Raw genomic sequence first — 110,642 nt, 5'->3', positions numbered from 1 at the left:
GCGGGCTGGCTTCGTCGATCACGTGCATGAGGTTCCAGCCGAGCGTGAAGATGGGGTGCTGGTCGCGCACGAGCTTGAGATCGTAGATGCGCCTCGCCGTGTAGCCGTCCGAGGTGGTTTCCACGCGCATGAGCCGCAGCTTCGCGCGGGCTTCGGCAATCACGTTCTGGCGCGCGTTGGCCGCGCGCACCATCAGCGTGGTGTGGCCGTTGATGGGATGCACCACCACTTCGCGCGTGAACATGATCTTCGCGCGCGGGCGCGAGAAGCGCGCGAACACGAGCCCCGTGGCCAACGCCACGCCCGACATGCCGACGAAGATCTCGAAGGTCGCGACGAGGTGGCCATAGACGGTCTGCGGATGCATGTCGCCGTAGCCGACCGTGGCGAGCGTTTCGACGCTGAAGAAGAAGGCGCCGCCAAAGCCGTCCGGGTACTGGTTGGCGATGGGCGCGTGGCCCAGTTGATAGAGGCAGGCGAAGACCGTGTTGAGGATCAGGAAGAGCCCGGCGAGCGAGGCGAAGAAGGTGGGCCAGCGCATGGTGAGCGCGCTGTGATAGAGGTCGCGCCAGTTCGTGGCCGGCATGCCGTGCACGATGATTTTGCGCGAGCCGATGGCGAGCTTGCGCGGCGTCCCGCCGGAGCGACGCTGCCGCTCGGCCGGTCCGGCGCGGTCTTGAGCGGCTTGCGCGGATGCGCTCGGTTGCGACGGCTCGGGCGTCATGGCGGGGTCTCTTCGGGCTGAAATGCGCACAAGCGTAGCAACGCCGAAGAGAGTGGACAAGCGGGATGTGGTGCGGCATGGCGCGCCGCGCGCGCTAGGCTTCGGCACGAACCTCGGCGACAACTCAGGGAAGACTCAGCGACAACTCACGGGAACGCGTGCGGCCTCGGAATGCCCGCGCCGTGCTCGATATCGGCAATCGCCTGGCGGCGAGCCGCATCGACGGCAACCTCCGGCGCCTCGAAGCCCGCATTGCCGCCGAGGGTGATCCACGGCTGCACGGGCTTGTCGCGGTGCGTGATCTGATATTCGGCGTCCCAGCGCGCACCCTGCAGTTCGAGCGGATGCACGCGGATCGCGTAGACGCCATAGAGAAAGAGCTGATCGGCCATGATCGCCTCCAGCCGGATTACCGGTGAACGCCTCGAATTCCGCGCGCCGGGCCTGGCAGGGCGCCCTACAGTTCGAGCTCGCCAAGAATGCGGTGCGCCAGTGCCTTGGCTTCTTCCAGAGCTTCTTCCGGCGTGCCCGATACGCCGTCCACTTCGTAGACCGCGTTTTCGAGTTCCTCGCCGTCGTCGCGCGCCAGTGAGACCAGGCCCTGATACTGGCCGCCGTCCACGGGCCGCGCCGTTGCGACCGCCGTGTAGATCCCCTTGGTGTAGGTGACGTCGTCCATAGCGCGCTCCTCTGGAAAGGAAATACCTGCCCGGCGCGTGGCCCGCACGGCACGCGGCACCGGGAGGAAATTCCATGCTAGCACGTTGCCCGCGCGGTTGCGGGGCACGCAGATGACAGCTAGTCCGCGAGCAGCGCGACCACTTCGTCGAGCGTCGGCGAATGCGCGCCGGGCCGCCGGCAGGCCGCCGCGCCCGCGGCCAGCGCGAACGCCAGGTGTTGGCGCCACGTGCGCTGCGGCGTGCTCATGAGGCTGAAGAGCAGGCCGCCGATCGAGGCGTCGCCCGCGCCCACCGTGTCCGCCACTTCGACGCGCGGCGGCGCCGCTTCGAGCACCTCGCCTCCGGCGGTGTACAGCGAGGCCGCTTGCGCGCCGCGCGTGACGAGCACCGTCGCGGCCGGATTCAGCGCACGCACCGACGCGATGGCCTCGGCTTCGCTCTGGCCCGGGAACAGCATGCGCAGGTCTTCGTCGGAGACCTTGATGAGATCGGCGAGCGCCGCCATGCGGCGCAGGATCGGCTCGTAGCCGTGCGCCATCAGGTTGCGGTAGTTCGGGTCGAAGCTGATCTTCACGCCGGCGGCGCGCAGTTCGGCCGCCAGGGTGGCGAGCGTTTCGCCGAGCGGCTGGCGCACGAGGCTGATGCAGCCGAAGTGCGCCCACTTCGCCTGCGCGCGCCAGCCTTCGGGCAGCTTCGCGGGATCGAAGGCGAGGTCGGCGCTTTGCTCGCCGATGAAGTAATACGCGGGCGGATGCGTTTCGTGGACGATGGCGAGAAGCGGCGGCCGCTCCACGCGCTGCATGAAGCGCATGTCGAGGCCGGCCGCGACGCTCGCGTTCCACAGTTCGTCGGAGAAGTTGTCGGTGCCGAGCGAGCCCACGCAGGCCGTGGGCAGGCCGAGCCGCGCGACCGCGCGCGCGACGTTCCAGCCGGCGCCGCCCGGGTGCGCGCGCCATTGCGAATCGGCATGCGCCGGGGTGCCGTCGGGTGCCGGCGTGCGTACGAGATCGGTGAGGATGTCGCCGGCCGAAACGAAGGCCGGGAAGCCCGACGAGAAGTCGGGGCCCGTGTTGCAGGTACTCATTGCGTCTCCTCCTTACTGTGCGAACGCCGCGCTGCGGCCGACGGCCGGTGCCATGCCGCGGCCCGGCAGCGCGTTGAGCGCCTCGTAGCACGCGCCCATCGTGTGATAGTCGGTCTTGCCGGCGGGGCTTTTCTCGTCGCTGTACTTGCGGTTGTCGCAGGTGAGGATGCGATACCACGCACCGTAGCGGTGATCGACGAAATACGTCCAGCCATAGCGCCAGAGTTCGTCGTACCAGTCCCAGTAGCGCTCGTTGCCCGTGCGCTTGCCGAGCAGCGCCGCCGTGGCGAAGGTTTCGGCCTGGACCCAGAAGTACTTGTCGTGATCGCACACGGTGCCGTCCGGGCCGAAACCGTAGTAGAGGCCGCCGTGGTCGTTGTCCCAGGCGTGCGCCATGGCCGCGTCGAAGAGTTCGACGGCGCGCGGCAGGAGCCACGGCAGCGGACGGTGCCGCTCGAGGATCAAGAGAAGTTTCGCCCACTCGGTCTGGTGCCCCGGCTGGAAGCCCCACGGGCGGAAGATGTTCGAGCTGTCCTCTTCGTTGTAGTGCCAGTCCACCGACCAGTCGGCGTGATAGTGCTCCCACACGAGCCCCTGCGAGAGCTTCGCCTGGCGCAGCGTGAGGTTCGAGGCGATGCGCTCCGCGCGGTCGAGATAGACGAGGTGGCCGGTCGCCTCGTAGGCGGCGAGCAGCGCTTCGGTGCCGTGCATGTTCGCGTTCTGGCCGCGGTAGGTCGAGACGACCCAGTCGGCGCTCGCTTCGTCGGCATAGAGGCCCGCGGCGGCGTCCCAGAAGCGGTGCTCCATGAGCTCGAACGTGGCCGCGATCATCGGGCGCGCTTCTTCGATGCCGGCCATCGCCGCATGCGCATAGGCGAGCAGCACGAACGCGAGGCCGTAGCAGTGGCGCGTGGCGTCGAGCGTGCGCTTCTTGCCGTCGCGCCAGTCGATTTCCCAGTCGTAGCCTTCGTGATGCGGGTCCCAGTGCGCGTCGCGCAGGAACTTCAGGCCGTGGCGCGCGTATTCCAGGTGCTGCGGGTCGCCGAACTCGCGGTACGCCATGGCGTAGTTGAAGACGTAGCGGCAACTGCTCACCAGGTGCCGCGAATGCGCGTTGTACACCGAGCCGTCGTCGCGGAAGTAGTGGAAGAAGCCGCCCGTCGGGTCGTACACGTTGGGCGCGTAAAAGCGCAGCGTGTCCTGCACGTGCGAGAGCAGGAACGCGCGGTCGCGGAAGTTCGCGACCGGCGGCACGGCGGCCGCCTGGGCATCGGCATCGGCGCCGGTGCCGGCGTGGGAGGGAGCGGTATCGGTGAGCTTCGTCATGGCTTTCTCATCAGGGCTTGAGCGTGGCGACGCCGGGGTGCGGCGTCGCCCTGCGCGAAGACGGGGAGGCGGGAGCAGCGGCGGGAGCCGCAGTGGCCGTTTGAGCCACCGTGCTGCCGCGCACGATCAGGCGCACGGGCAGGCTGATCTCGCTCGCGGCCGGCGCGGCGTCGAGCAGCAGCTCGACGCCGCGCCGGCCGAGCGCTTCCTTGTCCACCGCGATCGTCGAGAGCGCGGGCACCGCGTGCGCGGCGCCCGCAATGTCGTCGAAGCCGACGATCGCGATGTCCTCGGGCACGCGCAGCCCGCGCTGCTGGCACACGCGCAGGGCCGCGAGCGCGGCGGCGTCGTTGTAGGCGAACACGGCGTCGGGCGGCGCGCCGCGCGTGGAGTCGAGCAGGCGCTCCATCGCGCGCGCGGCGCCGGTATCGGGGTCGAGCCCGGCGTCGATCGTCACCTCGAGCGAGGGGTCGAAGAGCAGGCCCGCTTCGAAGAACGCGCGCCGGTAGCCAAGCGCGCGCTGCGCGATGCTGTAGTGCGCGAGCGAGCCGCCGATGAACGCAATGCGCCGCCGCCCCAGTTCGAAGAGATGGTTCATCGCGAGCGCGGCGCCCGGAAGGTTGTCGATGTTCACCGAACGCAGGCCCGCCGCCCACAGGTCGATCAGCACGAGCGGCCGTTCTTGCGCGACGAGCGCGGCCAGCATTTCGGGCTCGACGAACCCGGCCACGGCAATGGCGTCGGGCGCGTGCAGGCGCAGTTGCTGGACGGTGTCGTCGGCGGGGCCGGCCGTCAGCAGCGCGGGCACGATGCCGTGCTCGCGGCACGCGTCTTCCACGCCGTGCAGGACATGCGAGAAGAACGGACTGGCGGCGAAGTTGTTGTGCTGGCGATGCAGCAGGAACGTGAGGCGGCGGATGCGCGGACGCAACTGGCCCCAGTCGTAGCCGAGCGCGTTGGCGACTTCGACGACGCGCGCGCGCGTGGCCTCCGAAAGGCCCGGCTGATTCTTCAGGGCGCGCGACACCGTGCCGATCGACACGTTGGCTGCCTGCGCGACCTCGCGGATGGTTGTCCCCATGGCTCCTGGCGGGCGGCGCGCGAGGGCGCCGTGCGGGTAAGGTCAGATGTGGGGCGATTGTATAGTAAAAACTCGTGCGAACAACGCAAGATGGGCAAGTAAAATCACCGTAAATACCCGTATACAAGCGTATAAACGTAAATTTATGCGTTTAGTAAAAGTAACTAAACACGTTTGGCCGGGCATGGCGGTTGCGCTACGAGGTCCATCATCATTCGAAGCTCGGGAGACGCACCATGCTCAGCACCATCTTGCTCGTCATCGTGATCCTGCTGCTGGTCGGCGCCTTCCCTGCCTGGCCGTACAGCCGCTCATGGGGGTATGCGCCGTCGGGCACGCTCGGCGTGATCGTCGTCGTGCTGGTCGTGCTCTTGCTGATGGGGACGATATGACGACAGGCGGCACGCTCGCGCGAGCGTGCCGCCAGGGAGTCCTGATGTATGGGGATGCCGCCCGTAGCGGGGCGGCGCCGCGGCCTTTAGCGTCAGCCCGGGGCGGTCAGTTCGCCGCTGCGACCGGTTCGCCGTGCGCGGGCACGAGCGCCGCGCTGTCGTTGCTGTCGATCACCACGAGGCCCATCGACTCCTGCTTGGCGCGCCGCTTGGCGAGCGCCGCGAGCGAGGCGATGGCCTCGCTGTTGTGCTGCGCGCCGTCGCCCGGCGCGATGCGCACGCAGCCGATCGCCATCGTCACGAAGCTGAAGAAGGCCGGGTTGCCGTGGCGGTCCTCGCCGCGTATGCCGCCCGCCATCCGGTCCGCCGGCGCGTAGTAGCGCAGCGCGCCCGCATTGAACGTTTCGATTGCGCGCCGCGCGCGGTCGAGCCAGGTCTCGCTCTGGAACAGGATCAGGAAGTCGTCGCCGCCCACGTGGCCGAGGAAGTCGCGCGTGGGGTCGCAGGCGTCGGCCAGCACCGTGGCTGCGAACTTCAGCACTTCGTCGCCCTGCCAGTAGCCGTACTGATCGTTGAACGGCTTGAACTGGTTCAGATCCACGTAGCACGCGTAGAAGCCGGCGTCGTGCGAGAGCAGCCGTTCGATGTGCGAACTGATCGGGATGTTGCCCGGCAGGAAGGTGAGCGGATTCGCGTAGCGCGCCGCCTGGATGCGCACTTCGGTCACGGCGCGCACGAGGCTTTCGCCGGTGCCGAGGCCGGCATAGCGGCCGTTGTCGGTGATGACGAAGCCGTCGGCCAGATAGCGCTGGTCGTCGCTCGCGAGGAGCGTGGCCATCTGCTCGACCGTCATCGACTGCTCGATCAGCACGGGCGAGGCATTCGCGAACTGCAGGCAGGCTTTCTTGCCGAACAGCTCGCGGTGATACGGCAGCGCGTAGCGGTCCATGAACGCGCGCCGGTTGATGAGCGCAACGGGACGGTCGTCCTCCACCACCGCCACCGCGTGCAGTTCGGGCTGGCGGTTGAAGAGTTCCAGCACGTCGTTGTTGGTGGCGCGGCGCGGCACCGCGGGCGCGTGCACGATCATCTTTTCCGCGGGGGCGCTGCCGCCCGCCCGGCTCGCGGCGGCGCGCCGCGCCGGTTCCGGAAACACGGCGATGTGGTCCGCGCGCAGCGCTTCGCGCGTTTCCTGCGGGAGGCTTTGCGCGGGCGCCATGTCCGGGCGGCCGAAGAAAAAGCCCTGGCCGCTGCCGATGCCCATGTCGCGCAGCACGATCAGGTCGGCTTCGTTTTCGATGCCTTCGGCCACGAGCCGCGCGCCGCTTGCCTGCGCGAAGTGCTGCATCGCGCGCACGGCCTCGAACTTGAGCGCGCTGTGGGCAATGTCGTGAATGAAGAAGCGGTCGATCTTCACGACATCGGGCTGCAGACGCACCCACAGATTCATGCTCGCGTTGGCGGTGCCGTAGTCGTCGAGTGCGAACTGGGCGCCGGCGGCGCGCAGGGCATCGACGATCTGGGTGAATTCGCCCAGGTCCTCGATCGCGCTCTGCTCGGTGAGCTCGATTACCACGCGGCGTGCGTCGAGCGTGCCGTCGAAGAGGGCGGGCGTGTCGCGGCCGGCGTCGGTGAGCTGGCGCAGCGCGGTCGCGCTGAAATTGAGGAACAGCTTGCCGTGGCAATTGAGCCGCGCGAAGGCTTCGATGCAGGTTCGCGCGGCGGCGTGTTCGAGCGAGGTGGTGCAGCCTTCCTCGAACGCCTGTGCGAACAGCGCGGCCGGCGTTTCGAGCGGCGAGCCGGCAGGGCCGCGGATCAGGCCTTCATAGCCGAGGATCGCGCCGTCCTCGAAATCGACGATCGGCTGGAAGACGGCGCGCAGATGGCGCCGGCCGATCAGGCCTGCTATGCCGGATAAGCCGGTGGGCGAGGACGACGCGTGAGAAGACATGGCTAAGCCTTTCAGGCAAGGACGCCACGCTTAACGGCAGCACGCGCAAAGAATTAAGTGAATTTTTAGTGACAAGCCGGGGAGGGTGGCTGGCAGCGCCGCGCAACGCGCGCCGCTCGGGGGCGGCGCTGCAGATGGCGCCGCCGCGTGTCAGTGCCTTAGCGCTGGGCGGTGGCCGTGCCGCGCTCGCCGCTGCCCGAATGCGATTCGTCGCCGGTCGGGGCCCCGCGCTCCCCGCTCATGTCGCGGGCGCCCCAGCGTTGCGCGAGCGCCGCGCACACCATCAGCTGGATCTGGTGGAACAGCATGAGCGGCAGGACGACGGCGCCCACGGCGTTCGAGGCGAAGATCACCTTGGCCATCGGCACGCCGGCGGCGAGGCTCTTCTTCGAACCGCAGAAGATGATGGTGATCTGGTCGGCGCGCGAGAAACCGAGCTTCTTGCTCGTGAATATGGTGATGGCGAGCGCCAGCGCGAGCAGCACGGCGTTCACGACGACGAGGCCGCCGAGCGCCGCGAGCGGCACGTGATGCCAGAGCCCTTCGTTGACGGCCTCGCTGAACGCGCCATAGACGACGAGCAGGATCGACCCCTGATCGACGAACTTCAGCACGCCGCGGTTGCGCTCGATCCAGCGGCCGATCACGGGGCGCAGCAATTGGCCCGCCACGAACGGCACGAGCAGTTGCAGCACGATATTCCAGACCGTATGCCAGGCCGAGGCGCCGCCCGCGTTCTGGTTCGAGATCACGACGCTCACGAGCGCGGGCGTGATGAAGATGCCGAGCAGGCTCGAAGCGGACGCGCTGCACACGGCGGCGGGCACGTTGCCGCGCGCGATCGACGTGAAGGCGATGGACGACTGCACCGTGGAGGGCAGCGTGCAGAGAAACAGCACGCCCGCGTAGAGGGCTGGCGTGACGAGCGGCGAGAGCACCGGCTTGAGCACGAGCCCCAGCACCGGAAAGAGGACGAAGGTGCTCGCCAGCACGACGACGTGCAGGCGCCAGTGCGTCGCGCCCGCGATGATCGCTTCGCGCGAGAGCTTGGCGCCGTGCAGGAAGAACAGCAGCCCGACGGCGATATTCGTGAGCCAGTTGAAGGCCATGGCGGCCTGGCCGTGCACGGGCAGCAGGCTCGCAAGGATCACGGTGCCGACGAGGCACAGCGTGAAGTTATCGGGCAGGAATTTCGGACGGGCCATCGAGCAATCTCGGAGCAATTTCAAAGCGCCGCGCGCGGTTTCGAAGCGGGCGCGGCATTGAATCGGAGTACGGAACAGGAGTCACTATTGTCCCTGCAAAGCGATTGAAAAATCAAATTCATTTGAAGAATCGATTAATGAGTATTGGGCATGAGTTGGCCGACTGTCTGCTGGAGCAGCCGAAGCGGTGCGGAACCCCAGTGTGGTGCCTGGTGTGGAGCCCGCCAGGGCACCTTTCGGCCCCGGATTTGACACTGCCGGGCAGCCGTTTTTCGTGCGCTGCCCGTGTGCCGCATCCGTTGTGCAAACATCTAACCAAAGATCTTCGGAGCATCGGGCGGCCCTGCCCCCAAAGCCACGCCGGACGGCCGTCCTGAGCCGAAAAAACCAGCAGTAACATGGCGTTACAACCCTTCAGGAGGCATAACACTTTTTGGCTCGACACCTATTCGGCACGCCCATAAATTACGGTCAGAGGGCGCGTCACCCCGTTGCGGCAGCAAGCATTGCGAACCGTGAAGGTGAGGGCGCCGGGACTGGCCCGCCACAGCCCGAGTGGCGGGTTTTCAGGCGGAACGTCGGGCAGGCGATCGACATCATGTACGCAGGGTTGTCACGAATGGGACAGTGGGTTTTGGGGGCCGGATTGACGGCCCTCGTTGCGCTTGCCCACGCACAGCCTGCGTTTGCGCCGCATGGCGGCGGTGGCGGTTTTTCGCACGCGCCCGCGATGCGGCCGATGTCAGGCGCCGCGCGTGGCGGTTGGGGCGAACATGCCTCCGCGCAGGCTATGCGCCCGGCGGCGCCCGTGCGCCGCGAGGCCGCGACTGGCGCTTATGGTGGCGGCTACGGCAACGCCGGCCGCTATGGCGCAACGCCTATGCATGTCGCCGATCAGGGCGGCTGGCGCGAGGGCGGCGGCGAGCGTGGCGGCGACCGTGGCGGCAATCGCGAACCCGCGGGCGGCGCCCCCTACGGCAATGGCTTCGGCGGCAGCCGGGGCGGCCCCATCACGCCGGTGAGCGCCCAGACCCGCGAAGTGCCGCACCCGCCGGCCGATTCTCCCGTGCGCACGGGCTCGATCCGCGAAGACGTGGCGCGCTACAACGAAGAGCGCGGCGCGTTCCGTCCGTTCCCGCGCGGCGGCGGCGATGTGCCGCGTCCGCCCATGCCGTCGCCTTATCGGAATTAAGCGCGGAACCCGGCACGGAACCCGGCACGCCATCCAGCGCAGAACCGGACCCGAAGCCAGACCTCGAATTCCGCGAGCGGCTCCGCCTCGAAGCCGCATCCTCCAGGTTCTCCTTACTTCATCCCCTCCCCCCAGACCGAGCGCATTCCCCAGGCTGTTTCGGTCTTCTGATGTTCATCACACGAATTCCCGCCGGTTTTTTGCACGTTCCCGCGCGTGGCCAATGCCAATCTGACGCGTAGATACCACACTTTTTTTGAAATCTCTCGTCATACATAAGCCTTTCGTCATCAAATCCCGACTTCGATATGGCGGCGCGTCAATCGAAGCCCGAACGCCCCGGAGAATTCCCGCCCACGCGGCTAGACGCACAAATTATGTGACTGTTGCGACGCACCAAAAAAAGATGCCGGGGCGCGCAAAACAGGTTTTAAGGCCAGCAAACTAATCGGTCCGATATACCGGCGATAACACCGGATATTTTTGGCGACGGAATTGGTCCGCGAAGATGGTCCCGCCCAAGAACGGCCACGCCTGCGAACGACGAAAAACAAACGGTTTGCGCGAGCGCCAACAGCCGCCAGTCACACCTCTTTTTTTGACAAAGACAGGAGAACCCATGAATACAGCCGTTAGCCGCGCGCTGCGCACCACCTTGAAGGCGAGCGCCTTCGCAGCCGTGCTTGCCGCCGCTTCGTCGTCGGCCTTTGCGCAGTCGAGCGTCCAGCTCTATGGCCAGGTCGACGAATGGGCCGGCGTCACGAAATTCCCGGGGGATAACGCCTCGGTGGGCGTGGGCGGCGGCGGGATGTCCACGTCGTACTGGGGCTTGAAGGGCGACGAGGATCTCGGCGGCGGCTACAAGGCCATCTTCACCCTCGAAAGCTTCTTCCGCGCGCAGAACGGCCAGTACGGCCGCTTCGAAGGCGACACGTTCTTCGCCCGCAACGCGTACGTCGGCCTCGAATCGCCGTACGGCACGGTCACGGCGGGGCGTCTGACGACGCAACTGTTCGTTTCGACGATCCTGTTCAACCCGTTCATCGATTCGTACACCTTCTCGCCGATGGTGTACCACGTGTACCTGGGCCTCTCGACGTTCCCGACCTACACGACCGACCAGGGCGTGATCGGCGACTCGGGCTGGAACAACGCGATCCAGTACTCGACGCCTGACTTCAACGGCCTGTCCGGTTCGGCGATGTACGCGTTCGGCAACCAGGCCGGCGAAAACGGCCAGAAGAAGTGGAGCGTGCAGGCCCTGTACTTCCACGGCCCGTTCGCGGCGACGGCCGTGTACCAGTACGTGAACTTCAACAACACGCCGGGCGACATCAGCACCATCCCCATCGACCCGAGCGGCTCGATCACGACCGCGGGCCTGAAGAGCCAGGGCGTGGCGCAGGTCGGCCTGACCTACGACCTCAAGTTCGTGAAGTTCTACGGCCAGTACATGTACACGGCGAACTGGGGCCAACTGAGCGGCTGGCACGTGAACACGGCGCAAGGCGGCGTGTCGGTGCCGGTGGGCCCGGGCACGGCAATGGCTTCGTACGCATACTCGCGCGACAACGGTGGCCTGAACCAGACGCACCAGACGGCGGCCATTGGCTACGACTACCCGCTCTCGAAGCGCACCGACCTGTACGCTGCCTATATGTACGACCACTACGACAACATGTCGTCGGGCATGACGTACGGCGCGGGCATCCGCACGAAGTTCTAAGCAAGCGGCACGGGCCTTCAGGCCCGCGACGCATCGCCACGAACCCCGCGCTCTTTCGGAGCGCGGGGTTTTGTTTTTTTTGGGGGGGCCGGGCGGCCTTCGCGGCGGCGCGTTTGCCTACCAGGAATGGATAAAGCGCGCACAATGGCGGCGATTGATTCTTCCCGGTGTCTTATGTCTCTTCTTCCACACCCTTCCGGACGCGCGCGATGGACACGCTCGTAAGCATGAAAGTGTTCCGCCAGGTGGTGGAGGCGGGGAGTTTCGTGGCCGCGGCCGAGCGCATGAGCATGTCGGCGGCGATGGCGAGCAAGCATGTCGCGCACCTCGAGCAGCAACTGGGCGCGCGCCTCCTGAACCGCACGACGCGCCGCGTCGCGCCCACCGAGGCGGGCCGCGAGTACTACGAACGGCTGGCCCAGGCGCTCAACGAACTCGACGAGGCGGGCGAAGCCGTGGGCGCCGAAAGCGTCGTGCCGCGCGGGCGCCTGCGCGTCTCGTCGCTGACGGCGTTCGGGCTGCGGCACGTGATGGGCGCCGTGGCCGACTACGCGGCCGGGCACCGCGAGGTCACCGTCGATATCACGCTCTCCGACCGCGTGGTCGAGCTGATCGACGAAGGCTTCGACGTGGCGATCCGCGCCGCGCCCTCGGGGCTCAAGTCGTCGTCGCTCATTGCGCGGCCGCTCGCCACCGCGCACATCGTGCTGTGCGCGTCACCCGGGTATCTGCGCCGCCACGGCGTGCCGAAGACGGTGGCCGATCTTGCGCACCACAGTTTCGTGCAATACGCGGGGGCCTCGGCGCAGGAGCTTGCGCCGTTCGCCGACGGCGGCGCGCGCCCGAAGCCGGGCGGCAACCTGATCGTCAACCACCTCGAAGCGCTGCGTGTGGTGGTGCTGCAAGGGGGCGGGCTGTCGATGCTCGGCACCGAGGTGATTGGCGACGACATTGCCGAGGGCCGTCTCGTGCCGCTTCTCGTCAATGCGCTGCCGCCGCGCGAGCTGCCCATCTACGCCGTGTACGCGAGCCGGCGGCATCTTTCGGCGAAGGTGCGCTCGTTCGTCGATTTTCTCGCGCAGCGCTTCGCGGACCGCGGGCTGTGGCCCGGCGTCGAGGCGATCCGCGCGGCGGCGGCTTCGTAGGCGCCGGGACGCCGGGCCGGGCGGTGCTTCCGCGCTCCAGTGCTCCAGCGCCTTAACGCGCGATGCCGAGCCGTGCCTTCGTGTCGTCGTATTCGCGCTTCAGGCGCGCGACGAGCTCCGCGACCGTCGGCGCATCGTCCATCAGTCCCACGCCCTGGCCCGCGCCCCAGATGTCCTTCCACGCCTTCGCCTTGTCGCCGCCGAAGTTCATCTTCGTCTTGTCCGATTCGGGCAGCGCGTCCGGGTCGAGTCCCGCATTGACGATGCTCTCGCGGATGTAGTTGCCGTGCACGCCGGTGAAGAGGTTCGTGTAGACGATGTCGGCGGATTTGGCGTCGAGGATCGCCTGCTTGTAGGCGTCCACGGCATGCGCCTCTTTCGTTGCGATGAAGCGCGTGCCCATGTACGCGAGATCGGCACCCATCGCCTGCGCCGCGAGGATCGAGCCGCCGTTCGCAATCGCACCCGAGAGCACGATGGGGCCGTCGAACATCCTGCGCACTTCGCCCACCAGCGCGAACGGCGAGGTCGTGCCCGCATGGCCGCCCGCGCCGGCCGCCACGAGGATCAGCCCGTCCACGCCCGCTTCGAGCGCCTTCGCCGCGTGGCGCAGGTTGATGACGTCGTGCAGCACGATGCCGCCGTAGCTGTGCACGGCGTCGATGATCTCGCGCGCCGGCGCCCGCAGGCTCGTGATGAAGATCGGCACCTGGTGATCGACGCACACGCGCACGTCGTGCTCGAGCCGCGCATTCGACTGATGCACGATCTGGTTCACGGCAATCGGGCCGATGGTCGCGTCCGGGTGAGCCGCCCGGTGTGCGGCGAGCCCGGTCTGGATCTGCGTGAGCCACGCATCGAGCTGTTCGGCCGGGCGCGCGTTGAGCGCCGGGAACGCGCCGACGATACCGGCCTTGCACTGCGCAAGCACGAGCTCGGGATAGCTGACGATGAACATCGGCGAACCGACGACGGGCAGCGACAGGTTTTGCAGGACGGCGGGCAATGCCATGACAGAAGTCTCCTTGGGCGGCCGGAGCCGGCGGCGCGATCGGGCAAGCGCGGCGCCGGGATGGCTGGCCGTGGTTCGGATCGTACCGCTCGGGCGCCGCGCGGGTATCGCGCTGTGCACTGTGTTATGAACGATCGTTCGATTGTAGGCGCGTCATTCTGTACGAACCGCGCCGAAGGCGGCCCTTTCGGCCACGACTTTCGAGCAAGTGTTCGGTTTCTACGGTTGCCGCCCCGAAATCGCGCAAGCGGAGATAAGGGGCCTCCTACAATAGTGTGAGACCAACAACGACAAGAGACACGACATCATGCCGTTCGATGCATTCACGCCATTCACCGTTCGCACGGCGAGCGGGATCGACATCTACGGGATGAAGGGCGGCAAAGGGCCGCCGCTTCTGCTGCTGCACGGCCACCCGCAGACGCATATGATCTGGCATCGCTGCGCCGACGAACTCGCGAAGCACTTCACCGTGATCGCGACGGACCTGCGCGGCTATGGCGCGTCGTCGAAGCCGGCCGGCGACCCCGCGCATGCCACCTACTCGAAGCGCGCGATGGCCGCCGATCAGGTGGAGGTGATGCGCCACTTCGGCCACGCACGATTTCTGGTTTGCGCGCACAACCGCGGCGCGCGCGTGGCGCACCGCATGGCGCTCGACCACCCGGAGGCCGTGGACCGGCTGATGCTGCTCGACATCGCGCCCACGCTCTCGATGTACGAGCAGACCGACCGCGCCTTTGCCACAGCCTATTTCCACTGGTTCTTCCTGATCCAGCCGGCGCCGCTGCCCGAGTCGCTGATCGGTGCGAACACCGATCTTTACATCGAACGCGTGATGGGCAACCGCCACGCGGGCCTCGCGCCGTTCGCGCCCGAGGCGCTCGCCGCCTACCACGCGGCGCTGCGCCAGCCGGGCGCGGTGCATGCCATGTGCGAGGACTACCGCGCTTCCGCGACGATCGATCTGGAGCACGATCGCGCCGACATCGAGCGCGGCCACAAGGTGGGCTGCCCGCTGCGCATCCTGTGGGGCGAGCAGGGCGTGATCGGCCGCTGCTTCGACGCGCTCGCCGAATGGCGCAAGGTGGCGCGCGATGTGAGTGGGCGCTCGCTTGCGTGCGGACACTACATCCCCGAAGAGGCGAGCGAGGATCTCGTGAAAGAGATGCTGGCATTCTTCGAGGCCAGCGGGCCTTGAGTTGGCCTTGAGTTGGTCTTGAGTTGAACAATGGCGAGGTGCGGCCGGTGAGGTACGGCCGGTGAGGACGGCGCTCTTGGCGGGCCGCTTGCTCCACGTAACTCGCCTGACTCGCCTGGCCCAACTGGTTCGTGGCGGCGCGACGCCGCCGCGTTGACCGCATAATGGCGCGGTCCCGTTGCCTGCCTTCGCCATGCCCCCGCCCGCGACCCGCCCTCTCTCCGACGAAGCCGAACTGCGGCGCGCCAAGCGCCGCCCGCTGCTGCTGCTCGCGGCGGCGGCCTGCGTTTTCGTCGTCACGGCGTGCTGGCCGCCGGGCTACGGCAGCGCGTTCGTCGTCGGTGCGCTCAAGGCGTGCAGCGAGGCGGCGATGGTCGGCGCGCTGGCCGACTGGTTCGCCGTGGCGGCGCTCTTCCGCCGTCTGCCCGTGCCGTTCATTTCCGCCCACACGGGCGTCATTCCGCACAACAAGGACCGCATTGCCGACGAGCTCGCGCGCTTCGTCCAGGACCGTTTTCTCGACGCCGAATCGCTCGTCGCCCTGATCCGCCGCCACGACCCGGCGCAACGGGTGGCCGGCTGGCTCTCCGACACGCGCAACGCGCGGCGCCTCGGCGACTACGCGGTGCAGTTCGCCGCGGGGGTGCTGGAACTCGCCGACGACCCCCGCATCGAGCTGCTGATCCGCGACGGCCTGCGCGCGGCGCTCTCCAGCGTCGATCTCTCGAAGTCGATGGGCGCGGTGCTCGATACGCTCACGCGGGACGGCCGCCACCAGGAACTGCTCGACAAGCTGATCGACCAGTTCGCCGCGCTGCTGCGCGTGGAAGAGACGCGCAGCTTCGTGGCCGCCCGCATCGTCGAGGGGCTCAAGGGCGAGTATCCGATCACGGAGAAGGTGCTGCCCACCGCCTGGATCGGCGAGAGCGGCGCGCGGGTGCTGACGAGCGCAGTCGAGCGGCTGCTGCTGCAAATCAGCGAAGACCGCGAGCACCAGTTGCGCCACCGGTTCGACGAGGTGGTGTACGGCCTCATCGCGCGGCTGAAGACCGATCCCGCGTTTCTCGCCAAGGGCGAGGAGCTGAAGGCCAGTTTGCGCGACGGCTCCGCGTTCGCGGACTACGCGCGCACGCTGTGGGACGAGTTGCGCGCGTGGCTGCGGCGCGACCTGGAGGCGCCGGATTCGGTGCTGCACGCGAAGGTGGCGGCGGCGGGCGGCTGGCTCGGGCGCGCGCTGGCGGCCGACCCGAAGCTGCGCGCCTCGCTGAACGAACATCTGGAGCAGGCGGCGCACGCCATGGCGCCGGAATTCGCGGCGTTCCTCACGCGCCATATCAGCGATACGGTGAAGAACTGGGACGCGGGCAGCATGTCCACGCTGATCGAGCAGAAGATCGGCAAGGACCTGCAGCGCATTCGCATCAACGGCACGGTGCTGGGCGGGGCGATCGGCTTCGGCCTTTATTTGTGCTCGCAGCTTTTCGAGTGGCTGCGTGTATTCGTCGGCCTGTGATTTGCCGTTGCGGACCGCTCCCGCCCGTCATTCGAGCGGCGGCAGGCGCCGTGCCACCGGCGTCGATTTGACGATGGCCGTGCTCGTTTCCGCGCGCTCGGTGACTTTCGCGAGGATTTCGTCGAGCTGCCCGATCGAATGCAGATAAAGCCGCGCGATGAAGCAGTCGTCGCCCGTGACCTTGTCGCACTCCACGAACTCGGGAATGCGCCGGATCACCTCTTCGACCAGATGAAGCTGGCCCGGCAGGGGCTTCACGCGCACGATGGCCTGGAGCGTGTAGCCGAGCGCGCGCGGGTCGATCTGCACCGTGTAGCCGCCGATCACGCCCTGCGTTTCCAGGCGCCGCAACCGCTCCGACGTGCTCGGCGCCGAAAGGCCGACCTGGCGCGCGAGTTCGCTCACGCTCGCGCGGCCGTCTTCGGCCAGTGCGGCAAGCAGGGCGCGGTCGATCTCATCGAGGTTGGCCGGCTGCACCGGCGTACTGGCTGGACGTTTCATGATGGTTTGCAGGGGTTGTGCCTTCGATAGCCTTCGATTGCAAGGCGAATAAGACGAACGGCCTCAGTTTAGCCCTGTATTCCGGGGAATGCAGCCAGTAAACTTCCTGTCATGGCTTCGGGCTTGCTCGCTTCGCGGGCCATGCCGCCTTCGCTTCGACAGGGAATCGCTTCCATGGCTACTACCGAAATTCGCCGCGGCGCCGCCGAGATGGTCGTCGCGATGCTGATGTCCGGCACGATCGGCTGGCTCGTCGTCGCTTCGCGGCAGCCGGCCATCAACGTCGTATTCCTGCGCTGCGTGCTGGGCGGCGCGACGCTCGCGCTCATCTGCACGGCGCTCGGGCTGCTGCGCCGCGCGCACTTCACGCCGCGCACGCTGCTGCTCGCCATGCTGGGCGGCGCCGCGATTGTCGCGAACTGGGTGCTGCTCTTCGCGGCGTATTCGCGGGCGTCGATTTCGATGGCCACCGCCGTCTATAACACCCAGCCGTTCATGCTCGTGGGCCTCGGCGCGCTCCTGTTGCGCGAGCGCGTGAGCGCTTCCACTGTGGCGTGGCTTGCGGTTGCGTTCGTCGGGCTCGTCTGCGTGGTGGAGGTGCAGCCCGCGGTGCTTGCCGTTCCCGGCGAGTATCTGCAAGGCGTAGCCTGCGCGGCGGGCGCGGCCTTTCTCTATGCCGTCTCGTCGATCATCACCCGCCGCCTCAAGGGCACGCCGCCCCACCTGATCGCGCTCGTGCAGGTGCTGTTCGGCGCACTCGCGCTCGCGCCGTTCATCCACTACGACACGCTGCCCGCCACGCCGCTGCACTGGGCGCAGATCGTGACGCTGGGTGTCGTGCACACCGGCATCATGTACGTGCTGCTCTACGGCGCGATCCAGAAGCTGCCCACGGCGATGACCGGCGCGCTCTCGTTCATCTACCCGGTGGTCGCCATAGTCGTGGACTGGCTCGCGTTCGGGCAGCGCCTTTCATGGATTCAGGTGGCCGGTGCGGTGCTGATTCTGCTGGCGGCTGCGGGCGTGAACCTGGGCTGGCGGATCGTGCCGCAACGCAGTGGCGTGCGTTCGGCCTGAAGTCGTCATTTGATAAGGATGCCGAATCAATTGGTGCGCTCGGATGTCTGCATTCGTGCGTGTCAAGCCGCAGATTGCGTGTCGGTCGTTTTTAGGGAAATCACCGATGCTTCGCGCCGATAGGCGCGAGTATGATGCGTCCACAGATTGACCACGTCAGAGCAAGATACTCGCGCTCGTCCGGAAACGGACGAGCGTTTTTTTCGCTCATGCTCCGCTCATACGGCCGAGGCCGGCGCCTCGATGCGCTCGCCGTTCAGCACGAGCGCGCCGCTCTTCGCCAGTTCGCCGATGAGTTCGGCGAGCAGCGCCCGCCATGCGCTACGCGGCGCCAGTTGCGAGGCCGCCGCACGCATGGCCGCGGCGTCGTCGAGCATCGCTTCGAGCGTCGCGAGGGTCATCGTGCGCACTTCGAGCAGCTTGAACACGATCAGCACCTTGAGCGCGTTGCGCGCATTGCGCGCGGGATCGGCGCGCAACCAGGCGAGCCGCGAGAACGCGCGTTCGAGCGCGGCCTCGACGTTCACAAACGGCGCGCCGTGCCCCGGGATCGCGATGCTCACATCGAGCTTCGCGATCGCCTCCAGCACCGCCTGCTGCTCGGCGAAGCCGCTTTCCCCGTCGAGTTCGGGGAAGATCACGCCGAAGCCGTGTTCCCAGAGCGCGTCGGCGCTGATCAAAAGGCGCGGGCCGGCGGCATAGAGCATCACCGAATCCGGGTCGTGGCCCGGCGCACCGATCACTTCCCACTCGAAGCCACCGAGCGCGAGTTGCTCGCCCGGCGTGAGCGTGCCGGTAAAGCCGAAGCGTTCGCAGGTTTGCCCGGTCGCGCGAAACGTGAGGCGTGCTTCGTCCCAGTCGCGTACTGCGGCTGCGCTGCGTGCGGGAATGCGCGTTTCGCACGGCCACGCGGCCTGCAACTGCGCATTGCCGCCGCAGTGGTCGGAATGCAGATGCGTATTCACGATCAGATCGAGCGCGCGCGCGCCCAGCGCATGCTGCACGAGCGCGACGGTTTGCGCGGCATGGGTGGCGTAGCCCGTATCGACGAGTGCCGCGTGGGCTTCGTCCACCAGCAGTACGTTGTTCGACGAGAGCCAGCCGCGCTCGAATACGCGGATCGAACCAGGCAGTTGAACGGGCGCGCTCATGGCCTGGGCATCACAAGGATCGTCGCATGGCCGGCGGTCACTATTTCGCCATCCTGATTGATGGCGGTGCCGGCAAGCTTCGTGAGGTCGCCGTTGAGGCTCGGCTTCCACCACGCATCCTCCACGCGCCATTCGAACGTGAGCACGTCGTGCGCAAAGGTGGCGCGCTTGAGCTTGAGGTCGAATTCGAGGCCGAGCGGCTGCGCGTAGGTGGAAAAATGCGTGGCGAGCAGGGCCATGAAATGCGCGGTGGGCTGCGTGCCGGATGCGATCAGGCCGCCAAAGCGGCTTTGCTCCGCATAGGCTTCGTCGTGATGGAGCGGGTTCAGGTCGTTCACCAGCGTGGCGAACGACTTCACCGAAGCGGGCGAGAGCGCGAACGTGGAACGGCAGATTTCGCCGATCGTGACCACGCGGGGCGGCGCGTTCATTGCGTATCTCCCGGGTGGCCCGACGTGCTCGTGCTTGCGCGCGCTCCGTCGAAACGCCGTGCCATCCATTGCGTGTGCCGCGCGTCGATCGCGTCCCACACGGCGCGCTTCGCGTCATCGTCGAGCGTAGACCACGCAGCGATTTCGTCGAGGGTGCGCAGGCAGCCATCGCATAGACCCGTGGCGTCGTTCATGCGGCAGATGCCGATGCAGGGCGACGGCGTTGCCTGCAAAGCGGGGGAGGCCTGGGATGGCGCGGCGCGAGACGTCATGCTCACGCGTCGCGCAGCGCGACGTCCACCACGGGCGCGCCGGTCAGCGCGGCCAGTTCCTGCGGCGAGAGATTGAACACCGCATGCGGGTGGCCCGCCGCGGCCCACAGGCTTTCGAGCTCGAACAGATCGGCGTCGATGAGCGTGACGGGCGGCGTCGCGTGGCCAATCGGGCAGACACCGCCAATCGCGTAGCCGGTTTTTTCGCGCACGAACTTCGCATCGGCGCGGCCGATTTCGCCCACGTGCGCGGCGACCTTCTTCTCGTCGACGCGGTTGGCGCCGCTGGCGATCACGAGCACGGGGGCGTCGTCTTCGCGGCGGCGAAAGAGGATCGATTTGGCGATTTGCGCGACTTCGCAGCCGAGTCCCGCCGCGGCCTCGGCCGAGGTCTTGCCGGTTTCGGGCAGCATCACGACCGGCTTCGCGTGGCCGCGATCGCGCAGCAACAGCGCGACGCGTCGGGCCGATTCGGGCAGGGCATCCAGTGTGCCCTGAGAGGAGGCGTGCGTATCCGTCATGGGTTTCTTTCCTTCGTACTGCGATTCGACGATCGAGTGCTGATGCACGGGCGCTTACGCACAGGCACTTTCGCTGCGCTGTTTTGCGAGCAGTGCCTTGCCTGCCCGCGAGACGTTGTTGCGGCCAATCGCGGTCGAGATGAAATCGCCGGCCGCGACCACCTGGTTCAGGTCGATGCCGGTTTGAATGCCGAGTCCGTTCAGGAGGTACAGCACGTCTTCGGTCGCGACGTTGCCGGTCGCACCCTTGGCATATGGACAGCCGCCGAGCCCCGCCACGGAGGCGTGGAAGATCGCGATGCCTTCCTGCAGGGCCGCGTAGATGTTCGCCAGCGCCTGGCCGTAGGTGTCGTGGAAGTGGCCCGAGAGGCGCTCGCGCGGGAACACCTTCGTCACGGCCTCATACACTTCGCGCGTGCGCCCGGGCGTGCCCACGCCGATGGTGTCGGCGATATCGATCTCGTCGCAGCCGAGCGCGGCGAAGCGCTCGACCACATCCACCACCGAAGCCACCGGCACTTCGCCCTGATACGGGCAGCCGAGCGCGCACGAAACGCTGCCGCGAATGCGGATGCCGTGCTCTTTGGCTGCCTGCGCGAGCGGGACAAAACGCTCGATGCTTTCCGCGATCGAGCAGTTGATGTTCTTCTGCGAGAACGCTTCGCTCGCGGCGCCGAAAATCACGATTTCGTCTGCGCGCGCGGCGAGTGCGCCTTCGAAGCCGCGCAGGTTCGGCGTGAGCACCGAGTAGATCGCGCCGGGGCGGCGCGCGATGCCGGCCATCACTTCGGCGCCGTCGGCCATCTGCGGCACCCATTTGGGCGAGACGAACGAGGCGGCCTCGATGTTCGGAAAGCCGGCTGCCGAAAGGCGGTCGATCAACTCGATCTTGATGGCGGTGGAAACGAATTCCTTTTCGTTCTGCAGACCGTCGCGCGGACCGACTTCGACGATCTTGACTGTTGCGGGCAGGGTCATGGGGTGTCTCCTTGGTGGGTCTGGCGCGGCTTCGGTGCAAGCCCCGCTCAGTAACCGCGTTCGATATGCACGACGCCGCTCACCGTTTCGCCGCGCGCAAGCGCTTCGATCTTGTCGGCGATCTGCGAGATCGCTTCGTCGCGCAGCGTCAGGGCCGAACTGTGCGGCGTGATGGTGATGCGCGTCTCGCGCCAGAAAAGATGATCGGGGGGCAGCGGCTCTTCGCGGAACACGTCGAGCGTGGCGGCCGCGAGCGTGCCGTCGGCCAGCGCATCGAGCAGATCCTGCTCGGCCAGGTGCGTGCCGCGCGCCACGTTCACCACGTAGGCGCCGCGTTCGAGCCTCGCGAACACGCGGGCGTCGAGGATGTTTTCCGTGTCGGGCGTGGCGGGCAGGAGATTCACGAGCAGCTTCACGCCGTCGAGGAACGCATAGAACTGCTCGCCATGCAGCGGGCCCGACCATGTGGCGATGCCGTCCAGATGCCTGGCGCTGCGCGAGAAGCCGCGCACCGGCACGCCGAGCGCGGCCACCGAGCGCGCAACCTGGGCGCCGAGGACGCCGAGCCCGAGTACGCCCACCGTGAAGGTTTCGCGCGGATGCGGCGCGAGCACGTGCCATTCGCCGCGCGCCTGCGCGAGCGCATAGTCGTCGAAGCGGCGCAGATAGCGCAGCACGGCATGCTGCACGTACTCGCACATCTGGTCGGCCATGCCCGAGTCTTCGAGGCGCACCAGCAACGCATCGCGCGGCAGCGTGCCCGGTTGTTCGCGTTCGAGCGCGAGGATCGCATCGACGCCCGCGCCCAGATTGAAGATCGCGCGCAGGCCGGGGCGCGCGGACAGCAGCTCGCGCGGCGGGCGCCAGACGACGGCGTAATCGGCCGCCGCGTTGTCGCCGGGTTGCCATTCGCGCAGCTCGGCGCCGGGCAGCGCGCGGGCGAGACCGTGCAGCCAGGTGGAGGCATCGGCTTGCGGCAGCCAGAACAGGATCTTCATGCGGCGTGCCTCGTTCGTTGGGCGGCGCAGCACGCGTGTGCGCCGCAAATGCGGGGCGGAAGGGCCGTAAGGCCCATACAGGCCGCAGGGGGAGGCGCGTTGCGAGGCGACATGGGGATGTCCGTGACAGATGTCCTGGCCACATTCTACTTTTTCGGGCCGGTGCCCGCCGGGCTTTCACCACGTGGGCGGCGCGCGCGGCCCCGCGGGTGGGCGCCCTGCAAAGCAAAGCAAAAAAAATTGGTTCGGCCGGCGCGGGGTGCAGGCCACAATCTCTTCACGCTTGGTCGTTGCGAGGAAAAAATCATGCTTTCGAGCGCACCTACCCGTTGGCCGCCCAGACTCGTCACCGTGCCGGGGCTGCACGGCAGCGACGGCGCGCACTGGCAGACCTGGCTCGAGCGCCAGTTCCCGCGTGCGCTGCGCGTGGAGCAGGCCGACTGGGACGCGCCCAATCTCGCGGTCTGGAGCGCGGCGCTCGCCGCCTCGCTCGCGCGCGAACGCGGGCCGTTCGTGCTCGCCGCGCACAGCTTCGGCTGCCTCGTGACGGCTCATGCGTTGCAGGCGGGGATTCTCGGCGCCGATGTCGCGGGCGTGTTGTTCGTCGCGCCTGCGAGCCCCGCGAAATTCCGCTTTGCGGGCGCGTTCGAGGCACGGCGCCTGAAAGTGCCCTCCATCCTGATCGGCAGCGAAACCGACCCGTGGATGACGCTGGCCGGCGCGCGCGAACTCGCGCAGCACCTGGGCAGCGCGTTCGTCAATCTCGGCGACGCGGGCCACATCAACTCGGCAGCGGGTTTCGGGCCGTGGCCGCGCGCGAAATACTTCATCGATACGCTCGTGCACTGCGAAGCGCCGCGGCGCTTGCGCGACGAGAGGGTCGAGGGCGGCGAACCGGCGTTTGCGTGGTAAGCGCGTCGGGTTAGTCCGTGCGCCTGGCACGGACTGCCAGCCAGACGCGCGGCGCGTCAGATCCGCTTCGCCTCGCGCAAGAGACGCGCCGTGTGCAGCGCGATCATGCCTTCTTCATCGGTGGGAATCGCGAACACCGGCACGCGGCTCTCGCGCGTGCCGATGCGTTCCTTGTTGGCCGCGTTCGCATCCGCATCGAGATCGATGCCGAAAAGCGGCTTGAGCCGCTCGCACACCTGGGCGCGGATGGGCGCCGCATGCTCGCCGATGCCGCCCGTGAACACGAGCCCGTCGAGCCCGCCCAGCACCACGGCGAGCTTGCCTATCTCCTGCGCAATGCGGTACGTGTAGAAGTCGATCGCGAGCTTCGCCTGATCGCTTGCGCTCGCAAGCAGTTCGCGCATATCGCTGCTCACGCCCGAAAGGCCCTTCAGCCCCGACTCGTGATACAGCAGCTTTTCGATGGCGTCGTGATCCATGCCGCGCGCCATCATCCACAGCACCGCCCCCGCGTCGAGCGCGCCGCAGCGCGTGCCCATGGGCAGGCCGTCGAGAGCCGTGAGCCCCATGGTCGTCTCCACGCTCTTGCCGTCCTTCATCGCGCACAGGCTCGCGCCGTTGCCGAGATGCGCGACCACCACGCGCCCGCGCGCGATGTCCGGCGCGACCACGTGCATATGCCGCGCGATGTACTCGTACGAGAGGCCGTGAAAGCCGTAGCGGCGAATGCCGTCGGTGAAGTAGCTGTAGGGCAGCGCGAAGAGCTGCGCCATGATGTCGTTGCTCGCGTGGAAGGCCGTGTCGAAGCAGGCCACCTGCACGAGTTCGGGCGCGGCCTGCCGCACCGCGCGGATCGCGGCGAGATTGTGCGGCTGATGCAGCGGCGCGAGCGGCGTGAGCGAGTCGAGTTCGGCGATCACCGTGTCGTCGATGAGCACGGCGTCGGCGTAATGCGCGCCGCCGTGCACCACGCGGTGGCCGATGGCCGCGGGCGGCGTGTCGCGCAGTCCCACGGCGAGCACGAGGCGCAGCAGCCGGAACGCGGCGTCGTGATCGGCGACCTGCGCGACGGGGAACTGCTCGTCCACGATGAGCCGCCCGTCGGCCATGTGCGCGACCACGCGCGGCGCGACGCCGATCCCCTCGATCTGCCCGCCCGCGCCGAGCAGGGCGCGCGCGCCGCCCTCCACCTTGTCGTCGTCGATCACGCGGTACACCGAACACTTGATGCTCGACGACCCCGCGTTGACGACGAGAACGACGTGGCCTTCTGCGGCGGCGTGATGCGCCCCGTGGGCGCCGGGCGATGTGCTCACAGTGTCTCCGTGGTCTTGCGCGCGCGCCGCGCATGGGCGACGAGCACGGCAATCGCGCAACTGCCGATGCGCGAGCGCACGCTGTCGGCGCGGCTCGTGAGGATGATGGGCACGCGCGCGCCGAGGACGATGCCGGCCGCCTCCGCGCCCGCGAGGAAGGTGAGCTGCTTGGCGAGCATGTTGCCCGCTTCGAGGTCGGGCACGAGCAGGATGTCGGGGTCGCCCGCCACGGGCGAGACGATGCCCTTGATGCGCGCCGCTTCGGTGCTGATCGCGTTGTCGAACGCGAGCGGGCCGTCGAGCAGGCCGCCCACGATCTGGCCGCGGTCGGCCATCTTGCAGAGCGCGGCGGCGTCGATGGTGGAGGGCATCTTGTCGGAGACCGTTTCTACCGCCGCGAGTATCGCCACCTTGGGGCGCTCGATGCCGAGCGCCTGCACGAGCTCGATCGCGTTGCGCACGATGTCGGCCTTGTCGGGCAGCTTCGGATAGATGTTGACGGCCGCGTCGGTGATGAAGAGCGGCTTGTGATACGAGGGCACGTCCATGGCGAAGACGTGCGAGAGGCGCCGCTCGGTGCGCAGGCCCGTCGTGCCGGAGGCCACTTCGTGCAGCAGCTCGTCGGTGTGCAGGCTGCCCTTCATGAGCAGCTCGGCCTCGCCCGAGCGCACCGCGAGCACGGCGCGCGCGGCGGACGCGTGGCTGTGCGCGGCATCGATGAGGGTGACGCCCGCGAGCGACAGTTGCGCTTCGTCGGCCACCGCGCGGATCTTCGCCTCCGGCCCGATCAGGAGCGGCACGATGAGGCCGAGGCTCGCGGCGTCGAGCGCGCCCGCGAGCGAGGACGCGTCGCACGGGTGCGCCACCGCAGTGGGCACCGGCGCGAGGCCGCTGCAGCGTTCGAGCAGGACTGAATACTTGTCGTGCGATGAAGCCATGACGATGCCCTTCCGTTTTGACTGGACCGGTAAAGCCGCCCGCATGTTGCGGCGCGCAATGCGGTAACAGTGTAGTTCAGCGCGCGCGTCGCCGTAGGAAAAGTGCGCTGCGACGCTGTGTCGCGGTGAATGGCGCCTGTCACGCTTCGTTCATGGCAGAGGCCGATGATGGCTCGCGCAGGCGGCCGCCCTACTCCTGTTGCGTGTCTTGACTTTCGATAGCGCGCTGCCTACATTGAAATACTGCAATGCAGCATGACGCTGCCTCACACTGGAGATTCGTCTCGTGGCTGTTCCCGCCCTTACGCCTCTCGCCGCTGCCTTCGTTCCGCCTCTTTCCGCGCCTCTCGCCGATCTGCCCGCGCCCGCCGCCATCCAGCCGCTCTACGACTATCTGCTGGACGCCTGGCAGCGCAGCGTGCTGGTCTTCGACGTGCTGCGCGAGCGCGGCAACCAGACCTATGTGCACGAGCAGGAGGGCATGCCGCCCGTGCTGCGCTTCGACTACGAAGTGGTGGCGGACGGCCGCGAACTCGACGACCCCTGCAATTACGCGCTCCTGCGCATCCTGCCCGAAGAGGGCGTGCCCACGGATGCGCGCATGCGGCCCTTCGTCGTGATCGACCCGCGCGCGGGCCACGGCCCCGGCATCGCGGGCTTCAAGATGGACAGCGAAGTGGGCATCGCGCTGCGCAAGGGCCATCCGTGCTACTTCGTGACGTTCTTCCCGGTGCCGTGCCCCACGCAGACGATCCAGTCGGTCGGGCAGGCGGAGGCCGTGTTCATCCGCAAGGTGCGCGCACTGCATCCCGAAGCGGACGGCCTGCCGTTCATCATCGGCAACTGCCAGGGCGGCTGGGCCGCGGCGCTGCTCGCGGCATCCGCGCCGGAACTGGTGGGGCCGCTCATGCTGGCGGGCTCGCCGCTGTCGTACTGGGCCGGCGTCAAGGGCAAGAACCCCATGCGCTATTCGGGCGGCATGCTCGGCGGTTCGTGGATGTCCTCGCTCGCGGCCGATCTGGGCAACGGTCGCTTCGACGGCGCGCACCTCGTGCAGAACTTCGAGAACCTCAATCCCGCGAACACGTTCTGGGGCAAGCTCTACGGCCTCTATTCGAAGGTCGATACGGAGCGCGAGCGCTTCCTCGAATTCGAGCGCTGGTGGGGCGGCCATTTCCAGCTGAATCGCGCCGAAATCGACTGGATCGTGCAGAACCTGTTCGTCGGCAATCACCTCACGCGCAACGAGGTGTACGCGAAAAACGCACGCGCGCCGGTCGATCTGCGCAACATCCGCACGCCGATCATCGTGCTCGCTTCGTGGGGCGACAACATCACGCCGCCGCAGCAGGCGCTGGACTGGATCCCCGATCTCTACGCGAGCGTCGACGAGGTCGTCGCCAACGAGCAGGTGATCGTCTATTGCCTGCACGACAAGGTGGGGCACCTCGGCATCTTCGTTTCGGCGAGCGTGGCGAACAAGGAGCACACCGAACTATTTTCGGCGCTCGATCTGATCGACGTGCTGCCGCCCGGCCTGTACGAAGCGAAGATCACCGATACGACACCGGAAGCGGCCCGCCTCGAATCGCTCGAAGGGCGCTACGAGATCCGCTTCGAACGGCGCACGATCGAAGATATCCTCGCGCTCGACGACGGCCGCGAAGACGAGCAGCCCTTCGAAGTGGTGCGCCGCATCGCCGAGAACAATCAGCGGCTCTACGACCTCGTCGTTTCGCCGTTCGTGCGCGCGTCGAGCAATGCGCTCACGGCGCATGTGCTGCGCGAGGCGCATCCGTCGCGCGTGGAGCGCAGCGTGCTGAGCGACGCCAATCCCGCGCTCGCCGCGCTGCCTGTCGTGGCCGAGGCCGTGCGCAAGCATCGCAAGCCCGCCGCGCCCGACAATCCCTTCACGCAGATCGAGCAGCAGGTTTCGGCGAGCATCGAAGCCGCGTGGGATCTGTATCGCGACACGCGCGACGCCTGGGTCGAGAGCACGTTCTACAGCGTCTATACGGCGCCGTGGGTGCAGGCGCTCGTGGGCGTGGCGCCGAACCAGCCGCTCGGTCCGATCGCACCGCCCATGATGGAATTGCGCAAGGAACTCGCGCAATTGCGCCTGCGCTCGGCGCGCGAGCACGTGCACAACGGCACGCTCCTCGATGCGTTTATGCGCATCATGGCCTACCTCGTCGATGAAATGCATACGGTGCAGTACCGCCCGTTCCAGCGCATGCGCGAGATGGCGCGCGAGTATCTGGGCGACCGGCAGCCGACCATTGCCGAGCTGAAGGAGGCCGCGCGGCGCCAGGGCGCGATCGTGGCGCTGGACCCGAAGGGCGCCATCGAGGCGCTGGCCGGCATCGTCCCCGACATGCCGACGCGCCGCGCGTTGCTCGCGGCCGTGTATCGCATCGCCACGGTATCTTCGCCGCTGGAAGGCGAGTTGCGCGAGCGCTTTCGCGAAGTGCAGCGGGCGCTGGGTGTGGAGCCGGGCAGCGAGAAGAGCGTTTTGCCGCCGCCCGACGGACCGGCTTCGGGCGGCGCCGCACCCGCGGGTGAGATTGGCGCGGCGGGTGCCGCGGGCGGCGCGGTGGCGGGCGCCGTGGGGGCCGAGGCTGTTGCTGCTGTTGCGACGGCGGCGACGGTGACGGGGGCAGCGACAGCGACAGCGAGCGCGGAAGCGCCCAAACGCGCAACGGCCAGAGCGACGAAGCGCATGGCCACCAGCAAAGCCGGCACGGAAAGCGACGCCCCGCTTATGGCTGCGAAGCCCAAACGCACGGCTGCGAAGGCAAAGGCAGCGGCGCCGCGCACGGCAACGGCTTCTGCCGGCAGCAAGGCATCCCCCGCGGCGAAGACGGCGCGGCGCGCGCGTCCCGCCGCCTCCGCGGCGCCGGCGCATGCCGCAGGCACGCCCGCCTCGCGCCGCCGCACCACGCGCGCGGCGGGCGAGTGAGGTATCCGCGCATGAGCGGCTCCGTGCATCCCGCAGCGAGGTAGGCCATGCAGCAGACTCTTCCCGACCGTCCGCTGGCCGGCATGCGCGCGCTCGTGACGGGCATCGCGAATGCCGAATCGATTGCCTACGGATGCGCGCGCGCCTTCGCCGACCTCGGCGCGGAACTCGCCGTCACGTATTTGAACGACAAGGCGAAGCCCTACGTCGAACCGCTCGCCAACGAACTCGGCGCGAAGCTGTTTCTCCCGCTCGACGTGGAGGAAGACGCGCAGATGGAGGCCGTGTTCGAGTCGGTGCGCGAGACGTGGGGCAAGCTCGACATCGTGCTGCATTCGATTGCCTACGCGCCGAAAGAGGATCTGCACGGCGGCCTGCTCGATTCGTCGGCGCGAGGCTTCGCGTATGCGATGGACGTGTCGTGCCATTCGTTCATCCGCATGGCAAAGCGCGCCGCGCCGCTGATGCCGCACGGCGGCACGCTCTTCGCGATGAGCTACGAGGGCGCCAACCGCGTCGTGCCGAACTACAGCCTCATGGGCCCCGTGAAGGCCGCGCTCGAAGCATCGTGCCGCTATCTGGCCTACGAGCTCGGGCCGCTCGGCATACGCGTGCACGCCATCTCGCCGGGGCCGCTCAAGACGCGCGCGGCCTCCGGGCTGCCCGACTTCGACCGCATGCTGGCCGAAGCCGTCGATCGCGCGCCGCTCGGCGAACTCGTGGACATCATGGACGTAGGCTACGCCACCGCCTATCTCGCCACGCGCTACGCACGCCGCATGAGCGGCAATACCGTCTATATCGACGGCGGCTCGCACGTCATGGCGTGAGCCGGGTATGACGTTCCCCACTTATCGAAAAACGAGAAAAGCAAAGCTCGCATCGTTATAAGGCGCGCGTGGCGTCCCGCTAGAATCGGGTGTCGGCTGTCTGTAATGCGGCGGCCTTCATGCCTTTCAACGACATACGGGGAACACCATGGCAGGTTGGGGACGCGCACTGCGCGGAGTGGGCGCGGGCATCGTCGCGCTGGCGGCGGCCGCCCAGACGGCGCACGCGGAAACGTCGCTGCTCAACGTCTCTTACGACGTGACGCGCGAGCTGTACAAGGACATCAACGCAAGCTTTATCGCCGACTATCAGAAGAAGACCGGCGAAACCGTCTCGATCAAGCAGTCGCACGGTGCTTCGAGCGCGCAGGCGCTTTCGGTGCTGCAGGGCCTGCAGGCCGACGTCGTCACCATGAACCAGCCGAACGATATCGACCTGCTGGCCGAGCGCGGCCATCTGGTGCCCGCGAACTGGCGCACGCGCCTGCCCGACGACAGCGCCCCCTACACCACGACGATGGTGTTCCTCGTGCGCAAGGGCAACCCCAAGCACATCAAAGACTGGGACGACCTCGCGAAGCCGGGCGTGCAGGTGGTGATCGCCAACCCCAAGACCTCGGGCAACGGCCGCTATGCGTACCTGGCCGCATGGGGCTACCGCAAGCAGCAGGGCGCGACCGATGCACAGGCGCTCGACTTCGAGCGCGCTCTTCTCAAGAACGTGCCGGTGCTCGACACGGGCGGGCGCGGCGCGACCACCACGTTCACGCAGCGCGGCATTGGCGACGTGCTCGTCACCTTCGAAAACGAAGTGGCGCTGATTGATACCGGCGTGGGTGCGAAGGACTTCGAAGCAGTCTATCCCTCGGTGAGCCTGCTAGCGGAGCCGCCGGTGACGATCGTCGACAAGGTGGTGGACAAGCGCGGTTCGCGCAAGGTCGCGCAGGCGTATCTCGATTACCTCTACACACCGGCGGCGCAGGAGATCATCGCCCGGCATCATTTGCGTCCGCGCGATGCCGGTGTGCTCGCGAAGCACGCCAGCGAGTTCAAGCCCATCAAGACCTTCACTGTCGAGCAGATGTTCGGCAGCTGGCAGAACGCGCAGGCGATGCACTTCGCCGATGGCGGTACGTTCGACCAGATCGTTTCCGATCGCAAGTAACGCTGCCGAACTCCGCCGCACGGTTGCGCAGACAACGAAACGCCTCGCGAATGAACCGCGAGGCGTTTGCGCTTTTACCGGCCGGTCATGAAAGCAGCCGGACGCGAGGCAACGCGATCAATAGTAGCGATGATGCGCGTACCAGTCGCGGCGGCCCCACCAGTGACGGCCGTCCCAGTAGCGGTCGCCGTGCCAGCCGATCACGATTGCGGGCGCAACCACTGCCACGGGCTGATAGACCGGCTGATACCCAGGCTGATAGGCGACCACCGGCGGCGGAGGCGGCGGTGCGTACACCGGAGCCGGTGCGACATACACAGGTGCCGGCACGCCGATGTTCAGGCCGATGGCCACGCCCGCCATGGCGCTTTGCGATGCGGCCAGAATCAGTGCGCCGGCGCCGAGAGCAGCAAAGAGTTTCGCTTTCATTAGAGCCCCCTTCGGTGGTGGAAGAACGATTGCATGGCTCTAATCTAGGGGATTGCGCCCCGCTTTGAGTTACGAAACTGCAACAATGTCGGGCCAAATATTCCAGCGCGAAGGGGGTGCGGACAGCGTACGTTCTCACGCATGCCCGTGCGGCCTGCCCGCGCCCGGCGAACTGCCGCGGCGCGCGTAAGCGCGCGTAATAAAGCCGACCTGTCCTGTAACCCTTGTAACAGCGGTGAAACGTAGACTGGCCCTCCATTAAGGCACGAAGCCGCCGGCTTCGCCTCGATGCAAGGTACTGCGATGGTCACCGAAGGCTCCGCCATGCGGTCCTCGTGCGCACACGGCGGGGTGGGCACGCAGGCGCGCGTATGGTCCACGCCGGCGCAACGCGCCGGCAACACGTTTTTCAAGCTGCTTTACCGCTGGACGCACTCGCGCGCGTTCCGCCACAACGAACGGCTCGCGCATGGCGTCTCGATTCTGCGCGACGAGCTGGGCCGCCTCGAAGGCATGAGCATTCGCGGCCGCAGCCTGCCCTTTGCGAACGGCATGCCGCTCGCCGCGGCCGATGCGCCGGAGTGCCGGCAGGCATGTCACCTGATCGCCACCGGCCCGTCGGTGAACGAAATCGATTACCGCGCGTTACCGATCGGGCGCGCGATGGGCGTGAACGGCGCCATCATGCTGCAGCAGCAGGGCGTGCGCTTCGACTATTACTGCATCGTCGATACGGGCTTCGTGCGCCAGCGGCCCGACCTCGTCGAGCGCATCATCGGCGAGCCGCTGGTGCTGTACACCACGCCGCTCGTGCTCTGGTACATCGCGCAGCATTTTGCGATCGACCGCATGCGCTGCCGCGTTTTCCTGCTCGACGACATGCTTTTTCCCGCGGGCGAGCGTGCCCGCACGCTCGACGAACTGCGCGCGGCGCACGACCACGGCGCGCTCGCGCTCTTCGACGCGCCACAAGCGCTGGGCTTCAGCCTCGATATCCGCCGCGGCGTGTTCGACGGCCGCACCGTCGCGTATTCGGCGTTGCAGGTGCTGGCGTCGCTCGGGTTCGCGCGCATCTTCCTGCATGGGGTGGATCTCGTGGATACGGCGCGCACGCCGCGCTTTTACGAATCGCGCGAGTCCATGCAGCCGAGCCATCTGGACCGGCACTACCACGGCTTCATCGAACCGTCGTTCCGCCACGCCGGGGCGCTCCTGCGCAGCCGCTGCGTGCAGGTGATGAATCTTTCGATGAAGAGCGCGCTGGGCGAGGACGTGTTTCCCAAGCTGCCGTGGCAGGCGCTGACGCGCGACGCGCACGCGTTCGCCTGACACTGCGCCGCCTTTCACGCAAGGGATCATGCGCGTCGTCCATCTTTCGAACACGCCGGTGGCGGGCAGCCCCGGCAATATCGTTTCGGCGCTCAACCGCCACACCGACATCGAAGCGCGCCATGTGGTGTTCAACGCATCGGCCTACGGCGCGCGCACGTTCGCCGTGGACATCGACTGGCAGACCCGGCGCGACGAAGCGCTCGCCGCCATCGACGCGGCCGATGTCATTCATATTCATCAGTACTTCGAATTTTATCAAACATTCGGCGACGATCTGCCGAAGCGCTTCGGCGGGCGCAAGCTCATCCGCCAGTACCATTCCGCGCCTGCGCTGTGGGCGAAGCAGGATTCCGCGCTGCTGACGCGCATCGTCACCGACCCCGTGCCGCAACTCGTGATCGCGCAGGGGCCCGAGCGCTACTATCCGTTCGCGCGCGTGGTGCCCAATCTCGTGCCGCTCTACGACGGGCGCTATCTGCCGGGGCCGGAGGCCGATGGGCCGCCCGTCGTGGTCTATTCGCCGAGCGGGCGCGCCTCCGCCTGGAAAACCCGCTGGGAAACCAAGGGCGCGCCGCAGACGCTCGCGCTCCTGCGCAAGCTCGAACGCAAGGGCCTGTGCCGCGTGCAGGTGATCGTCGATACGCCGCACGACGCGTGTTTGCGCATCAAACAGGCTGCGGCGCTGGCCGTCGACGAATGCGTGACGGGCAACTATCACCTGAGCGGCCTGGAGGCGCTCTCGCAAGGCAAGCCGACCATCGGCCACCTCGATGCGCGCGTGCAGTCGCAACTGCGTCATTTGACGGGTGCGGTCGAGTTGCCGTGGGTCGATGTGCGGCTGGAGGAGGCCGAGCCGGTGTTGCGTGCGCTGCTTGCCGACCGGCGCCTGCGCGAGGAGGTAGGCGCGGCGTCGCGCCGCTGGATGGAGACGTACTACGACGAGGCCACGCTCGTCGGCCACTACCGGCGCGCCTATCTCGATCTGTTCGAGGCGCCGGAGCGCTTCGGCATGCAGCGCTTCACCACGCATGCCCAGCAATGGTCCGCCGTGGCGCTCCCCGATCATAGCTGGGCGCAGCGCCGGCGCGCGGGGCTGCCGCTCTGGCGTCACGCCGTGGAGGCGCTCAAGCAGTTCGCGCGGCCCGCATCCGGCGCGGGCCGGGACTGAGTCCGGCCCTGCGCCTTCGGGCCAGGGCTTACTGCACCGCGACGCTGCCGAAGTTCTGGCGGCCGAACGGGCTCACCTGGTAGCCGCTCACGTCCGTGCGCGTGATGGCGGCCGCGGTGGGATAGCCGAGCGGAATCCACAGCGCCTGATCGTGGATGATCTTCTGCGCGGCTTCGTAGAGCTTCACGCGCCTGGCCTGATCGGCGGTGGCCTTGCCGTCCGCGATCAGCTTGTCGAGCTGCGGGTCGCAGAAGCGCGCGAAGTTGATGCCCGACTGCACCGCGTTGCAGCTAAAGAGCGGCGAGAGGTAGTTGTCGGGGTCGCCGTTGTCGCCGGCCCAGCCCATGAACAGCGTGTCATGCTGGCCCTGCTTCGCTTCCTTGATGAGCTCGCCCCACTCGATCACCTTGATGTCCGCCTTCACGCCGATCTTCGCGAAATCGGCCTGCAGCAGCTCGGCCCCCACGCGCGGGTTGGGATTGAGCACGCTGCCGTTCGGGCGCACCCAGATCGTGGTCGAGAAGCCGTTCGGGAAGCCTGCGGCGGCGAGCAGCTGCTTCGCCTTCGCGGGATCGTACGGGTACGGCTGGATCGACTTGTCGTAGCCCCAGGTGATGGGCGGCCACGGATTGGTGGCGGGGGTGGCCGTGTTGTCGAACACGGTCTTCAGGTAGGTCGTGCGGTCGAACGCGAGGTTCAGCGCCTGGCGCACCTTCTGGTTGTCGAGCGGCTTCTTCTGCGTGTTCAGCGCGACGAACGCGGTCATGAAGGCGGGCGTTTCGACGACCTTGAGCGATTTGTCGTCCTTGGCCGCGGCCACGTCCTGCGGCTTGGGCGAGAGCGCAATCTGGCATTCGCCGGCCTTCACCTTCTGCGCGCGCACGGCCGCGTCGGGCGTGATCGCGTAGATCAGGCGGTCCACCTTCGGCTTCGGCCCCCAGTAGGACGGATTCACCTCGTAGCGGATCAGCGCGTCTTTCGTATAGCTCTTCAACTGGAACGGGCCCGTGCCGACCGGCTTCGCGTTGAGATCGAGTTCCTTGCCGGCCTTTTGCAACTGATCGGCATACTCGGCCGAATAGATCGACGCGAAGCCCATCGTCAGGATGGAGAGGAAGGTGGCGTTCGGCTCGGTGAGCTCGAACTTCACCGTGCTGCCGTCCACCTTCGAAACGGACTTGATGAGCTTGGGCAGCCCCATCGACTGCGCGTGCGGGAAGCCGCTCGCGCCCGCCACCTTGTGCCACGGATTGTTCGCGTCGAGCATGCGCTCGAAGGTGAAGACGACGTCGTCCGCGTTCAGCGCGCGCGTGGGCTTGAACCATTCGGTGGTCTGGAACTGCACGTTCGGGCGCAGATGGAACGTGTAGGTGAGGCCGTCGGCGCTCACTTCCCACTTGTCGGCGAGCGCGGGCACGACCTTCTTCGCGGCTTCGTCGTAGGACACGAGCGAGTTGAAGATCACGTCCGCGGAGGCGTTGGTCGTCACGAGCGAATTGAATTGCACGACGTCGAAACCGTCCGGGCTCGATTCGGTGCAGACCGTCAGCGGCTTCGCGAGCGCGCTCGTGCCGGCGAAGGCGAGTGCGGCGCCGAGGGCGCACGCGGCGGCGGCACGCAGGCCGACGAGCGCAGGGACAGGCAAGGTGAAACGCATGGGATCTCCGGTTGTCTGCGAGTAAATCCGCGGTACTGTGTCCGTGGAAGCGGGCGGCGTCCGGTTGCGTCTGGTGGTTGTGCGCGCGACCTGGCGTGCGGGGAGCGGCCCGATTCGGGAAAGCTTATCGAAGGGAAATTGACGAGACAACAAATTAATCCGCATACCCTTATGGGGGTGTGATCGCTTCGGGCGTGCGGCGCGCCCCCGGGGCTTACTCGCCGGCAGCCGTGACACGCGGCTTGCGGGGCGCCTTTTCGAATGCGCGGTCGTAGAGCCATCGCGGGAGCGCATGGAGCAATGCGGCGACCACCCGCATGGGCCACGGAAACACCGCGAACGACGCGCCATGCGCGATCGCATCGGCGCTCTTGCGGGCGAAGCGGTCGGCATCCATGAGAAACGGCATGCGGTAGGGATTCTTCGCCGTCATCGGCGTACGGATGTAGCCCGGCGCGATCGTGACCACCTTCACGCCGAACGGCCGCATCTCCACGCGCAGCGCCTCCAGATAGGCGAACGCCGCGGCCTTGGACGCGCTATAGGCCCCCGAGCCGGGCAGTCCGCGCACGCCCGCCACGCTCGCGATGCCGACGAGCGTGCCGCGCCGCGCCTCGCTCATCGCGGCGGCGAACGGCTCGAAGGTGGCGACCATGCCGAAGTAGTTGGTGTCCATCACGTCGCGGAAGGCCGCGAGGTCCCCCTGGCCCGTCACGGCGCCGCGGCTCACGCCGGCGTTGGCGATCACGATGTCGGGCAGGCCGTGTTCGGCGATGAAGGCGCGTGCCGCGTTCGCAAGGGCTTGCGCGTCGCGCACGTCGGCGGGGTAGAGGGAGATGGGGTGCTGCGAGTGGGCTTGCCGGAAGCCGGCGAGGGCTTCGGCACGGCGTGCGACGAGCCCGAGAACGGCGCCGCGCCGCGCGTATTCGGCGGCGAGCGCGGCACCGATGCCGCTCGATGCGCCGGTGATGAAGACCTTCAGCGGTTGACTCATACCGGCGCGCCAGGGCTTACAGCTTCTTCGCGCGAACCTGCGAAACGAGGAAGTCGAGCACCTGGATCGCGCCCGGCAGGCTGTTGGTCGCGGCGGGGCCGGTTTCGTACTTGCCCTGCACGGCGAGCGTCGGCACGCCGTCGATCTTGTACGCGTCGAGGAGCGCCTTGTCGCGCTGCAGCGCGCTCTGCGTCGAGAACGAGTTGTACGCTTCCATGTACTTCTTCGGGTCCACGCCCTGGGTGGCGAGGAACTTGGCCTGATCTTCCGGCGTGAGCAGGTAGTCCTTGTTCACGTGGATTTCATGGAACACGACGGGCGTGAGCTTGTTCGCGAGGCCGAGCGCGTCGAGCGCGTAGTACATCCTCGAGTGCGGGATGAAGTCGTCGCGGAACGCCACCGGCACGCGCTTGAACACGACATCCGGGCCCTGCTTCTTGATCCAGGCTTCGAGGTACGGGTCGAATTCGTTGCAGTGCGGGCAGCCGTACCACATGAATTCGATCACTTCGATCTTGCCCGCGGGCACGTCGAGCGGCTGCTGCTGCGCGAGGACCGTGTAGTCCTTGCCGGCCTCGGGCGCGGCGGGCGAAGCGTGCGCCGCGCCGGCCACCATCGAAAGGGAAAGCAAAAGCGTACCAAGAAGTCGTTTCATGTTCTTCTGACTCGTGTGGAGATCGCCGGCCGCGCGCGGCCGGTTCCGTTACTGTTTCGTGAAGCGGATGACCGCCGTGTCGATACCGGCGTCGGACAGGCGCTGACGCGTCGAGTTCATGTCGTCGAACTTTCCGAACGGGCCGATGCGGACTCGATAATACGTGACCCCGCCCGCGTCGCGCTGCGTGACCTTCGACTCGAAGCCCTGGAAGGCCAGGCGCGCGCGCTGCTGCTCGGCGTCCGCCGAGGTCTTGTAGGCGCCCACCTGGAGGAAGTAGCCGGTGTTGGCGTCGCTCGCGGCGGGCGCGGCCGTGCCGCCCTGCGCGGGCTTCGCGCCCGGCGCCGGGATGGCCGTGGCGGGCTTCTGGGGCGGGTTGTTCGCGAGGATCTGCGCCGGGTTGCTCGACGACTGCGGCGTTTTCGGAGCGTTGTTGGCGCTCGCGGACCCGTTGTTGCCGGCGGCGGGCGCCGGCGCGACGGCGACGCCGTTCGCGGCACCCGTGCCGTTATCCGTCGTGGAGCCCGACGGCGGCACTTCCACGATCTGCGGCTCCTGGAGCATGCCCGAGGACTGCGACTGGTTCGTGCTCTGGCCCGGCGCCGTGTTGGGCGGCGTGCTCTGCGCGGCCTGCGGCACGGGCTGGCCCGGCGACTTGCCCTGCAGCGCGCGGTTCGGGTCGTACTGGGCGCTGGCGTCGCTCGCGTCCGAGGCGGGCGGCGCGACCTTCGAGACGAACGGCGTGGGTGCGCGCGTGATGTAGAGCGCCACCACGACCGCGATCGCAAGGCCGACAATCAGGCCCAGCACGATGCCGAGGAAAGTGCCCCCGGACTGTTTCGACTGCTGCTTCGTAGTGCGGCGCGGTTGTGCCATCGTCTGAATCACCTGCAAACAAGAGAATCTGGAATGGCCGCCCGCGCCTTGCGTGTCAGGCGCGGGCGGCCCCATGCATGTTGCTTCGTGTGCGGTTTAAGCCGGAAGTTCGCTACGCACGTTTGCCCGTCTCGCGTGGTGCCGCGCGCTTGTCACATGCGTCACATGCGTCACATGCGCTCCGGCGCCGAAACGCCGATCACCGCGAGGCCGTTCGCGAGCACCTGGCGCGTCGCGGCCAGCAGGGCGACGCGGGCGTCGCGCTCGGCCGCGTCGTCGACCAGAACGCGTTCGGCATTGTAGAACGAGTGAAACTCGGCCGCGAGTTCGCGCAGATAGAACGCCACGGCGTGCGGCGCGAGTTCGCCCGCGGCATGCGTGAGCATGTCGGGGAACTCGGCGAGCTTCGCCACGAGCGCGAGCGAGCGCTCGCTCGCGAGCGGCGCGAGATCGACCCTGGGCAGCGCGGCGAGGTTGCCGCCGTGCTTCGCCTGCCAGTCGGAGAGGATCGTCGAGATCCGGGCGTGCGCGTACTGCACGTAGTACACGGGGTTCTCGTCGTTCTGCTTGAGCGCGAGGTCGATGTCGAACACGAACTCGGTGTCGGCCTTGCGCGAGATCAGGAAGAAGCGCACGGCGTCGCGGCCGCGGCGAATGGTCGCTTCGTCGAGCAGGTCGGGCGAGACTTCGCTGCCCGCGGGGCTGACATCGGCGCCGCCCGACCACTCGATCAGGTCGCGCACCGTCACGTAGCTGCCCGCGCGCTTGGAGATCTTCACTTCCTGGCCGTCGCGCATCACGGTGACCATCTTGTGCAGCACGTAGTCGGGATAGCCCTTCGGGATGCCCACGCCGAGCGCCTGCAGGCCGGCGCGCACGCGCGCGATGGTGCCGTGGTGGTCCGAGCCCTGGATGTTGATGACCTTGGTGAAGCCGCGCTCCCACTTCGTGACGTGGTAGGCCACGTCCGGCAGGAAGTAGGTGTAGGTACCGTCGGACTTGCGCATCACGCGGTCCTTGTCGTCGCCGTAGTCGGTGGTCTTGAGCCACAGCGCGCCTTCCTGCTCGTAGGTCTCGCCCGAGGCGACGAGCGCCTCGACCGTCTTCTCCACGCGGCCTTCGGTATAGAGCGACGATTCGAGGTAGTACTGGTCGAACTTCACGCCGAAGGCCAGCAGGTCGAGATCCTGCTCGTGGCGCAGATAGGCCACGGCGAAGCGGCGGATCGCGTCGAGATCTTCGGGGTCCTGCGCGCCCTTCACCGGCTCGCCGTCCTTCGCGCTCACGGTTTCGCCCGCGAGATAGTCGCGCGCGATGTCGGCGATGTATTCGCCGTTGTAGGCGGCTTCGGGCCATTCGGCGTCGCCGGGCTTGAAGCCGCGTGCGCGCGCCTGCGTGGAGATGGCGAGGTTGCCGATCTGCACGCCCGCGTCGTTGTAGTAGAACTCGCGGTGCACGTCGTAGCCCTGCGAGGCCAGCACGTTCGAAATGGCGTCGCCGAGCGCGGCCTGGCGGCCGTGGCCGACGTGCAGCGGACCCGTGGGGTTCGCGGAGACGAATTCGACCAGCACGTGCTTGCCCGCCTCGCGCTGCGAGCGGCCGAAGGCTTCGCCCTCGGCAAACACGGCGCCGATCACGGCGCGCCTGGCGTTGGCGGTGAGGCGCAGGTTGATGAAGCCGGGGCCGGCCACTTCGGCCGACTCGACGAGGCCGGCGGCGGCGGGCAGCGCGAGCACGGCATCGACGATCTGCTGGGCGAGCTGGCGCGGATTGGCGCGCAGCGGCTTGGCGAGCTGCATGGCCACGTTGCAGGCGACGTCGCCGTGAGCGGCCACCTTGGGGCGCTCGAGCGTGATCGTGGGCGCGATGAACGCGGCTTCGGAGGCGCCTTCGAGGGCCTTGGCCACCTGGCCGACGGCGTCGGCGAACAGGGTCTCCAGAGTGAGTTTCTGTGCGGGCAGCATGCTTGTTGCAGGTCCTGTGCGGGTGATGGCGGGCGCTTCGGCCGGTCGGGCCTCGCGCCTTGCCATCGGGTACTGGGTGGGGGCGGGCATCGTGCCCCGGGGCTCCCGGCGTCCTGCCGGCCGGCCCGTGCGGGTAATTCCGTTCAGAGGGATTTTAGCAGGGTGCTAATATGTTCCATGAGAAGCCCGTAAGGGCGAACACCGCCCGCGTGCGGCTGTCGCGGCGGGTTCGCCGCCGGGACGAACTCGCCGGCCGCGTGGTCCGGGGCGCCCTGGGGAGAGCCAGGCACCCGTTGGCCGGGGCGCGGCCCTCAAAAAATCAAAAGGGAACTGTCATGCTGGTTACATTCAAATGCCACGCATCGCCTGATGTCTTGATGCTTGAAAATCTCGCTCAGTACCTGCTCGGTATCATCGGCAAGCGGCTCGGACCGCGCGGCGTGATCTCGCACGACGAACTCGAGGTTGCAATCAGCAAGCTCGAAGTGGCGATCGCTACCGACAAGCGCGAACGCGCCGAACACGAAGGCCATTTCCACGAGGGTGAAGAAGGCTACGAGCAGCACCCGCATGAGGCGCCGGTGGGTCTCGCGCAGCGCGCGTTCCCGTTCCTCGACATGCTGCGCGCGGCGCACAAGGAGCAGAGCGACATCGTGTGGGGGATCTGAATCTGGGTGCGGGCGGGGCGCTATCTCCGCCCCGGCTTTCCGCCGAGTTCCAGAAACCGAGTTCCAGAAAGAAGAGCCCGCTCGAAAGCGGGCTCTTGTCTTTTGTGCGCACCGCGTTCCGCGGTGTTCCGCTTACTGGCTCGCCGCTGCCGGCGCCATCTCGGCCGCCGAGGCCGCACCCTTCTTCACCTTCTTTTTCTTCGGCTTCTTCACGTGCTTTTCGGTGGGCGTCGAATACGACGTCGCCGCGCTTGCTTCCTGATGGACGACGGCCGGCTGCGAGGCCGGCTGGGCGAACGAGGGCTGCGCGAGGGCTGCGATGCCGAATGCCGTCAACATCAACACCAGCTTCTTCATACGATTTCTCCGTCGATAATTGCTTTTAAGGATCTGCTGATGAGCGAGCTTTCTGCCTCTTTCGACTCGCTTTGGGCACGGTTTGGCCCCTCCGGCCGGACTGGCCGAGGGTAGTGCCGGTCCATCTTACAAAGACGAAAAGTCGCGCGCGCCAAATATTTAGTCTATGGAACGGCATATGTCGGGCGGCTGCAACGCAACGGTTGCGGCCGCCCGGCGGGACATGGCGCGGAACGGCCGAAAGCGGCCGGAAGCGGCTGGAAGCGGCAGCACGCGCAGCGAAAGATGGCGGGAGGGCGGCAGCGGCGCCGCCCATGCCTCAAAGCTGCGGCGCGAGCGCGCGGCGGGCGTCCTCGTCGGAGAGCGCCATGCGGCGGGCATAGTCGGCAAGCTGGTCCTGGCCGATCTTGCCCAGGGTGAAGTAGGTGCTGTCCGGATGCGCGAGGTAGAAACCCGAAACGCTGGCGGCCGGCAGCATCGCCAGCGATTCGGTCACGCTCATGCCGATCTCGCCCGCCTGCAGGACCTCGAACATGTCGCGCTTCACGAGGTGATCGGGGCACGCGGGGTAGCCCGGCGCCGGGCGGATGCCCGAGTACTTCTCGGCGATCAGGGCGTCGTTGTCGAGCGTTTCGCTGCTCGCGTAGCCCCACAAATCGCGCCGCACGCGGGCGTGCAGGGCTTCGGCGAAGGCTTCGGCGAAGCGGTCCGCGAGCGCCTTGAGCATGATGGCGCTGTAGTCGTCGTGGTCCTTCTCGAACTGCGCCTCCTTCACGTCCACGCCGATGCCGGCCGTCACCGCGAACATGCCGATGTAGTCGGCCACGCCCGAGTCCTTCGGCGCGATGAAGTCGGCGAGCGAGCGGTTCGGGCGCATCACGCCGTCCACCACGGGGCGCACCGACTGCTGGCGCAGATTGCGCCACGTGAGCGCCACCTCGCTGCGCGACTCGTCGGTGTAGATCTCGATGTCGTCGTCGTTCACCGTGTTCGCGGGCAGGAGCGCGATCACGCCGTTGGCCTGGAGCCAGCGGCCCTGGATCAGGCGCGAGAGCATCGACTTCGCGTCGGAAAACACCTTGCGCGCCGACTCGCCCACGATCTCGTCGTTGAGGATCTGCGGGTACGGGCCGGCCAGATCCCAGGTCTGGAAGAACGGACCCCAGTCGATATAGTTCGAAAGCTCGTTCAGGTCGAAGTTCCTGAACACGCGGCGGCCGATGAACTTCGGCCGCACCGGCCTGAAGTTCGCCCAGTCGATCTTCGTCTTGTTCGCGCGCGCCTCTTCGAGCGTGACCATGGGCTGCGCTTTCTTGTTCGCGTGCTGGTCGCGAATGCGTTCGTAATCGACCTTCAGTTCGTCGATGTACTTTGCCGCCCCTTCATCGGAAAGCAGGCTCGACGCCACCGATACCGAGCGCGACGCGTCGGGCACGTACACCACCGGTCCTTCGTAGTTCGGCGCGATCTTCACGGCAGTGTGCACGCGCGAAGTGGTGGCGCCGCCGATCAGCAGCGGAATCTTTTTCACGCGGAAGTAGTCGTCGCGCTGCATTTCCGAAGCGACGTAGGCCATCTCTTCGAGCGAGGGCGTAATGAGCCCGGAGAGCCCGATGATGTCCGCGCCTTCGACCTTCGCCTTCGCGAGGATCTCGTTGCACGGCACCATCACGCCCATGTTGACCACTTCGAAGTTGTTGCACTGGAGCACCACCGACACGATGTTCTTGCCGATGTCGTGCACGTCGCCCTTCACGGTGGCGATCACGATCTTGCCCTTCGCGCGCACGTCGGCGCCCGCTTCGGCGAGCAGGCGCTTTTCTTCCTCGATGAACGGGATCAGGTGCGCCACGGCCTGCTTCATCACGCGAGCGGACTTCACCACCTGCGGCAGGAACATCTTGCCCTGGCCGAACAGGTCGCCGACGACGTTCATGCCGTCCATGAGCGGGCCTTCGATCACGTTGATCGGACGGCCGCCGCCGCCCATGATCTTCTGGCGCGCTTCTTCGGTATCCTCAACGATGAAGTTCGTGATGCCGTGCACGAGCGCATGCGCGAGACGCTTCTCGACTGACTGGTTGCGCCACTCGAGGTTCTCTTCTTTCTTCGCGGCGCCGGTCTTGAACTTGTCGGCGATTTCGAGCAGGCGGTCGGTCGCGTCGGCGCGGCGGTTGAGCACCACGTCTTCCACGCGGTCGCGCAGTTCGGCATCGAGATCGGCATAGACGCCGAGCTGCCCCGCGTTGACGATGCCCATGTCCATGCCCGCCTGAATGGCGTAGTAGAGGAACACGGTGTGGATCGCCTCGCGCACGGGGTCGTTGCCGCGAAACGAGAACGACACGTTCGAGACGCCGCCGCTCACCTTCGCGTACGGCAGGTTCTGCTTGATCCAGCGCGTGGCTTCGATGAAGTCCACCGCGTAGTTGTTGTGCTCCTCGATACCCGTGGCCACCGCGAAGATGTTCGGGTCGAAGATGATGTCTTCGGGCGCGAAGCCCACTTCGTTCACGAGCACGTCGTAGGAGCGCTTGCAGATCTCGGTCTTGCGCGCGAAGGTGTCGGCCTGGCCCTGCTCGTCGAAGGCCATCACCACGGCCGCGGCGCCGTAGCGGCGGATCAGCTTCGCATGGTGGATGAAGGGCGCCTTGCCTTCCTTCAGCGAGATGGAGTTCACGATCGCCTTGCCCTGCACGCACTGCAGGCCCGCCTCGATCACGTCCCACTTCGAGGAGTCGATCATGATGGGCACGCGCGCGATGTCCGGCTCCGAGGCGATCAGGTTCATGAAGCGCACCATCGCCGCCTTCGAGTCGAGCATCGCCTCGTCCATGTTGACGTCGATCACCTGCGCGCCGTTTTCCACCTGCTGGCGCGCGACCGCGAGCGCTTCGTCGAACTGGCCGTTCAGGATCATCCGCGCGAACGCTTTCGAGCCCGTTACGTTGGTGCGCTCGCCCACGTTGATGAACAGCGTGCCTTCGCCCACGTTGAAGGGTTCGAGGCCGGAGAGTCGCAGGGTATGGTCAGTCATGGCGTGAGACCGGGTCGTCAGGTTGTCGGGGGTGTCGGCGAGGCGTTGCTTCAAAGGCGTGCAGCGTGCGCGGGTCGTCAGGCGGCGTCGCGATACTGGCCGGGCCAGCGGCGCGGCTTGATCCCTGCAAGCGCTTTCGCAATCGCGGCGATGTGGTCCGGCGTCGTGCCGCAGCAGCCGCCGGCCACGTTCACGAGGCCGGCCGTGGCGAATTCGTTCAGGAGTCCGGAAGTATCGGCGGGCGTTTCGTCGAAGCCGGTGTCGCTCATCGGGTTCGGCAGGCCCGCGTTCGGGTAGCACGAGACATAGGTGTCGCACAGCTTCGCGAGTTCGGCGATGTACGGCCGCATGAGCGCCGCGCCGAGCGCGCAGTTCAGGCCGAAGGTAAGCGGCTTCGCATGACGCAGCGAGTTCCAGAATGCCTCGACGGTCTGACCCGAGAGAATGCGGCCCGAGGCATCGGTGACGGTGCCCGAGATCATGATGGGCAGCAGTTCGCCCGTATCTTCGAAGAGCTGGTCGAGCGCGAAGAGCGCGGCCTTGGCGTTGAGCGTGTCGAAGATCGTCTCGACGAGGAACAGATCGCAGCCGCCGTCCAGCAGCGCCTTCGCCTGCTCGTAGTACGCCACGCGCAGTTCCTCGAACGTGACGTTGCGCGCGCCCGGATCGTTCACGTCGGGCGAGATGCTCGCCGTTTTCGGCGTCGGGCCGATGGCGCCCGCCACGAAGCGCGGCTTGTCCGGGGTCGAATACTTGTCGCATGCGGCGCGCGCGAGCTTCGCCGATTCGAGGTTCATCTCGATGGCCAGTTCGCCCATGCCGTAGTCGTCCTGGGCCACGGTGGTCGCGCCGAAGGTGTTCGTTTCGATGATGTCCGAGCCCGCCGCGAGGTACTGCTCGTGAATCTCGCTGATGACCTGCGGCTGCGTGAGCGAGAGCAGTTCGTTGTTGCCCTTGATGTCGCGCGGGTAGTCCTTGAAGCGCTCGCCGCGGTAGGCGGCTTCGTCGAGCTTGTAGCGCTGGATCATCGTGCCCATGGCGCCGTCGAGGATCAGGATGCGCGAGGCGAGCAGCGCCGGCAGCGCGGCGCCGCGCGTATAGCGCGCGCTCGCGGCCGGACGGTGGGCAGCGGGGCGGGAGACGGTATCAGCGGACGGGTTCATGAGGGCGGACGGGCTTAGACGCCAGTTGAACGAGGAAACCCAATATTGTAGCCGCAGCCGGGGCGCCTCGCCGGGCGCGCTCGCGAGAGTGGGCGTGCGCGCGCTTGTGCAATGCGCGGACAAAAGAAAAACCCCGGCCGCCGAAGCGGACGGGGTTCCCTGAGCGTGAGTGCCGCTGTTACCGTCGATGTCGCTGGTGCGTACTGGTGCGCGCCTGGTACGCGCTGTTACGTGATCGCCGCGCTGGCGCTGGCCGCGCGAACTTAATGAAGCACGACCGGTTGCTGCATGAGACTGTCGAAGCGGCCGAGGAACTCGTCGACTTCGTCCAGCGACTGCTCTTCTTCCATCAGCTTTTGCACGTGTTCGCGAAAGCTTGCCGCCATCATGCCGTCGATAAAGATCTCGCGGCGCGCGTTCTTGTCCACGATTTCGTAACCGCCGGCCCGCATCGCATTGTGGCCGTCCTGCGGGGGGAATTCGACAACGCAATAGTTGGGACTGTTGTAGATCATTTGCATGGCGACACTCCTTTTTCCTGTGCTTCCTGGCATCTTCCTGGTATTGACCGAATTTATCCTTGGCCAATACGTGGAGCGTTCGGTCCGGAATTCAAGGGGCTCCCTCTTTCACTGCCTGCTCGCCTGCGTTCCCTTTTCCTTCCGCCTGTTACCGCCTTGGCTGCTGTCCTCCCGGGTTCAATGGGTTAGACCGACTGATGGAGAAACGTTTCAAGCAAGGCTGCGAAGCGGTGCGACTCCTCTACCGGGGCCAGATGCGCGGCGTCGAGAATCTCGAAGCGCGCGCCGGCAATCGCTTGCGCAAGCACCTGGGTCAGCGCGGCCGGCGTGCCGGCGTCGTAGCGGCCCGCAACGGCGAGCGTCGGCACCCTCAGCGCAGCGAGGCGATCGTGGGCATCGAAATCGCGTAGGGCTTCGCACGCCATCGCATATCCTTCCGAAGCTGTCCGTAATAAAACTTCACATATTTTTTCGACTGTCTCGCGGTGCGTGCGGCGAAAGTCGGGTGTGAACCAGCGCTCCATGGTGGCCGTCGCGAGTACCGCCGTGCCTTCGCGGCGCACGAGCGCGGCCCGCTGGTTCCACATCTCGCGCGCTTCGGGCGCGGTACGGCTCGACGTATCGCAGAGCGCGAGCGAGAGCACGCGCGAGGGAGCGTCGAGTGCGAACTGCTGCGCGACCATGCCGCCCATCGACATGCCCACGAGATGGACGTTCGCGATGCCTGTTGCCTCCAGCATGGCGCCCAGATCGCTCGCCAACTGTGCGACGCCGAACGGCTCGCGCGAGAGAGCGCTCGCGCCGTGGCCGCGCACGTCGTAGCGCAGCACGCTGTAGCGATGGCGGAAATGGCCTGCGAGTTGGTCCCACACGGTGAGGTCGCCGCCCAGTTGATGCACGAACGCGAGCACAGGGCCGCCGCTGCGGTCGTCGAGGAGGTAGTGCGTATCGATGCCGTTGACAGTCACTTGCATGGTTTCCTCCTTCACGTTGCCGGGTCGGGAGTCAGGCCGTCTGCGAGGTGCTGTGTGCACGATGCCGGTTGCGCAACCCGCGCGCCCGAAGGTGCGCGGGACATGTTTGCTGCTGTCCTCGGTTCGTAGATTCAGGCCGCGAGCAGGGGCTTTTTGTCTGCTTTTTGCTGCGTTCCGCTGAGTTCGCGATGGGTTGTTTTCGCTTCGATGTGCTGCGGTTTTCGAAGCGCCGCGTTTTGTCGAAGGGAGCGATGGCTGTGTGCTCGTGCCCGTTCGGCAAACGCTGCGGCGAACTCTGCTGCGACCGGTTCCAGTATGCGCTATTTCGCCGCGTCTTGCCGCGAAGCGTGGCCGAAGCGGCCAACGTTCTGGCGGGTGCGCGCAGGCGGACCTTCGGCGGCGTGGTCAGGCAGCGTTCAGGGCTGGGCGGGCGTGTCGTTTGTGGGAGCGCTGCCAGTGGGCGGCGGTGCAGGGGAGGCTGCCGGCGCTGGCGGCGGCTCGGAGGGGGGCGTGGCCGGCGGCTGAGCGGCATCGGACCCGGAAGGCGCGGCGGGTGCGGCGGGTGCGGTAGCTGCGGGTTGTTCCGCTGCGTTGGCCGCGGGCTCGTTGGACTGGGGCGTGCTGGCCGGCTCGACCGCGGGGGCGCTCGCCGGTGCTTCGCTGCTGCCATTGTTGCCCGGCGCGGCCGTTTCCCCTGCGTCGTTCGTGCCCGAAGTGCCCGAACGGTTGCCTGCCGCATTCGCCGCAGGAATCGTGAGCGGGCCGCGCCAGACGAGTTCGAACTGGCTGCCGTTCGGCTCGGTCTGCACGAGCCGCACCGGCAGCCAGCCGAGCGAGGGCGCGAGCCACACGTCGATGCGGCGCTTGTCGCCGTCGTGCCGCGGCAGCCGCATGAAGTGGCGCGCCGTGACATAGCCGTGATCGGTGCTGACGGTTTCGTCGCCGATGGTGGTCACGGGCCAGATTTCGCCGCTGTCGTTATCGGCCACGTAGAACTCGCGCGTCACGCCCGGCTGGTAGGCGGCGGGGTCGCCGCGCACGAGGCTCGCCAGTTGCATCACCATGCTGAAGCGATCCTGCGCGCCGTCGGGCAGCGCGAGCGAATTCGGCGTGCGCGTGAACACGATCTGCTTTTCGCTGCGGTTGAAGACGGTCACGTCTTCAGGGCGGTGGCCGCGCTTTTCGATGTACTGATCCGGCGCGATGCCGAACGCATCCACATGCCCGCGGCTCGTCCAGCTGAACGTGCCGACGAACGGCAGCGGCACGGAGACCACCATGTCGTAGCGCTGCCCGTCGCTGGCCCAGTGGATCGTGCCCGGCTGGTTGCGCACGCCGTTGTAGAACGTGTCGTACTGCAGTTCGCCCGAGGGCGGGATCGAGAACTTCACGCCGTGCGAGGCTTCGGTGGCCGGTGCGGAAGGTGTGTTGCCGTTGCCTGCGCCGGCCTGCGCGGTGCCGCCGTTGGGTCCGGTGCCGGTGGCCGCGCTGGCGGCAGCACGGCTGGCGGCGGTGTCGGACGCGGCCGTATCGGGCGTGGCCGGGCTGGAGGCGGGCTGCGCGGCCGCGACTTCGGGATGCGGCTTCGGGGGCGTCACCGCGCGCAATTCGTGCGGCGCGTGCGCTTCGCGATGCGCCGGGCGAGGCGCGGCTTTCGGCGCGGCGGTCTTTGCGGCAGGCTGCGCTTCGCGTTCGACGCGCTCGGGCTTGAGCAGCGCGACCTGCACGGGCACGTGCACGTCCCGTGCGGGCGGCGGCACGCCGCGATGCCGTTCGATCCACTCCGCCGCGAGCCAGTGCAGGAGCGTGACGGCGACGAACACGGCCACCCAGCGCCATACGCGCGAGCGCGGCGCGGTGGCGGTGCGGGTCGGATCGGGGCGGGCGGTGGCGCTCGGCATCTATCGTGCGGTAAAGGTGAGCCTCAGGGCCATACTGTGGCACGCCGGGCGGCGCGCGTGCAGAACGCCGCGGCGAAGCCGCTTCGACCCGGGCGGCGCGACGGGTGTTCCGGCATCGCGGAAGCCGCGGTTGGCCCCGGCTGCCGTCAACGCGGGACCGGACTGTACCCCAATTCCCACGAAAGCTTCTGCGCGCACTCGCGCAGCGGCGTATCCACCGCTCCGTTCCAGTCGATGTCGAATGCGCCTTCGTGCCCCAGTGCGATCAGGCCGAGCGCGAGATCGCCCGCGGCGTCGAAGACCGGGGTGCAGAACGCATGGATCGTCGGCAGCAGCATGCCTTCCACGCGCGCCGCACCGTGCTCGCGCACCTCGGCGAGCGCGCGCTCGAGCTCCTCGGCCGTGCGCGGCGTCGAGGCCCAATGGGACTGGCGCGCGCTCGCCAGTTCGCGCTCGATCATCGGGCCGGTCTTGCTGCGCGGCAGGTAGGCGGCAAAGAGCAGGCCGGTGGCGGAACTGAGCATCGGCATCACGTCGCCGAGGCGCAGCGACGCCTTGGCCGGATGGCTCGACTCCATCCAGTGCACGACGGTCGGCCCCTGGTTGCCCCACACGGCGATGCCCATGGTCACGTCCAGCCGGTCGCGCAGTTGCGCGAGCGCGATGCGCGCGAGCTTGACGCCATCCACGCGCGCGAGCCGCGCGAGGCCCAGTTGCAGCGCGAATCCGCCCAGTTCGTAGCGGCCCGAGAGCGGGTCCTGCGCGACCACGCCGAGCCGCAGGAAGCTCACCAGGTAGCGGTGCGCCTTCGCGGGGCTCATGCCCGCGCGCTGCGCGAGGTCGCGCAGCATCATGGCGCGCGGCTCGCTCGTCAGCACTTCGAGCAGACGAAACCCCACCTCGATCGACTGGATGCCCGAGCGCAGCTTTTCTTCGCCGGATTCTGCGGCCTCGGCGGCCTCGCCGGCATCGGCGAACGCATCGGCGCCAGGATCGTCTGCTTCGGCAGAATCGGCACGGCGGGAGGACAGCGAGGGAGAGCGGGCGGATGGCGGCATGGAGGTCGTTTTGATCGAAGCGAAGCAAGCGGCGCGCGAGGCGGGGAGCCTCGCCTGCGAGCCCCGCTTGGGCCGCGCCGATTCACCATCGTAGAATACATTTCCTCTATCGTCATCCGCACAACGCACGAGCCTCCATGAAACTTGCCACGCTGAAGGACGGCACCCGCGACGGTCAGCTGATCGTCGTTTCCCGCGACCTGCGCACGGCGGCGATCGCCGACACGATCGCGCCGACGCTGCAACGCGTGCTCGACGACTGGCGCTTCCACGCGCCGCAACTGCTCGACCTCTACGACGCGCTCAACCACGGCCGCGCGCGCAACGCGTTCGGCTTCGACGCCCGCGACTGCATGGCGCCGCTGCCGCGCGCCTACCAGTGGGCGGACGGCTCGTCCTATGTGAACCACGTGGAACTCGTGCGCCGCGCGCGCGGCGCCGAAATGCCGCCCGAGTTCTGGACCGATCCGCTCATGTACCAGGGCGGCAGCGACGACTTCATCGGGCCGGCCGAGGACATCGTGTGCGCGTCCGAGGCCTGGGGCATCGACTTCGAAGCCGAGGTGGCGGTGATCACGGGCGACGTGCCGATGGGCGTCGCGCCCGACGAGGCGCTGCGCGCCATCCGTCTCGTCACGCTCGCCAACGACGTCTCGCTGCGCAACCTGATTCCCGCGGAGCTCGCGAAGGGCTTCGGCTTCTTCCAGAGCAAGCCGGCCACGTCGTTTGCGCCCGTCGCCGTGACGCCCGACGAACTCGGCGGCCACTGGCGCGAGGGCCGCGTGCATCTGCCGCTGCTCGTGCACTGGAACGGCCGCAAAGTGGGCCAGCCCGACGCGGGCACGGACATGGTGTTCCACTTCGGCCAGTTGATCGCGCACGCGGCGAAGACGCGCAACCTGCGGGCCGGCGCCATCGTGGGCTCGGGCACGGTCTCGAACAAGGACCCGAAGCGCGGCTACTGCTGCATCGCGGAGAAGCGCTGCCTCGAAACGATCGAGCACGGCGCGGCGAGCACGGAGTTCATGAAGTTCGGCGATACCGTGAAGATCGAGATGCTCGACGAGACGGGCAAGTCGATCTTCGGCGCGATCGACCAGGCGGTGGCGCCCGCGGCGGACGCGAGCTGAAGCGCCGGCTGCGGCACCCACCGCGGCATCGACCGCATCGGCGCGAAAGGGTTTCGCCCGATGCCGCAGGCGAGGCGCGCGGCTACACTGGCGAACGCTCGCCGCCCGCGCTCACGAGGCGCGGCGGCGAGGAGAGCCTGCTGCGCCCGCCGGGGCAACGCGCCCGATGAGCATGACGGGCCGGCAAGGCCGGAAGTCGTACGAAGAATACGTCACGCACCCTTAACGAGGAGACGCCATGCAGCACGCCCGCACCCGCCGTCCCGCCGCTTCGCACTGGCTGGCGGCGCTCGCCTTCCTGCTTTGCCCCGCGCTCGCGCTCGCCCAGGTCAAGATCGGCCTCGTGCTCTCGCTCACGGGGCCGGCCGCGTCGCTCGGCATCCCCGCACGCGACACGGCCGCGATGTTCCCCACCGAGATCGCCGGGCAGAAGGTCCAGTACATCGTGCTCGACGATGCTTCGGACACCACCCAGGCCGTGCAGGACACCAAAAAGCTCATCGACGAAGACCACGTGGACGCGATCATCGGCTCGTCGATCACGCCGAACACGCTGGCGATGCTCGATGTGATCGCCGCGGGCCAGACGCCCACGATCTCGCTCGCTTCGTCGGCGAAGATCATCGAACCCGTGGACGAGAAGCGCCGCTGGATGTTCAAGACCCCGCAGACCGACGCCATGATGGCCGGCGCGATCGTCGAGCACGCCGTGGCGCGCAACGTGAAGACGCTCGCGTACATCGGCCAGGCGGACGCGCTGGGCGAGACGTTCTATGCCGAAGTCGCGAAGGCCGCGCAGCAGCACGGCATCAGGATCGTGGCGAACGAGCGCTTCAACCGCACCGATCCTTCGGTGACGGGCCAGGTGCTGAAGATCGTGGCCGCGAACCCGGACGCCGTGGTGGTGGGCGCGGCCGGCACGCCCGCCGCACTGCCGCCCCGAGCGCTCAAGGAGCGCGGCTACAAGGGCCTCATCTATCACAATCACGGCGTGGGCAACCGCGACTTCCTGCGCGTGTGCGGCGCGGACTGCAACGGCACCTTCCTGCCGGCGAGCCCCGTGCTGGTCGCCGCGCAACTGCCCGAGGACTATCCGGGCCGGCGCCTCGCGCTCGACTATATTTCGCGGTACGAAGCACGTTACGGCGCGCTCAGCGTGTCGGCGTTCGGCGCCTATACGTGGGACGCGGGCCTGCTGCTGCAAGGCGCGATTCCGGTGGCGCTCAAGTCCGCCGCGCCCGGCACGCCCGCGTTTCGCGCGGCGTTGCGCGACGCGCTCGAATCCACCCGGGGGCTCGGCGACACCAACGGCGTGGTCAACATGAGCGCGACCGATCACCTCGGCCTCGATGCGCACGCGCGCGTGATGGTGGAGATCCGCGACGGCAAGTGGATCTATCAGCCGCCGCATTGACGCATTGACGCGTGCATCGAAGCCGCAACCCTCGAACATCCGAAGCAGGAGGCAGCGCCATGAACGACTCTCCCTACGCCCGTTATCACGCCTTGCGCGTGCGCCGGCACGAGCACGGCATCGTCGAGATCGTGATGAGCGGAGAAGGCGCGAACAAGAGCGGCCTCGCCACCGCCGACGCGAACATGCACCGCGAGCTCGCCGAAATCTGGCGCGACGTGGACCGCGATCCGGACGCGCGCGTGGCCGTGATACGCGGCGAAGGCAAGGGCTTTTCGGCGGGCGGCGATCTTGCGCTCGTGGAGGACATGGCCACGCATTTCGATGTGCGCGCACGCGTCTGGCGCGAGGCGCGCGACCTCGTCTACAACGTGATCAACTGCGGCAAGCCCATCGTTTCGGCGATGCACGGGCCGGCGGTGGGCGCGGGGCTCGTCGCGGGGCTGCTGGCCGACATCTCGATCGCGACGAAGACGGCGCGCATCATCGACGGCCATACGCGCCTTGGCGTGGCCGCCGGCGACCACGCGGCGATCGTGTGGCCGCTCCTGTGCGGCATGGCGAAGGCGAAGTACTACCTGCTGCTGTGCGAGCCCGTGAGCGGCGAGGAGGCCGAGCGCATCGGCCTCGTCTCGCTCGCCGTGGACGAAAGCGATCTGCTGCCGAAGGCGTTCGAGGTCGCGAAGCGCCTCGCGAACGGCTCGCAGACGGCGGTGCGCTGGACCAAGTACGCGCTGAACAACTGGCTGCGCATGGCGGGGCCGAACTTCGATACGTCGCTCGCGCTCGAATTCATGGGCTTTGCCGGCCCCGACGTGCGCGAGGGCGTGCAGTCGCTGCGCGAGCGCCGGGCGCCGGACTTCCCGGGCGGCGATCCGTTCGCATTCTGATGCTGTAACGCAAGCCGCCGCGCGCGGTATGATCGGACAAGACACCGGCATGCTGTGCCGCTCGAACAGCCACCGTGTCACTCAACCCCTGCGAGGAGATCCGCATGACTGACCCCGCCGGCTCCGTGCCGCCGTTTCCGGGCTTTCCCGGTTTCCCGCCCGCCGAGATGCTCGACCGCATGTGGGGGATGATGCGCCTCACGCCGTTCGGCAGCGCGTTCCCCGGCAGCGAGCCGGGCATCGCGCAGGGCTTCGGCCCCTCGCTCTCGATGATGTCGGACATGATGACGCCGCTCACCAACATCGAAGAGCTCGACAAGCGCATCACCGACCTGCGTGCCGTCGAACAGTGGCTCAAGCTCAATCTGAGCATGCTGCAGTCGGCCATCCAGGCGCTCGAGGTGCAGCGGGCGACGCTTTCCACCTTGCGTGCGTTCGGCGCGTTCGCGCAGTCGCAGATGGCACCGCCCGCGCACGAGCCCTCGCATGGCAGTGCGCAGTCCGCGCGCGCAAAGGAGGCGGCGGCTTCCTCGTCGGCTGGCCCGGCTCACGCGGCCGACCCGGCCGACGCAGCCGGCTCGGCGGAGAACGCAGCGCCGCCGCCGGGCTTCGACACGTCGGCATGGTGGAACCTGCTGCAGGCCCAGTTCAACCAGCTCGCGCAGTTTGCGGTGGCGCAGCCCGCGGCCGCGGCGCAAGGCGCAGCGGCTGCGGCGGGCGACCCGGCGGGCGCGGGCGAAAAGCCCGCTGCGAAGCGCGCGGCGGGCAAGCCGTCCGCCTCGCGCAGCACGAAAAAGGCGCCGGCGCAGCCCGAGTGAGGCGCGCGGCGCACGCTTGAACCGCGTCCGCGAGGGCGCTTACGGGGAGCGTCTGCATCATGCGGCTTGCGCTCGTGATGATGGGCGGCGGAGCGCGCGCGGCCTACCAGGCCGGCGCGCTGCGCGCACTGGCGGAACTTGCCGAGGCGGCCGAACCCGGACGCCGTGCCATGCCGTTCACGGTGATCTGCGGCACTTCGGCCGGCGCGATCAACGCCACCTCCATCGCCAGCCACGCCGATCATTTCGCGAAGGGCGCCGAGCAACTCGTGAAAGTCTGGTCGGGCCTGAGCGCCGATCAGGTGTACCGCACGGACTGGCCCGGCGTGGCCGCCGCGGGCGCGCGCTGGCTCGGCGCACTGGCGTTCGGCTGGGCCACCTTCGGGCTTGCCGCGCGGCGCACGCCCCGCACGCTCTTCGATAACGCGCCGCTTGCGCGCCTGCTGGCGCGCACGCTGAGTTTTCACCGCATCGAGCAGATGCTCGACGAGCGGCGTCTGCATGCGGTTTCCGTCACGGCGCTCAGCTACTCGTCGGGCCGGCATCTCACCTTTTATCAGGCGTGCGAACCCATCAGCGCCTGGCGCCGCGCGCAGCGCACGGCACGCATGGTGGCGCTCACGCCCGCGCATCTGCTCGCCTCGGCGGCCATTCCCTACGTATTCCCGGCCGTGCGCCTCGAACTCGACGGCCGCCACGAGTATTTCGGCGACGGCTCGATTCGCCAGATCGCGCCGCTCAGCCCCGCGATCCACTTCGGCGCGCAGCGCATCGTCGTGATCGGTGCGGCCGCGCCCGCGCCGGAGGTGCCCGCCGCGCGCCCCGACATCGACACCTATCCGACGCTCGCGCAGATCGGCCAGCAGGTCATGGCGAGCGTTTTTCTCGATGCGCTCGGCGCCGACATCGAGCGCGTGGAGCACATCAATCGCATGGTGCGGCACCTGCCGGAAACGGTGGAGCCCGAAAGCGGCTGGCGGCATGTGGAGGTGCTGGCGATTGCGCCGAGCGAGCGCATCGAACTGATCGCGGCGCGCCATCTGCAGGCGCTGCCGGCTTCGGTGCGGGTGCTGCTGGGGGCGGTGGGCGGCAATCGCGCGTCGGGGGCCGCGTTCGCGAGTTATCTGCTGTTCGAAGAGGCGTTCACGCGCGAGCTGATCGAGCTTGGCTACCGCGATACGCTGGCCCGGCGCGAGCTTCTTTTGACCTGGCTCAAGGCCCCGGGCGCAGGCGCGGGCGAGCATCCGGAGGGGCGGCGGATCTGAAAGATCGGCGTGCTATCATGGTGTAAGGTTTTTTCGGCCGTTTTGGCGTCGTTTGACAGGGTTCGGGCAGCTTTCCGCGACGAAAGCCATCCCGAACCGGAGCAGGGATGACCCGCAGCGCTGCGGCAATCGGCTGCGGATCGCTGAGGGTAACGGCGATGACAGCGGCGATGGGAACGGCGATGACGATGGCGATGACAGCGGTTCGCCGGGCTCTCGTGGTCCCGGGCGCGGCCGGCGTCACGGGCGCAAGCCCGCATGAACACATCGACAACCGGGTTCGAGGCACGGAGCAGCTACCCAGAACCCGCCAGGCCGCTCTCAAACCGGTACAAGACGGGTACAAGGATTGCCGTGCGGCAGACGCAAGTCGCTGCCGGATGGTTCTGGGCGGCCGATTACCGCGTAAAATTGAATGCTTTTCGCCTGCGTGCCGCGTTTTCCCCGCGCTCACGCGGCACGCAACATTCGTTAGGGGCGCGTCACGCGTGCGTCACGCGCAGATCAGGGGCGGGACTATGAACACGATGCTTTATCCGGAACTTTACAAATCGCTCGAATCGGTCCGTTGGGACATGGAAAAGGACATTCCCTGGGACCAGTTCGACGCGTCGCTCCTCACGGACGAGCAGGCGAAGACCATCAAGATGAACGCCATCACCGAATGGTCCGCGCTGCCGGCCACGGAGATGTTCCTGCGCGACAACCATCACGACAGCGACTTCTCCGCGTTCATGAGCGTGTGGTTCTTCGAAGAGCAGAAGCACTCGCTCGTGCTCATGGAGTATCTGCGCCGCTTCAAGCCCGAGCTCGTGCCGACCGAAGAGGAACTGCACGCGGTGCGCTTCGAATTCGACCCGGCGCCGCCGCTCGAAACGCTGATGCTGCACTTCTGCGGCGAGATTCGCCTGAACCACTGGTACCGCCGCGCGGCCGAATGGCACACGGAACCCGTCATCAAGGCGATCTACGAGACCATCTCGCGCGACGAGGCGCGCCACGGCGGCGCCTACCTGCGCTACATGAAGAAGGCGCTCACGAACTGCGGCGACGTCGCGCGCGCGGCGTTCGCGAAGATCGGCGTGCTGATGGCTTCGGCGCGCCGCACCGAAAAGCCGCTGCACCCCACGAACCTGCACGTGAACCAGGCGCTCTTCCCGCGCGACACGGTGCAGTCGCGCCTGCCCGACCCGGAATGGCTCGAGCGCTGGCTCGACGAGCAGATCCGCTTCGACGACGGCTGGGAAAAGAAGGTGGTCGAGCGCATTCTGCACAACCTCTCGATCCTGTTCGAGCGCACGTTCACCACGGCGCAGGAACTGAACCGCTACCGCAAGGAAGTGGTTTCGCGCCTGCAGTCCGAACAGGGCTCGCAGCAGCAACCCGCCTGAGCGGCACGCGCGCGCCGGCCGTAGCCCGCACGCGCACCGCACGGCAAAGACGGCCCGGGCGTTCGCGTTTCCGGGCCGTTGTTTTTGGTGCTTCGCTTTTCTTCACGACCAGGTTTCGCCCGATGCCCGTTTCCTTCGAACGCAAGATCACGACCCGCGAAGCGCTCGCGCAACTGCGGCCCACGCTCGCCGGCCCGGTGGTGTTCACCAACGGCGTCTTCGACATCCTGCACCGCGGGCACGTCACCTATCTCGCCGATGCGAAGGCGCTCGGCGCGACGCTGATCGTCGGCGTGAACAGCGATGCGTCGGTGCGCATGCTGGGCAAGGGCGACGACCGTCCCGTCAACACCGAAGCGGACCGCATGGCGCTGCTCGCGGCGCTGGAAAGCGTGGACTGGGTGGTGGGCTTTGGCGAGCGCACCCCGATCGAGCTAATCGAGGCGGTGCATCCGGACGTGCTCGTGAAGGGCGGCGACTACGACATGGACGTGCTGCCCGAGTCGGCGCTCGTGCGCGGCTGGGGCGGGCGGGCGCTGGCGATTCCGTTCGAGCACGACCGCTCGACGACGAAGCTGCTGAAGAAGGTGCGCGGCGACGCGGCTTGAGTGCCGCGGCTTCGAGCGCTGCCTGAGTTCCTGCACGGCCTCGGGGGCATCGAACGAAGGCTTTACTGCGTCAACGCCGAGGCCTGCACCGCGGGCTCGGCCACCGGGCCGCCCACCACGGGCACGTCGACCGATTCGGAAGCCGCGATCGGCCGCACGGTCAGGCGCTCAGGATGGATCTGCCGGTTCAGCGGCAGGCTGTCGCGCGAGCCCGAGGCGGGCGTCGGGCCGAAAACGCCGCGAATCGCCGCGAAGGCGACGAGGTTGGCGAGAATCAGAATGGCGATCAGCCAGCGCAGCATCGTAGGAAGCTCCGTCGATATCGGTTTCGTTGGTCCGCCGCCGCGGCGCAGCGCGCGTGCGGCGTTTGTGCGTGCAGCAAGAGCGTGCTCAGGACTGTGCCGCGATCAGCGCGAGCCCCGCGAGCACCAGCGCGTCGTGGCGAGTATGCGGCACCTTGAGTGCGGCTGTCACTTCCGCGGCCGCGCCGCCGCTCACCACCAGCCGCACCGGCTCCTTCCACTCGTCCTGCAGGTCTGCCCACGCGCGCTCGATCAGCGCGGCCTGCGCAAGCGCACAGCCTGCGGAGATGGCGCGTTTCGTATCCGTGGCAAAGCGCGGGCCCGGCTGCGCGTCGGCTGCATCGCCGGCATCTTCCGCCGCCGCGCCGGTCAGGCTGCGCACCGCGGGCGCGTCGAGCACCGGCAACTGCGCCGTGTGCTCGCCGAGCGAGCGCATCATCAGCGTCCAGCCCGGCGCAATCAGGCCGCCGACGAACCTGCCGTCCGCGCGCAGCGCCTCGAGCGTCGTGGCCGTGCCGAAGGTCGCGATCAGGAGCGGCTCGCCCGGAAAGGCCGCGTGCGCACCGATCATGCCGGCCCAGCGGTCGCTGCCGAGGGCGTCGGGCGTCGTGTAGCCGTTGGTCACGCCGCATTGCTGCGCGCACGCGCGGATCACGGTGCGCGGCAGGCCCGGCCAGCGCGCCTCCACGAGTGCGGCAAGGCGCGCGGCCACCGCTTCGCCCGCCACGTTCGAGATCCACGCGCTCGCGGGCGTGGGCAGATCGGCCCACTCCGGCAATCCCCGCGCGCCGGGCGGAACCTCCCGGAGGCCGTCGTGATCCGCCGCGCCCGCATGGGTGCGCGTGCCTGCCGTGTCGGCGATGGCCCATTTGATCCGGCTGTTGCCGGCGTCGATCAGCAGGAAAGGCGGCTTCGCAGCGGGCCCGGGCGCCGCGCTCATGCGCCGCCGCCCGTGATGCGCAACGAAACGTCGCCGGTCGTGACCGTTTCGCGGCCGCTCGCCGTATCGACCAGCAACTGCCCGCGTTCGTCCACGCCCACCGCCGCGCCGCGCATGATCTCCTTGCCCTGCTCGAACAGCGTCACCTGGCGGCCCGCGTAGGCGTGGCAAGCGTTCCAGCGTGCCTGGAACGGCGCGAAACCCGCTTCGCCGAAGCGCTTGAGCGCGGCTTCGAGGGCGTTGAGCTCGGCGGCGAGGGTATCGGTGAGATTCGCGTTGGGCCACGCGCGCGAGAGCGCCGTGGGCGTCGTGCCCGGCACCGCCGGAGCGTCGGCGCCCGCGTTGAGCGCGTCGATCTTCGCGGCCAGCGCGTCGGCGCCGCGCACGTTCGTGCCGATGCCGATCACGACGGCCGTGGCATCGGGCGTGCTCCACGCGGTCTCGACGAGGATGCCCACCAGCTTGTCGCCTTCGAGCAGCACGTCGTTGGGCCACTTGAGCGCGATCTGGCCGGGCGCGGCCACGGGCAGCGTGCGCAGGCCGTCCACGAGCGCCGAGCCGATTGCGAGGCTCAGGCCCGCGAGGCCGTCGATCGGGCGCGGCAGCACGCAGGCGAGCGAGAACAGCAGCGCGTCGCCGGGCTGCGCGACCCAGCTGCGCCCGCGCCGTCCCCGGCCCGCGGTCTGCAGGTAGGCCACGCGCACGAGCGGCCGCGCGAGCGCATCGGCGCGCTGGGGCAGCGCCCTCATGCGCGCCATCAGGTCGGCGTTGGTCGAGCCGGTTTCCTCGACGATCTCGATGGGCCAGTCGTGGGCCACCGGCCCGAACAGCGTGATCGCGCGGTCGCGGTCGATGCGCCAGTCGCCGGCGGGCGGGTTAGCGGGGGAAGAGGAGGTGGCGTTCATGTGCCGTATTGTAGTGGCTGGCGGCGCGGCAAACGCAGTGCGCCCCGCAGTGTGCCCGTTGCGCCCAAATGAACGCCAAAAGGGGGTGCGTTCGCTACAATGGCTGCTCCCCTCCCGCCCGAGCGCCCAGCCTTGACTCAAGAGACGCCACCCGGCCTCGACATTACGGCCGGCTCCAAAGGAAAGATCGTCCGCCTCTCGGGGCAGTGGACCGCGCTTGCCCTCGCGCGCGACCGCGAGCGCGGCAAGGCGGCGCTGCGCCTGCGCACGCTCGCACGCGAGCCCATCGGCGAGTGGGACCTCTCGGGCATCCAGCGCATGGATCACGTGGGCGGCCAGGCGCTCTGGCGCGTCTGGGGCCACAAGCTGCCGGCCAACCTGATCGCGCTCACCGACACGCAGCGCGACATCTTCCAGCGCATCGCGCTCCTCGACTCCGTGCGCGAACCCGCCGAGCAGGTGGTGCGGATCGACCCGGTGACCAGGCTCGGGCTCGCGATCTTCTCGTTCTTCGAGCACCTGTACGGCGGCATCGGCATGCTCGGGCGCGTGATCCTCGACCTGCTGCGGATCCTGCGCCAGCCGAGGCTCACGCCCTGGATCGAGATCTCCGCGAACATCTACAACGCGGGCGCGCGGGCGCTGCCCATCACGGCGCTGGTGGCGTTCCTGATCGGCATCGTGCTTTCGTATCTTTCCGCGCAGCAGTTGCGGCTCTTCGGCGCGAACCAGTACATCGTCAATATTCTCGGGCTGGCGGTGATCCGCGAACTCGGGCCGGTGCTCTCGGCGATCCTCGTGGCCGGGCGTTCGGGCTCGGCCATCACCGCGCAGATCGGCGTGATGCGCGTGACCGAGGAACTCGACGCCATGCGCGTGATGGGCATCTCGCACGGCCTGCGGCTCATTCTGCCGCGCGTGATTGCGCTCGGCATCGCCATGCCGCTGCTCGTGACCTGGACCGACATCATCGCGCTGCTGGGCGGGGCGCTTGCGGCCAAGCTCGTGCTCGGCATCGACATTTCGTACTTCGTGCGCTCGCTGCCCAGCGTGGTGCCGATTGCGAACCTGTGGATCGGGCTCGGCAAGGGCGTGGCCTTCGGCATGCTCGTCGCCATCGTGGGCTGCCACTTCGGCTTTCGCATCAAGGCGAATTCGCAGAGCCTCGGCGAAGGCACGACCACCTCGGTCGTTACCTCGATCACGATCGTGATCCTCGCCGACGCCGTGTTCGCCATCCTGTTCCAGAACGTGGGGCTGTCATGAGCACGGCGGGCACGACAGGCACCACGGGCACGGCGGGCCGGATCGCCGCGACCAGCACGACGGGCACCCGCAGCACGCCGCTCAAGGAAGCCGTGCGCGACCTGCCGCTGCCGCAGATCGGCGAGCCCGTGGTGGAGGTGCGCAACCTCACGAAGCGCTACGGCCGCAATATCGTGCACCAGCATCTGGACCTCGACATCCGGCGCGGCGAGATCGTGACGATCGTGGGCGGGTCGGGCTCCGGCAAGACCACGCTCGTGCGGCAGATTCTCGGGCTCGAGCGGCCGACGTCGGGCACCATCAAGCTGTTCGGCGAGGACCTCACGAAGATCGACTCCGAAGCCGCGCGTCTGATGCGCACGCGCACCGGCATGCTGTTCCAGCACGGCGCGCTCTTTTCTTCGCTCACGGTGTTCGACAACATCGCGCAGCCCGTGCGCGAGCTGGGCAAGATGCCCGCGGATCTGCTGCGCGACATCGTGATGCTCAAGCTCGAGATGGTGGGGCTGCCGTGCAAGCACGCATCGAAGATGCCGGCGGCGCTTTCGGGCGGCATGGTCAAGCGCGTCGGGCTCGCGCGCGCGATCGTGCTGGAGCCCGAGCTGCTCTTTCTCGACGAACCGACGGCGGGGCTCGATCCGCGTTCGTCGGACGAAGTGGTGGAACTCATCAGCACGCTGCACCGCGCGCTCGGGCTCACCGTGGTGCTCGTGACGCACGATCTCGACGCGATGGTCGCGCTCTCCACGCGCGTGGCCGTGCTGGCGGAGCGCCGCGTGCTGGTGGCGGCGCCGGTGGAGGAAGTGGCGGGCGTGGACGATCCGTTCATCCGCGAATATTTTCTGGGTATGCGAGGGCGGCGCGCGCTGCAGGCGCTGCCGCCCGAGCGGCGCGCGAAGCTGCCGCCGGCGGCGCTCGCGCCGGCGTTCGGCACGTCGGGGAACTGAGCCGGGAACTGAGCCGGGAATCGAGCCGGGAATCGAGCCGGGAATCGAGCCGGGAATCGAGCCGGGAATCGAGCCGGACACCGGGCCGGAAACCGATGCGCGCACAGTGGTGCCAGCGGCGAAGCTAGCCGCCAACGAGGGAATCTGACGATGGAAAACAAACCGCATGCGTTCTGGGCCGGCCTCTTCACGATCGGCCTGCTGGTCGTGATCGCGCTGGTGGTGCTCTTCTTCAGCGCCGACCATGCCGTGCACGTGCCCTACGACCTGATCTCGCGCACCAGCGTGACGGGCCTCTATCCGGACGCGGCCGTGCGCTATCGCGGTATCGACGTCGGCAAGGTGGAGACCATCCGCTTCGACCCGAACCAGCCGGGCGAGATCCGCATCCGCATTCTCGTGGACCAGAAGGCGCCCATGACGCGCTCCACCTTCGGCACGCTCGCGCTGCAGGGCGTGACGGGGATCGCCTTCGTGCAGCTCGACGACAACGGCCAGGACCTCTCGCCGCTGCATTCCTCGGAGGCGCACGTGGCCGAACTGCCGCTGCGCCCGGGGCTGCTCGACCAGCTTCAGCGGCGCGGCGACGCGCTGCTGCGCAAGCTCGACAACATCGCCGGCGACATCGACGACCTGCTCTCCAACGACAACCGCAAGCAGTTGATGGCCGCCGTCACGAGCCTGCAACAGGCCGCGGACAGCGCGAACACGCTCGCGAAGCAACTGGAGCCGACCACGAGCCGCCTGCCCGGCGCCGTGACCGACCTGCAGCGCACGCTGCAATCGACGAACCAGTTGATCCAGAACGTGAACCGCCCCGACGGCCCGTTCCAGACCAACCTCAACAAGGCCGGCACGGCGGCGGCGCAGGCGGGTGCGGCGCTCACCTCGATGGATGCGTCGATCCAGGATCTTTCGGCGCGGCTTGGTTACGACACGCTGCCGCGCGTCGATTCGCTGACCGAGGACGTGCGCTCGGCCGTGCGCTCGGTGGACCGCGCAGCAGGCACCTTCAGCGTGAGCCCGAGCAGCGTGCTGTTCGGCGGCGCGCCGCGGCTCGCACCGGGGCCGGGCGAGCCCGGCTTCGTGTGGCCCGCCGCGGGCGGCGGCTCGGCTGGCCACTAAGGTGGCAAGTAAGGTGGCAAGTAAGGTGGCCGGCGGGGTGGTCAGGAGGATGCCCAATCAGGTGCAGCACGCATGGGCCGCGCCGCGAAGCGTGCGGCACCGGGCCCATCCGCAATACGTTCGACGCATGAAGCGCGGCGCCGCCACGGCGCCGCACGACCCAGAAGGAACTGCAATGTCACGCTCGACTTCCCACCTCGGCCGCGCCGTCTCCAAGGCGCTGGCAGTGCTCGCGGCGTGCGCTGCCGCCACGCTCCTCGTGGCGTGCGCGGGCAACTCCGCGGCGCTCTCCGACATCCGCTACGACCTGGGGCCGCCGGCGCAGGCGAGCGCGGCGGGCCCGCTGCCGCCGCTCAAGGTGCTCGACGTGAGCGCGCCGCCGCCGCTCGACAACGACGGCATTCTCTACCGCCTGAGCGCCGATTCGCAGCGCACGGCGCGCTACGCGGACAGCCGCTGGACGATGTCGCCGGCGCGCCTGCTCACCCTGCGCCTGCGCAACATGCTCGGCGCGCGCGCGACGGTGCTCTCGGGCGCCGACGCCGTGCAGGCGCCGATGCTTAAGGTCGAGCTCGACCAGTTCGAACAGGTGTTCGACAACCCGAACCGGAGCTCGGGCGTGCTTACCGCGCGCGCGACGCTGATGCGCGGCGGCAAGGTGATCGCGCAACGCGAGTTCGTCGCGCGCGCGCCGGCCGGCACGCCCGATGCGGCAGGCGGCGTGCATGCGCTCGCCGCGGCCAGCGACGACTTCGTGAGCCAGGTGAGCACGTGGCTCTCATCGCAGCAACTGGCGGGCACGCCCTGACCGCAGCGTCCGGACTCGGGCCACGTTCGACAGCGGGCGTCGAGCGCGAGGACGCGGGCGGCGGCGGGGCAGCACCATGGTGAGGAAAGGGCGCGTGAAGCGCCGGGCGCCGCGAGACGAGGGCGTCCGCCGCGCAACGCCGGGCGGCGGCCCCCGCGATTCTGGCGATTCCGGCGCCCCGGACCCATCGGGCAGCCGCGATCGAGGAGGCGGAGGCCACGACGGGGATAACGGCGGCAAGCGCGGAAGCGGCGGCGATGGCGACGGCGCTTCCAACGGCTGGCGCGGCCGGCCTTCGACGCTCGCGCGCGAGGCGCTCCTCCTCTATGGCGCGCTGATCGTCTATGCCTCGTGGTATCCGTTCAGCGGCTGGCGCTCGCTCGGCCTCGGCCCTTTCGATTATCTCGCCGACCCGCTTCCCCACTACTGGACCGTCTTCGACGTCGTTACCAACGTGCTGGGCTACATGCCCTTCGGCGCGCTGGCCGTGCTCGCCGCCTGGCCGCGCTGGCGCGGCGCGCGGGCCATCGCGCTCGCATTCGCCGCGGGCACGCTGCTCTCCGCGCTGATGGAGGCCGTACAAACGTGGCTGCCCACCCGCGTCGCCTCCAATCTCGACCTCGCCACGAACGCGCTCGGCGCGTTGCTGGGCGCACTCCTCGCCGCCCCCGCGACCGGTCCGCTGCTCGAACGCGGCTGGGTGAGGCGCCTGCGCTTTCGCTGGTTCGAGCGCGACGCGGCCGCGCTCTTCGTGCTGGCCGGCCTCTGGCCATTCGCGACGATGTTCCCGCAGCCGCGCCTGTTCGGCCTGGGCGACTGGCCGGCCGAACTCTGGCAGCGTTTCGACACCTCGATGCAGGACGCCATGCTCGCCTGGCTGCCTCTCGCCTGGCACGTGCGCGCGTGGCCGGGCGCGCTGGCGGGCGCTTTCTCCGATGGCGTCTCCGAAACGCTCGTCACGGCGCTCAACCTGTTCGGTGCGGCGGCGTTCGCCTCGCTGCCCATGCGCGAGCGCGCCCCGCGCGTGCGCCTCCTGCTCGCACTGATTGCGGCGACGCTGGGCATCAAGCTCGGCGCCACCTTCCTGCAGTCGCAAAGCGGCCTCGTGTTCGACTGGGCGACGCCAGCCGCCGTCGCGGGCATCGCGTGCGGCACGCTCGCGGCGCTCGCCGCACTGCGTCTGCCGCGCCCCGCGCGCGCAGCGGCGGCCACGGCAGCGATCGCGGTGTCGCTCGTGCTGGTGAACCTGCTGCCCGTGAATCCCTACTTCGACGTGCTGCTCGCGGACTGGCGCCAGGGGCGCTATCTGCACTTCAACGGGCTCGCGCGCTGGCTGGCCTGGAGCTGGCCGTGGGCCGCGCTTATCTGGAGCGCGTTTTCGCTGGAACGCGCTTGGCTCGCGCGGCGGGCGCGCTGATGGCGGCGAAGGCCGGGCGCGCGAGGGGCCGGCCGGCGCGAGTGGGGGCGGGAGCATTCGCGCGGCGCTCGCTATAATCGACCGGTCCCTACGACGCGCTGCGCGTCTGTCCCCTCGCGTGGCAGACGCATGGCGCGAACCGCAAACGCATCGAACCGCGCGCGGCGCCCCGGCGGCACCCGGCGCGCGATCTGCACAGGTACCCCACGCCATGACCGACTCGTTCTACAAGTACCACGTCTTCTTCTGCCTGAACCAGCGCGAACCCGGCGCCGAACGCCCGAGCTGCGCGAACTGCAACGCCCAGGCCATGCAGGAGTATGCGAAGAAGCGCGTGAAGCAACTGGGCCTTGCGGGCCCGGGCCAGGTGCGCATCAACAAGGCGGGCTGCCTCGACCGCTGCGAGGAAGGCCCGACCGTCGTCGTGTATCCGGAGGGCACCTGGTACACCTATGTCGACGAAGCCGACATCGACGAAATCGTCGTCTCGCATCTGCAGAACGGCCAGGTGGTCGAACGTCTGAAGATTTGACTTGTCATTGCCCCCTCACCGACCGCTGATTGACTGCTGATCGACCTCTGATCGACCGATAAGGACTGCCGCGCGATGAACGCCCAGACCCAGAAATTCCACATCGACGGCCCCGTTGGCCAGATCGAGTGCGCGCTCGACGCGCCCGACGCGGGCACGCCCGTGCGCGGCATCGCGCTCGTGGCGCATCCGCATCCGCTCTTCGGCGGGACGATGGACAACAAGGTCGCGCAGACCCTCGCGCGCACGCTCGTCCAGCTTGGCTACACCACCTACCGCTCGAACTTTCGCGGCGTGAGCGAAACGGCCGGCACGCACGACAACGGCATCGGCGAACAGGACGATTTGCTCGAACTGCTCGCCTACATGCGCGCCCAGCCGGGCCAGGCCGATCTGCCGCTCGTGCTCGCGGGCTTCTCGTTCGGCACCTTCGTGCTCTCGCACGTCGCGAAGCGTTATGCCGAAGCGGGCGGCGCCATCGAGCGCATGGTGTTCGTCGGCACGGCCGCGAGCCGCTGGGAGGTCGCGCCGGTGCCCGAAAACACGCTCGTCGTGCACGGCGAACTCGACGATACGGTGCCCATCCTCTCGGTGTACGAGTGGGCGCGGCCGCAGGAACTGCCGGTGGTCGTGATTCCGGGGGCGGAACACTTCCTGCACCGCAAGCTGCATATCCTCAAGCGCATCATCGTCGATGCCTGGCGTTGAGCGCGGCTGATCGCCCCCAGCGTCCCCCGTCGTTTCCCGTTCATCCCCCGTTTTATCCGCGCCACAGCCTGCGGCGGCCTCTCGCGGCGCCGCGGGCCTGCCTGCGAAAAATGCGCGACAGGTCCGCATAAAAGCGGCGTTAGCGAAAAAACGCCGCAACGCGGCGCGTATAATGGCCGTTCTTTTTGTGGACGCCGCAGCCCGCGGTTCGCGGCGCGAGGCGCCGTTTGACCGGCCGGTGCGCCCATGGCGCCGCGCGCGAACCTGTCGCTGCGCCGCCGGTCCAACGCTCGCCGCCTGCGCCGCAGCTCATGCCGGATTTCGCGCGCACCTTCGCGCCGGACTTCGGCGAACCCGCGCGCTCACGCGTCCTCACCGGCTCTCTCAGACCGTGCGCCGCATGGCGCGCAACGTTCACTCTGCCCGACTCGAACCTATGCGTTTTCTCTCCTCCGGCCTTCAGTCTTCCTCCGCTTTCGTTTCCCCTGCACTCGTTCGCAAAGTCACGCTCGGCGCTCTGCTGCCGGCCACGCTGCTCGCGTCGGCCAGCGCCTTCGCGCAGGTGCCGCCGCCCGCGGTGAACGCGCGTTCGTGGGTGCTCGTCGATGCGACGGCCAACCAGGTGCTCGCTTCGGGCAATGCCGACGAGCGCGTCGAGCCGGCTTCGCTCACGAAGCTGATGACGGCCTACCTCGTGTTCGAGGCGCTGCAGACGAAGAAAATTTCGATGGATCAGATCGTCACGCCGAGCGACGCCGTGCGCCGCGTGAAGAACGACGAATCGCGCATGTTCATCGAGGCGAACAAGCCGGTGTCCGTGCACGACCTCGTGTACGGCATGATCATCCAGTCGGGTAACGACGCGGCCATCGCGCTCGCCGAACTCGTGGGCGGCAGCGAGGCGAACTTCGTCAACATGATGAACGCCGAAGCGCAGAAGCTCGGCATGACGCACACGCACTTCGCCGACGTGAACGGCATGCCCGACCCGAATCACTACACGACGGCGGCCGACCTCGCGACGCTCTCGACCCACCTGATCCGCGACTATCCCGAGTACTACAGCATCTTCTCGGTCAAGGAATTCAAGTACAACAACATCAAGCAGCCGAACCGCAACCGCCTGCTGTGGATCGACCCGACCGTCGACGGCCTGAAGACCGGCCACACCGAGGCGGCCGGCTACTGCCTGATCGCTTCGGCGCGGCGCCCGATCGCGGGCGGCGGCGAGCGCCGTCTCGTCTCGGTGGTGATGGGCGAGCAGAAGGAACACGACCGCGTGCAGGACAGCATGAAGATGCTGAACTACGGCTATAGCGCCTACGACACCACGCGCATCTACCAGGCGGGCCAGGTGGTGGCGACGCCGCGCGTCTACAAGGGCGCCGACGATACGGTGAAGGTCGGCGTGAAGAAGGACCAGTACGTGACGCTGCCCAAGGGTGCTGCCGACAAGGCGAAGCCGCAGGTCGAACTCACGAACCCGCTCATCGCGCCGCTCGCCGACGGTCAGCAGGTCGGCTCGGCGAAGTTCGTGGGCGCGGACGGCAAGGTGCTCGCGCAGTTCCCGATCGTCGCGCTGCAAACGGTGCCGCAGGCCGGCATCGTGGGCCGCGTGTGGGATTCGCTGATGCTCATGTTCAACAAGAAGAAATGAGCGCGCAGGCCCCTTCGTCCGAGGCGGGCGCGGCGGCGGCACCGGAGTTGCTCGTCTGGCTCAACGGCGAACTCACGCCGCTGTCCGAAGCGCGCGTGCCGGTGCTGGATCGCGGCTTCATCTTCGGCGACGGCATTTACGAAGTGGTGCCGGTCTATGCGCTCGCCGCCGAGGGCGCGAGCGAGAAGGTGCGCGTGCCGTTTCGCATCGCGCAGCATCTTGCGCGCCTCGCGCGTTCGCTCGACAAGGTTGCGATTGCGAATCCGTTCGACGAGGCGGGCTGGCGCGCGCTGATCGCCCAGGTGATCGAGGCGAACGAAGCCGCGGGTGCGCTCGCGCGCGACGAACACGCGAACCTCTACATACAGGTGACGCGCGGCGTGGCGAAGCGCGGCCACGCGTTTCCCGCCGGTGTGCGGCCCACGGTGCTCGTAATGGCGAACCCGATGCGCCTGCCCACCGACGCGCAGCGTGCGAGCGGCGTGGCCTGCGTGAGCGCCGAGGATCGCCGCTGGCTGAACTGCGACATCAAATCGACGTCGCTGCTCGGCAACGTGCTGATGGCGCAGTACGCCGTGGAGCACGGCGTGTTCGAGACGATCCAGCTGCGCGACGGTCTGCTGACCGAAGCGTCGTCGTCGAACGTATGGGTCGTGAAGGACGGCGCGCTCTACGCGCCGCCGAAGAGCAACCTGCTGCTCGAAGGCATTCGCTACGGGCTCGTCGAGGAACTCGCGCGCGAGTGCGGCATTCGCTTCGAAGCGCGCCAGATCGACGAAGCCGCGCTGCGCCGCGCCGACGAAATTCTCGTCACCTCGGCGACCAAGGAAGTGCTGCCGGTCACGTCGCTCGACGGCGCGGCCGTGGGCAGCGGCAAGCCCGGCCCCGTGTATGCGGCGCTCTACGCGGCCTATCAGCGCGTGAAGGCGCGCTCGGCGGCCGAAGCTGCACAGGCGCAGGCCGAATCGTTGCAAGGAGTAGAAAAATGAGCGAAACGCTAAACACCGCGAAGGAATCGCTGATCGAGTTTCCGTGCGATTTCCCGATCAAGGTGATGGGCAAGACCCACCCGGAATTCACGCAGACCATCGTCGCGGTGATCCGCACGTTCGACGGCGCCTTCGACGAGCGCGCCATCGAAACGCGTCCTTCGAGCGGCGGCAACTACACGGGCCTCACCGTGAGCGTGCGCGCCGAGAGCCAGGCGCATCTCGACGACATCTATCGCGCGCTCACCGGGCATCCGATGGTGAAGATCGTGCTGTAAGCGCGATTCCCGTTTCATGTCGCGAGGCAAGGGCCGCTTTCGAGCGGCCCTTGCCTTTTTCGGGGCGCACGTGCGCGCGGCTCAGGGCGCCTCTCCGGCCCGCTCGCGCAGCGCGGCGGCAGCGGCCGTCATCAGCGGGCCGGCCTCGCAGGCATCCTCGTAGAGCTTCCTGAAACGCGCGACCTCGTCGAACACCCACGTGCGGAACGCCTGCACGCGCCCGGTTTCCAGCCGCTGCGGCGTGCAGATGAAGTAGTAGCGCCAGGGGCTCGGACCGTCGATGTCCTTGAAGAGCCGCACGAGGCGCCCGAGCGTGATCTCGTGCACCGCGAGCGAGCGGCGCACGAGCGCGATGCCCTGGCCGTCCATGGTCGCCTGCAGCAGGTTCGACGAATCCTGGTAAAGCACGCCGCGTTTGGGTTCGGGAAAGTCCGTGAGGCCGGCGGCGTCGAACCAAGGCCGCCAGAGTTCGTCGTCCGAGCGCAGCAGCGGAAACCCGGCAAGCTCGCGCGGCTCGGTGGGCAGCCGGCCGCCGTTGAAGCCCGGCGAGCAGGCGGGAAAGAAAATTTCGTCGAGCAGCAGTTCGGCGTGCAGGCCCGGATAGTGACCGTAGCCGAAGCGGATCGCCACGTCCACGTCGTCGCGGGCGAGGTCGGCGAGCTGGTTCGTCGATTGCAGTTCGACGTCCCATTCGGGATGCGCCTCGATGAAGCGGCCGATGCGCGGCGTCACCCAGCGCGCCGCGAACGACGAGAGGATCGACACCACGAGCCGCCGGTCGCGATCGCCGGCGCGGATTTCCTGGGTGGCGTGGATCAACTGCGTGAGGGCGTCGCGCACCTGGAGCGCGTAGCGGCGCCCCGTGTCGGTGAGGCGCACGCGCTTGCCGTCGCGTGCGAAGAGGGCGACGCCGAGCTCGCCTTCGAGCGCCCGGATCTGGTGGCTGACGGCGCCGTGGGTGACGAAGAGTTCGTCGGCGGCGCGCGAAAAGCTTTCGTGGCGGGCGGCGGCTTCGAACGCCTTAAGCGCATTCAGTGCGGGGAGCTGGCGAAGGTCCATCGTAATTTTTCTCACATAGCCGTGAAAATTGATCGTTTTCCCTAAGTCCTTGCTACGCCTACGATTGTAGCCATGGAAGCAGCTTTGGCGGAGGCGGAAATGAGAGAAATTTCTTCGGATATCACGTTTGAGGTGCTCGCAGATCAGGTGGCTTCGGTGCGCGTGACGCGCAGCACGCGGGTGACGGTGCGCTGCGGCGCCGTGTGGCTCACGCGCAGCGACGACACGGCCGATTACTGGCTCGAACCCGGCCACACGCTGCGGCTGCGGCGCGGCGAGCGCCTGTGGATCGGCGCGGAAGGCGGCGGGGCCGCGTGGGTGGCGTTCGAGTCGCCGGCCCGGCTGGGCGAACGCCTGTTCGATGCACTCGCGCGCTATGCAACGCGCTTTGGCATTCATAAGGGTGACGGGTGGTATTCCGTTTGAGGCCGCAGGTTTGGCGGTTCGGGTTGGCCGGACTTGAAAAGGTGCGGGTGGGGGCGGGCGGATCGGACGATGCGCCCGCCCTTTTCGCATCCGGCGGCTTCGCGCCGATTTCGGTAAACTTCCGAAAATCATGTGCGCCACCCCGGTCTCACCCTCACAAATGACATCCGACCCCGCATTGGCGGAGCCGGCTTCTCCATCGAATCTCGCATCGGCGGCTCCCGTTGTGCTGTGCTGGCGCGGCCTCGAGCCCTATCAGGCGAGCTTCGACGCGATGCGCGAATTCACCGCCGCCCGCACCGCCGAAACGCTGGACGAGATCTGGCTCGTCGAGCATCCGCCCGTCTTCACGCTGGGGCAGGCCGGCAAGCCGGAGCACCTGCTCGTTGCCGACAGCGGCATTCCGCTCGTGCAGATCGACCGCGGCGGCCAGATCACCTATCACGGCCCCGGCCAGGTGGTGGCCTATCTGCTGCTCGACCTCAGGCGGCGCAAGCTCATGGTGCGCGAGCTGGTCGAGCTCATCGAGGAGGCCGTGATCGAAACGCTGGCGGCGTATAATCTCGCGGGTGCGCGCAAAGCCGGCGCCCCCGGGATTTACGTGCCAGAAGGCGCAGAAGATGCAGAAGGCGCTGGCGCCGCGAGCGCTGCCCACGTGGGCGCCAAAGTCGCCGCGCTCGGCCTCAAGATCCGCAACGGCTGCAGCTATCACGGCGTGAGCCTGAACGTGTCGATGGATCTGAAGCCGTTCCTCGCGATCAATCCGTGTGGCTACGCAGGCCTCGAAACCGTCGATATGGCGACGCTCGGCGCAAGCGCGAGCTGGCAGGACGTGGCCGCCACGCTCGCCGCGCGGCTCGAGGCGAACCTCGCTGCGCACCCTGCCCGCCCTGCGGCGCAGGAGGCAAAGGACCCCGGCGCGAGTCTCGCGCCAACGCTTTCGGTGGCCGAAGCGGCCGCCGCAGACCCGGCAGCCGAAGCGGCTCGACCGGACCCGGCCGCAGGCGGCTAGAGATTGACCGGCCGCCCGCGCGGCCTGAGAAGGCGGGCAACCGCCACAACCGCAGGCCGGCGTTGCAGCGGCGGCCTGACTGGATCGACAGAATGAGTGACGCAATCACGAACGCAGGCGCCAGCGCAGGTGCTGCACCCGCCCCCGAGGCCGTCCCCTACGACGCCACCGCGAAGCAGAAAGCGCAGGCCAAGACCTCGCGCATTCCGATCAAGGTCATCCCGATCGAGAAGCTCAAGAAGCCGGAATGGATCCGCGTGAAGGCGGCCACCGGCAATTCGCGCTTCTACGAAATCAAGAACATCCTGCGCGAGCACAACCTGCATACGGTGTGCGAGGAAGCGAGCTGCCCGAACATCGGCGAATGCTTCGGCAAGGGCACCGCCACGTTCATGATCATGGGCGACAAGTGCACGCGCCGCTGCCCGTTCTGCGACGTGGGCCACGGCCGCCCCGATCCGCTCGACCCGGACGAGCCCGCGAACCTCGCGCGCACCATCGGCGCGCTCAAGCTCAAGTACGTCGTGATCACGAGCGTGGACCGCGACGATCTGCGCGACGGCGGCGCCGGCCACTTCGTGGAGTGCATCCGCCAGGTGCGCGAGCAGTCACCGCAAACGCGCATCGAGATCCTCACGCCCGACTTCCGCGGCCGTCTGGACCGCGCGCTGGAAATTCTCAACGCCGCGCCGCCCGACGTGATGAACCACAACCTCGAAACGGTGCCGCGCCTCTACAAGGAAGCACGCCCGGGTTCGGACTACGCGCACTCGCTCAAGCTGCTCAAGGACTTCAAGGCGCTGCATCCCGATGTCGCGACGAAGTCGGGCCTGATGGTGGGGCTGGGCGAAACCGAGGAAGAGATTCTCCAGGTGATGCGCGACCTGCGCGCGCACAACGTGGACATGCTGACCATCGGCCAGTATCTCCAGCCTTCGGAGCACCACCTGCCGGTGCGCGCGTACGTGCATCCCGACACCTTCAAGATGTACGAGGAAGAGGCCTACAAGATGGGCTTCACGCATGCCGCCGTCGGCGCCATGGTGCGCTCGAGCTATCACGCCGACCTGCAGGCGCACGGCGCAGGCGTGGTCTGACCGAAAGGTGCGGCGTAAGCCGCCCGCAGTCGCACTGAAAGCCGCCGTGACGCTTTCCTGAAGCGTCGAGCCGGACACCGGTTGCCCATGCGGCTCATCCCGCGAAAAGCCCGCTAAATGCGGGCTTTTTTGCGCCTATGCGCGGCGCGTTTGCAGTGCACGATACGAGCTCCGCCTGCCGCGCCCGTCTTTTCCACTTCAACGCGAAAAGCAATGCCCGAGCGGCGTCATTAGCTATCGCGGATAAATTAGAACCGGTTGCCGCCAGACTCCCTATAGTCGGGTTCTCCTTCTTGCCATCGAACATCCTTCGGAGTCTGTACAGATGAAACGCGCCTTTGCCTCGTCGCCGATCAAGCGTTCTTTCGCGCGGCCCCTCGCGGCCTCGCTGGCGTTCGCCGCCGCGCTGGCGTGCGCGTTCGGCGCGAATGCCGCCCATGCCGCGGACAGCGATCGGCACGAAGTCGTGATCGCCTGTCAGGACATGGTGGTGCCCTGGCGCTACGCGCAGGCAACGGGCGAAGTGGAGAAGGCAACCGGCTACAAGGTCACTTACCGCAAGCTCGCGAGCGGCGCCGACGTGATCCGTGCGCTCGCCTCGGGCTCGGTGCAACTGGGCGAGGCGGGATCGAGCCCGATTGCGGCGGGGCTCTCGCAGGGCGTGGATATTTCGCTCTTCTGGATTCTCGACAACATCAACGACGCCGAAGCCCTCGTCGCACGCGACGGCTCGGGCGTGACGAGCGTGGCGGGCCTGAAGGGCAAGACGATCGGCGTGCCCTACGTTTCGACCTCGCACTTCCATACGCTCGTGGCGCTCGAGAACGCGGGCGTCAACCCTGCCGACGTGAAGATCGTGAACCTGCGTCCGCCCGAAGTCGCGGCGGCCTGGCAGCGCGGCGACATCGACGCCACCTACATCTGGGACCCGGTGCTCGCGCAGGTGAAGAAGAGCGGCCACGTGCTGATTACCTCGGGGCAGGTGGCGAGAGCCACGGGCAAGGCGACCTTCGACGGCTTCGTGGTCGATCGGCGCTTTGCCAAAGACAACGCCGACTTCGTCGCGAAGTTCGTGAAGGTGCTGGCCGCCACCGACGCCGACTACGGCGCGCATCGCAGCGCCTGGAGCGCCGCCTCGCCGCAGGTGCAGGCGGTGGCGAAGGAGTCGGGCGCGAATGCGCAGGACGTGCCCGCGAGCCTCGCGCTCTACGCATTCCCGACGCCGGCCGAGCAGTCTTCGAAGACATGGCTGGGCGGCGGCGCCCAGTCGGGCGCGGCGCAGTCGCTGCTCGCCACCGCGACCTTCCTCAAGGCGCAGGGGACGATCCAGAACGTGCTGCCCGATTACTCGGTGGGCGTCGATCCGCAGTACGTTCAGCGCGCGTCCTCGCATTGAACGGGCACACCGGGGCTCATCGCCCGATCCTTGCATGAAGGCCGCACCATGAGCACGCTTGAAATCCGCAACCTGAGCGTCGTCTATGAAGGCGCGACGCGCGGCGCGCCCGCCAATGTCGCGCTCGCCAACGTCGATCTCGACGTGGCGAGCGGCGAGTTCGTCGTGGCGCTGGGTGCGTCGGGCTGCGGCAAGACCACGCTGCTCAACTGCATCGCGGGCTTCATCCAGCCCGCGCAGGGCGAAGTGCGCGTGAACGGCGCGCGCGTGACCGAGCCGGGCGCCGGGCGCGGCGTGGTGTTCCAGAAGCATGCGCTGATGCCGTGGCTCGACGTGCTCGATAACGTCGCGCTCGGGCTGCGCTTTCAGGGTGTGCCGAAGGCGGAGCGCGAGCGCGTGGCGCGCGAGCAGCTCGCGCTGGTGGGGCTCGAACAGCATGCGCGCTCGCGCGTGTATGCGCTCTCGGGCGGCATGCAGCAGCGCGTGGGCCTCGCCCGCGCGCTCGCGAGCGATCCGCAGATGCTGCTGATGGACGAGCCGATGGGCGCGCTCGACGCCATGACGCGCGAGTCGATCCAGGAACTCGTGCTCGACGTCTGGGGCCGCACGCAGAAGACGGTGTTCTTCATCACGCACGACGTGGAGGAGGCGCTTTTTCTCGCCACCCGCGTGGTGGTGATGACGCCGGGGCCGGGCCGTATCGGGCACGAGTACGCGCTGCCGTTCGCGCGGCGCTATCTGCAAACGCGCGATGCGCGGGCGGTGAAGTCTTCGCCGGAATTCATCGAATGGCGCGAGCGGCTGATTCATCTGCTGCATGCGCGCGAGGGCGAGCCGGCCGTGCCGGCTACCTTGCATGGGGTGGCAGCGGGTGCGCAAGCGGCCGTCGCGACCGGGAGGGGAAGGTCATGAGCGTTGCACAGGAACCGTTGCGTGAGGCGGCGCTGAAGGGGCCGCTTGCGCGGGCCGAGAACACGGCGCGCGCGGCGGCGGTGCCCGATGCGCCCGACCTCGCTTCGAGCGCCAGGGTCTGGCGCATGCCCGGCGAAGGGCCGACCGCGGCGCTTTCCACCGCATCGGTCGCGGGGCTGGCCTTGCTCTGGTGGCTCGCCACCCATCTGCACTGGCTGCCGCCGCTCTTTCTGCCGACCCCCGAAGCCGTCTGGCAGGCTTTCGTCGATGCGTGGCACGGGCGCATCCAGGGCGGCCTGCCGCTCTCCGAGCATCTCGCCTGGAGCGCGCTGCGCGTGTTCGGCGCGTTTGCGCTCGCGGCCGCGACCGCGATTCCGGTCGGCATCCTGATGGGGGTGTCGCGCGTCGCGCGCGGGCTGCTCGATCCGCCGCTGGAGTTCTACCGGCCGCTGCCGCCGCTCGCGTACCTGCCGCTCGTCGTGATCTGGTTCGGCATCGACGAGACCGCGAAGATCGTCGTGATCTGGCTTGCCTGCTTCGCGCCCATCGCCATGGCGGCGCGCGCGGGCGCGCGCAGCGCCACGGTCGAGCAGATTCGCGCCGCGAGTTCGCTGGGCGGCAGCTTCTGGCAGATCGTGCGCTTCGTCGTGCTGCCCGCCGCGCTGCCCGAGATCCTCACCGGCTTGCGCATTGCCATCGGCTTCGGCTGGACCACGCTGGTCGCCGCCGAAATGGTCGCCGCCACGGCGGGCCTCGGCCAGATGGTGCTCAATGCGTCGAGCTTCCTGCGCACCGACGTCGTGGTGATGGGCATCGTGCTGATCGGCCTCATCGCCTGGGGCTTCGATCTCGGCATGCGCGTGCTGGAGCGGCGGCTCGTGCCCTGGAAGGGACGCGGCTAAGGCGCGGTTTTCTGGCATTGGCTTGGCGTTTGCCTGATATTTGCCCCCGTAGACCCCGCTCGCAAGCGGCGCTTCCGGCGTCCCCTTTCTCAAGTCCGCGGCCAGCCCGCGGCCTTTGTCATTCCGGAAACCCGGACGCGCGCCGCCGCGCTTTCTGGAAATCCAGATTCCCTCGCCGTTCCCGAACCCGAAAAGCCTTGTAAATCAAGGCTTCCCGCGCACGATGCCGCTGGCATCAACCTTGCAAAAAGGGGCCCACGGCCACCCAGGTCCGACAACTACAGCAAGGAGACAGCCGATGTCCGTTACCCCTTCCCGGTTTCGCTGATTCCCCGTTCTGTCGCGGCCTGCGCCGCGCGGCTGCTGCCCGGATCGTGCATCCGCGCCGCCCGCCTGCGCCCGGCCATCGTCTTACTTTCAGATTCAGGAAAGATCGTGAAGAAACCCTTCCACAAAGTCCTCTACGTCCAGGTGATCGTTGCGATCGTCGTGGGCGTCATCCTCGGCCACTACTCGCCGGCGCTCGCCATCGACATGAAGCCGCTCGGCGACGGCTTCATCAAGCTCATCAAGATGGTGATCGGCCCCATCATCTTCTGCACCGTCGTGACCGGCATCGCCGGCATGGAGGACATGAAGAAGGTGGGCCGCGTGGGCGGCAAGGCGCTGCTCTACTTCGAGATCGTCTCGACCTTCGCGCTGGTGTTCGGCCTGATCGCCACTCACGTGCTGAAACCGGGCGCGGGCTTCAACGTCGACGTGAAGACGCTCGACGCGAAAGCGGTCGCCTCGTTTGCAGAGAAGGCGCACGGCCAGAGCACGGTGGACTTCTTCATGCACATCATCCCGGACACGCTGTTCTCGGCGTTTGCCCAGGGCGAGATCCTGCAGATCCTGCTGGTCGCGATGCTGTTCGGCGCCGTGCTCGCGCAGATCGGCGAGCGCGGGCGGGTGGTGACGGAGTTCATCGAAGGTGTGTCGGGCGTGCTGTTCGGGATCGTCAAGATCATCACGAAGCTCGCCCCCATCGGCGCGTTCGGCGCGATGGCGTTCACCATCGGCAAGTACGGCGTGGGCTCGCTGATTCCCATGCTCAAGCTGATCGGCACGTTCTATCTGACCTCGGTGCTGTTCGTGCTGATCGTGCTCGGTGCGATTGCGCGCTACGTGGGCTTCTCGATCGTGCGTTTCGTTTCGTACATCAAGGAAGAACTGCTGATCGTGCTCGGCACGAGCTCGTCGGAGTCGGCGCTGCCGCAACTCATGCAGAAACTCGAGCGGCTCGGCTGCTCGCGCCCGGTGGTCGGCCTCGTGGTGCCGACCGGCTACTCGTTCAACCTCGACGGCACCAACATCTACATGACGATGGCGGTGCTCTTCATCGCCCAGGCCACCAACACCGACCTCACGCTCGCCCAGCAGCTCACGCTGCTCGCGGTGACGATGCTCACCTCGAAGGGCGCGAGCGGCGTGACGGGCGCGGGCTTCATCACCCTCGCGGCGACGCTCGCCGTGGTGCCCACGATCCCGCTCTCGGGCATGGTGCTGATTCTCGGCATCGACCGCTTCATGAGCGAGTGCCGGGCGCTCACCAACATCGTCGGCAACGGCGTGGCCACGGTGGTCGTGTCCGCCTGGGAGAAGGAGCTCGACCGCGAGAAGCTGCGCGCCGTGCTGGCGGGCGAGGTCGAAGTGAAGGAAGGCGCGGGCGCTTGAGAGGCGGTTAAGAGGCGCTTGAGAGACTGTCAGGAGACTGCCCGTCGCCGCGCGGAATGCCCTGGCGGCCCCGCGCGCAACCCCAGCTTGTTGCGGCTTCCCTCCGCCGCCCGGCAGCGCGTCGTTCCCCTGCGGCGCGCTGCTTTTTTTCTCCGGATGCGGGGCCGATACGGTTTGCGCCATGCGTTGCATCGGCTGCCGGGGTTCGAGCCGAGGCATGCTGCTGCGTGCCGGGCATGTGCCACAATCACCCCATCCCGTTCGATTCACCTTGAAGCCGCTCTCGTGACGCGCCGCCTGCTCATCCTCCTCGTGCTCGCCGCCGGGCTTGCCGCGGTCTGCGCCCTCACGTGGACGCTCGCGTGGAAGAGCGGCATCGACTCGCTGCGCCGCGACGCGGCCGTGCGCGGCGACCGCACCACGGCCGCGCTCAAGAGCACGCTGGAGCGCTACGAATCGCTGCCCTATATCGTGGGCGAGCACCCGCTCGTGCAGGACGTGCTCGCGAACCCGAAGCGCGAGTGGGTGCTGGCGGCCAACCGCTACCTCGAAGACGTCAACCGCCACGCGCGCGCGACCACCACCTACATCATCGGCGCCGACGGCGAATGCATCGCGGCCAGCAACTGGCGCGACCCGGACAGCTTCGTCGGCGTGCAGTACCGTTTCCGGCCTTACTTCATCGATGCGGCGAAAGGCGGCGTCGGCCGCTTCTTCGCCATCGGCACGATCTCGCACGATCCCGGCTACTACCTCTCGCAGCCGGTGCGCCGCGAGGGCAAGATCGTCGGCGTGGTGGTGGTGAAGCTCAATCTCGAATGGTTTCCGGGCACCGATCCCACCGAGCCGCTCCTCGTCACCGACGATCACGGCGTGATCTTTCTGTCGTCGGTGCCGGCCTGGAAGTACCGCACCGTGCGCCCGCTCCCCGCCGACATCCTCGCTTCGATCGACGAGACCCAGCAGTACGCGCGTCAGACCATCGCGCCGTTGCCCGCACATGTCGAGCGCGTGCTGGAGGGCGACGCCGACATTGTGCGCATCGGCCGCGGCCTGCGCGCGCCGCGCTACCTGGAGACGCGCCGCGCGCTGGGCGAGCCGGACTGGCATCTCGTGACGATGTCGCCGGTGGGCCCCGTGGTCGACGCGGCGCGCAGCGTGACGGTCATGACGGGGTTCGGCTACGTCTCGCTGTGCCTGCTCGGCTTCTACTGGCGGCAGCGCCGCGCGCGCGTGAACGAGATGATGAAGAGCCGCGCGATGCTGCAAAAAGCCTATGCGATGCTCAACGAACGCGTGGCCGAGCGCACCGCCGATCTCTCGCAGGCGAACGAACAGTTGCAGCGCGAGGTGCACGAACGCGCGCGCGCCGAAGCCGAGTTGCGCGCCGCGCAGGACGAACTGATCCAGGCGAGCAAGCTCGCCGCGCTCGGCCAGATGGCGGCGGGCATCACGCACGAACTCAACCAGCCGCTCGCGGCGCTGCGCAGCTTCTCGGACAACACGCGCGTGTTTCTGGAGCGCGGCCAGTACGAGGCGGCGCACGAAAATCTGGAGGCGATCGGCTCGCTCACCGAACGCATGGGCAAGATCGTCAACCAGCTCAAGCTCTTCGTGGGGCGGGCGCGGCCGCGCAGCTTGCGCTCGCCGGTGGCGGGCGCCTTGCGCAATGCGCTCGCGCTGCTCGGCAAGCGCCTCGCGGGCGTGAGCGTGACGCTCACGCTCACCGACCGCACGGATGCCGCCGATGCGGCCAGCGTCGCCTTCGATCCGCACCGCGGCCATGCCGAACTGGTGGCGCAATGCGACGACCTGCGGCTCGAACAGGTGCTGATCAACCTGATCGGCAATGCGCTCGACGCCGTCGCGGACGTGCCGTCGCCGCGCATCGCGATCGACATCGAGGTGCAGGCCGCGACGCTCGCGATCGGCGTGCGCGACAACGGCCCGGGCATTCCCGACGACGTCATGCCGCGCCTCTTCGAGCCGTTCTTCACCACGAAGGAGATGGGGCAGGGAATGGGCCTTGGTCTGGCGATTTCGTCGTCGATCGCGCGCGACTGCGGCGGTTCGCTGGCCGCGCAAAACGAACCCGGCGGCGGCGCCCGCTTCGTGCTGACGCTGCGCCGGGCGCAGGTGAGCGCGGCGCGCGTGCCGGCCGCCGATGTCTGAACCGGATGAATCAGGATAGCGAACGAACATGGTGACTCAACACGCCGGCCGGGTGTTCTATATCGAGGACGACGAACTGGTGCGGCGCGCGGGCGTGCAGAGCCTGCAACTGGCCGGCTTCGACGCCACCGGCTTCGCCACGGCCGAAGCCGCGCTGCCCTTGATCGGCGCCGAATTCGCGGGCGTTGTCGTGAGCGACATCCGCTTGCCGGGCGCGAGCGGGCTCGAGTTGCTCGCGCACTGCCACGAACGCGCGCCGGACGTGCCCGTGATCCTCGTCACCGGCCACGGCGACATTTCGATGGCCGTGCAGGCCATGCGCGACGGCGCCTACGACTTCATCGAAAAGCCGTTCGCCGCGGAACGCCTGACCGAAACCGTGCGCCGCGCGCTGGAGCGCCGCATGCTGGTGCTCGAAAACCTTGCGCTGCGCCGCGAGCTGGCGGGGCAGAATCCGCTCGCGCCGCGCATCATCGGCCGCAGCCCGGCCATCGAGCAGGTGCGCCGCCTGATCGCGAACGTGGCGCCGACCGACGCCGCCGTGCTCATCAACGGCGACACGGGCGCGGGCAAGGAACTGATCGCGCGCAGCCTGCACGAGCTTTCGCCGCGCCGCGACCGGCCGTTCGTCGCCGTGAACTGCGGCGCGCTGCCGGAGCCGATGTTCGAATCGGAGATGTTCGGCTTCGAGGCGGGCGCCTTCACGGGCGCGACCAAACGCCGGATCGGCAAGCTCGAACACGCTGCGGGCGGCACGCTCTTTCTCGACGAGATCGAGAGCATGCCGCTCTCGCTCCAGGTGAAGCTCCTGCGCGTGCTGCAGGACGGCGTGCTGGAGCGGCTGGGATCGAACCAGCCGGTGCGCGTGGACCTGCGCGTGGTGGCGGCCGCCAAGGGCGACATGAGCGAGCACGTGGCGGCGGGCACGTTCCGGCGCGACCTGCTGTACCGGCTCAACGTGGTGACCATCGCGCTGCCGCCGCTCGCCGAGCGCCGCGAGGATATCGTGCCGCTCTTCGAGCACTTCCTGCTCGATGCGGCCGTGCGCTACCAGCGCGCCGCGCCGCTCCTCACCGAACGCGACCGCATGCGCCTCGCGCAGCGCGACTGGCCGGGCAACGTGCGCGAGCTGCGCAACGCGGCCGACCGCTACGTGCTGGGGATTCCCGACGATGCCGCCGCGCCCGCGGACGGCAGCGGGGCGGCGCCGCAGCCGCTCAAGGAGCGTGTGGAGCAGTACGAACGCGCGCTGATTGCGGATGCGCTGGCCCAGGCGGGCGGCGCGGTCGCGCAGGCCGCCGAGCAGCTACAGATGGCGAAGGCGACGCTCTACGAAAAGATCCGCCGCTATGGGCTCGTCGTGCGAGCGGATCAGGACGCGCGCGGCTAGGCAAAAAAGCAAAACGGCAGCGCATTGTGGCGCTGCCGTTTTCCGCGGGGTGAAGCGTGGTGATTGAGGCGTGGCGATCAGGTCGCAAGCGCCTTTTGCAGCAGTTGATCGAGTTCGGCGAACTGCGGCTCGCCCACGTAGCGCTTGAGGATCTTGCCGTTGCGATCGACGACGAAGGTGGTGGGCGTGAGCTGCACGTTGCCGAACTCCTTCGCCGCCGAACCGTCGTCCATGGCCACCTTGAACGGCAGCCGGCGCGTTTGCGCGTAGTTCGCCACGTACATGGGCGCGTCGTAGTTCATCGCCACCGCCACGAATTCGAGCCCGTCGCCCTTGAAGCGGTTATAGGTCTGAACCATCTGCGGCATCTCCTGCATGCAGGTGGTGCAGCTCGTCGCCCAGAAGTTGATGAGATAGACCTTGCCCTTCAGGTCCGCAGTCGAGATCTTCTGGCCCGAGAGCAGCGTGAAGGTGGCGTCCGGCACGCGCTGCTGGCTGCCGAAGAAGGCGAAGTAGCCGGCCACGGCCAGCGCAACGACTACGATCGCCGCGGCGATGCGGGGGATCGGGCCCTTGCGGGGCGTTTTCGGGGGAGTTTGGGATGCAGCGGTCATGGGCAGAACCTCGGACGCCAGGCGGCGAATCGCAACCATTCTAGCGCCGAATTTCCCGGTATAGCGTTTGCGGGCCGCTATGTCCGGAACCGGCGGCGGATAATGTCGCGTTCCTTTCACTGTGGCTACCGCGCTTCATGCTCACGACCGCGCTTCGAATGCTTCGTGTTTTGCCGGCCCGCGTGCTTCGTCCCCATTCCGCTCGCGGGGGGATGCCGCGCACGGCCGGCGCTGTGGCGCTGGCGGCGGGGCTGGTGGCCGGGCTGATCGCGGGCTTGTCCGCCTGCTCGCCGGACTACAACTGGCGCACGGTCACGAACAATACGAGCGGCTACAGTGTCGATCTGCCCGCGAAGCCGGGTTCCGACCAGCGCGACGTCAATGTGGACGGCACGTCCATGCGCATGCGCATGCAGACGGTCGAAGTGGACGGCGCGGTGTTCGTGGTCGGCACACTCGACCTGCCGGATGCCCAGCCCGCGACCCAGCGGGCCGCGATTGCCTTCCTGCGCGACGGCCTCGCGCGCAACGTCGGCGCGCCGCCCGAGACGCACGAGGTGGCCGTGCCGCTCGTGGGCGGCGGCTCGGTCGATGGCATCGAGATGCGGCTCACGGGCAACGCGGGATCGTCCGGGGGCAAGACGGAGCCGCGCACGATCCACGCGCGCCTTGTCGCGAAGGGCGCGCACGCTTACCAGGTGGCGATCGTGGGGCGCACGGAGCCGCCCGTCGAGCAGGTCGATCAGTTCTTCCAGTCGTTTCGGCTCTATTGAATATTGAGGGCAGATGTTGAATGCCTTGCACGTCGGGAGACTGCGGGCAGGACTGAAGGTTCCACTCCAGGATTTTGCGCTAATACCCGGATTTGATTGAGGGTTTACGGGTTACCCACAGATGCTGTGGGTAACTTTGTGGAAAAAGCCGGAGAACTGGCCGGGGAAGGCCGCGCTGTGGGCTTTTTGTTAGTTTGCCCGGCTTCCTGGCAGTTTTAAAAATCCAGTTGAATCAATGGCTTGTGTAAGCGCGTCCAGATGGACGCCGGTTGTTCACAATTCCGGCACCCATATGAAGGAATGTGCATAAGTCAAGTCTTGACGTCTCAATTTTGACGCGGTGATGACCTGCGCCGACCCTAACGGTCCGCGAATACGCGTCGATACTGAATGGCTTCCGCAATATGGGCCGCGGCCGGCATGGCCGAGCCGGCGAGGTCGGCGATGGTGCGCGCAACCTTGAGCACGCGATAGTAGGCCCGGGCGGACCAGCCGAAACGTTCGCCCGCTTCGCGCAGCAGTGTTTCGCCCGCGGCGTCGGGGCGGCAGACCGCGTCGGTATCGCGGCCGCTCAATTCACGATTGGTTTTGCCCTGGCGCGCGAGCTGGCGTTCGCGCGCCGCGTGCACGCGGGCGGCGACAGCGGCGCTGTGCTCGCCGGGGGCTTGGGCGCGCGCCGCGAGTTCGGCGGTGGGCAGCGCGGGAATCTCGATCTGGATGTCGATGCGGTCGAGCAGGGGGCCGGAGAGCTTGCGCAGATAGCGCGCGGCGCTTTCGGGCGTACACCGGCAGCGGCCCGACGGATCGCCACGCCAGCCGCACGGACAGGGGTTCATGGCCGCCACGAGCTGGCACGCCGCCGGGAAGTCGGTTTGCCACGCGGCGCGCGAGATGGTGATGGCGCCTGCTTCGAGCGGTTCGCGCAGTGTCTCCAGCACGTGGCGGTCGAATTCCGGAAGCTCGTCGAGGAACAGCACCCCGAGATGCGCGAGCGTGATCTCTCCCGGCTGGGGCGGATTGCGTCCGCCGATCAGCGCCGCCGCGCTCGACGAGTGATGGGGCGCGCGAAACGGCCGCTGCCGCCAGTGCTGCGGCGAGAACCCGGCCGGGCTCGCGGAGAGCAGGGCGGCCGAGGCGAGCGCTTCGTCGTCGGTCATCGGCGGCAGGAGGCCCGGGAGGCGCGCGGCGAGCATCGATTTGCCCGCCCCGGGCGGCCCGACCATCAGGAGGTGATGGCCGCCTGCGGCGGCGACTTCGAGTGCACGCCGTGCGCCGCGCTGGCCGATTACGTCGGCCATGTCCGGCACGGATGTCGTGGCGCCGGCCGCGCCTGCGTCCGGCGGGCCGGCGCGCACGGGCGCAAGCCGTGCCCCTTCTTCGCCGGCCAGGCGGGCGAGGTGCGCGCATAGCGAGCGCAGGTCGGCCGCGCCGAACACATCGACGCCCGGCACGAGCGCCGCTTCGGCGGCGTTTTCCGCCGGCAAGTAGAGCTCGGGCGCGCGAGGGCTCGGCGGGCTCGCATTGCGTTGCCCGCGCGCCGTGCCGCACGCCATGGCGAAGGCGCCGCGCATCGGCCGCACGGCGCCGGTGAGCGAGAGTTCGCCCGCGAACTCGCGCTGGCCGAGCGAATCCACGGGAATCTGCCCGCTGGCGGCGAGGATGCCGAGCGCGATGGGCAGGTCGAATCGTCCGGACTCCTTAGGCAAGTCGGCGGGCGCGAGATTGACGGTGATGCGGCGCACGGGGAAATCGAAGCCGCAGTTCGACAGGGCGGCGCGCACGCGCTCGCGGCTTTCGCGGACTTCGAGATCGGGCAGGCCGACGATGGAAAACGACGGCAGCCCGTTGGCGAGATGAACTTCGACGGTCACTTCCGGCGCGCGGCCAGCAGCCGGCGCGCGGCTGCGCACCACGGCAAGCGACATGGGATTCTCCGAAGGATGGCGCGATGAGGAGCCGGGACTCCCGATGCGCCAGGCTGGTGAGGCTCGCGCCTCTTTACGGTTCCATTGCGGTCAAGCTACGACTCGCTTGCAGCAGGTGCGCGCGGGCAATGATCAGGACGACTGGCCAGTCACGGGCAGCTTCTGTTCCAGTTCGGCTACGCGGCGTTCCAGTTCTTCGAGGCGCTGGCGCGTACGCACGAGCACCTGGGTTTGCGCGTCGAATTCCTCGCGCGTCACGAGTTCCAGCTTCGAAAAGCCTTGCGAGAGCATGGCGCGCACGTTGCGCTCGACGTCGCGCGCGGGCGAATTCTTGAGCAGTTCGCTCACGCGATTTTGCAGATCATTAAATACGTCGTTCGGTTGTTTCATTCGATTCCCCTTCTCTGCACAAAAAATGTGCGTGTTTCGTTTCGTCTGTGCCTCGCACCCCGTCATGAGCGAACTTGGTGCGTCAATGCGGAGCCGGCGGCGCTCATGGGCGCATCTGGTGCGTGCCGCCACGAACTGCACGGCCGCGTTGCCGTGCGCCCGGCGAAAAGTGGCTTGCCACGACGCCTGCGCCCGTTCTGCGGCGATTCCACGCGCGTTCCGCGGTGCTTCGGCGATGCCCCCGGGCCACGGAGCCTGAAGACACTCTAGCAACCTTCCCTACGCCACGCCACCGCGCGCAGGCCACGTTGGCCATCCGGCCAGGCCCCGCAGGCCGGGGCTGGCGGCCCGCGGACCGGCATTGTCCCCGCCTTGCGCGATTCCTGCATCGAAGCGGGCCGGTATCGGCTTCGTGCAGATTGGCACGGGTGTTGCTAATACTGCCCCGCGCACCGAACAGCGGTTGGCTTGCGGTGCGCCGGCTGCACGTGACCCGTCCATCCGGCGCCCGTTGCATATGCGAATAAAGGGATGAAGCAACCACAGCGAGGACTACATGAAGCTCATTACAGCAATCATCAAGCCGTTCAAGCTCGATGAGGCGCGCGAGGCGTTGTCGGCCATTGGCGTCTCGGGGATCACCGTGACCGAGGTGAAGGGGTTTGGTCGCCAGAAGGGCCACACGGAGCTGTACCGCGGCGCGGAGTATGTCGTCGATTTCCTGCCCAAGGTGAAGATCGAGGCCGCCGTGTCCGACGACATCGTGGAGCAGGCCATCGAGGCCATCGAACGCGCAGCCCGCACGGGCAAGATCGGCGACGGGAAGATTTTCGTCACGCCGATCGAACAAGTGATCCGCATCCGCACCGGCGAGACCGGCGCAGACGCCCTGTGATCGCCCAGTGACATTAGAGAGAGACAAGAGGAAACCGAGATGCGCAAACTTTTGATGTCCTTGCTGATGGCCGGCTCGCTGCTGGCTGGCGGCGTCGGCGCCGCGCTGGCGGACGACGCTTCCGCGCCTGCCGCCGCGTCGGCGCCCACCGCCGCGGCGTCCGCTCCCGACGCGTCCGCAGCCGCTCCGGCAACGGCCGCCGCCCCCGCGGCAAGCGCCCCCGCCGATGCGTCGGCCGCCGCCGCACCGGCCGCGCCGACCGCACCGTTCTCCGTCGATGCCTCGAAGATCAACTCCGGCGACACCGCCTGGATGCTGACTTCCACCGCGCTCGTGCTGTTCATGACGATCCCGGGTCTCGCGCTCTTCTACGGCGGCATGGTCCGCAAGAAGAACGTGCTCGCGACGCTCATGCAGAGCTTCGCGATCACCTGCGTCGTCACGGTGGTCTGGACGGTGGTGGGCTACTCGCTCGCGTTCACGCCGGGTAACTCGTTCATCGGCGGCTTCTCGCGCGTGTTCCTCGCCGGCATGAACTACATCCACGGCGACAAGGGCGTGACGCTCACCGTGAGCCACCTCGCGCCGACCATTCCGGAGACCGTGTACTTCGTCTATCAGATGACGTTCGCGATCATCACGCCGGCGCTCATCACGGGTGCGTTCGCCGACCGCATGAAGTTCTCGTCGATGCTCGTGTTCATGACGCTGTGGTCGATCATCGTCTACTCGCCGATCGCGCACATGGTCTGGGAACCGACCGGCTGGCTCGCCGCCGCAGGCATCCTCGACTTCGCAGGCGGTACGGTCGTGCACATCAACGCAGGTATTGCCGGCCTCATGTGCTGTCTCGTGCTCGGCAAGCGCGTGGGCTACGGCCGCGAAGTGATGGCGCCGCACAACCTCACGCTCACGCTGATCGGTGCTGCGATGCTGTGGGTGGGCTGGTTCGGCTTCAATGCGGGTTCGGCAGTCGCGGCTGACGGCCGTGCCGGCTTCGCCATGCTCACGACGCAAGTCGCGACCGCCTGTGCCGCACTCGGCTGGATGTTCGCCGAATGGATCTTCAAGGACAAGCCGTCGGTGCTCGGCATCGCTTCGGGCGCCGTCGCCGGCCTCGTGGCGATCACGCCGGCTTCGGGCTTCGTCGGTGTGGCGGGTGCGATCGTGATCGGTATTGCGGCAGGCGTGATCTGCTTCTGGTCGGCCACGTGGCTCAAGGGCAAGCTCGGCTACGACGACTCGCTCGACTGCTTCGGCGTGCACGGCATCGGCGGCATCGTCGGCGCGATCCTGACCGGCGTGTTCGCGGTCAAGGACCTCAGCGGGCAAGATGCCAGCATCATCCTGCAGTGCAAGGGCGTTCTCACGACGCTCATCTACAGCGGCGTGGTGAGCTTCGTCCTTCTGAAGGTCATCGACATGGTGATGGGCCTGCGCGTCACGGAAGAAGAAGAGCGCGAAGGTCTCGACGTGATCCTGCACGGCGAGCGTGTCGAGTAACCAGTAAGACTCTGGACGCTTCCGGCCGGGACCGGGAGCGTCTCCTACGGGGTAAGCCGTTTTACAGCAGCGCAGCGAGTTGGGCCCGCCTTCATGGCGGGCCCTTTTTCTTCGGGGCGCCGGATGCCGGAGCGAGTGCGGCCAGTGGCCTTCGGGCGGCGAGTCTGGCGGCGCACCCCGGGCGCACCCCGGGGCGCACTTCGGGCGCACCCATTGCGCATGCGGGCTCGCGCGGTCCAGAATGAGACGAGGCGCACGCAGACGGCGAGCGGGGTGGGGGCACCTCGATTGACCCTGCGCAGCGTAAGGGAAAAAGCATCTTGTACCGCGCGGAATCGTCCCCAGATAGACTCCCGCTTTCCCTACAATCGTTGCTTTAGTCCGCGAGTACGACTTTATGGTCCCGCATCTGGTTACGGCGTTGAACGGGCCGCTCCTCGAACTGGAGCAGCGCATCCTCGACGCGACGCCGGCCATCGAACGCTGGTTCCGCCTGGAATGGCAGGAGCACACGCCGCCGTTCTACTGTTCGGTGGACCTGCGCAATGCCGGTTTCAAGCTCGCGCCGGTGGACACCAATCTCTTTCCCGGCGCATTCAACTGCCTGCCGCAGGAAGTGCTGCCGCTCGCCGTGCAGGCCGCCATGGCCGCCATCGAGAAGATCTGCCCCGACGCCAAGAACCTGCTCGTGATTCCCGAGCAGCACACGCGCAACGCGTTCTATCTCGAAAATGTCGCGCGGCTCGCGACGATCATGCGCCAGGCGGGCCTGAACGTGCGCTTCGGCACGCTCGACGAGAACATCGCCGGACCGGTCACGATCCCGCTCGCCGACGGCCAGAAGATCGTGCTGGAGCCGCTCGAGCGCACGGCGCGCCGCGTGGGCCTGAAGAACTTCGACCCGTGCTCGATTCTTCTGAACAACGATCTGTCGGGCGGCATTCCGCCCGTGCTCGAGAACCTGCACGAGCAGTACGTGCTGCCGCCGCTGCACGCGGGCTGGGCGGTGCGCCGCAAGTCCACGCATTTCGCCTGTTATGACGACGTGGCGAAGAAGTTCGCGAAGATGGTGGGCGTGGACCCGTGGATGATCAACCCATACTTCGCGCACGTGGAAGGCGTGGACTTCGAGGCGCGCACGGGCGAGGAAGCGCTTGCCGCGGCCATCGACGCCGTGCTCAAGAAGATTGCGAAGAAGTACCGCGAGTACGGCATCACCGAAAAGCCCTACGTCGTCATCAAGTCCGACGCGGGCACCGACGGGCGCGGCGTGATGATGGTGCACGACGCTTCCGAGGTCGCCGCACTCACGCGGCGCGAACGTGCGAAGATGTCGGCGACGAAGGACGGCCTCGAAGTGCGCGACGTGATCGTGCAGGAAGGCGTGTATACGTTCGAGCGCATCGGCGAAGAAGTGGCCGAGCCTGTGGTGTACATGATCGACCGCTACGTGGTGGGCGGCTTCTACCGCGCGCACGGCAGCCGCGAGCGAGACCAGAACCTGAGCGCGCCGGGCATGCACTTCGTGCCGCTCGGCTTCGAACACACCGCGCTGCCCGACACGCGCGCGAAGCCGGGCGCGGCGCCGCCCAACCGCTTCTACATGTACGGCGTGGTGGCGCGGCTCGGGTTGCTGGCGGCGTCGGTCGAGCTGGAAAAGACCGACCCCGAGGCGATCCAGGTGTAATGGGCCGACCGGATAGAACAGGCAGGCGGGGTGGGCATTGCGCCTGCCTTTTTCACGCAGTCTTCAGATAACGGATAACCCGCGCCCGCGAAGCGGGCGCCGCAGGGACGACATGGACATTCTTTTCATCGCCGATCCGCTCGAGCGGTTCAAGATCTACAAGGACTCGACCTACGCGATGATGGCCGAGGCCGCGCGCCGCGGCCACACGCTCTACGCGTGCGAGCCGCAGCATCTCGCCTGGGTGAACGGCCGGGTGGAGGCGGACGTGCGGCGCTTCGAGATCGTCGGCGATCTGGCGGACCTGCACCGCGAAACGTGGTTCGTCGCGCAGAACGCTGCGCGCGAGCTCACGGGCTTCGATGCGGTCGTGATGCGCAAGGACCCGCCCTTCGACATGGAGTACGTGACCTCGACCTGGCTGCTCGAGATTGCCGAGCGCGCGGGCGCGAAGATCTTCAACCGCCCGCAGTCGATCCGCGATCATTCGGAGAAGCTCGCGATCGGCGAATTCCCGCAGTTCGTGGCGCCCACGCTCGTCACGCGCAGCGCGGCGCGCCTGCGCGCGTTCCACGAAGAGCACCGGGACGTGATCCTCAAGCCGCTCGACGGCATGGGCGGCATGGGCGTGTTCCGCGTGAAGGCGGACGGCATGAACCTCGGCTCGATCATCGAGATGCTGAGCCACGACGGCGCGCGCAGCGTGATGGCGCAGAAGTTCATCCCCGAGATCAAGGACGGCGACAAGCGCATTCTGCTGATCGGCGGCGAGCCGGTGCCGTTTTCGCTCGCGCGCATTCCGCAGGGCAACGAGGTGCGCGGCAACCTGGCCGCCGGCGGCCTTGGCCGCGCCCAGCCGCTCACCGCGCGCGACCTCGAGATCGCGCGGGCGCTCGGGCCGGTGCTCGCGGCGCGCGGCCTGCTGCTGGTGGGGCTCGACGCGATCGGCGACTGGCTCACCGAGGTGAACGTCACCAGCCCGACGTGCTTTCGCGAGATCATGGAGCAGACGGGCTTCGACGTGGCGGCGATGTTCGTCGATGCGCTGGAGCGCGCGGCGGCGGCTTGAATCGGCGCGCTGCGTCTGCATGTAGGGAATTGAAAGACGTAGCAGGGCGAGACAGTGCGGTCGCGGCGCGAGCAAAAGCTCCTCGCCCGCGCGAAAATGACCCTGCTACAATGCCGCGAGCCCGCGTTCCGGGCAGGCCGGCGGGCGCTCGACACGGCGCCCGCACGATGGCTGCGCGGCGTGTGTTCCGACCCTGAAGGCTCGCGGCTGGCCTCGGGATCGGCCCTGCCGGACGCGATCGACGGGATCGGCCCGGGCATCTAACCCGAGCCGTTTTTTGGCAGTCAAGCTGAAATGAAACGATCCCCTGGTTCCCTGCGCCCGCTGCCCCCCGCGGGGACGTCAGTCGTTTTAGGGCGGCCTGGCGAGTACTGATATGGCTGGCATTCTGATCATCGCGCACGCACCGCTCGCCACCGCGCTACGCGACTGCATTGCGCACATCTATGGCGGTTGTCCGGCGCGTGTCGGCGCGCTCGACGTCCTTCCCGACAGCGATCCCACCGAGGTCGTCCGGCAGGCCAACGCGGAAATCGAGCGGCTGCGCGAGGAAAACGGCGCGCTGGTGCTCACCGACATGTTCGGCGCGACGCCCTCGAACATCGCGTCGCGCCTCGCCACGCAGCCCCAGGTGCGGGTACTGGCGGGCGTGAATCTGCCGATGCTGGTGCGCGCCGTCTGCTACCGCACGACGCCGCTCGACACGCTGGTCGAGAAAGCGCTGGCGGGCGCGAGCAAGGGCATCCAGGCGATCGGCCCGGCCGCGCCGCCCCCGTCGACCGAGTGCGCCTGTGCGCCCACGCCGTGCGCCGAAGCCGCCTCGGACCTCGCGGCAGGCAAGCTCAAACCGGCAGGAGTCTAAGCGTTCCGGTCACTGCGAAAGGCCCGACGCCCGAACCCGCCAACCGTCCATGTTTCACTCCAACACATAGATAGCGCCCGGATCGAACCTATGCTGCAACAAGAAACGACCATCGTGAACAAACTCGGCCTGCACGCGCGGGCGTCGGCGAAACTGACCCAGCTGGCCGGCAACTATCAGTCTGAAATCTGGATGAGCCGCAACGGCCGCCGGATCAACGCGAAGAGCATCATGGGCGTGATGATGCTGGCCGCGGGCATAGGCAGTACGGTGGTGATCGAGACGGAAGGCCCGGACGAGGCCGATGCCATGAGCGCGCTCCTGAAGCTCATCGCCGACAAGTTCGGCGAAGGCCAGTGACCGGCGCGCATCGTTGCCGTCGTCATCCGACGCAAGAACGCCGCGGCCCGCCCGCGGCTTTTTTTTTAGCGCGTGCATAAGAGTTCCGCCGTGGCTTGCCGCCGATATTTCCCTCGCATTAAAAGGGCTTAACACGGGTCCGGAATGAAGCACGAGGCGCGCACGGAATTTATAATCGCCGTCGGGGTCTGAGAGAGCGCATTGCAGCGGTTTGCCGCGGCATTACATAACCAGAGGAGGTGCGCGTGCCGTTCACGCTGCATGGAATTCCCGTGTCACGCGGTATTGCCATCGGGCGGGCCTATCTGATCGCCCCGGCCGCACTCGACGTCGACCACTACCTGATCGAGCCCGACAAGATCGAAGCCGAGATCGAGCGCTTTCGCGCGGGCCTCGTCGCGGTCGAACAGGAGCTCGATACGCTGCGCGCCGACCTCGCCGCCGATGCGCCCACCGAGATGGGCGCTTTCATCGGCGTGCACCTGATGATCCTCAAGGACGTGATGCTCGTCCAGGAGACCATCGACCTCATCCGCACCCGGCGCTTCAACGTGGAATGGGCGCTCACCGAGCAGCTCGAACGCCTCACGCGCCACTTCGACGATGTCGAGGACGAATACCTGCGCGAGCGCAAGGCCGACATCGAGCAGGTGGTGGAGCGCGTGCTCAAGGCGCTGGCGGGCGCGTCGCCCGCGGCGCTGCACGGCGGCTGCGACGAGATGATCGTGGTGGCGCACGACATTGCGCCCGCCGACATGCTGCAGTTCAAGACCCAGACCTTCCAGGGTTTCGTCACCGATCTGGGCGGACGTACCTCGCACACGGCCATCGTCGCGCGCAGCCTCGGCATTCCGGCGGCGGTGGGCGTGCAGCAGGCGAGCGCGCTGATCCGTCAGGACGACCTCATCATCGTCGATGGCGATCATGGCGTCGTGATCGTCGATCCCGCGCCGATCGTGCTGGAGGAGTACACGTATCGGCAGAGCGAGATGGCGCTCGAGCGGCGCAAGCTCCAGCGCCTGAAGTTCTCGCCCACGCAAACGCTGTGCGGCGCGAAGATCCAGCTCTACGCGAACATCGAGCTGCCCGAGGACGCCCAGGCCGCGCTCGACGCGGGCGCGACCGGCGTGGGGCTCTTTCGCACCGAGTTCCTGTTCATGAATCACAAGGACCAGTTGCCGGAGGAGGAAGAGCAGTTCTTCGCCTACCGCCGCGCGGCCGAGCTGATGAACGGGCTGCCGGTGACGATCCGCACGATCGACGTGGGCGCGGACAAGCCGCTCGACGCAATGACCGCGGCGGATGGCTACGAGACGGCGGCGAACCCGGCGCTCGGCCTGCGCGCGATCCGCTGGAGCCTGTCCGAGCCGCAGATGTTCCTCACGCAGTTGCGTGCGATCCTGCGCGCTTCGGCGTTCGGCACGGTGAAGATCCTGATTCCGATGCTCGCGCATGCGCAGCAGATCGACCAGACGCTCGACTTGATCCGCGAAGCGAAGCGCCAGCTCGACGACGCAGGCCTCGCCTACGATCCGAACGTGCAGGTGGGCGCGATGATCGAGATTCCCGCGGCGGCGCTTTCGCTGCCGATGTTCCTGCGGCGTCTCGACTTCCTCTCCATCGGCACGAACGACCTGATCCAGTACACGCTCGCGATCGACCGCGCGGACAACGCCGTGGCCGATCTCTACGACCCGCTGCATCCGGCCGTGCTGCAACTGATCTCGCACACGCTGCGCGAGGCGAAGCGCGCGGGCGTGCCGGTTTCGGTCTGCGGCGAGATGGCGGGCGACCCGGCGCTCACGCGGCTCTTGCTGGGCATGGGGCTCACCGAATTCTCCATGCACCCGAGCCAGTTGCTGGTGGTGAAGCAGGAGATCCTGCGCTCGCAACTGAAGACGCTGGAGAAGCCGGTGGCCGACGTGCTGGCCGCCTACGAGCCCGAGGAACTGCAGGCGGCGCTCAGGCGCGTGAGCGACGCCTGAGGTTTCGCGTTTCGCGGCTCATCAAGCAAAACGCCCCGGCATGCCGGGGCGTTGCCGTCAGGGTCGCGGGTGGCGCTCGCCGCACACCGGACAATCCGGCTGCCGTGCGATGCGCATGGTGTTCCATTCCATGCGCAGCGAGTCGAGCATCATGAGCCGGCCCACGAGCGTCTCGCCGATGCCGCCGATCACGCGCAGCGCCTCGGCCGCCTGCATCGCGCCGATGATGCCCACCGTGGGCGCGAACACGCCCATCGTCGAGCACGCCACTTCCTCGAACGGCTGGTCTTCGGGGAACACGCACGCGTAACAGGGCGAGGCGGGATCGCGCAGGTCGAAGGTGCTGATCTGGCCGTCGAAGCGCAGCGCCGCGCCGGAGACGAGCGGCACGCCGTGCCGCACGCAGGCGCGGTTGATGGCGTGGCGGGTCGCGAAGTTGTCGGTGCAGTCGAGCACGACGCCGGCGCCCGGCACGTGCGCATCGAGCCACGCGTCGTCGATGCGGGCCTCCACCGCGTTCACCTTTACCTCGGGGTTCAGGCGGGCAATCGCCTCGCGGCCCGACTCCACCTTTGCGCGGCCCACCGAAGCCGTCTCGTGCATGATCTGCCGCTGCAGGTTGGTGAGGTCGACCGTGTCGTTATCGACGAGCGTGAGCGTGCCCACGCCCGCGGCCGCCAGATACATCGCCGCCGGGGAGCCCAGGCCGCCGGCGCCCACCACGATCGCATGGGCGTCGAGAAAGCGCTGCTGCGCCTCGATGCCGATTTCGTCGACGAGGATGTGGCGGGAATAGCGGAGGAGTTGATCGTCGTTCATCGCGAAGCGCGGGGGAAGCGCAGAGTAGGGCGCGGCGACAAACCGGAACCGGGGGAGCGCGCGCTGTGAATGCGGAATCGTTATTGTAGTCGCGCGAAGGGTTTTGCCGCCGGGGCCCGCATTGTGCGGGCCCCGGGGCGGGTGCAGCTCAAGACGTTACTTCGCCTGCGAGGCCGGAGTCGGGGCCGATGCGGGGGCCGGCGTTGCAGCGGGTGCCGAGGCGCCCGGCACTGCCGAGGCAGCCGGCTTCACCGCGATCGGCGCGGAAGCCGACTGCTCCGGCTTCTCCTGCGCGAGGCGGCGCTCCATCGGCGACTTCGACTCGATCACGGGCTTGCCCTGCAGCTCGTTCATGGCCTGCTGGAGCATGAAGTCGTCGGGCGAGCCGAATTCCACGGGCTTGCGGTTGCGGTCCTTCTCGCGCTGCTCCGGCGTCTTCTTGTCGTTCTGCTCCTCGAGCTGGCGCAGCATGTCCATGCGTTCCTGCTCGCGCAGATCCTGCTCCTTCTTCTCGTTCGGATCCTGCGTGTTGGCGAGGTGGTTCGAGTAGTCCACTTCGCGCGTCACGAGTGCGTCGTCCGGATCGCCGTCCGCGTACTGATCGACCGGGTAGTCAGGACGGATGCCCTTGTTCTGGATCGAGCGGCCCGACGGCGTGTAGTAGTACGCCGTCGTGAGGCGCAGCGCCGTGTCGGCCGTGAGCGGGCGCACCGTCTGCACCGAGCCCTTGCCGAAGGTCGTCTTGCCGACGATCAGCGCGCGCTTCTGGTCCTGCAGCGCGCCCGCCACGATTTCCGAGGCCGACGCCGAGTACGCGTTGGTCAGCACGATCATCGGCACCGTCTTGAACTCGGCGGCTTCGTTCTTCAGCGGGTCGCCGTCGAACGAGGGCAGGCGGTAGTTCTCATAGGTGTCGCGGTAGACCTGCTTCGAGTCCGCAATCTGGCCGTTGGTCGAAACGACCACCGAATCCGGCGGCAGGAACGCGCCCGCTACGCCGACCGCGCTTTGCAGCAGACCGCCGCCGTTGTTGCGCAGGTCGAGAATCAGGCCCTTCAGGTTCGGTTCCTGGCGCGCGATGTCCTGGAGCTTCTGCGCGAGGTCCGGCACCGTGCGCTCCTGGAAGCTCGTGATGCGGATGTACGCGTAGCCCGGCTGCAGGATCTTCGACTTCACGCTCTGCACCTTGATGATGGCGCGCGTGATGGTGAGCGGGAAGGTGCGGTCGTCGGTCTTGCGGAAGATCGTGAGCGTGACCTTCGTGCCCGGGTCGCCGCGCATCTGCTTGACGGCCTGGTCGAGCGTCATGCCGCGCACGGGCTTGTCGTTGATGCGCGTGATCAGGTCGCCCGGGCGGATGCCGGCGCGGAACGCGGGCGTGTCTTCGATCGGGGAAATCACCTTGATCAGGCCGTCTTCCGCCGAAATCTCGATGCCGAGGCCGGCGAAGCGGCCCTTGGTCTGCTCCTGGAGCTCGGCGTAGTCGGTCTTGTCGAGATACGACGAGTGCGGGTCGAGGCTCGACACCATGCCCTTGATCGCGGAGATGAGCAGTTTCTTGTCGTCGACCGGCACGACGTAATCATGCTTGATCTGACCGAACACTTCGGCGAAGAGCCGCAGCTGGTCGAGCGGCAACGGCTCGGTGGTGGTCTGCTGCGCCGAGGCGGACATCTGCAGGGTGGCAAATACGCCGGTCGCGAGGCCAGCGGCAATCAGGCCGATGTTTTTCAGGTTCTTTCGCATAGAGATTGTTGCGTGCGGTCGAAAGGCGCGTGGCAGCGTCCAATGGAAAAGCGACGGACAAGTATAACTGCACACCTGCCGGGGCTGTGCATCATGAACGGAAGATGGCCATTCGACAGCGAAGCGTGTGCCCGGTTCGCATGAAATCGGCCGCAAAGCCTTGCCAGGCATGACGCTGGCGCGGGGCTGGCAGTTTGGACAGGCAAGCGTGCCGCCGGCGCGCCGCGCGTTTCGCGCGATGATCTTCCGGCAGGCAACGGTAAGCGGCAGCAAGAATTGGCAAGAACCGGCGGCAAGAACCGGCCGATGCCGGTCCGTGCCGCCCTGGCGTGCCGCACAGGCGAGGGCGCGTTCAGCCCGCCTTGCCCTGGTTCGCGACGGCGGCCTGGGCCTTCGCGATGGCGTCGGCGTCGCCCAGATAGTAGTGCGTGAGCGGCTTAAGGTTCTCGTCCAGTTCATAGACGAGCGGCACGCCGTTCGGGATGTTCAGGCCGACGATGTCGTCGTCCGAGATGCCGTCGAGGTACTTCACGAGCGCCCGGATCGAGTTGCCGTGGGCGGCGATCACGACCTTCTTGCCCGACTTGATGGCCGGGGCGATCGACTCGTTCCACATGGGCAGCACGCGCGCGACGGTGTCCTTCAGGCATTCGGCGAGCGGCAGCTGCTCGCGCGGCACGCGGGCGTAGCGCGGGTCGTTGTACGACGTGCGCGGGTCCGCCGGATCGAGCGCGGGAGGCGGCGTGTCGTAGCTGCGGCGCCAGACGAGCACCTGCTCGTCGCCGTATTTCGCGGCGGTTTCGGCCTTGTTCAGGCCCGAAAGCGCGCCGTAGTGGCGCTCGTTCAGGCGCCACGAGTGGACGACCGGCAGGTACATCTCGTCCATCTGGTCCTGGACGTGCCAGAGCGTGCGGATGGCGCGCTTGAGCACCGAGGTGTAGGCGATGTCGAACGTATAGCCCGATTCCTTGAGCAGGCGGCCGGCCTGCTGGGCTTCGCGCACGCCCTGTTCGGTGAGGTCGACGTCGACCCAGCCGGTGAAGCGGTTTTCCTTGTTCCACGTCGATTCGCCGTGGCGGATGAGTACGAGTTTGTACATGGGATGCCGGTCGGTAGTGAGGAAGCAGTAATCGGGGACGGGAGAAAAACCAGGCCCGTCCGGGTGGCCTCGCGGGGAATCCGTCGAAGCAGGGCCGCCGTGTCGCGCAAGCGACCCGCGAACCCGGGCTGGGGCGCGCCACCCTCGCGACAAACGGTTATTTTATAATGACCGGATTGTCTGATCTGGATTTCCCACGATTTCTCCGATTTCTCCTTTTCCCGGCGGATTTTCCGTGACGTTCTTTAGCAATTACATCAACCTTGTACTCATCGCGATCGCCCTCATCTCAGGAGGGTTGCTTCTGTGGCCGACCTTGCAGCGCGGCGGCCGTCGCGGCGTTTCCGCCGCCGAGGCCACGCAGCTCATCAACCGCCGCAATGCGGTGGTGATCGACCTGCGTTCCGCAGAGGACTTCGCGAAGGGGCACCTGCCCTCGGCCCGTCATCTCGAATTTGCCGAGCTGCAGGCCAAAGCGGGCCAGTTCGTGAAGAACAAGAGCAATCCGGTGCTGCTGGTCTGCCAGACGGGCCAGCAGTCGCACAAGGCGCAGCGCCTCGTGAAAGATGCCGGTTTTGCCGAAGTCCACGTCCTGGACGGCGGCGTGAACGCCTGGCAACAGGCCGGCATGCCGGTCGTGAAACAAGGAGGTCCGAAGTGAGCAAAGTGGTCATGTACAGCACCCAGGTGTGCCCGTATTGCCAGATGGCCGAACGTCTTTTAAAGTCGCGCGGCGTCGAGCATATCGAGAAGGTGCTGATCGACCGGGACCCGGCCCGTCGCGAGGAAATGATGACCCGCACCGGCCGCAGGACCGTGCCGCAGGTTTTCATCGGCGAGACGCACGTGGGCGGTTATGACGACCTGTCCGCGCTCGACCGCGCCGGCGGCCTGATGCCGCTGCTCGAAAAAGCAGCCTGACGTCCCGAGCGAAGCCGCGGCGCCGCGCCTCGCAAGGTGCGATGCCGCAGGGCTTTGAGCCCGCGCCGGCCTGGTTCGTGTCAGGCCGGCGCGGGCTTGTTCGCATGCAGGGCCGCCGCTGTGCGCGGGGGAAGTACGCGTTGTAATGTAGTTTGCTGCTGCAATCCATTTAATCAGGGAAGCCATTCACCATGTCTGACGAGAACAACCAGCCGTTCTTCAATATCCAGCGCATCTACCTCAAGGACATGTCGCTCGAGCAGCCGAATTCGCCGGCCATCTTCCTTGAGCAGGACATGCCTTCGGTCGAAGTGGAAGTCGATGTCAAGGCCGAGCGCCTCGCCGAATCCGTCTTCGAAATTCTCGTCACCGGCACCGTGACGGCCAAGGTGAAGGACAAGGTTGCGTTCCTGATCGAAGCCAAGCAGGCCGGCATTTTCGACATCCGCAACATCCCCGTCGAACAGCTCGACCCGCTCGTCGGCATTGCGTGCCCGACGATCCTGTTCCCGTACCTGCGCTCGAATATCGCCGACGCGATCACGCGCGCCGGCTTCCCGCCGATCCACCTTGCCGAGATCAACTTCCAGGCGCTCTACGAGCAACGCCTGCAGCAGCTCGCGCAGCAAGACGGCGCCGCGCAAAGCACGGCCACGCACTAACCCCGACCGCCGGTGCGGAGTATCGCAATGAAAGTCGCCGTTCTCGGCGCCGGCGCGTGGGGCACCGCGCTGGCCGGCCATCTGGCCCGCGCCCATGACGACACGGTGCTGTGGGCGCGCGATGCCGCGCTCATCGGCGCCCTCGCCAGCACGCACGAGAATGCCCGCTATCTGGCGGGCGTCTCGCTGCCGCACAATCTTCACTACGAAACGGATCTCGCCGCCGTGCTCGACCATGCTTCGGGCGAGGCGGCGCTCGTCGTCGTCGCAACGCCCGTGGCCGGTATGCGCGGCCTGTTGCGCACGATGCGCGATCTCGGCCGCGTGCCGGCCCACTTCGTCTGGCTCTGCAAGGGCTTCGAAGCCCAGACCCAGCTCATGCCGCATCAGGTGGTGGCGGCGGAGTTGCCCGAGCACGCCAGCAACGGCGTGCTCTCGGGACCGAGCTTTGCGCGCGAGGTGGCCCAGGGGCTGCCTGTCGCGCTGACGGTGGCCAGCACCTCGGCGGCGTGCCGCGAACGCACGCTGGCCGCGTTCCATCACCGGGCCATGCGCATCTACACCGGCGACGACGTGGTCGGCGTCGAAGTGGGCGGCGCGGTCAAGAACGTGCTCGCCATCGCAACCGGCATCGCGGACGGACTCGGCCTCGGCCTGAATGCGCGCGCCGCGCTCATCACGCGCGGGCTCGCCGAGATGTCACGCCTTGGCGTCACGCTGGGCGGCCGGGCGGAGACGTTCACGGGTCTCACCGGCCTCGGCGATCTCATCCTGACGGCCACGGGCGACCTGTCGCGCAACCGCACCGTCGGCGTGCAGCTCGCGAGCGGCCGCACGCTCGACGACATTCTCGGCGCGCTCGGCCATGTCGCCGAAGGCGTGCGCTGCGCGCAGGCCGTGCTGGCCATCGCGCGCGAGCACGGCATCGACATGCCGATTACCGAGGCGGTGTGCGCCGTCCTGTTCGACGGCGTGGCGCCGCGCGACGCCGTGAGCGCATTGCTCAAGCGGGACGCCCGGGCGGAATAGACAAAGCGGGGTCTGGCGGGAGCACCCAGGAAGGAGCTCGACATGCTGACCATCGGAAACTGCCGGATCGAATCGCGCGTGGTGGATATCACCACGCTTAACGTCGATGCGATTGTCAACGCCGCGAATACCTCGCTGCTGGGCGGCGGCGGCGTGGACGGCGCGATACACCGCGCGGCCGGCCCCGACCTGCTGCGCGAGTGCGAAACCCTGAACGGCTGCCCGACCGGCGACGCCAAAATCACGGCCGGCTACCGGCTTGCTGCCCGCCATGTGATCCATACCGTCGGCCCTGTCTGGCATGGCGGCGGCCATGACGAGGCGCGGCTGCTCGCCTCGTGCTACCGCCGCTCGCTCGAATGCGCGCGGGCCGCGGGCGGGCGCAGTATCGCGTTTCCCGCAATCAGTTGCGGGGTCTACCATTTCCCCGCCGACGATGCCGTTGCCATCGCCACGCAAACGGTGATCGACGCGCTGCCGGACTACGCCGGGCTCGAACACGTGATCTTCGCGTGCTTCGACGACGCGATGGACGCGCGCTATCAGCGCGAGTTCGGCAAGCGCTGAGCGAGCGCCGCGGCCCGGTCGAACCTCGGCCGCGCCTTATTCTCCGCCTTCGAATCCCGCCTGGCGCCACGCTTCGAACACGACCACGGCCACCGTGTTCGAGAGGTTCAGGCTGCGATTGCCCGGACGCATGGGCAGGCGCACGCGCTGCTCGTTGGGAAAGCGCGCGAGCACGGCATCGGGCAGGCCGCGCGTTTCGGCGCCGAACACGAACCAGTCGCCGGGCAGGAACGCGTGCGCATGGAAGCGTCCCGAGCCGCGCGTGGTGAAGGCGAACATGCGCGACGGATCGGGCGATTCGGCGGCGAGCAGGGCGTCCCAGTCGCGGTGCACGTGCATTTGCGCGTACTCGTGATAGTCGAGGCCGGCGCGGCGCATCTTCGCGTCGTCGAGCGGAAAGCCGAGCGGCTCGATCAGGTGCAGCCGGGCGCCCGTGTTCGCGCACAGGCGGATCACGTTGCCGGTGTTCGGCGGAATTTCCGGTTCGACGAGAACGACGTTGAACATGATGAACAAGACTCGTTAAGCAGCAGTTAAAGCAAAAAGGCCAAAAGCGGGATCAGTCTCCCGGCGTGCGCAGCGCGACGAAGTTCGTCACGCGCCGCGCGCCGGCGGCTTTGAGCGTATGCGCGAGCGCATCGAGCGTGGCGCCCGAGGTCATCACGTCGTCCACCACGCCGACATGCAGGCCGCGCACCGGCTTCGTCAGCACGAAGGCGCGCGCCACGTTGCGGCGGCGCGTGGCGCGGTCGAGCCGCGACTGCGCCGGCGTATGGAGCACGCGGCGCACGAGCGTCGCATCGGTGCGCGTGCCGAGCGTGCGTCCGAGCGGCCGCGCGATCTGCCATGCCTGGTTGTAGCCGCGCTCGATCAGCCGCTGGCGCGAGAGCGGCACCGGCACGAGCACGTCGGGCCGGTCGGCGGGATCGAGGGCGTCCGCGGCCGCGTGCGCGAGTTGCTGCGCGAAGGTCCGGCCGAGCGCGAGGCGCGCGCGGAATTTCAGGCCGCGCGCGAGCAGGTCGAGCGGCGCGCGATAGTCGCCGAGCGCGAGCGTCGCGTCGAACGCGGGCGGCGCTTCAAGGCACGCTCCGCAGCGGTAGCGCCGGTGCGCCGCCCCGCGCCGTGCGCCGGCGAGCGGCAGTGCGCAGACGGCGCAGCGCAGGCGCGGCTCGTTCCAGCAGGCCGCGTCGCAAGCCACGCACAACGTCGCGCGCGACAAATTGCCGCATAATGAACACAGATTGGGCAGCACGAACTGGGCGAGCCGGGGCCGGGCAAGTGTCATGAGGGTCCGCAGGCTCGGACAGACGCGCAGGCGGATCTGACGGCTTGCGCGACGGGCAGCGGGCGGCGGGACGGACGGCGGCATCGGCGGACGGCGGGCTCGCGTAACTGAAAGGATGGGAGTGAGCGAGTATACTTCGCAGACTTCGCCAATACGACCGACATGTCCCCGTCGCCCTCCAGACCCGGCCGTCCGGCCTATGATTCCCGGCTTCTGCGGCGCATTTTCGACCGCCGCGCCGCGACCTTCGATGAAGTCGCCTTCCTGCCGCGCGAGATCGCCCAGCGCATGCGCGAGCGGCTCGATTACATCAAGATGAGTCCCGCGAGCGTGCTCGACGTGGGCTGCGGCCCGGGCGAGGATCTGCCCGGCCTGCGTCAGCGTTTTCCCGAGGCCCCTGTCTTCGGCGCCGACCTCTCGCACGCCATGCTGCAACGCGCGCTGCATCACGACGCGGGCGACACCAGCTGGCGGCGCTTCCTTCCCGCTTCCATCGGCCGTGCGCTCGGCGCGCGCGGGCCGCGCTTCGCGCAGGCCGACTTCGCCGCGCTGCCGTTCGCGCACGGCGCTTTCGAACTGCTGTGGTCGAACCTTGCGCTGCACTGGCATCCGCGCCCGGACCTCGTGTTCGGCGAATGGCAGCGCGTGCTCAAGGTGAACGGCCTTCTCATGTTCAGCACGCTCGGCCCCGACACGCTCAAGGAGTTGCGCGGCGCATGGGCCGAAGTCGAGGCCGCGCATGGCGTGCCGGCGCGCAAGCACGTGATCGACTTCGTCGATATGCATGACCTTGGCGACATGCTCGTCGAAAACGGTTTCGAGATTCCGGTGATGGACCAGGAGACGATCACCGTCACCTATCGCTCCGCCGCGAAGCTGCTCGCGGACGTGCGCCGCTGGGGCGCCTATCCGTTCGAGCGCAGCGAGCGCGAGGCGCAGGCGGGACCGGTCTCGCGGCGCCTCTATCGCGCGCTGCTCGCCGCGCTCGAAGCGCGCCGCCGCAAGGATGGCAGCGAGAGCGACGCCGAGGGCGGCACGATCCCGCTCACCTTCGAAATCATCTACGGACACGCATGGAAAGCCGTGCCGCGCACGACGGCCGAAGGGCACGGCATCGTCAGGATCGAGGACATCGGGCGCGGCCCGGCAAGGAATCGATGACGTGGGAAGGGGGCTTTCGTTATGCCTGGAATTAGCGACCGAAAAGCGCTCAAAAAGGTCTCTGAAAATCGCGTAAAGCCTTGTCTGGATTGGGTTTTCGGCCGATCTGGCTTTGCTTGTGGGGGCTGGCGGTTCGTGCCTATAATGCGTCAGTTTGTCGCATGGAGGAGACCCAGTCCGTTGCGTCAAGCCCTAACGCCTACAGTGTTATGCGAGGTTGTGCGCGGCGCCGGGCAGCGATAGTCTCGGGTTGTTGCAGTGGTGAGAGGCAGGAGGCAGCGATGCAGACGTCCGATCTGCTGGCGAGTCCCGAGCCGGTCATCAAGGACTGGCTGATGAAGCGCAACTGTTCGGTCTCGCCCAGGCAATTCGTGTACTTCTATGTGTCGCTGGCTTTCGTTTCCGTCACGATCGCCGTCCTGCTGTTGATCAACGGCGCCTGGCTGGTACTGCCGTTCACGGGTATCGATTTGTTGGTGGTGGGTGGCGCCTTCGCCGTCTATGCGCGCCATGCAGTCGATTACGAACGTATCAGGCTGTATCCGAACCGGCTGGTGATCGAACAGGTGAGCGCCGACACGCTCTCTCAGTTCGAACTCAATCCCCGCTGGGTCCGGGTCGAGCCGGGCGCGACCCCACGCGACCCGGTACGTCTCGTGTCCCGCGGCCAGACCGTCGCGGTCGGCTTGCATCTGCCGCAATACCGGCGTGCACAGTTCGCGCGGGAACTGCGTACGTGGCTCGCGCGCGGCGCCTGAGCGGCTCTTGCCGCATCAGGCGTGTGCCTGGCTTCTTTGGCACTCGTCCGTTCGTGCACGATGCGAAACCTTCCTGCGGGGTCGAGGGTTTGAATGGAAATCATGGGTAAGGAAGCGATGAAAACAATCAAGCGAACCCTTTCAGGCGTGCTGGCATGTAGCGGACTCCTGTTCGCCGGCGCGGCCCTTGCGGTAGGAGACAGCCCCGGCGGCCCGGCGGTGAACGAGATCAATTTCCAGCCGCCGGTCACGAAGATCGCCGAGGAACTCTACAACCTCCACATGTTCATGCTGCTGCTGTGCACCGTGATCTTCGTCGGTGTATTCGGCGTCATGTTCTATTCGATCTACGCGCACCGTAAATCGAAAGGCCACCAGGCCGCCCACTTCCACGAAAGCACCACCGTCGAAATCATCTGGACGATCGTGCCGTTCGTCATCGTCGTGCTGATGGCGCTGCCCGCCACCAAGGCCGTGGTCGCGATGAAGGACACCTCCAACGCCGACCTCACCATCAAGGTCACGGGCTACCAGTGGAAATGGGGCTACGACTACGTGAAGGGGTCGGGCGAGGGCATCAACTTCTACTCCACGCTCGCGACGCCGCGCGCCGAAGTGGACGGCGAGCAGCCGATCACCGACACGTATCTGCAGGAAGTCGACAACCCGCTCGTCGTGCCCGTCGACAAGAAGATCCGCATCATCACCACCGCCAACGACGTCGTGCACTCGTGGTACGTGCCCGCGTTCGGCGTGAAGCAGGATGCGATTCCGGGCTTCGTGCGCGACACGTGGTTCAAGGCTGACAAGGTCGGCACCTTCCGCGGCTTCTGTACCGAGCTGTGCGGCAAGGAGCACGCGTTCATGCCGGTCGTGGTCGAGGTGCTCTCCGACGACGACTACGCGAAGTGGGTCGATACGCAGAAGGCGAAGATGGCCGCGGCCAACGACGACCCGAACAAGACCTACACGCTCGCGGAGTTGAAGGAGCGCGGCGAGAAGGTCTACATGTCGAACTGCGCGGTGTGCCACCAGCCGACCGGCAAGGGCGCGGGCGCTTTCCCCGCGCTCGACGGCAGCAAGATCGCCAACGGGCCGATCGCCGCTCACGTGAGCATCGTCCTGCACGGCAAGAACGCCATGCCTTCGTGGGCGCCCACGCTCAACGACGTCGAGATCGCGTCGGTCATCACCTTCGAGCGCAACTCGTGGGGCAACCATACGGGCGACGTGCTGCAGCCGCGCCAGGTGGCCGATGCGCGCAACGGCAAGATGCCCGAAGGCGGCGGCCAGACGGCCGCGGCGGAGGCGCAGGCCAGCGGGGCGCAAGCGGCCGCGGGCGCGAGCGGCGCCGATGCGGCGAGCGGTGCGGCGGCAGCGAGCGGCGGCGACGCATCGTCGGGTGCGGCCGCAAGCGCAGCGACGCTGCCGGCCAGCATCTATTTCGACACCGGCAAGAGCACGCTGCCCGATGACGCGAAGGACGCGATCGCGGCCGCAGCGGACTACGCGAAGGCTCACCCCGACGCGAAGTTCGCGCTCTCGGGCTACACCGATTCGAGCGGCAACGCCGCCACCAACGCCGAACTCGCGAAGCATCGCGCGCAGGCGGTGCGCGACGCGCTGAAGGCGGCGGGCGTTGCCGAAGACCGCATCATTTTGAAGAAGCCGGAAACCATCACGGGCGGCAGCGATGCCAGGGAAGCCCGGCGCGTGGAAATCGGCCCGGCAGCCTGAGGTGCCGTCAAGGGATCAATGAAGTGCCGCCGAGATACGGTGCCGCTGGGTAGTCGATGAGGGGACGCGAAGGCAGTCGTTGCTTTCGCAACTATTTGCATGGGATCGCGCGGGGTGCCGGGGCACAAGGGCGATCGAAGCTTTGCAAGGGAGCGCGGTCGGTGCGCAAGCGCAGCCGCGATCCACAAAGGAGAGAGTCATGTCGAGCATCGGACACGATGTAGCAGGCCACGGTCACGTCCACGGCGAACACGCTCACGAGACGCCCCACGGCTGGCGGCGCTGGCTGTTGGCGACCAACCACAAGGACATCGGGACGCTGTACCTGATCTTCTCGTTCGTGATGTTCCTCTCGGGCGGCGTGATGGCGCTCGCGATCCGTGCCGAGCTGTTCGAACCCGGCCTGCAGATCATGCGGCCCGAGTTCTTCAACCAGCTCACCACCATGCATGGCCTCATCATGGTGTTCGGCGCGATCATGCCGGCCTTCGTGGGCTTCGCGAACTGGATGATCCCGCTGCAGATCGGCGCCCCGGACATGGCCTTCGCGCGCATGAACAACCTCAGCTTCTGGCTGCTGCCGGCCGCGGCCTGCCTGCTGGTCGGCTCGTTCTTCGCGCCGGGCGGCGCGACCGCGGCGGGCTGGACGCTCTACGCGCCGCTCTCCACGCAGATGGGCCCGGGCATGGACTTCGCCATCTTCGCGCTGCACATCATGGGCGCGTCGTCGATCATGGGCGGCATCAACATCGTCGTGACGATCCTGAACCTGCGCGCGCCGGGCATGACGCTCATGAAGATGCCGATGTTCGTGTGGACGTGGCTCATCACCGCCTACCTGCTGATCGCCGTGATGCCGGTGCTCGCGGGTGCGATCACGATGCTGCTGTTCGACCGCCACTTCGGCACGAGCTTCTTCAATGCCGCGGGCGGCGGCGACCCGGTGATGTACCAGCACATCTTCTGGTTCTTCGGGCACCCCGAGGTGTACATCATGATCTTGCCGGCGTTCGGGATCGTTTCGCAGGTGATCCCGGCGTTCTCGCGCAAGCCGCTCTTCGGCTATAGCTCGATGGTGTACGCCACGGCCTCGATCGCCATCCTCTCGTTCATGGTGTGGGCGCACCACATGTTCGCGACCGGCATGCCGGTGACGGGCCAGCTGTTCTTCATGTACGCGACCATGCTGATTGCCGTGCCCACGGGCGTGAAGGTGTTCAACTGGGTCGCCACCATGTGGCGCGGTTCGCTCAGCTTCGAAACGCCGATGCTGTGGGCGGTGGGCTTTCTGATCGTGTTCACGTTCGGCGGCCTCTCGGGCCTGATGCTCGCGATGGCGCCGCTCGACATCCAGTATCACGGCACCTACTTCGTGGTGGCGCACTTCCACTACGTGCTGGTGGCGGGGTCCCTGTTCGCGCTCTTTTCGGGGTGGTACTACTGGGCGCCAAAATGGACCGGCTGGATGTACAACGAGACGCGCGGCAAGATCCACTTCTGGTGTTCGCTGATCTTCTTCAACCTGGCTTTCCTGCCGATGCACTTCGTCGGTCTCGCCGGCATGCCGCGCCGCTATGCGGACTATCCGGCCCAGTTCACCGACTGGAACCAGGTGATCTCGATCGGCGCATTCGGCTTCGGAATTTCTCAGGTGTACTTCCTGTTCTTCGTCGCACTGCCGGCGTATCGCGGCGGCGGCGAACTGGAGAAGGCGGGCGACAAGCCGTGGGACGGCGCGACGGGCCTTGAATGGACCGTGCCGAGCCCGGCGCCGTTCCACACCTTCGAAAATCCGCCGACGGTCGAGTAACGCGCCGCCGGCATCGGGATCGGCTTACCGGCTGCGCCAGAGGCACGCGCGGGCGGAAGGCCGAAACGAAAGAGTGCAGAAGAGTGCAAAAGAGTGCAACGCCACGCGATTCGAGCATGACCCGGAACTCACCCAAAAGACGAACGCCCGCTGAGATCCGTGCGGGCAATCTGCGGCTCGGCCTGATCCTCTTTGCCGTGGTCGCCTTCTTCTTTGCGAGTGCCGTCGTCAAGCAGGTGTATTTCACGGCGCACTGAGCAACGAGCCGGGGTGGCGTGCGAGAAGACCGTTCGAGGAAGTTCGATGTCAACGCATGAGGCGGGCGACCGCGCGCTCAACCGTTCGATGCTCGTCAAGCTCGTCGTCGTGGCGGCGCTGATGTTCGGCTTCGGTTTTGCGCTGGTGCCGATGTACCGCGCGATCTGCGAGGTCACGGGCATCAACAACCTGGTGCAGCGCGACGCGACCGGGCGCGAGGCGCGCAACACGCAGGTAGACATGAGCCGCACGGTGTCGGTGGAGTTCGACGCGAATGCACGCGGGCTCCTTGGGTTCAAGCCGGAGCAGTCGAGTCTCGACGTGCATCCGGGCGAAGTGATGACGGTGATGTACGAGTTGTCGAATCGCGAAGGGCGCGCGGTGACCGCACAGGCGATTCCGAGCTACGCGCCGAAGCAGGCGACCGGGTACTTCCGCAAGATCGAGTGCTTCTGCTTCACGCAGCAGACGCTCAAGGCGGGCGAGGCGCGGCGCATGCCGGTGGTGTTCGTGATCGACCCGAAGCTGCCGAAAGACGTGAAGACGATCACGCTGTCGTACACGTTCTTCGAGCTGAACATGCCGGCGGCGGCGCCGGGCAGGACATGACGCACGAACGCGTGCACGGAGAGGCGACGCCCATGAACGGCCCGGGCCCGAACGGCGAAGGCAGCGGCAAGAAGAAGGGCGGCGTGCTGCCGCTCATCAAGGCGGTGGCGTGGTCGTTTTTCGGCGTGCGCAAGCGCGCGGACCTCGAAGCGGATGCCGCGCAGCTGCACCCCGTCGCGCTGATCGCGGCGGCGCTGATCGGCGCGGCGCTCTTCATCGGCGTGCTGCTGGTGGTCGTGCATCTCGTCGTGAGATGAGGCGCGCACAGATTCGGTAACGGCAGACAGCGGCAGGCAGCGGCAGGCAGCGGCAGACAGCGGCAGACAGCGGCAGACAGCGGCAGACAGCAGGCGGCAACGAAGACAGGCAGCCGGAAACTTTCCGGAGCTACTGGAAACTGGAGAATCAGGCATGAGCGGCCAAAACGATAGCCCGTACTACTTCATTCCGCATCCGTCGCGGCACCCGATCAGCGCGGCCGTCGGTCTTCTCGTCATGCTTGCCTCGCTCGGCTCGTGGATCAACGGCGAGTCGTGGGGGCCGATCGGCGTGCTGGCGGGCCTGCTCTGGCTGCTCTTCACGCTGTGGCACTGGTTCGGCGACGCGATCTCCGAATCCGAGGGCGGCATGTACGGCAAACGCGTGGACGTGTCGTACCGCTGGAGCATGAGCTGGTTCATCTTCTCCGAAGTGATGTTCTTCGGCGCATTCTTCGGCGCGCTGTTCTACGCCCGCGAGATCGCGATGCACCAGCTCGGCAGCCTCGACTACAAGCTGATCTGGCCAGACTTCAGCGCGGTCTGGCCGAACACGGGGCCGGCGCAGCTCGTCTCGCACTTCGCTTCGATGAAGCCCTATCCGGTGCCGACGATCAACACCGCGCTGCTGCTCTCCTCGGGCGCGACGCTCACGGTGTCGCACCACGCGCTGCGCGACAACCATCGCAACAAGGCCATCGCCTGGCTCGCGGCGACCATCTTGCTGGGGCTGTGCTTCCTCTGCCTGCAGGCGTTCGAGTACATCCACGCGTACGGCGAACTGAACCTCACGCTCGCCTCGGGCGTGTACGGCTCGACGTTCTTCCTGCTCACGGGTTTCCACGGCTTTCACGTGTTCCTCGGCGGCACGATGCTCACGGTGGTGCTGGTCCGGCTGATCCGCGGACACTTCACCGCCGAGCATCACTTCGCCTTCGAAGGTGCGGCGTGGTACTGGCACTTCGTGGACGTGGTGTGGCTCGGGCTCTATGTCGTCGTGTACTGGCTGTAGGTTGCAGCGCTTGCGGCACTTGCAGCAACGGGCACGCAGGACGGGATCGAACGCCGCTGCCGACTTTGTCGGCGCGGCGTTTTGCTTATGGAGGCGAGCGCCTAGCGCCCGTAGGGAATGCCGGTGGACTGGATCCAGCCCATCCAGTGCGCGAACAGGATGAAGAGGAACAGCGAGATGGACAGTCCCACGCGCGTAGCGAGCGACCAGACCATCCGCTTCGTCCGGCCGCGGTCGTGCATCATGAAATAGAGCGCGGAAAACAAGCTCGCGATGATCAGCGCGAACGCAATGGGAACGAGAATGTGCATGAAGTTCACGGAATCGGCCATGCCTGAAAACGTCTGTCTCATTATGGCACCGGTTTTCGCGCCGCAGTGGGGTGCGATCGGCGATATCGCCCGTGCCGCCCATACCGGCCGCATTGGACGTGCCCGATGAAGTTTCGTCTCGTTCCCGCTCTGCTGATTCTTGTCGTGATGGCGGTGACGATCCGCCTCGGCTTCTGGCAGCGCGACCGCGCTCATCAGAAAGAAGCGCTCGAGGCCCAGATCGAGCGCTATGAAGCGGCGCCGCCGCAAACCGTGAGCGCGGCGCCGTTGGCGCTCGCAGGCATCCAGTTCCATCGCGTGCGCGCGACCGGGACCTTCATGCCCGATCTCGCCGTCTATCTGGACAATCGGCCCTATAACGACCAGCCCGGTTTTTACGTGGTGATGCCGCTCAAACTGCAGGACGGCGGCTACGTGCTGGTGAACCGCGGCTGGCTGCCGCGCAATATCGCCGAGCGCGACAGGATCGCACCGTATGACACGCCCGCGGGGCCCGTGACCGTGGAAGGCATCGCCCGTGCGGATGCCTCGCGCGCGTTCGAACTCGGTGCGGGCGGCTCTGCGCCGCATCAGAAGATACGGCAGAATCTCGGCGTCGCGTCGTACGCCACGGAAACCGGGCTGCCGCTGCAGCCCTTCGTGATCCAGCAAACGGGCTTCTTGCCGGCCGCGAAAGACGGCCTCGTGCGCGACTGGCCCGCGCCGACCACGGGTGTCGAGCGCAACTACGGCTACATGCTCCAGTGGTGGGGCATGGCCGCCGCGGCCCTCGGTTTCGGGCTTTACGCGGCGCGCCGGGCTGCGACAAAAGCGCGCACCCAGGTACAGGAAAATCCGCCAAAGCAAGCTCAGGCGCAAGACAGTCAGGCACAAGGCAAGCAGGCCCCGAAGGACGCCTGATCATGACGCCCGACGACCGATCGGCACCGCCGCCACGCGTTCAACGAGAGAAAGAGGTTCGAGCAGTGTCCACGCAAACTCCTCCCACCCCGCAAACCGGCCGCAGCGGCGCGCCGCAGCGCGCGTCCCGTCCCACGCCGGCGGGCGGCCGGCCGAAGGGCTCCTGGCAGCGCGGGCGCTGGACCCTGCTGCTCATCGCGCTCATCTGCGCGGCGCCCATCGCGATCTCGTACTTCACGTACTACGTGATCAAGCCGAAAGGCGGCACGACCAGCTACGGCACGCTGATCGAGCCGCAGCGCCCGATTCCCGCGGGCCTCATGGTCACGGGCGAGGACGGCCGCAGTGTGCCGCTCGCCACGCTGCGCGGGCACTGGCTGATGATTTCGGTGGACGGCGGCGCCTGTGGCGAGCCGTGCGTGACCAAGCTTTATTTCATGCGCCAGGTGCGCGCGACCCAGGGCGCGGAACGCGGGCGCGTCGTCACGGTCTGGCTGCGCACCGACGACGTGCCGGTCTCCAGCGTCATCAAGACGGCCTACCCGGACACGCGCATGCTGCGCACCGACCCGGCGGCGCTGGCCCAATGGCTGCCCGCCACGGACACGACCAAGGACACCGATCACATCTACCTCGTCGATCCGAACGGCAACCTGATGATGCGTTTTCCCGAGCACGCCGACCCTTCGAAGATCAGGAGCGACATTTCGAAGCTCCTCAAATGGTCGAGCATCGGGTAAGGTGCCGCGCAAGACTTCATTAGCTGACAGATTCGCTGGAAGATAGGGAATGTTCGTACTGGAACTCGGCCTGATCGGCCTGTGCATTGCGCTGCTGCCGCTCTCGTGGGTGTGGGTGAAGGCCGACGACGACAAGTTCCGCAAGCTCGTCTGGCTCACGACCTTCATGACGCTCGACCTCGTGATGTTCGGCGGCTTCACGCGCCTCACCGATTCGGGCCTCGGCTGCCCGGACTGGCCGGGCTGCTACGGCACGTCTTCGCCGTTCATCGCGCACGCGCAGATCGCGGCCGCGCACGCGCTGATGCCCACCGGCCCCGTCAGCCTGTCGAAGGCGTGGATCGAGATGATTCACCGCTACTTCGCCATG

110 protein-coding genes (2 of these 110 only partly in view) are annotated in these 110,642 nt (G+C 67.5%); 66 read left to right on the top strand and 44 right to left on the bottom strand.

Translation table 11 applies throughout. The features are described from left to right. The 6 genes from BFE01S_RS39990 to BFE01S_RS24590 all read right to left on the bottom strand — a co-directional run. Positions 1–724, bottom strand: the 5' portion of a protein-coding gene (locus BFE01S_RS39990) for an ion channel (RefSeq protein ID WP_042338408.1). Its footprint begins 251 nt before the window's first position; 724 of the gene's 975 nt are visible here — the first part of the coding sequence; its start codon is at positions 722–724; its stop codon lies beyond the left edge, outside the window. A gap of 146 nt (positions 725–870) precedes the next feature. Beyond that, entirely contained in the window at positions 871–1,116 is a 246-nt protein-coding gene (locus BFE01S_RS24610) for a hypothetical protein (protein ID WP_028227797.1), read from the bottom strand. 65 nt (positions 1,117–1,181) lie between these two features. Further along, on the bottom strand, positions 1,182–1,403 hold the full coding sequence (locus BFE01S_RS24605; protein WP_028227796.1) for a hypothetical protein: 222 nt from the start codon (positions 1,401–1,403) through the stop codon (positions 1,182–1,184). Between the two features lie 119 nt (positions 1,404–1,522). Further along, positions 1,523–2,488, bottom strand: a complete 966-nt coding sequence (locus BFE01S_RS24600) for a carbohydrate kinase family protein (protein ID WP_028227795.1) — start codon at positions 2,486–2,488, stop codon at positions 1,523–1,525. Between the two features lie 12 nt (positions 2,489–2,500). Next, entirely contained in the window at positions 2,501–3,814 is a 1,314-nt protein-coding gene (locus BFE01S_RS39985) for an AGE family epimerase/isomerase (RefSeq protein WP_245621180.1), read from the bottom strand. 10 nt (positions 3,815–3,824) lie between these two features. Continuing rightward, positions 3,825–4,895, bottom strand: coding sequence for a LacI family DNA-binding transcriptional regulator (locus BFE01S_RS24590; protein WP_028227794.1), 1,071 nt, complete (start codon positions 4,893–4,895; stop codon positions 3,825–3,827). A gap of 236 nt (positions 4,896–5,131) precedes the next feature. On the opposite strand from BFE01S_RS24590, the gene BFE01S_RS43340 reads away from it, so the two are divergent. After that, positions 5,132–5,287 (top strand): DUF3309 family protein, encoded by a 156-nt coding sequence (locus tag BFE01S_RS43340; protein WP_042338406.1) that lies wholly within the window; start codon positions 5,132–5,134, stop codon positions 5,285–5,287. 106 nt (positions 5,288–5,393) lie between these two features. Here the strand turns inward: BFE01S_RS43340 and BFE01S_RS39975 are convergent, their stop codons facing one another. Continuing rightward, a complete protein-coding gene (locus BFE01S_RS39975) occupies positions 5,394–7,238 on the bottom strand; it encodes an EAL domain-containing protein (protein ID WP_042338405.1) in 1,845 nt (614 codons plus the stop codon). 158 nt (positions 7,239–7,396) lie between these two features. Continuing rightward, positions 7,397–8,443 carry a bile acid:sodium symporter family protein gene (locus tag BFE01S_RS24575; RefSeq protein ID WP_028227793.1) on the bottom strand — a complete coding sequence of 349 codons (1,047 nt, stop codon included), beginning with the start codon at positions 8,441–8,443 and terminating at the stop codon, positions 7,397–7,399. 646 nt (positions 8,444–9,089) lie between these two features. Between BFE01S_RS24575 and BFE01S_RS42035 the strand changes: the two genes are divergently transcribed. The 3 genes from BFE01S_RS42035 to BFE01S_RS24560 all read left to right on the top strand — a co-directional run bounded on the left by BFE01S_RS42035 (position 9,090) and on the right by BFE01S_RS24560 (position 12,506). Then, entirely contained in the window at positions 9,090–9,635 is a 546-nt protein-coding gene (locus tag BFE01S_RS42035; protein ID WP_052420970.1) for a hypothetical protein, read from the top strand. 619 nt (positions 9,636–10,254) lie between these two features. Next, positions 10,255–11,361 (top strand): porin, encoded by a 1,107-nt coding sequence (locus BFE01S_RS24565; protein ID WP_028227792.1) that lies wholly within the window; start codon positions 10,255–10,257, stop codon positions 11,359–11,361. Between the two features lie 209 nt (positions 11,362–11,570). Further along, on the top strand, positions 11,571–12,506 hold the full coding sequence (locus tag BFE01S_RS24560; protein ID WP_028227791.1) for a LysR family transcriptional regulator: 936 nt from the start codon (positions 11,571–11,573) through the stop codon (positions 12,504–12,506). A gap of 52 nt (positions 12,507–12,558) precedes the next feature. Here BFE01S_RS24560 and BFE01S_RS24555 read toward each other — a convergent pair whose 3' ends face one another. Next, positions 12,559–13,518, bottom strand: coding sequence for an NAD(P)H-dependent flavin oxidoreductase (locus tag BFE01S_RS24555; protein ID WP_028227790.1), 960 nt, complete (start codon positions 13,516–13,518; stop codon positions 12,559–12,561). A 307-nt stretch (positions 13,519–13,825) separates the two neighbouring features. Here BFE01S_RS24555 and BFE01S_RS24550 point away from each other — a divergent pair, with 307 nt between their 5' ends. Next, positions 13,826–14,719, top strand: a complete 894-nt coding sequence (locus BFE01S_RS24550) for an alpha/beta fold hydrolase (RefSeq protein ID WP_028227789.1) — start codon at positions 13,826–13,828, stop codon at positions 14,717–14,719. A 193-nt stretch (positions 14,720–14,912) separates the two neighbouring features. Next, positions 14,913–16,232, top strand: a complete 1,320-nt coding sequence (locus BFE01S_RS24545; protein WP_028227788.1) for a DUF445 domain-containing protein — start codon at positions 14,913–14,915, stop codon at positions 16,230–16,232. Between the two features lie 27 nt (positions 16,233–16,259). Here BFE01S_RS24545 and BFE01S_RS24540 read toward each other — a convergent pair whose 3' ends face one another. After that, a complete protein-coding gene (locus tag BFE01S_RS24540; RefSeq protein ID WP_062871686.1) occupies positions 16,260–16,733 on the bottom strand; it encodes an Lrp/AsnC family transcriptional regulator in 474 nt (157 codons plus the stop codon). Between the two features lie 174 nt (positions 16,734–16,907). Between BFE01S_RS24540 and BFE01S_RS24535 the strand changes: the two genes are divergently transcribed. Further along, on the top strand, positions 16,908–17,810 hold the full coding sequence (locus BFE01S_RS24535) for a DMT family transporter (RefSeq protein WP_028227786.1): 903 nt from the start codon (positions 16,908–16,910) through the stop codon (positions 17,808–17,810). A 218-nt stretch (positions 17,811–18,028) separates the two neighbouring features. Here the strand turns inward: BFE01S_RS24535 and BFE01S_RS24530 are convergent, their stop codons facing one another. The 6 genes from BFE01S_RS24530 to BFE01S_RS24505 are packed head-to-tail and all read right to left on the bottom strand — an operon-like array spanning position 18,029 to position 22,161. Further along, positions 18,029–18,961, bottom strand: a complete 933-nt coding sequence (locus BFE01S_RS24530; protein WP_028227785.1) for an MBL fold metallo-hydrolase — start codon at positions 18,959–18,961, stop codon at positions 18,029–18,031. Beyond that, positions 18,958–19,392, bottom strand: coding sequence for a MaoC family dehydratase (locus BFE01S_RS24525; RefSeq protein WP_028227784.1), 435 nt, complete (start codon positions 19,390–19,392; stop codon positions 18,958–18,960). The genes BFE01S_RS24530 and BFE01S_RS24525 overlap by 4 nt, the downstream gene beginning before the upstream one ends. After that, entirely contained in the window at positions 19,389–19,664 is a 276-nt protein-coding gene (locus tag BFE01S_RS39965) for a DUF1289 domain-containing protein (protein ID WP_042338404.1), read from the bottom strand. The genes BFE01S_RS24525 and BFE01S_RS39965 overlap by 4 nt, the downstream gene beginning before the upstream one ends. Positions 19,665–19,666: 2 nt before the next feature. Then, positions 19,667–20,185, bottom strand: coding sequence for a YbaK/EbsC family protein (locus tag BFE01S_RS24515; protein WP_028227783.1), 519 nt, complete (start codon positions 20,183–20,185; stop codon positions 19,667–19,669). A 54-nt stretch (positions 20,186–20,239) separates the two neighbouring features. After that, positions 20,240–21,163 (bottom strand): hydroxymethylglutaryl-CoA lyase, encoded by a 924-nt coding sequence (locus BFE01S_RS24510; RefSeq protein ID WP_028227782.1) that lies wholly within the window; start codon positions 21,161–21,163, stop codon positions 20,240–20,242. Positions 21,164–21,210: 47 nt separating this feature from the next. Beyond that, a complete protein-coding gene (locus BFE01S_RS24505) occupies positions 21,211–22,161 on the bottom strand; it encodes a 2-hydroxyacid dehydrogenase (RefSeq protein ID WP_028227781.1) in 951 nt (316 codons plus the stop codon). Positions 22,162–22,467: 306 nt separating this feature from the next. Between BFE01S_RS24505 and BFE01S_RS24500 the strand changes: the two genes are divergently transcribed. Continuing rightward, the gene (locus BFE01S_RS24500; protein ID WP_028227780.1) at positions 22,468–23,073 is read left to right on the top strand and encodes an RBBP9/YdeN family alpha/beta hydrolase; all 606 of its coding nucleotides are present in this window, start codon (positions 22,468–22,470) and stop codon (positions 23,071–23,073) included. 56 nt (positions 23,074–23,129) lie between these two features. On the opposite strand, the gene BFE01S_RS39960 is transcribed toward BFE01S_RS24500, so the two are convergent. Continuing rightward, entirely contained in the window at positions 23,130–24,389 is a 1,260-nt protein-coding gene (locus tag BFE01S_RS39960; protein WP_042338403.1) for an acetate/propionate family kinase, read from the bottom strand. Then, complete coding sequence (locus BFE01S_RS24490; RefSeq protein WP_042338402.1) at positions 24,386–25,327, bottom strand: bifunctional enoyl-CoA hydratase/phosphate acetyltransferase; 942 nt, start codon at positions 25,325–25,327, stop codon at positions 24,386–24,388. Before BFE01S_RS24490 ends, BFE01S_RS39960 begins: the two co-directional genes overlap by 4 nt. 286 nt (positions 25,328–25,613) lie before the next feature. On the opposite strand from BFE01S_RS24490, the gene BFE01S_RS39955 reads away from it, so the two are divergent. From BFE01S_RS39955 to BFE01S_RS24475, 3 genes are all read left to right on the top strand, one after another. Then, the gene (locus tag BFE01S_RS39955; RefSeq protein WP_063834441.1) at positions 25,614–28,286 is read left to right on the top strand and encodes a DUF3141 domain-containing protein; all 2,673 of its coding nucleotides are present in this window, start codon (positions 25,614–25,616) and stop codon (positions 28,284–28,286) included. A 47-nt stretch (positions 28,287–28,333) separates the two neighbouring features. Then, on the top strand, positions 28,334–29,116 hold the full coding sequence (gene fabI, locus BFE01S_RS24480) for an enoyl-ACP reductase FabI (protein WP_028227778.1): 783 nt from the start codon (positions 28,334–28,336) through the stop codon (positions 29,114–29,116). A gap of 148 nt (positions 29,117–29,264) precedes the next feature. Next, positions 29,265–30,281 (top strand): sulfate ABC transporter substrate-binding protein, encoded by a 1,017-nt coding sequence (locus tag BFE01S_RS24475; RefSeq protein WP_028227777.1) that lies wholly within the window; start codon positions 29,265–29,267, stop codon positions 30,279–30,281. A 117-nt stretch (positions 30,282–30,398) separates the two neighbouring features. Here BFE01S_RS24475 and BFE01S_RS39950 read toward each other — a convergent pair whose 3' ends face one another. After that, a complete protein-coding gene (locus BFE01S_RS39950; RefSeq protein ID WP_042338401.1) occupies positions 30,399–30,710 on the bottom strand; it encodes a hypothetical protein in 312 nt (103 codons plus the stop codon). 288 nt (positions 30,711–30,998) lie between these two features. Between BFE01S_RS39950 and BFE01S_RS39945 the strand changes: the two genes are divergently transcribed. Both BFE01S_RS39945 and BFE01S_RS24460 read left to right on the top strand, forming a co-directional pair. Further along, a complete protein-coding gene (locus BFE01S_RS39945; protein ID WP_156967138.1) occupies positions 30,999–32,039 on the top strand; it encodes a hypothetical protein in 1,041 nt (346 codons plus the stop codon). Positions 32,040–32,067: 28 nt separating this feature from the next. After that, positions 32,068–33,210, top strand: coding sequence for a glycosyltransferase family protein (locus tag BFE01S_RS24460; RefSeq protein WP_028227776.1), 1,143 nt, complete (start codon positions 32,068–32,070; stop codon positions 33,208–33,210). Positions 33,211–33,238: 28 nt separating this feature from the next. Here the strand turns inward: BFE01S_RS24460 and BFE01S_RS24455 are convergent, their stop codons facing one another. The 5 genes from BFE01S_RS24455 to argS all read right to left on the bottom strand — a co-directional run bounded on the left by BFE01S_RS24455 (position 33,239) and on the right by argS (position 39,356). Next, positions 33,239–34,867 (bottom strand): ABC transporter substrate-binding protein, encoded by a 1,629-nt coding sequence (locus BFE01S_RS24455; RefSeq protein WP_042338400.1) that lies wholly within the window; start codon positions 34,865–34,867, stop codon positions 33,239–33,241. A gap of 214 nt (positions 34,868–35,081) precedes the next feature. After that, positions 35,082–35,861, bottom strand: coding sequence for an SDR family oxidoreductase (locus BFE01S_RS24450; RefSeq protein ID WP_028227774.1), 780 nt, complete (start codon positions 35,859–35,861; stop codon positions 35,082–35,084). A gap of 16 nt (positions 35,862–35,877) precedes the next feature. Then, positions 35,878–36,516, bottom strand: coding sequence for a thiol:disulfide interchange protein DsbA/DsbL (locus BFE01S_RS24445; protein ID WP_028227773.1), 639 nt, complete (start codon positions 36,514–36,516; stop codon positions 35,878–35,880). A 48-nt stretch (positions 36,517–36,564) separates the two neighbouring features. Then, positions 36,565–37,410 carry an SPOR domain-containing protein gene (locus BFE01S_RS24440; RefSeq protein ID WP_028227772.1) on the bottom strand — a complete coding sequence of 282 codons (846 nt, stop codon included), beginning with the start codon at positions 37,408–37,410 and terminating at the stop codon, positions 36,565–36,567. A gap of 152 nt (positions 37,411–37,562) precedes the next feature. Continuing rightward, the gene (argS, locus tag BFE01S_RS24435) at positions 37,563–39,356 is read right to left on the bottom strand and encodes an arginine--tRNA ligase (RefSeq protein ID WP_028227771.1); all 1,794 of its coding nucleotides are present in this window, start codon (positions 39,354–39,356) and stop codon (positions 37,563–37,565) included. A 335-nt stretch (positions 39,357–39,691) separates the two neighbouring features. On the opposite strand from argS, the gene BFE01S_RS24430 reads away from it, so the two are divergent. Further along, the gene (locus BFE01S_RS24430; protein ID WP_042338399.1) at positions 39,692–40,024 is read left to right on the top strand and encodes a DUF1840 domain-containing protein; all 333 of its coding nucleotides are present in this window, start codon (positions 39,692–39,694) and stop codon (positions 40,022–40,024) included. Between the two features lie 132 nt (positions 40,025–40,156). Here BFE01S_RS24430 and BFE01S_RS24425 read toward each other — a convergent pair whose 3' ends face one another. The 7 genes from BFE01S_RS24425 to BFE01S_RS24395 all read right to left on the bottom strand — a co-directional run bounded on the left by BFE01S_RS24425 (position 40,157) and on the right by BFE01S_RS24395 (position 49,035). Next, positions 40,157–40,381 carry a hypothetical protein gene (locus BFE01S_RS24425; RefSeq protein WP_028227769.1) on the bottom strand — a complete coding sequence of 75 codons (225 nt, stop codon included), beginning with the start codon at positions 40,379–40,381 and terminating at the stop codon, positions 40,157–40,159. A gap of 319 nt (positions 40,382–40,700) precedes the next feature. Then, on the bottom strand, positions 40,701–43,418 hold the full coding sequence (gene metH, locus BFE01S_RS24420) for a methionine synthase (protein WP_028227768.1): 2,718 nt from the start codon (positions 43,416–43,418) through the stop codon (positions 40,701–40,703). Positions 43,419–43,495: 77 nt separating this feature from the next. Beyond that, on the bottom strand, positions 43,496–44,581 hold the full coding sequence (locus BFE01S_RS24415) for a homocysteine S-methyltransferase family protein (RefSeq protein ID WP_028227767.1): 1,086 nt from the start codon (positions 44,579–44,581) through the stop codon (positions 43,496–43,498). A 263-nt stretch (positions 44,582–44,844) separates the two neighbouring features. Continuing rightward, a complete protein-coding gene (locus BFE01S_RS24410) occupies positions 44,845–45,102 on the bottom strand; it encodes a BTH_I0359 family protein (RefSeq protein ID WP_028227766.1) in 258 nt (85 codons plus the stop codon). A 185-nt stretch (positions 45,103–45,287) separates the two neighbouring features. Beyond that, on the bottom strand, positions 45,288–46,076 hold the full coding sequence (gene pcaD, locus BFE01S_RS24405) for a 3-oxoadipate enol-lactonase (protein ID WP_028227765.1): 789 nt from the start codon (positions 46,074–46,076) through the stop codon (positions 45,288–45,290). 416 nt (positions 46,077–46,492) lie between these two features. Then, complete coding sequence (locus BFE01S_RS39940; protein ID WP_063834440.1) at positions 46,493–47,977, bottom strand: DUF3108 domain-containing protein; 1,485 nt, start codon at positions 47,975–47,977, stop codon at positions 46,493–46,495. Positions 47,978–48,123: 146 nt separating this feature from the next. Beyond that, positions 48,124–49,035 carry an IclR family transcriptional regulator gene (locus tag BFE01S_RS24395; RefSeq protein WP_028227764.1) on the bottom strand — a complete coding sequence of 304 codons (912 nt, stop codon included), beginning with the start codon at positions 49,033–49,035 and terminating at the stop codon, positions 48,124–48,126. A 137-nt stretch (positions 49,036–49,172) separates the two neighbouring features. Between BFE01S_RS24395 and BFE01S_RS24390 the strand changes: the two genes are divergently transcribed. The 7 genes from BFE01S_RS24390 to rfaE2 all read left to right on the top strand — a co-directional run bounded on the left by BFE01S_RS24390 (position 49,173) and on the right by rfaE2 (position 56,551). After that, entirely contained in the window at positions 49,173–50,165 is a 993-nt protein-coding gene (locus tag BFE01S_RS24390; RefSeq protein WP_028227763.1) for a fumarylacetoacetate hydrolase family protein, read from the top strand. A gap of 238 nt (positions 50,166–50,403) precedes the next feature. After that, positions 50,404–51,579, top strand: a complete 1,176-nt coding sequence (locus BFE01S_RS24385) for an ABC transporter substrate-binding protein (RefSeq protein ID WP_028227762.1) — start codon at positions 50,404–50,406, stop codon at positions 51,577–51,579. 59 nt (positions 51,580–51,638) lie between these two features. After that, positions 51,639–52,469 carry an enoyl-CoA hydratase/isomerase family protein gene (locus tag BFE01S_RS24380; protein ID WP_028227761.1) on the top strand — a complete coding sequence of 277 codons (831 nt, stop codon included), beginning with the start codon at positions 51,639–51,641 and terminating at the stop codon, positions 52,467–52,469. Between the two features lie 104 nt (positions 52,470–52,573). Further along, a complete protein-coding gene (locus tag BFE01S_RS24375; RefSeq protein ID WP_028227760.1) occupies positions 52,574–53,287 on the top strand; it encodes a PhaM family polyhydroxyalkanoate granule multifunctional regulatory protein in 714 nt (237 codons plus the stop codon). A 59-nt stretch (positions 53,288–53,346) separates the two neighbouring features. Beyond that, on the top strand, positions 53,347–54,552 hold the full coding sequence (locus tag BFE01S_RS24370) for a patatin-like phospholipase family protein (RefSeq protein WP_028227759.1): 1,206 nt from the start codon (positions 53,347–53,349) through the stop codon (positions 54,550–54,552). A gap of 527 nt (positions 54,553–55,079) precedes the next feature. After that, positions 55,080–55,943, top strand: coding sequence for a ferritin family protein (locus BFE01S_RS24365; RefSeq protein ID WP_028227758.1), 864 nt, complete (start codon positions 55,080–55,082; stop codon positions 55,941–55,943). Positions 55,944–56,065: 122 nt separating this feature from the next. Beyond that, positions 56,066–56,551 carry a D-glycero-beta-D-manno-heptose 1-phosphate adenylyltransferase gene (gene rfaE2, locus BFE01S_RS24360; protein WP_028227757.1) on the top strand — a complete coding sequence of 162 codons (486 nt, stop codon included), beginning with the start codon at positions 56,066–56,068 and terminating at the stop codon, positions 56,549–56,551. A 62-nt stretch (positions 56,552–56,613) separates the two neighbouring features. Here the strand turns inward: rfaE2 and BFE01S_RS24355 are convergent, their stop codons facing one another. The 3 genes from BFE01S_RS24355 to BFE01S_RS24345 all read right to left on the bottom strand — a co-directional run bounded on the left by BFE01S_RS24355 (position 56,614) and on the right by BFE01S_RS24345 (position 58,698). Then, complete coding sequence (locus tag BFE01S_RS24355; protein WP_028227756.1) at positions 56,614–56,853, bottom strand: hypothetical protein; 240 nt, start codon at positions 56,851–56,853, stop codon at positions 56,614–56,616. 88 nt (positions 56,854–56,941) lie between these two features. Beyond that, positions 56,942–57,793, bottom strand: a complete 852-nt coding sequence (locus BFE01S_RS24350; RefSeq protein ID WP_042338396.1) for a type III pantothenate kinase — start codon at positions 57,791–57,793, stop codon at positions 56,942–56,944. After that, complete coding sequence (locus BFE01S_RS24345) at positions 57,790–58,698, bottom strand: biotin--[acetyl-CoA-carboxylase] ligase (protein ID WP_028227754.1); 909 nt, start codon at positions 58,696–58,698, stop codon at positions 57,790–57,792. The genes BFE01S_RS24350 and BFE01S_RS24345 overlap by 4 nt, the downstream gene beginning before the upstream one ends. A gap of 132 nt (positions 58,699–58,830) precedes the next feature. Here BFE01S_RS24345 and BFE01S_RS24340 point away from each other — a divergent pair, with 132 nt between their 5' ends. The 10 genes from BFE01S_RS24340 (at position 58,831) to BFE01S_RS24290 (ending at position 68,425) form a co-directional block, all read left to right on the top strand. Next, positions 58,831–59,964, top strand: coding sequence for an MlaE family ABC transporter permease (locus tag BFE01S_RS24340; protein ID WP_028227753.1), 1,134 nt, complete (start codon positions 58,831–58,833; stop codon positions 59,962–59,964). Next, a complete protein-coding gene (locus tag BFE01S_RS24335; RefSeq protein WP_084170125.1) occupies positions 59,961–60,911 on the top strand; it encodes an ABC transporter ATP-binding protein in 951 nt (316 codons plus the stop codon). The genes BFE01S_RS24340 and BFE01S_RS24335 overlap by 4 nt, the downstream gene beginning before the upstream one ends. Before the next feature lie 150 nt (positions 60,912–61,061). Next, positions 61,062–62,036: an MlaD family protein gene (locus tag BFE01S_RS24330; RefSeq protein ID WP_028227751.1), complete on the top strand. Its 975-nt coding sequence runs from the start codon at positions 61,062–61,064 to the stop codon at positions 62,034–62,036. A gap of 175 nt (positions 62,037–62,211) precedes the next feature. Further along, on the top strand, positions 62,212–62,844 hold the full coding sequence (locus tag BFE01S_RS24325) for an ABC-type transport auxiliary lipoprotein family protein (RefSeq protein WP_028227750.1): 633 nt from the start codon (positions 62,212–62,214) through the stop codon (positions 62,842–62,844). Between the two features lie 94 nt (positions 62,845–62,938). Further along, a complete protein-coding gene (locus BFE01S_RS39935) occupies positions 62,939–64,261 on the top strand; it encodes a VanZ family protein (protein ID WP_245621179.1) in 1,323 nt (440 codons plus the stop codon). Between the two features lie 211 nt (positions 64,262–64,472). After that, positions 64,473–64,793 carry a (2Fe-2S) ferredoxin domain-containing protein gene (locus BFE01S_RS24315; protein ID WP_028227749.1) on the top strand — a complete coding sequence of 107 codons (321 nt, stop codon included), beginning with the start codon at positions 64,473–64,475 and terminating at the stop codon, positions 64,791–64,793. A gap of 75 nt (positions 64,794–64,868) precedes the next feature. Further along, complete coding sequence (locus BFE01S_RS24310; RefSeq protein WP_028227748.1) at positions 64,869–65,501, top strand: alpha/beta hydrolase; 633 nt, start codon at positions 64,869–64,871, stop codon at positions 65,499–65,501. Positions 65,502–65,937: 436 nt separating this feature from the next. After that, positions 65,938–67,158, top strand: a complete 1,221-nt coding sequence (locus BFE01S_RS24300; protein ID WP_028227746.1) for a D-alanyl-D-alanine carboxypeptidase family protein — start codon at positions 65,938–65,940, stop codon at positions 67,156–67,158. Further along, on the top strand, positions 67,155–68,147 hold the full coding sequence (locus BFE01S_RS24295; protein WP_042338392.1) for a D-amino acid aminotransferase: 993 nt from the start codon (positions 67,155–67,157) through the stop codon (positions 68,145–68,147). Before BFE01S_RS24300 ends, BFE01S_RS24295 begins: the two co-directional genes overlap by 4 nt. Continuing rightward, a complete protein-coding gene (locus BFE01S_RS24290) occupies positions 68,144–68,425 on the top strand; it encodes a DUF493 family protein (RefSeq protein ID WP_028227744.1) in 282 nt (93 codons plus the stop codon). Before BFE01S_RS24295 ends, BFE01S_RS24290 begins: the two co-directional genes overlap by 4 nt. Positions 68,426–68,506: 81 nt before the next feature. On the opposite strand, the gene BFE01S_RS24285 is transcribed toward BFE01S_RS24290, so the two are convergent. Further along, positions 68,507–69,484, bottom strand: coding sequence for a transcriptional regulator GcvA (locus BFE01S_RS24285; protein WP_028227743.1), 978 nt, complete (start codon positions 69,482–69,484; stop codon positions 68,507–68,509). Positions 69,485–69,583: 99 nt separating this feature from the next. Between BFE01S_RS24285 and BFE01S_RS24280 the strand changes: the two genes are divergently transcribed. The 9 genes from BFE01S_RS24280 to BFE01S_RS24240 all read left to right on the top strand — a co-directional run bounded on the left by BFE01S_RS24280 (position 69,584) and on the right by BFE01S_RS24240 (position 80,507). Continuing rightward, complete coding sequence (locus BFE01S_RS24280) at positions 69,584–69,910, top strand: DUF2917 domain-containing protein (RefSeq protein ID WP_028227742.1); 327 nt, start codon at positions 69,584–69,586, stop codon at positions 69,908–69,910. Between the two features lie 160 nt (positions 69,911–70,070). Beyond that, entirely contained in the window at positions 70,071–70,922 is an 852-nt protein-coding gene (gene lipB / locus BFE01S_RS39930; protein ID WP_245621178.1) for a lipoyl(octanoyl) transferase LipB, read from the top strand. 92 nt (positions 70,923–71,014) lie between these two features. Then, positions 71,015–72,019, top strand: a complete 1,005-nt coding sequence (gene lipA, locus BFE01S_RS24270) for a lipoyl synthase (RefSeq protein ID WP_028227741.1) — start codon at positions 71,015–71,017, stop codon at positions 72,017–72,019. A gap of 325 nt (positions 72,020–72,344) precedes the next feature. Continuing rightward, positions 72,345–73,415, top strand: coding sequence for a taurine ABC transporter substrate-binding protein (tauA, locus tag BFE01S_RS24265; protein WP_084170122.1), 1,071 nt, complete (start codon positions 72,345–72,347; stop codon positions 73,413–73,415). A gap of 48 nt (positions 73,416–73,463) precedes the next feature. After that, on the top strand, positions 73,464–74,327 hold the full coding sequence (locus BFE01S_RS39925) for a taurine ABC transporter ATP-binding protein (protein ID WP_042338390.1): 864 nt from the start codon (positions 73,464–73,466) through the stop codon (positions 74,325–74,327). Continuing rightward, entirely contained in the window at positions 74,324–75,229 is a 906-nt protein-coding gene (locus BFE01S_RS24255; RefSeq protein WP_028227739.1) for an ABC transporter permease subunit, read from the top strand. Before BFE01S_RS39925 ends, BFE01S_RS24255 begins: the two co-directional genes overlap by 4 nt. Before the next feature lie 432 nt (positions 75,230–75,661). Beyond that, positions 75,662–76,945 (top strand): dicarboxylate/amino acid:cation symporter, encoded by a 1,284-nt coding sequence (locus BFE01S_RS24250; protein WP_174464466.1) that lies wholly within the window; start codon positions 75,662–75,664, stop codon positions 76,943–76,945. Positions 76,946–77,119: 174 nt separating this feature from the next. Further along, positions 77,120–79,117, top strand: a complete 1,998-nt coding sequence (locus BFE01S_RS39920) for a sensor histidine kinase (RefSeq protein ID WP_407668243.1) — start codon at positions 77,120–77,122, stop codon at positions 79,115–79,117. A 28-nt stretch (positions 79,118–79,145) separates the two neighbouring features. Then, complete coding sequence (locus tag BFE01S_RS24240) at positions 79,146–80,507, top strand: sigma-54-dependent transcriptional regulator (protein WP_028227737.1); 1,362 nt, start codon at positions 79,146–79,148, stop codon at positions 80,505–80,507. A 77-nt stretch (positions 80,508–80,584) separates the two neighbouring features. On the opposite strand, the gene BFE01S_RS24235 is transcribed toward BFE01S_RS24240, so the two are convergent. Further along, a complete protein-coding gene (locus BFE01S_RS24235) occupies positions 80,585–81,121 on the bottom strand; it encodes a TlpA disulfide reductase family protein (RefSeq protein ID WP_028227736.1) in 537 nt (178 codons plus the stop codon). A 212-nt stretch (positions 81,122–81,333) separates the two neighbouring features. Here BFE01S_RS24235 and BFE01S_RS24230 point away from each other — a divergent pair, with 212 nt between their 5' ends. Continuing rightward, the gene (locus BFE01S_RS24230; protein WP_245621177.1) at positions 81,334–81,894 is read left to right on the top strand and encodes a hypothetical protein; all 561 of its coding nucleotides are present in this window, start codon (positions 81,334–81,336) and stop codon (positions 81,892–81,894) included. Between the two features lie 359 nt (positions 81,895–82,253). On the opposite strand, the gene BFE01S_RS24225 is transcribed toward BFE01S_RS24230, so the two are convergent. Next, entirely contained in the window at positions 82,254–83,819 is a 1,566-nt protein-coding gene (locus tag BFE01S_RS24225; RefSeq protein ID WP_028227734.1) for a YifB family Mg chelatase-like AAA ATPase, read from the bottom strand. A gap of 132 nt (positions 83,820–83,951) precedes the next feature. Beyond that, complete coding sequence (locus BFE01S_RS24220) at positions 83,952–84,209, bottom strand: accessory factor UbiK family protein (protein WP_028227733.1); 258 nt, start codon at positions 84,207–84,209, stop codon at positions 83,952–83,954. A 556-nt stretch (positions 84,210–84,765) separates the two neighbouring features. Here BFE01S_RS24220 and BFE01S_RS24215 point away from each other — a divergent pair. From BFE01S_RS24215 to ptsP, 8 genes are all read left to right on the top strand, one after another. Then, positions 84,766–85,104, top strand: a complete 339-nt coding sequence (locus tag BFE01S_RS24215) for a P-II family nitrogen regulator (protein WP_027795982.1) — start codon at positions 84,766–84,768, stop codon at positions 85,102–85,104. A 39-nt stretch (positions 85,105–85,143) separates the two neighbouring features. Further along, positions 85,144–86,607, top strand: a complete 1,464-nt coding sequence (locus BFE01S_RS24210) for an ammonium transporter (protein WP_028227732.1) — start codon at positions 85,144–85,146, stop codon at positions 86,605–86,607. A 397-nt stretch (positions 86,608–87,004) separates the two neighbouring features. Then, positions 87,005–88,294, top strand: coding sequence for a glutamate--cysteine ligase (gshA, locus tag BFE01S_RS24205; protein ID WP_028227731.1), 1,290 nt, complete (start codon positions 87,005–87,007; stop codon positions 88,292–88,294). Between the two features lie 112 nt (positions 88,295–88,406). Further along, positions 88,407–89,363: a glutathione synthase gene (gene gshB / locus BFE01S_RS24200; RefSeq protein WP_028227730.1), complete on the top strand. Its 957-nt coding sequence runs from the start codon at positions 88,407–88,409 to the stop codon at positions 89,361–89,363. Positions 89,364–89,459: 96 nt separating this feature from the next. Next, positions 89,460–89,627 carry a hypothetical protein gene (locus tag BFE01S_RS24195; RefSeq protein ID WP_156967137.1) on the top strand — a complete coding sequence of 56 codons (168 nt, stop codon included), beginning with the start codon at positions 89,460–89,462 and terminating at the stop codon, positions 89,625–89,627. A gap of 112 nt (positions 89,628–89,739) precedes the next feature. Next, positions 89,740–90,225, top strand: coding sequence for a PTS sugar transporter subunit IIA (locus BFE01S_RS24190; protein ID WP_028227728.1), 486 nt, complete (start codon positions 89,740–89,742; stop codon positions 90,223–90,225). Positions 90,226–90,315: 90 nt separating this feature from the next. Next, positions 90,316–90,585 carry an HPr family phosphocarrier protein gene (locus BFE01S_RS24185; protein ID WP_028227727.1) on the top strand — a complete coding sequence of 90 codons (270 nt, stop codon included), beginning with the start codon at positions 90,316–90,318 and terminating at the stop codon, positions 90,583–90,585. A 245-nt stretch (positions 90,586–90,830) separates the two neighbouring features. Further along, a complete protein-coding gene (gene ptsP, locus BFE01S_RS24180) occupies positions 90,831–92,570 on the top strand; it encodes a phosphoenolpyruvate--protein phosphotransferase (protein WP_028227726.1) in 1,740 nt (579 codons plus the stop codon). A gap of 57 nt (positions 92,571–92,627) precedes the next feature. On the opposite strand, the gene BFE01S_RS24175 is transcribed toward ptsP, so the two are convergent. The 3 genes from BFE01S_RS24175 to gpmA form a co-directional block, all read right to left on the bottom strand. After that, a complete protein-coding gene (locus BFE01S_RS24175; RefSeq protein WP_028227725.1) occupies positions 92,628–93,389 on the bottom strand; it encodes a HesA/MoeB/ThiF family protein in 762 nt (253 codons plus the stop codon). 156 nt (positions 93,390–93,545) lie between these two features. Beyond that, on the bottom strand, positions 93,546–95,135 hold the full coding sequence (locus BFE01S_RS24170) for a S41 family peptidase (RefSeq protein WP_028227724.1): 1,590 nt from the start codon (positions 95,133–95,135) through the stop codon (positions 93,546–93,548). A 352-nt stretch (positions 95,136–95,487) separates the two neighbouring features. Continuing rightward, a complete protein-coding gene (gene gpmA, locus BFE01S_RS24165; RefSeq protein WP_028227723.1) occupies positions 95,488–96,234 on the bottom strand; it encodes a 2,3-diphosphoglycerate-dependent phosphoglycerate mutase in 747 nt (248 codons plus the stop codon). Between the two features lie 235 nt (positions 96,235–96,469). On the opposite strand from gpmA, the gene BFE01S_RS24160 reads away from it, so the two are divergent. From BFE01S_RS24160 to BFE01S_RS24140, 5 genes are all read left to right on the top strand, one after another. Then, positions 96,470–96,895 carry a rhodanese-like domain-containing protein gene (locus BFE01S_RS24160; protein WP_028227722.1) on the top strand — a complete coding sequence of 142 codons (426 nt, stop codon included), beginning with the start codon at positions 96,470–96,472 and terminating at the stop codon, positions 96,893–96,895. Next, a complete protein-coding gene (gene grxC / locus BFE01S_RS24155; RefSeq protein ID WP_028227721.1) occupies positions 96,892–97,155 on the top strand; it encodes a glutaredoxin 3 in 264 nt (87 codons plus the stop codon). Before BFE01S_RS24160 ends, grxC begins: the two co-directional genes overlap by 4 nt. Positions 97,156–97,346: 191 nt before the next feature. Continuing rightward, entirely contained in the window at positions 97,347–97,817 is a 471-nt protein-coding gene (gene secB, locus BFE01S_RS24150) for a protein-export chaperone SecB (protein WP_028227720.1), read from the top strand. Positions 97,818–97,844: 27 nt separating this feature from the next. Then, the gene (locus tag BFE01S_RS24145; RefSeq protein ID WP_028227719.1) at positions 97,845–98,846 is read left to right on the top strand and encodes an NAD(P)H-dependent glycerol-3-phosphate dehydrogenase; all 1,002 of its coding nucleotides are present in this window, start codon (positions 97,845–97,847) and stop codon (positions 98,844–98,846) included. A gap of 42 nt (positions 98,847–98,888) precedes the next feature. Beyond that, on the top strand, positions 98,889–99,413 hold the full coding sequence (locus tag BFE01S_RS24140; RefSeq protein ID WP_028227718.1) for an O-acetyl-ADP-ribose deacetylase: 525 nt from the start codon (positions 98,889–98,891) through the stop codon (positions 99,411–99,413). 36 nt (positions 99,414–99,449) lie between these two features. On the opposite strand, the gene trmL is transcribed toward BFE01S_RS24140, so the two are convergent. Together trmL and BFE01S_RS24130 are read right to left on the bottom strand one after the other, a co-directional pair. Then, a complete protein-coding gene (gene trmL / locus BFE01S_RS24135) occupies positions 99,450–99,920 on the bottom strand; it encodes a tRNA (uridine(34)/cytosine(34)/5-carboxymethylaminomethyluridine(34)-2'-O)-methyltransferase TrmL (RefSeq protein WP_028227717.1) in 471 nt (156 codons plus the stop codon). Positions 99,921–99,972: 52 nt separating this feature from the next. Then, positions 99,973–100,698: a ComF family protein gene (locus tag BFE01S_RS24130; protein ID WP_156967136.1), complete on the bottom strand. Its 726-nt coding sequence runs from the start codon at positions 100,696–100,698 to the stop codon at positions 99,973–99,975. A 162-nt stretch (positions 100,699–100,860) separates the two neighbouring features. On the opposite strand from BFE01S_RS24130, the gene BFE01S_RS24125 reads away from it, so the two are divergent. From BFE01S_RS24125 to BFE01S_RS24090, 8 genes are all read left to right on the top strand, one after another. Beyond that, positions 100,861–101,859 (top strand): methyltransferase domain-containing protein, encoded by a 999-nt coding sequence (locus BFE01S_RS24125; RefSeq protein WP_028227715.1) that lies wholly within the window; start codon positions 100,861–100,863, stop codon positions 101,857–101,859. A 281-nt stretch (positions 101,860–102,140) separates the two neighbouring features. Further along, on the top strand, positions 102,141–102,617 hold the full coding sequence (locus tag BFE01S_RS24120; RefSeq protein ID WP_028227714.1) for a DUF2244 domain-containing protein: 477 nt from the start codon (positions 102,141–102,143) through the stop codon (positions 102,615–102,617). 93 nt (positions 102,618–102,710) lie between these two features. Continuing rightward, positions 102,711–104,354, top strand: coding sequence for a cytochrome c oxidase subunit II (gene coxB / locus BFE01S_RS24115; RefSeq protein WP_028227713.1), 1,644 nt, complete (start codon positions 102,711–102,713; stop codon positions 104,352–104,354). Between the two features lie 199 nt (positions 104,355–104,553). After that, entirely contained in the window at positions 104,554–106,164 is a 1,611-nt protein-coding gene (ctaD, locus tag BFE01S_RS24110) for a cytochrome c oxidase subunit I (RefSeq protein WP_028227712.1), read from the top strand. A gap of 116 nt (positions 106,165–106,280) precedes the next feature. Beyond that, a complete protein-coding gene (locus tag BFE01S_RS44535; protein WP_042338385.1) occupies positions 106,281–106,421 on the top strand; it encodes a cytochrome oxidase small assembly protein in 141 nt (46 codons plus the stop codon). A 46-nt stretch (positions 106,422–106,467) separates the two neighbouring features. After that, positions 106,468–107,031 carry a cytochrome c oxidase assembly protein gene (locus BFE01S_RS24100; RefSeq protein ID WP_028227711.1) on the top strand — a complete coding sequence of 188 codons (564 nt, stop codon included), beginning with the start codon at positions 106,468–106,470 and terminating at the stop codon, positions 107,029–107,031. A gap of 32 nt (positions 107,032–107,063) precedes the next feature. Next, positions 107,064–107,288, top strand: coding sequence for a DUF2970 domain-containing protein (locus BFE01S_RS24095; RefSeq protein WP_084170127.1), 225 nt, complete (start codon positions 107,064–107,066; stop codon positions 107,286–107,288). 154 nt (positions 107,289–107,442) lie between these two features. Further along, complete coding sequence (locus BFE01S_RS24090; protein WP_028227709.1) at positions 107,443–108,300, top strand: cytochrome c oxidase subunit 3; 858 nt, start codon at positions 107,443–107,445, stop codon at positions 108,298–108,300. 101 nt (positions 108,301–108,401) lie between these two features. Here the strand turns inward: BFE01S_RS24090 and BFE01S_RS24085 are convergent, their stop codons facing one another. Next, the gene (locus tag BFE01S_RS24085; RefSeq protein ID WP_027795959.1) at positions 108,402–108,611 is read right to left on the bottom strand and encodes a twin transmembrane helix small protein; all 210 of its coding nucleotides are present in this window, start codon (positions 108,609–108,611) and stop codon (positions 108,402–108,404) included. Between BFE01S_RS24085 and BFE01S_RS46285 the strand changes: the two genes are divergently transcribed. From BFE01S_RS46285 to BFE01S_RS24070, 4 genes are all read left to right on the top strand, one after another. Then, positions 108,610–108,741 carry a hypothetical protein gene (locus BFE01S_RS46285; RefSeq protein ID WP_281177410.1) on the top strand — a complete coding sequence of 44 codons (132 nt, stop codon included), beginning with the start codon at positions 108,610–108,612 and terminating at the stop codon, positions 108,739–108,741. The genes BFE01S_RS24085 and BFE01S_RS46285 overlap by 2 nt on opposite strands. Further along, positions 108,738–109,532 (top strand): SURF1 family protein, encoded by a 795-nt coding sequence (locus BFE01S_RS39910; protein WP_042338384.1) that lies wholly within the window; start codon positions 108,738–108,740, stop codon positions 109,530–109,532. The genes BFE01S_RS46285 and BFE01S_RS39910 overlap by 4 nt, the downstream gene beginning before the upstream one ends. Positions 109,533–109,597: 65 nt before the next feature. Further along, positions 109,598–110,272, top strand: coding sequence for an SCO family protein (locus tag BFE01S_RS24075; RefSeq protein WP_028227708.1), 675 nt, complete (start codon positions 109,598–109,600; stop codon positions 110,270–110,272). Positions 110,273–110,321: 49 nt separating this feature from the next. Then, a protein-coding gene (locus tag BFE01S_RS24070) for a COX15/CtaA family protein (protein ID WP_028227707.1) crosses the window boundary here: on the top strand, positions 110,322–110,642 show its 5' end (the start). Its footprint extends 789 nt past the window's final position; 321 of the gene's 1,110 nt are visible here — the first part of the coding sequence; its start codon is at positions 110,322–110,324; its stop codon lies beyond the right edge, outside the window.

Source organism: Paraburkholderia ferrariae NBRC 106233 (assembly GCF_000685035.1).
GTDB lineage: Bacteria > Pseudomonadota > Gammaproteobacteria > Burkholderiales > Burkholderiaceae > Paraburkholderia > Paraburkholderia ferrariae.
The sequence above is the reverse complement of the archived record's forward strand: the minus strand, read 5'-3'. Positions and strand labels throughout refer to the sequence as shown.

Excerpts from the sequence above, each read along its gene's own strand:
- lipA (WP_028227741.1), top strand. The coding sequence starts at position 71,015 with ATGAGTGACGCAATCACGAACGCAGGCGCCAGCGCAGGTGCTGCACCC.
- BFE01S_RS24210 (WP_028227732.1), top strand. The coding sequence starts at position 85,144 with ATGCGCAAACTTTTGATGTCCTTGCTGATGGCCGGCTCGCTGCTGGCT.
- BFE01S_RS24255 (WP_028227739.1), top strand. The coding sequence starts at position 74,324 with ATGAGCGTTGCACAGGAACCGTTGCGTGAGGCGGCGCTGAAGGGGCCG.
- BFE01S_RS24600 (WP_028227795.1), bottom strand. The coding sequence starts at position 2,488 with ATGAGTACCTGCAACACGGGCCCCGACTTCTCGTCGGGCTTCCCGGCC.
- BFE01S_RS39925 (WP_042338390.1), top strand. The coding sequence starts at position 73,464 with ATGAGCACGCTTGAAATCCGCAACCTGAGCGTCGTCTATGAAGGCGCG.
- BFE01S_RS24220 (WP_028227733.1), bottom strand. The coding sequence starts at position 84,209 with ATGAAACAACCGAACGACGTATTTAATGATCTGCAAAATCGCGTGAGC.
- BFE01S_RS24345 (WP_028227754.1), bottom strand. The coding sequence starts at position 58,698 with ATGAACGCCACCTCCTCTTCCCCCGCTAACCCGCCCGCCGGCGACTGG.
- BFE01S_RS24505 (WP_028227781.1), bottom strand. The coding sequence starts at position 22,161 with ATGAAGATCCTGTTCTGGCTGCCGCAAGCCGATGCCTCCACCTGGCTG.
- BFE01S_RS24335 (WP_084170125.1), top strand. The coding sequence starts at position 59,961 with ATGAGCACGGCGGGCACGACAGGCACCACGGGCACGGCGGGCCGGATC.
- BFE01S_RS24575 (WP_028227793.1), bottom strand. The coding sequence starts at position 8,443 with ATGGCCCGTCCGAAATTCCTGCCCGATAACTTCACGCTGTGCCTCGTC.
- BFE01S_RS39965 (WP_042338404.1), bottom strand. The coding sequence starts at position 19,664 with ATGACGTCTCGCGCCGCGCCATCCCAGGCCTCCCCCGCTTTGCAGGCA.
- metH (WP_028227768.1), bottom strand. The coding sequence starts at position 43,418 with ATGACTGACCATACCCTGCGACTCTCCGGCCTCGAACCCTTCAACGTG.
- BFE01S_RS24430 (WP_042338399.1), top strand. The coding sequence starts at position 39,692 with ATGCTGGTTACATTCAAATGCCACGCATCGCCTGATGTCTTGATGCTT.
- BFE01S_RS24175 (WP_028227725.1), bottom strand. The coding sequence starts at position 93,389 with ATGAACGACGATCAACTCCTCCGCTATTCCCGCCACATCCTCGTCGAC.
- BFE01S_RS24195 (WP_156967137.1), top strand. The coding sequence starts at position 89,460 with ATGACCCTGCTACAATGCCGCGAGCCCGCGTTCCGGGCAGGCCGGCGG.
- BFE01S_RS24310 (WP_028227748.1), top strand. The coding sequence starts at position 64,869 with ATGAACGCCCAGACCCAGAAATTCCACATCGACGGCCCCGTTGGCCAG.
- BFE01S_RS24285 (WP_028227743.1), bottom strand. The coding sequence starts at position 69,484 with ATGGACCTTCGCCAGCTCCCCGCACTGAATGCGCTTAAGGCGTTCGAA.
- BFE01S_RS24095 (WP_084170127.1), top strand. The coding sequence starts at position 107,064 with ATGAACGGCCCGGGCCCGAACGGCGAAGGCAGCGGCAAGAAGAAGGGC.
- BFE01S_RS24140 (WP_028227718.1), top strand. The coding sequence starts at position 98,889 with ATGCTGACCATCGGAAACTGCCGGATCGAATCGCGCGTGGTGGATATC.
- lipB (WP_245621178.1), top strand. The coding sequence starts at position 70,071 with ATGACATCCGACCCCGCATTGGCGGAGCCGGCTTCTCCATCGAATCTC.
- BFE01S_RS24120 (WP_028227714.1), top strand. The coding sequence starts at position 102,141 with ATGCAGACGTCCGATCTGCTGGCGAGTCCCGAGCCGGTCATCAAGGAC.
- BFE01S_RS24100 (WP_028227711.1), top strand. The coding sequence starts at position 106,468 with ATGTCAACGCATGAGGCGGGCGACCGCGCGCTCAACCGTTCGATGCTC.
- gshA (WP_028227731.1), top strand. The coding sequence starts at position 87,005 with ATGGTCCCGCATCTGGTTACGGCGTTGAACGGGCCGCTCCTCGAACTG.
- BFE01S_RS24385 (WP_028227762.1), top strand. The coding sequence starts at position 50,404 with ATGCAGCACGCCCGCACCCGCCGTCCCGCCGCTTCGCACTGGCTGGCG.
- BFE01S_RS24355 (WP_028227756.1), bottom strand. The coding sequence starts at position 56,853 with ATGCTGCGCTGGCTGATCGCCATTCTGATTCTCGCCAACCTCGTCGCC.
- BFE01S_RS24545 (WP_028227788.1), top strand. The coding sequence starts at position 14,913 with ATGCCCCCGCCCGCGACCCGCCCTCTCTCCGACGAAGCCGAACTGCGG.
- argS (WP_028227771.1), bottom strand. The coding sequence starts at position 39,356 with ATGCTGCCCGCACAGAAACTCACTCTGGAGACCCTGTTCGCCGACGCC.
- BFE01S_RS39985 (WP_245621180.1), bottom strand. The coding sequence starts at position 3,814 with ATGACGAAGCTCACCGATACCGCTCCCTCCCACGCCGGCACCGGCGCC.
- fabI (WP_028227778.1), top strand. The coding sequence starts at position 28,334 with ATGCAGCAGACTCTTCCCGACCGTCCGCTGGCCGGCATGCGCGCGCTC.
- BFE01S_RS46285 (WP_281177410.1), top strand. The coding sequence starts at position 108,610 with ATGAAGTTCACGGAATCGGCCATGCCTGAAAACGTCTGTCTCATTATG.
- BFE01S_RS24300 (WP_028227746.1), top strand. The coding sequence starts at position 65,938 with ATGCGTTTTCTCTCCTCCGGCCTTCAGTCTTCCTCCGCTTTCGTTTCC.
- BFE01S_RS24240 (WP_028227737.1), top strand. The coding sequence starts at position 79,146 with ATGGTGACTCAACACGCCGGCCGGGTGTTCTATATCGAGGACGACGAA.
- BFE01S_RS39910 (WP_042338384.1), top strand. The coding sequence starts at position 108,738 with ATGAAGTTTCGTCTCGTTCCCGCTCTGCTGATTCTTGTCGTGATGGCG.
- BFE01S_RS24125 (WP_028227715.1), top strand. The coding sequence starts at position 100,861 with ATGTCCCCGTCGCCCTCCAGACCCGGCCGTCCGGCCTATGATTCCCGG.
- BFE01S_RS24500 (WP_028227780.1), top strand. The coding sequence starts at position 22,468 with ATGCTTTCGAGCGCACCTACCCGTTGGCCGCCCAGACTCGTCACCGTG.
- BFE01S_RS24225 (WP_028227734.1), bottom strand. The coding sequence starts at position 83,819 with ATGTCGCTTGCCGTGGTGCGCAGCCGCGCGCCGGCTGCTGGCCGCGCG.
- BFE01S_RS24330 (WP_028227751.1), top strand. The coding sequence starts at position 61,062 with ATGGAAAACAAACCGCATGCGTTCTGGGCCGGCCTCTTCACGATCGGC.
- coxB (WP_028227713.1), top strand. The coding sequence starts at position 102,711 with ATGGAAATCATGGGTAAGGAAGCGATGAAAACAATCAAGCGAACCCTT.
- BFE01S_RS24375 (WP_028227760.1), top strand. The coding sequence starts at position 52,574 with ATGACTGACCCCGCCGGCTCCGTGCCGCCGTTTCCGGGCTTTCCCGGT.
- BFE01S_RS24425 (WP_028227769.1), bottom strand. The coding sequence starts at position 40,381 with ATGAAGAAGCTGGTGTTGATGTTGACGGCATTCGGCATCGCAGCCCTC.
- BFE01S_RS24515 (WP_028227783.1), bottom strand. The coding sequence starts at position 20,185 with ATGACGGATACGCACGCCTCCTCTCAGGGCACACTGGATGCCCTGCCC.
- BFE01S_RS24190 (WP_028227728.1), top strand. The coding sequence starts at position 89,740 with ATGGCTGGCATTCTGATCATCGCGCACGCACCGCTCGCCACCGCGCTA.
- BFE01S_RS24370 (WP_028227759.1), top strand. The coding sequence starts at position 53,347 with ATGCGGCTTGCGCTCGTGATGATGGGCGGCGGAGCGCGCGCGGCCTAC.
- BFE01S_RS24365 (WP_028227758.1), top strand. The coding sequence starts at position 55,080 with ATGCTTTATCCGGAACTTTACAAATCGCTCGAATCGGTCCGTTGGGAC.
- BFE01S_RS24230 (WP_245621177.1), top strand. The coding sequence starts at position 81,334 with ATGCCGCGCACGGCCGGCGCTGTGGCGCTGGCGGCGGGGCTGGTGGCC.
- pcaD (WP_028227765.1), bottom strand. The coding sequence starts at position 46,076 with ATGCAAGTGACTGTCAACGGCATCGATACGCACTACCTCCTCGACGAC.
- BFE01S_RS24540 (WP_062871686.1), bottom strand. The coding sequence starts at position 16,733 with ATGAAACGTCCAGCCAGTACGCCGGTGCAGCCGGCCAACCTCGATGAG.
- BFE01S_RS24565 (WP_028227792.1), top strand. The coding sequence starts at position 10,255 with ATGAATACAGCCGTTAGCCGCGCGCTGCGCACCACCTTGAAGGCGAGC.
- BFE01S_RS39940 (WP_063834440.1), bottom strand. The coding sequence starts at position 47,977 with ATGCCGAGCGCCACCGCCCGCCCCGATCCGACCCGCACCGCCACCGCG.
- trmL (WP_028227717.1), bottom strand. The coding sequence starts at position 99,920 with ATGTTCAACGTCGTTCTCGTCGAACCGGAAATTCCGCCGAACACCGGC.
- BFE01S_RS24350 (WP_042338396.1), bottom strand. The coding sequence starts at position 57,793 with ATGAGCGCGGCGCCCGGGCCCGCTGCGAAGCCGCCTTTCCTGCTGATC.
- BFE01S_RS24390 (WP_028227763.1), top strand. The coding sequence starts at position 49,173 with ATGAAACTTGCCACGCTGAAGGACGGCACCCGCGACGGTCAGCTGATC.
- gshB (WP_028227730.1), top strand. The coding sequence starts at position 88,407 with ATGGACATTCTTTTCATCGCCGATCCGCTCGAGCGGTTCAAGATCTAC.
- ctaD (WP_028227712.1), top strand. The coding sequence starts at position 104,554 with ATGTCGAGCATCGGACACGATGTAGCAGGCCACGGTCACGTCCACGGC.
- tauA (WP_084170122.1), top strand. The coding sequence starts at position 72,345 with ATGAAACGCGCCTTTGCCTCGTCGCCGATCAAGCGTTCTTTCGCGCGG.
- rfaE2 (WP_028227757.1), top strand. The coding sequence starts at position 56,066 with ATGCCCGTTTCCTTCGAACGCAAGATCACGACCCGCGAAGCGCTCGCG.
- BFE01S_RS39975 (WP_042338405.1), bottom strand. The coding sequence starts at position 7,238 with ATGTCTTCTCACGCGTCGTCCTCGCCCACCGGCTTATCCGGCATAGCA.
- BFE01S_RS24455 (WP_042338400.1), bottom strand. The coding sequence starts at position 34,867 with ATGCGTTTCACCTTGCCTGTCCCTGCGCTCGTCGGCCTGCGTGCCGCC.
- BFE01S_RS24315 (WP_028227749.1), top strand. The coding sequence starts at position 64,473 with ATGACCGACTCGTTCTACAAGTACCACGTCTTCTTCTGCCTGAACCAG.
- BFE01S_RS24460 (WP_028227776.1), top strand. The coding sequence starts at position 32,068 with ATGCGCGTCGTCCATCTTTCGAACACGCCGGTGGCGGGCAGCCCCGGC.
- BFE01S_RS24590 (WP_028227794.1), bottom strand. The coding sequence starts at position 4,895 with ATGGGGACAACCATCCGCGAGGTCGCGCAGGCAGCCAACGTGTCGATC.
- BFE01S_RS39950 (WP_042338401.1), bottom strand. The coding sequence starts at position 30,710 with ATGAAAGCGAAACTCTTTGCTGCTCTCGGCGCCGGCGCACTGATTCTG.
- BFE01S_RS44535 (WP_042338385.1), top strand. The coding sequence starts at position 106,281 with ATGACCCGGAACTCACCCAAAAGACGAACGCCCGCTGAGATCCGTGCG.
- BFE01S_RS24415 (WP_028227767.1), bottom strand. The coding sequence starts at position 44,581 with ATGAACCCGTCCGCTGATACCGTCTCCCGCCCCGCTGCCCACCGTCCG.
- BFE01S_RS24450 (WP_028227774.1), bottom strand. The coding sequence starts at position 35,861 with ATGAGTCAACCGCTGAAGGTCTTCATCACCGGCGCATCGAGCGGCATC.
- BFE01S_RS24410 (WP_028227766.1), bottom strand. The coding sequence starts at position 45,102 with ATGCAAATGATCTACAACAGTCCCAACTATTGCGTTGTCGAATTCCCC.
- BFE01S_RS24235 (WP_028227736.1), bottom strand. The coding sequence starts at position 81,121 with ATGACCGCTGCATCCCAAACTCCCCCGAAAACGCCCCGCAAGGGCCCG.
- BFE01S_RS24325 (WP_028227750.1), top strand. The coding sequence starts at position 62,212 with ATGTCACGCTCGACTTCCCACCTCGGCCGCGCCGTCTCCAAGGCGCTG.
- BFE01S_RS24295 (WP_042338392.1), top strand. The coding sequence starts at position 67,155 with ATGAGCGCGCAGGCCCCTTCGTCCGAGGCGGGCGCGGCGGCGGCACCG.
- BFE01S_RS24185 (WP_028227727.1), top strand. The coding sequence starts at position 90,316 with ATGCTGCAACAAGAAACGACCATCGTGAACAAACTCGGCCTGCACGCG.
- BFE01S_RS24555 (WP_028227790.1), bottom strand. The coding sequence starts at position 13,518 with ATGGCATTGCCCGCCGTCCTGCAAAACCTGTCGCTGCCCGTCGTCGGT.
- BFE01S_RS24130 (WP_156967136.1), bottom strand. The coding sequence starts at position 100,698 with ATGACACTTGCCCGGCCCCGGCTCGCCCAGTTCGTGCTGCCCAATCTG.
- BFE01S_RS24085 (WP_027795959.1), bottom strand. The coding sequence starts at position 108,611 with ATGCACATTCTCGTTCCCATTGCGTTCGCGCTGATCATCGCGAGCTTG.
- BFE01S_RS43340 (WP_042338406.1), top strand. The coding sequence starts at position 5,132 with ATGCTCAGCACCATCTTGCTCGTCATCGTGATCCTGCTGCTGGTCGGC.
- BFE01S_RS24610 (WP_028227797.1), bottom strand. The coding sequence starts at position 1,116 with ATGGCCGATCAGCTCTTTCTCTATGGCGTCTACGCGATCCGCGTGCAT.
- gpmA (WP_028227723.1), bottom strand. The coding sequence starts at position 96,234 with ATGTACAAACTCGTACTCATCCGCCACGGCGAATCGACGTGGAACAAG.
- BFE01S_RS24510 (WP_028227782.1), bottom strand. The coding sequence starts at position 21,163 with ATGACCCTGCCCGCAACAGTCAAGATCGTCGAAGTCGGTCCGCGCGAC.
- BFE01S_RS24170 (WP_028227724.1), bottom strand. The coding sequence starts at position 95,135 with ATGCGAAAGAACCTGAAAAACATCGGCCTGATTGCCGCTGGCCTCGCG.
- BFE01S_RS24445 (WP_028227773.1), bottom strand. The coding sequence starts at position 36,516 with ATGAAACGACTTCTTGGTACGCTTTTGCTTTCCCTTTCGATGGTGGCC.
- BFE01S_RS24535 (WP_028227786.1), top strand. The coding sequence starts at position 16,908 with ATGGCTACTACCGAAATTCGCCGCGGCGCCGCCGAGATGGTCGTCGCG.
- BFE01S_RS24475 (WP_028227777.1), top strand. The coding sequence starts at position 29,265 with ATGGCAGGTTGGGGACGCGCACTGCGCGGAGTGGGCGCGGGCATCGTC.
- BFE01S_RS24525 (WP_028227784.1), bottom strand. The coding sequence starts at position 19,392 with ATGAACGCGCCGCCCCGCGTGGTCACGATCGGCGAAATCTGCCGTTCC.
- BFE01S_RS24550 (WP_028227789.1), top strand. The coding sequence starts at position 13,826 with ATGCCGTTCGATGCATTCACGCCATTCACCGTTCGCACGGCGAGCGGG.
- BFE01S_RS24530 (WP_028227785.1), bottom strand. The coding sequence starts at position 18,961 with ATGAGCGCGCCCGTTCAACTGCCTGGTTCGATCCGCGTATTCGAGCGC.
- BFE01S_RS24215 (WP_027795982.1), top strand. The coding sequence starts at position 84,766 with ATGAAGCTCATTACAGCAATCATCAAGCCGTTCAAGCTCGATGAGGCG.
- BFE01S_RS24290 (WP_028227744.1), top strand. The coding sequence starts at position 68,144 with ATGAGCGAAACGCTAAACACCGCGAAGGAATCGCTGATCGAGTTTCCG.
- BFE01S_RS24380 (WP_028227761.1), top strand. The coding sequence starts at position 51,639 with ATGAACGACTCTCCCTACGCCCGTTATCACGCCTTGCGCGTGCGCCGG.
- BFE01S_RS24145 (WP_028227719.1), top strand. The coding sequence starts at position 97,845 with ATGAAAGTCGCCGTTCTCGGCGCCGGCGCGTGGGGCACCGCGCTGGCC.
- BFE01S_RS24090 (WP_028227709.1), top strand. The coding sequence starts at position 107,443 with ATGAGCGGCCAAAACGATAGCCCGTACTACTTCATTCCGCATCCGTCG.
- BFE01S_RS24395 (WP_028227764.1), bottom strand. The coding sequence starts at position 49,035 with ATGCCGCCATCCGCCCGCTCTCCCTCGCTGTCCTCCCGCCGTGCCGAT.
- BFE01S_RS24280 (WP_028227742.1), top strand. The coding sequence starts at position 69,584 with ATGAGAGAAATTTCTTCGGATATCACGTTTGAGGTGCTCGCAGATCAG.
- BFE01S_RS24560 (WP_028227791.1), top strand. The coding sequence starts at position 11,571 with ATGGACACGCTCGTAAGCATGAAAGTGTTCCGCCAGGTGGTGGAGGCG.
- BFE01S_RS24605 (WP_028227796.1), bottom strand. The coding sequence starts at position 1,403 with ATGGACGACGTCACCTACACCAAGGGGATCTACACGGCGGTCGCAACG.
- secB (WP_028227720.1), top strand. The coding sequence starts at position 97,347 with ATGTCTGACGAGAACAACCAGCCGTTCTTCAATATCCAGCGCATCTAC.
- BFE01S_RS24490 (WP_042338402.1), bottom strand. The coding sequence starts at position 25,327 with ATGGCTTCATCGCACGACAAGTATTCAGTCCTGCTCGAACGCTGCAGC.
- BFE01S_RS39945 (WP_156967138.1), top strand. The coding sequence starts at position 30,999 with ATGCAAGGTACTGCGATGGTCACCGAAGGCTCCGCCATGCGGTCCTCG.